The organism is Fimbriimonadales bacterium (assembly GCA_035559795.1).
In the GTDB taxonomy this organism is placed as follows: domain Bacteria; phylum Armatimonadota; class Fimbriimonadia; order Fimbriimonadales; family ATM1; genus DATMAR01.
In genome coordinates, this window is sequence record DATMAR010000012.1 from 1 (window position 1) to 115,343 (window position 115,343).

Consider the following 115,343-nt stretch of genomic DNA (forward strand, 5'->3'; position numbering starts at 1 on the left):
GCATCCGCAAGGAGAAGAGCAATGAAATTACTATTTATTTTGTTAGGGGCGGTTATCACATCGGTTGCAATAAACTGGTTGGTTTTGCCCAAAGACGTTTCTGCACAAGAGAGAGAACTCACGATGTTCGGCAGTGTGAAGGGGGATTCCGTCCCCGATGGCTATGCCGAATTGGCGTTCAACTTCTATGACAAAGACAGGGGGGTTCTTGCCTACCGAAGCATTTCGACTGCCGTCGTAAAGGATGGAACTTACACCGCGTCTTTGCACGCAAATGATCTCATAGAAGGCAAAGAGTATTACGTTTTAGTGACGTTGCCGAATGCGGTTCCGGAGGCGCCCCAAGGGGAACAGCGTGAAGCTATAGGCGTTGTTTTGCTTCAATCGGAGACACCTGGGATACAGCAGACGGGCCACGTGAACATTTCTGGGACACTGATTGCTGGTGCGATCAAGACCAATGCTTTTCAGATGTCTACGGGAGCGGGTGCTGGTCGCGTTCTGACTTCGGACGCTTCTGGGATAGGAACATGGCAGGCGCTTCCTCCTCCTTCAGGAGCGGCTGAAGGTGATTTATCCGGGTCGTATCCTAACCCGTTGGTGGATGGTTTGCAGGGCAAGGCGGTAGCCTCTACGGCTCCTTCTTCCGGTCAGGTGTTGAAGTGGAACGGCAGTGCATGGTCACCCGATACAGACCTGCGCGATGCTTTTTGGCAGCCATCAGGAAGCAACATCTTCTATACCGCCGGCAATGTGGGTATTGGTACAAGCAATCCTTCTTATCCTCTTTCTGTAGAAACGAGTGTAAGTAATCGCGCCATCCAAGGTGTTAATACCGCTACAAGCGGCGGTGGCTACGGTGTTTGGGGACAAAGCAACAGCACTTCGGGCAGAGGCGTGCTCGGCTGGGCAAGCGCTGCTACAGGAAACACCTATGGCATGTGGGGAGAAAGCAGTAGCACTTCGGGTATAGGAGTGCTCGGCTGGGCAACTGCAGCCACTGGTGGCACCTACGGCGTGTGGGGTCAAAGCAACAGTACTTCGGGCGCTGGAGTGCTAGGCTGGGCACCTGCTACAAGCGGCAGCACATACGGCGTATGGGGATCGAGCGCAAGTACTTCTGGAAGAGGCGTTTACGGGTCGACAAGCGCTTCTAGCGGCGCTACATATGGCGTGTATGGGCAAAGCGCCAGCACTTCGGGTGGCGGCGTCGTTGGCTATACTACCGCTACTAGCGGCAACACTTACGGCGTGCTAGGGCGAAGCGACAGCACCTCGGGCTATGGCGTCTATGGCTATGTATCCGCCACCAGCGGCTACACCTCCGGCGGACGGTTTGAAAGCGCCAGCACTTCGGGTGTAGGCGTCTTGGGCTGGGCAACCGCCGCAAGTGGCACCACCTACGGAGCTTATGGGCGAAGTGCCAGCACTTCGGGCGGCGGCGTATTGGGCCTGGCAACTGCCGCTACAGGAAACACCTACGGCGGTTGGTTTGAAAGCAACAGCACTGATGGCAGAGGGGTCTTTGGCATTGCAACTGCCGCTACAGGCTACACATTCGGCGGGCGTTTTGAAAGCGACAGCACCTCTGGCTATGGTGTCTTTGGCTTTGTATCCGCCACCAGCGGCACAACCTACGGCGTGCATGGGCGAAGTGCCAGCACTTCGGGCAGCGGCGTCTATGGCGTGGCAATTGCCACCAGTGGCACCAACTACGGCGTGCTTGGAAGGGCCATTAGCCCCTCGGGCTACGGAGTTTATTCCGAAGGTGACTTCGCGGCTACTGGCACAAAGTCATTCCAGATAGACCACCCCCTGATGCCTGAAACCCACTACCTGAACCACTTCTGCACAGAAGGTCCTGAACCTTATAACACCTATCGCGGGAACGTAGTCACGGACGCGAAGGGTTATGCCACTATCATCCTTCCACCGTATTTTGAGAGTATCAATCGTGAACCCACCTATCACCTCACAGTGATAGACGACAGCGATGACTTCGTACTGGCAAAAGTAGTGCAGAAAATTCACAACGAACAGTTCGTCATCCGTACGAGCAAGCCACATGTAGAAGTCTCGTGGGAAGTAAAGGCAGTTCGAAACGATCGCTGGGTTCAGAAGTGCGGTTTCGAGACGGAGCAGGAAAAACTCGAGGAACATAAAGGTAAGTACTTGCAACCCGAACTCTACGGAATGCCGAAGGAGTACGGGATTCACTATAGCCCAGATGTAGATAGAAAGGAAAGAAATGAGCGGAAATTAGAAGCCCGCGTTTCTGATTCGACTCTTCCATCCACTTCAAGTTCTCGTCGCGTGCCCTCACAGAAGCCACGCTAAGCGTAAGTCGCACATTTCTCGACCTATGTAGGGAGTCGGCTCGCCGAAGTAAACGCCGGGCTGACTCTTCTTGTTTATACGCTGAAGCAACGCAACTTCCAAGTGAGACTTAGAAACTATTTGTAAAAACGGGATCTTTCGTGAAAAAAATTGTGATTTTCTCGAAAATCTCGAGCTTTCACACTCCGAACAGAGGAAAACCGCTATATAATTTTTTGCATATTTTCGGATGCGAGCTGGGTAACGAAACAGAGCGCATCCGCAAGGAGAAGAACAATGAAATTATTACTTGGTTTGTTGGGCGTGCTTATAGCCTCGGTTGCTATCAATTGGTTGGTCTTGCCTAGAGAGGCTTCTGCACAAGAGCGAACGTTGACGATGTTCGGCAGTGTGAAAGGGAAATCCATCTCCGACGGTTATGCCGAGTTGGCGTTCAATTTTTTTGACAAAGACACAGAGGTTCTTGCCTACCGGAGCGTTTCGACTGCGGCTATAGAAGACGGAAGTTATACTGCGTCTTTGCGAGCGGATGACCTCGCAGAAGGGAAGGAATACTACGTTTTGGTCACATTGCCGAACGCAGTTCCGGAAACTCTCCAGGAGCAGCAGCGTGATGCTATAGGCGTCGTTTTGCTTCAGTCGGAGACACCTGGGATTCAGCAGACGGGTCACGTGAACATTTCGGGGACACTGATTGCTGGTGCGATCAAGACGAATACGTTTCAGATACCCACAGGTGCTGCGGCGGGTCGTGTTCTCACTTCGGATGGTTCTGGGAATGGGACTTGGCAAGCGCTTCCACCTCCGAGCGGTGCTGCTGGTGGTGATTTGTCCGGGACGTATCCTAATCCATTGGTAGATGGTTTGCAGGGTTGGGCTGTTTCGAGCACAGCTCCTGCAACAGGTCAAGTGTTGAAGTGGAACGGCACTGCATGGTCGCCCGATACAGACCTGCGCGATGCCTTATGGCAGGCCACGGGAAGTGACATCTTCTACAACGCGGGCAATGTAGGAATTGGATCGAGCAGCCCTACTTACCGCCTCGACGTAGAAACGAGTACTGGTCCTGCCGCCATATTGGGGATGCACGCCACCGGCATCGGCGTTTTCGGGTGGGTGCCGGCCACCAGTGGCACCAACTACGGCGTGTATGGGCAAAGCGCCAGCCCATCGGGTTATGGCGTATACGGCACAGGAGGCAAGGTGTCTTGGGGACGAGCAACGCCGGAGATGGAATAGAAGGAAGTTCGACCGCGGCGAACAAGAGCGGTGTATGGGGACACAATGACCTGGTAAGCGGCTATGGTGTTGCCGGCAGCAGCACGAGCGGGATAGGAGTTGGAGGCTGGACTACTAATGGCATAGCAGTCTTTGGCTTCGCAAACGCCCTCAGCGGCCTCACCTATGGCATGTATGCAAGAAACGACAGCGCTTCGGGCAGAGGCGTCTTTGGCTGGGCAACTCCCCTCAGCGGCATCACCTACGGCGTGTATGGGCAAAGCGACAGCCCATCGGGTTATGGCGTGTACGGCACTGGAGGTACAGGTGTCTTAGGGACGAGCAGCACCGGAGATGGAATAGAAGGAAGTTCGACCGCGGCGAACAAGAGTGGTGTATGGGGACACAATGACAGCGGCTATGGTGTTGCCGGCAGCAGCACGGACGGGATAGGAGTTCAAGGCTTGACTAAGAATTACGTAGGCGTCTATGGTTTGGCATATGGAGGAAGCGGCACTACTTACGGCGTGATTGGGCAAAGCTTCGATGGCTATGGCGTCTACTCCTCTGGAAATTTCGCTGCTACTGGCACAAAGTCGTTCCAGATAGACCACCCCCTGATGCCCGAAACCCACTATCTGAACCACTTCTGCACGGAAGGTCCGGAGCCGTACAACGTATATCGCGGAAACGTTGTGACCGATGCACGGGGTTATGCCACGGTGCAGCTCCCCGACTACTTCGAATCCATCAACCGCGAACCCACTTATCACCTCACAGTGATTGATGAAAGCGATGATTTTGTGCTGGCAAAGGTGGTGCGGGAAATACAGAACAACCAGTTCGTGATTCGCACTAACAAACCAGACGTGAAAGTCTCCTGGCGCGTAGAGGCAATTCGCAACGACCTGTGGGTTCAGAAGTATGGGTTCAAGACTGAACAAGAAAAACCTGAAATGCATAGAGGCAAGTATCTGCATCCCGAACTTTACGGCATGCCGAAGGAATACGGAATTCACTACAGCCCGAATATGGAGAAAGGTGAAAGAAATGCACGGAACTTAGAATCTAGCCGTGTTTCTGACTTACCTCGTATTTCTGCCTCAGGTCTTAAACGCGTGTCTTCACAAAAGAAAATGCGCTGATTAGGCAATATCCTTAGCGATTCCGTCGAAACGACTTTGCTGATTGATGATCAGCGAAGGGAAAGCCCTTTAAATGTAAGATCTCCGAACAACTCTTCCTCATCGAATATACCTTGACAAGTAACTATATCGCCTTTTGAGAGCTTTGATACTACTTGGTCACGAAACGAACCGTCATACCAGAAAATAACAGTGGGCTTCATAAATCGGTCAAGGTTTACTAGAAGTATTACTGCCACGCGATCACCGCCAAACAAATTGTTCGAGACATGTGAAAGCTCCCCTGTTACCTGGACTATCTTTCCTTTTAGCCAGTCCTTCGCCCGCACAGGATTCTCTTCAAACGCAGTGATTAGTTCCTCTGGTGTGATTATCAGAACTTGACTGGATGAATTCATCGGAGGGGTTGAATCCGAAACCGCTGGCATATGTTCTATAGAATTGTGTACAGAATTATCTACACTGGGTATCGATCCTGCGATGGGAGGTTCGGAACCATTTCGATCATCATTTCGATCGTGATTAGTAAAAAATGGAAAAAAAACAACGGCAAGGAAGGTGAGGGTCACTAGTAATGAAATCAAATAGGCCAACGTGTTAGTGTGATTAGAAGAAGGAGGGAAAGCTGGTGATGGAAACTGAACGGGAGAAGGGTTTACGTAGGGTGTATCAGTATGGTTGATGCCTTCTGGTTTTTGGATCGCGGCTACAGGCATCCCGCAAGAAACACAGAAGCTAGTTCCTGCAAAAATTGTGTGACTACAGGACGGGACAGGAGCACGCTGGCTCGGTGGGCGGTTGTCAGCCCCACACATGGGGCAGAAGGACCACGAGTCTTCCATACCCCTTCGGCATCTCGGATTGCAGCATAGACTCATGGCTCAATCCATCAGTTTCCAGGCTACCCATGGTATGAGTGCCATCAACAAATTATGACATTCTTAACATCATGATTGCTTTTTCCTTTACCCTTGTAATTCTTCCCTTTATCCAGAGCCAGGATTTTTCGGAGACGATAGAGCGGTTTGCGACAGACAAACGAAGTTTAGAATCGTTTTATTCCATATCATTCTCTCCGCGCAGGTGGGAGAGAATGGAAAGGTTTCTCGAGGAGTGGGAACAGAAACTCGAACGATTCAATTACAATAACTTGAAGCCCGAAGAGAGAATAGATTTTCATTTACTCAAAAACGAAATAGAGTATGAGCGGAAGGTTATCGAACGAGAGAGACGAAAATTTAAAGAAATCGAAAAATTAGTACCCTTCGCAGATTCCGTCATCGAATTAGAAGAAAGGCGTTGGCGAGTAGAACCATTCGATTCACGAAAAGTCGCAAAGACTTTGGAAGAAATTGCCGAAGCCATTCAGAAAACGAAAAAAACGGTAGAAGCCGAGAAAAACTCTCCTGTAAAAAAGATAACATCCCTAATGGGTTTGCGTGCATCGAACGTTATGGAAGAACTCGTGCGCGTTCTCGACACTTGGGTTCGAAACTATCAAGGCTTCGACCCGATTTTTAGTTGGTGGGTCAAAAAGCCATACGAAAAATTGAAAAAAGAAATGGAGGAGTATCGAGCTTTTTTGCGATCACGAGTAGCGGGAATACAAGGAAACGAAAACGACCCACTAATAGGCGAGCCAATAGGCAGGGAAGCCATTTTAGAGGATTTGGAGCACGAAATGATTCCCTACACTCCCGAAGAACTTATTCGGATAGGAGAAGAACAACTCGAGTGGTGCATTCGTGAAATGGAGAAAGCGGCGAAAGAAATGGGAAAGAAAGATTGGCGAGAGGCTTTGGAATATGTGAAAACGCTCCACGTTCCGCCCGGTGAACAGGATGATTTAGTCGCAAAGCAGGCAAGGGAAGCGATCGAGTTTCTCGACAAGCATGATTTAGTAACCATAGACGAACTATGCCGAGAAACTTGGCGTGTGGACATGCTTTCAGAGGGGGGGCAGAGGTTTTTACCATTCGCGGCCTATGGGGGGCAGAGCATGCTCGTTTCTTATCCCTTGGACACGATGGACCACGAAGCGAAGGAAATGAGTTTGCGCGGGAATAACATTCACTTCACGCGCATCGTAACTCCGCATGAATTGATTCCAGGGCATCACTTACAAGGATATATGGCAGAGCGATATAAAACTTATCGTCGAATTTTCAGTACGCCTTTTTACGGAGAAGGATGGGCGTTGTATTGGGAATTTTTGTTGTGGGATAAAAGATATGCGCGCGGACCGGAAGACAAGATGGGAATGCTCTTTTGGCGAGCCCACCGAGCAGCGCGAATCATCATATCTCTGAAATATCATCTCGGGCAAATGACCTCGCAAGAAATGATTGATTTTTTAGTGGAGAAAGTCGGTCATGAACGTTTTACCGCTACGAGCGAGGTAAGACGCTATATTAGCGGTGGATATTCTCCGCTTTATCAATGTGCTTATATGATTGGTGGATTGCAGTTACGAGCGCTTTATGAAGAATTAGTAGGCAAAGGGAAGATGACAGCGAAACAATTTCATGATGCCGTATTACATGAAAACGCGATTCCCATCGAGATGCTTCGAGCGACGTTATCGAAGATTTCGCTACCGAAAGACTATGTTCCGAGTTGGCGGTTCGCTAAATAGGATTTTAACTTACATGCAAAAGAACGCCATACGGTTACTACTTGTATGTGATTACAAACCGTGTTGACTTAACATCCACATGCTCCCCATGGGCATGCACAAAACCAGTGTCCACACGCTGAGCTTCCGATATGGGCGCAAGCACTTCCCGCACAAGCAGCGCATCTTGCTGGTGGGGGCGCACCGACTCTTGCGCAATTCGTAACCCCTGCATCATCACAAAAGAACACCCACGAAGTACCACAAGGAGCACAAGCCGTGCTACAGCATTGAAAACCTTGACAAGGAACGCCACAACCTGCACATATTGCGCAAATCCAAACAGGGATGCGAAACTCGCCGACTTTCAACGCAACGAATCCAATCTTGAATTGATAGTCGCCAAGAGACTTTTTCGAAAGATCTACAACGTGAGTCAATCGTGATTCTTTGAGCTTGATATTTTGAGGTGAGTCGTTACGATAATTCACATAGATGCGATTCGACAAAGACTTTTTCTCTTTTTCCGTTAGGTCTTCTAATCCTCTTAGAGTTACCGTAACTTCGCTAGATTGGCCTTCGTGAAGTTCTCGCGCTCCGGTTAGTGATAGTTTGGTAACTATCAGGTCAGCCGTTCCTGTTTTACCGCTGTCAGAAATATTGAGTTTCACCCTTCCCGTAGTGTTTCCGAGGTTATTTAATGCGATGATTGCACCACGTGGATTTTCTGCTAAGACTTTCCCTTTATCTACCGTAGTATTCGATAAATCGCCGTCAAAAGGACCGGAAACGTCAATAGCACTTTGGCTAGTGCAGACAATAGGGTCTGTAGGAAACTCTGGCTGACGAAGCGGGGGGCGTTTCGTGTTAAGTTTAGCAACAGAAGAAGCGACCTTTTTGTTATCCTGCAGGAGTTCGAAAGTCATAGAAGCAGTAGCCAAAAAGGAAATGAATTCGCCTGGTTTCACTTCATGGCTTTGTCCTTGTGGGTCTTTAATTACAAGCCCTTTAAATACATCCGCAGCAGCGGTTTCCTTCAATGGAAACGCGACTAAAGTCGAAGAAACTTTGTCGCCTGTACGAGTTTCATGAGGGATGATGATTCCCACGAATACATCCTCGTTAGAAAGTACAACCCCACCGGTATCGTACGGAGGGGGAGATTTCAACCACTCATATCCTTGAGGAATAGAGAAGTTTTTAGGGTTTAACTTAAACGAAGGATGGGTCGAATCTAAGCCCACATGAATAGCCTTCGAGGCGACGAATCCAGAAAACACATTCATAGTCTCAAGCGAATTGAGATTCGAATGAGATGGACGATGACCAGCCATACTCGAGAGGAGAATCGCGATTATCACCCCGGCAAGCAAGCTGGACATGACAAATATAAGTTTCATACACTCCTCCTTACCTTGGTGTATCTTTACACCTTTTTCAGTATATCACCATTTTAATCGATATAGGCTTCGGGTTAACTCTTTTTTTTCGTCTAACCTTAGAAGACGTGGAGAAATGCTTTTCAGCGCATGCAATGGTTGATGCGAAGGAGACTCCCTTGGTTGGAATAATTTTCCTACCCTGCCTGTACCGCCGCTTTCGTTTCTAAAAGTCCAACTGCGCGCATGGCGTTTTCGATTAGTTTTTTCTGCTCATCCGTTGGTGGCACCATGGGGAGGCGGTAGGTGGTGGTTTTGAAACCTAACAAAGACACAGCGTACTTAATCGGGATCGGGTTCGTCGTGCAAAACAGCGCTTTGAACAGGGGTACGAGTTTTTTCTGCATTTTCGCCGCTTCGAAAGCCCCCCCACCAGAAGAAGTGGAAAAAAAGGTTTCCATCATTTCGTAAATCTGCTTTCCAGCAACGTGTGCGGCGACAGAAACAACACCGATGCCACCCACACTTAAAATAGGAAGAGTCAAAATATCATCGCCGGAGTACACGCGGAATCCTTCAGGAACCGAAGCGCAAACTTCTGCCGCTTGTGCGAGATTTCCGCTCGCCTCTTTCACAGCGCAAATGTTTTGAACATCGTTTGCCAAACGCACTAAAGTCGGAGTCTCTATGTTTACCGAGGTGCGTCCCTGGATGTTGTACAGCATAATCGGCAAATCGGTTTTTTCGGCAATCGTTTTGAAATGTTGATAAAGACCTTCCTGCGTGGGTTTGTTGTAATAAGGAGACACGAGCATCACGCCGTGTGCGCCCATTTCGGTGGCTGCTTGCGTCATATGAATGCTGTGTGCTGTATCGTAAGTTCCTGCTCCGAAAACGACGGCGGCTTTATCGCGAACAGCATTTAGAACGACACGCAACAATTCCAATTTTTCTTTGTCGGTAAGTGTCGGAGACTCACCTGTCGTTCCAGCGACGACAATGCCGGTATTTTTCTGTTCCGTAACTAAAAAGGAAGCGAGTCTTTCCGCTTCTTCGTAATTTACAGAGCCATCTTCGTTCATAGGGGTTACCATTGCCGTGAGAAGCGGTCCCCATTCTTTCGTTGATTGAAATACTCCCATTTCAATTACCTCCTATTTACTCGTGTGGTGAATGTGCGGGGATGATGCGTTCCCGAACAGAGTTTGGAAATGAGGGAAGGCGCAATGTCACGATTTGTCATTCTTCTTCGGGTTGTGGAATCGGTTCTGCTTCGAATTCTTTCAAGCGTATAAAGTCTTCGTGTGCAAGTTTGCGACATTCACGAATTAATTGCTCATCGCTCAATAAAGAGCCTTCCTCACGAGCACGCTCGAAATGTTCCCACGCTTGCTTTTCGAGTTCTTCGTCTTCGAAGGGTTCATCGTAATTGTAATGTCGCATATAAATACATTACCCTCAAGGAGAGACTTCGGTTTTCTCTGCTTCTGAGACTGTTGTTTCACCGAGCCTTCCGTGCCCTTGTCGAATCAAGTATTCTGCGATTTGAATTGCATTCAACGCTGCCCCTTTGAGCAGTTGGTCGCCGCAAACGAAAAGGCTGATTGCGTTCGGATTCGAATAGTCTTGCCGAATCCGACCAACGAATACATCTTCTTTTCCTGCTGCGATTATGGGCATAGGGAAGGTATTCGTTTCGGGAAAATCCATAACGGAAATCCCAGGCGCTTTGCCGAGCGCTTCTTTTACCGCACCTGGTGAGGGCGCAGCATCTGCAAATTCTACATTCATTGCAATGCTATGCGCGCGCAAAACAGGTACGCGAACACACGTGATTTCGATTGCTAATTCTGGCATTTCCATCGTTTTACGAATTTCATGGATTACTTTCCATTCTTCTTGATTGTAGCCGTGTTCGTTTATTGGAGAATCGTGACTGAAAAGATTCATTGCTATGGGATGCGGAAATACACGAGCAACCGGTTCGATTCCATTGGCGATGTCGCGCATTTGTTGTTGAAGTTCTTCCATTGCGCGCGCACCAGCACCGCTTACACTTTGGTACGTACTCGCAACGATACGTTTTATCTTTCCGAACTTTCGCAATGGAGCGAGAGCCATCATCATGATGATTCCGGTGCAATTCCCCACCGGAAAAAGGGAATGTTCGGGGCGAACGTGATGCCAATTAATTTCAGGGATGACGAGCGGGATGGAGGGTTCCATGCGAAAAGCGCTCGAGTTGTCAATGACGATTGCCCCCTTTTCCAGCGCGATGGGAGCCCATCTTTTCGATGCTTCGCTTCCTGCGGCGAAGAATGCGATATCTACACCATCGAATGCGCTTTCGGAGACTGCCTGAACGGGAATAGCATTCGCTTTGAACCAAATCGAACGACCATGGGAGCGAGTACTTGCAAGAAGACGAAGGACTGAAACAGGGAAGGCTCTGGAAGCGAGCAAGCGAATAAACTCTTGACCGACTGCACCTGTAGCGCCTAAGACGGCAACACGATACTGACGCACGAACGAAAGGTTACCTTATCCTCACACTTGATTTAGCGAGGCAAAGGGCGACTGCTTTATTACTTCTAACGCTGCTCAAAGGTCATCTACGCTGCTTCGACAGACGAAGAATCTGCGATAACGACGCGGTTACGTCCCTCTTCTTTCGCTCGATAAAGAGCAAGGTCGGCAGCTCGAATCAGCGCTTCTTGTGTGTTCGTTCGTTCCCCGAAAACGCTGATTCCAATGCTAATCGTAATATTGCGATGCTGATTTTGGATTTCCGAAACTGCTTGGCATAGCCGCGCCGCTAAATGATACGCATTGTTCTCGTCCACGTCATCGAATATTACGGCGAATTCCTCCCCCCCATATCGAGCTACGAAGTCGTGCTCACGAACTTTTCTCGAAAGAACTTGTGCCACAGCGCGAAGAACATCGTCGCCTGCTTGATGTCCGAACTCGTCGTTGAAATTTTTGAAATAATCCACATCGATCATCGCAAGAGCGAATTTTTTGCCGCGTCGTCCCAGCGAGATGAATTGGGAAAGCCTTTCTTGGAAGGAACGGTGATTCGGAATTCCCGTCAAATAGTCCGTAGTCGCTAACGCTTCTAATTTTTCGTTCGCTTCGCGTATTTCTTCGTTCGCCCGGCTTAGAGCACGATGAGCCTCTTCTAATTTGCTCAATTGCTCGGCAATTTTCGCTTTCGCTTGTTTCTGTTCCGTAACGTCAACAGCAGTCGCAACTGCGCCTGTGATCGTTCCATCTGGTCCACGCAAAGGATATCCGCTTACTAAAAGTGCTTTTTTCCCGGCATTCCACTCGACACCATGAAAAGACTTTCCCTTTAAGACATTTAGAAATGCACGCTTTACATTTCTTTTCAACACTTTCTTTCCGAAGATTTGCTCTAAATTCTGACCCATCGCTTCGTAAGGTTGATAACCGAAAACTTCGGCGGCTTTGTTATTCCATTCGAAGATATTTCCATTGCAATCGAAAGTAAAGCATGCGACGGGGATCGTTTCGAAAAGTTGAGAAAATCGTTTACGGGAGATGTCTGCGATTCGAGAAAGTTGCTCCAATCGCTCGAGTGTAATTTTTAATTCCTTACTTTGCTGAATCAGTTGAGCATTCGTGAGTTCGAGCGACCTTCGTTGGCGATCCAACACACGTGTTTGGTGCTCGAGATGCTCTTGCATGTGGATGATTCTTTCCGCGACGGATAATCTTTGCGCTAATTCCACTCTGTCAAGAGGTTTGTTTAGAATATCGTCTGTTCCCGTGTTCATCGCCTCGATGCGGTCTTCACGGGATTCGCGCGATGTGAGAAGTATCGTATAAGTGTAGCCTCTTTCTGAAAGCGTACGAATGCGACGACACAATTCAGGACCTTCCAGTTTTCCGACCATCCATGCAGTAATTACGACGGGAATGGGCTCTTGTTGAAGAATCTCCCATGCTTCTTCGCCGTTAGTGGTCGTTATAACTTCGTGTCCTAAGTGCACGAGCGCTCTTTCGAGCACCTTTGCTGAGACACAGTCGCTTTCGACGATGAGAATTTTCATGCCGCGATAGAGCCCCATTCCTTTTCGATAAAGGATTTGAGTTCAGCGATATTTTTTCGAAGTTGTTCTAAAAGTGAATTCATGTTCGACAAATCGCCTTCACGTGCTTTCATCACGAGCGAGTCGCAAACTATGCCTACTCTTTTCGCACCTATACAGCGCGCACTTCCTCGCAGAGAATGCGCCGCTCGATGTGCTTGGTCAGCATCATTTTCTTCTATGCCTTTTTCCAATGAGGAAATAAGCTCAGGTACTAAATCGAAAAAATCGTGAAAAAGTTCTTTTTCGAAATGAACATCCCCTTCGGACACTTCCGAGAGATACTGCTCATCTAAAATCGGCAATTCCGCGTGCACTCGTTCGTCAACTGTCATGCCTCCCCCCGAAAACGATATGGACACTCTACATATTCCAATCCTTTGTGGGTTCTTACCTGTTATCGATACGAGTGAATAGCAAAATCCGCCTCGCAAAACGACGGGGTCTATTTGCTTTTACTTTTCCGCATTAAAGGTTTTGCTTTGGGAATAGGATCGCTAATTCATCCTACAATTCCCGAATTTACCGAACCTAAGGCTCTTTCTATATTTCCGCGCTAAGGCCTTGAGCGAGTTGGATTTTCTTTGCGTGGTTGACCGTAAAGGCGGTCCTATGTGTCACTGCATCTATAAGACCCTCTGCGGAGGGATGTCCATTCCCCGAGCCTTTCACACCGCCGAAAGGAAGATGCACTTCGGCTCCGATGGAGGGAAGATTCACATAACCCAAACCGTATTCGCAACGGTCTCGAATCAAGCGCCATTTCCGGAAATCTTCCGTTACCACAGCCATCGCAAGTCCGTAATTCGTGTCGTTGTAAACATGAATCGCTTGTTCGATTCCGTCTACGGGGATGATCGCAACGTGTGGGCTGAATGCCTCTTCGCGCAAACAAAATGTGCCAGGGCGATATTCCATACGATAAACGAACGGCTTTACGAAAAATCCGTGGTCGTATTCGCCACCCGTCAATCGCCCCCCCTCGCGAAGGACTTGCGCACCTTCTTCGATTGCCTTTTGATTGTGATAGAAATATTTATCCACGCCTTCTTGGTTAATCAACGGGCCCATAAAAACGTCTTCACGAAGTCCGTTACCGATTTTAATACGGTCTACGGTTTCCAGAAATCTCTCTTGGAACTTGTCTACGATTTTTCTGTCCACAATCAGACGATTTGCGCTCACGCAACGCTGGCCGCTCGTTTTGAAAGCGCTGAGAATGCAGGCGGGGACAGCCAAGTCCATATCTGCGTCATCTAAAACGATTACTGCGTTCTTCCCCCCCATTTCCGTCGCAACGAATTTATGAACTTCTGTCGCTGCGTATTGCTGAACCCATTTGCCGACTTTGTAACTCCCTGTGAAAACGACGACGTTGACATCGGGGTGTTTGACCAATGCCGCACCAACGACTTCGCCATGGCCATGAACGATGTTTATGACTCCTTTGGGAAATCCGGCTTCTTCCATCAATCGGAACAAATAATCACCGCAGATGGGGGTTTCCTCGCTCGGTTTGAAAACGACGGTGTTTCCAGAAACCAACGAAGGTGCCATTTCCCAAAGAGGAATCGCCATGGGGAAGTTCCAAGGGGTGATGCACGCAACCACACCCTTTGGCTTGCGCCGAATGTAGGCGTCTTTTTCCGCAATTTCGCTGCTGACCACTTGCCCAATCGGCATGCGCCCTAAACTCGCTGCGAATTGCACCATATGAAGCGTTTCTACAACGTCTGCGCGCCCTTCGTTGATGGGTTTCCCGCATTCTCTCGTAACGAGCCTGCTCATTTGCTCTAAGTCGCGTTTAATCAATTGAGCGAGATTATCGAGGAGTTCTGCTCGCTTTACCCAACTCCATTTGCTCCATGTCTCGAATGCTTCCTTTGCGGCTTCGACTGCCTCTTTTACATCCCTTTCATCGGATTCTGGGGCAGTGCCTATGATCTCTCGTGTATCTGCGGGGTTTACGCTCGAAAAGCGCTTTCCGGACGCCGCTTCGCGCCACTCGCCATTGATGAAGTTTTTCGCCTCGACCGGAATTTTGATTTCCTTGCTTTGTGCGGGGGTTTGAGTTATCGTAGCCATATTAATTTTAGTATACGACAAAAACCCTGCTGAAATTCAAAGCCTAAAAGGCAAACGGAAAAAGCCGGGTGTCGGGTAATTTAAACCATATGTTTCGTTATTTATGGCTCGTTATTGCGTCTTTTTTGGTTATTGCCAACTTATCATGTAAACAAACTACAACCGCATCTTCAGATACTTCTGAGGGGGTTGTGGCGACGAAAGAGCCTAATGTTAGTTCATCAGTAAAAGCAACACCCGATGACGAGAAGGACATCAGAGAAACTCTGACCGAAACGGAGACGAAAAAAACTCAAGAGAATTCTAATAGTAAATCTAAAGAAAAAGTTACACAGAGACCTCTTCCTATAGGCGTGCCGAAGCCATTAACGACGCCTCAAGAGATTTCTCCGCAGGAGACTCAAAATCCACAACAAAACAAAGGCGATTTTGAGCCTACTCCTTTGCCGGGTAAAGGGGCAAAACCCATAAAGAAAAAACCTATTGCAGTAAAAACGAAACCAACAGTACCCGCTGCTAACACGAAGATAGTAACACTGACGATGAAGCCGCCAACAGGAGAACACCAGTACGAAATTCAACTAACAATGGCAGAAAGGACGCCTAAGGAATCTTACGAAAATAAAGCAACCGTTGTCGAGGGTATTAGGACTTCTCGAGACTCGAGTTGCAACATCCGCATTGCAAAAGTTACGATCTCTGGGGATAAAGGCAAGGTTAAAGATTTTCTACAGTCTTTGAAACGCGCAAGATGGTCTGCAACTTTCGATAAGCAAGGAATTTTGAAGAATGTAAAAGTGAGCGGATTGAATAAATCGACGGCATTAATGGCATTGGGGGCATCCGAGGGGGGGGTCGGTTTCCTCAATATCATTTTTCCTTCGAAGGAAGTTACCACGGGCGCGAACTGGCTCTATACACTTAGAATGAACCGTTTACTCGAAGGATGGTTTCCAGCAGGAGTTCGAATCTTCGGTCTCGATAACACGATGATGCAATTCAAACTCGATGAAATCCAACAAAAAAACAACAAAACTACAGCGACCATCTCCTATGTTTTAGAATACAGTGCCGATGGACGTAGGAAAATAGGAAAAGAGGAAAAACCGATGACGATCATGGTGCGTTCGAGGGGAAATGCAATTGTAGATACGAAGACGGGTCTTCCGGAAGAAATGTCCGTGCAGTCCTCGGTCTATTTCACAGGCGCAGACGCCGATAAGACGATTACGATAATCGCAAAGGGAAAGAAGATAAAATAATTAGTATCTCTTCGGAACGAAGATTTTACTGTTAGCAAATTCCTATTATCTTTATTTACTTACTGGAACGACTTTATTTTCTTCCAGCATTTCTAAATATTTTAGGCAGCAGTTACGGACTAAAGCGCGCACACGATTGATGTAGGCTCCTCTTTCAGTAGGCGATAAAGCCCCACGAGAATCGAGAAGATTGAAAGTATGACTGCATTTCAATGCCAAATCGAATGCAGGATAAACCAAGTATAGAGGACGCTCTTCGCTTTGCTCTCTTTCGTGCGACCCAATCGTAGAGTAACGACCCAGATCCTCGCTCCAAAACGCTTTTGTAGCAAGAACACGTTTGCTTTCCTCTTCGAACATTTCGAATAGTTTAAAAAGTGTAGGTATGTCTGCGACTTCGAAATTATATAAATTGTGTTGCAATTCCAAATCGTAATTCACATCACGATAAGAAATGCCATTTCCCCATTCCAAATCTTTCCAAAAAGACGCTCCTCCCGAATGCATCAAACACAGACGTTCAGGACCGTAGGTAATTTCGACCGTGATAGGATTGAGATCTATCCCCCCCATTTGTTGGAAAAACGTGAATTGTGTGATTTCAGCGCCATCTAACCAAACTTCCCAACCTACACCGCTCGCCCCCATGCTGGGCGATTCCCAGTCGTCTTCTACTAATCGGACATCGTGTTTTTTGACGTCGAATCCCAAAGCATCGAGCGAACCCATGTATAAATCAACGATATCGTCTGGGCTCGGTTTGAGAATGACTTGGTATTGGTAGTAACGCTGATTGCGCATCGGGTTGCGCGCATATCGTCCATCTGCTGGTCTCCTGCTGGGCTGTACGTACGCACATCGCCAAGGGTTCGATCCTAAACTCCCGAAAACAGTAGCCGGATGCATCGTCCCTGCACCGACCTCTACATCATACGGCTGAAGAATTACACATCCTTGACGTGACCAATACTCGTCTAATTTTTTCAGTAATTCTTGAAAAGTCATCGCTTTTATTCGATTGTACACTTTTACTTCCAACGCCATAGGGTAGAGTCACGCAATACGTCTGTAAAAGGAGGCGACTCTGTGAAAAATCTATTGAAAAGCGCTCTCGCGATTCTCTTACCATGCGTATTCGTAATGCCTATTTTTGCTCAACCCTCCATGACCCCTCCCGAAGAAATTCGCAAATTCGGTTGGATGGTCGGTGAGTGGAGCGGCAAAATGAAGTGGCTCATGGAAGGGATGGAAGGCGAAATGGACATGACCCTGAAAAACGAATTCGAAGGTCAGTTTCTCAAAACCACTTCCGCAATGGATATGATGGGTGAAAAATTCACGGAAGTGAGTTTTATGGGGTGGGACGCTTCGAAAAAGCGATATTCTTCTTGGACGTTCACGAATTTCGCTCCTCTTCCACGAATAGAGCATGGAACTATGGATGGTAATAAGCTCGTTTTCATAAGCGAGCCTTGGTTAGTCATGTCGGAAGAACCCACAGTGTCTCGTGCAACACTCACGAAAATAAGCGATAAAGAAGTTTCGTTTACTTTAGAGTTCAAGCAAGAAGAAAAGTGGGAAAAGGTAGCAGAAGGAACTTTCAAAAAGAAAACGTAGCCATTGTAATTGTCGGAGCAACGTAAACTGCAATAGCGATTTACTTTGCTTCGACATTTTTTTTGTCGGGACGAGGGATTTTCAAGAAATCGCATACTTCGTAAAGGTTTCGGATTTCGGCATCCGGTTGGGGTTCTGTTCCGGGATTTTCCTCGTTTTGCGAGTTGAACCAAATCGCATACCATCCTGCGTTTTTCGCCCCTTGCACATCGTGTTCAAAGGCATTTCCCACGAACAAGAGTTGCGATGGTTGAAGATTCGTAATTTTCTGTGCTTCGTAAAAAATCGCAGGGTCAGGTTTTCCGATTTTCAATTCTCCTTCGATGAGGATTGCATCGAAATAACTTTGGATCCCGAGGCGTTCGATTTCCTGGCGTTGCACGTCCATAGGGCCATTCGTGATAAGCCCTAATTTATATTTTCCTTTCAAAAAGGGCAAAAGACTTTCTGCTTCCGGATAGAGTTTCAAATAATCCAATCGCAAATCGGCATATCTTTTGCTGAGAACTTTAGCGAGTTCGTCATTTTCGATTCCCAGAGCCTGCAACGTTCTTCGCATATGTTCTGTTCTCGTTATTTCACCGCTTTCCAAATAATGCTCGTACCATCTGTCGGTTTTGATTTCTTTAGAGAAAGAAGGAAAAATCGAGCGCCACACTGCGACTGCTTCTTCGGGGGGGACTCCGAGATCGAATTCTTCGAAAGTTTTTCTTAGTGCGGTTCTGGAAGCAGTTACGTAATCACACAGGGTGTCGTCCAAATCGAAGAAGACACCACGTATGTCGTGATTCATGGCAAGCCCATCACTTCGCGCACTTCCTGCATCGTTTTGCTTGCAACTTGACGAGCGCGTTCTGCACCTTCGTTCAAAACACGAATCACGTAATCGGGATTCTTTTCTAATTCCTTTCTTTTTTCTCGAATCTCACGAAGGGAAGCGTTTACCGCACTGATGCATTCTTTTTTGCATTGCACGCAGCCTCTTTCACCCTCTCGACACTCCTTTTCGACGACGGCGACGTTCGGGATGTTGTACACGCCATGCAGATGGAAAACCGAACAACCTTCCGGATGCCCCTTATCGTTTTTTCTTATCTTCAATGGATCCGTAAAAGCGGACATGATTTTTTTGACTGTCGTTTCCTCGTCGTCTGCAATGTAAATCGCGTTGTCGTAACTTTTGCTCATTTTACGACCGTCGGTTCCTAACAAAATTGGGACGTTGCTCAAGATGTTTTGGACTTCAGGAAAAACGGGACCGAAAAGATGATTGAACCTTCGCGCGATTTCGCGTGTGAGTTCCAAATGCGGGAGTTGGTCCTTACCTACAGGCACTCCGTAAGGTTTGTAAAGCAAAATGTCTGCTGCTTGAAGAACCGGATACCCCAACAATCCATGACTCGCTTCGGCTGTTCCTTCCAGTGATTCGCGTTTTTCCTTGAACGTCGGCACTCTCTCCAGCCAACCGAGTGGAGTGACCATGCTGAGAATAAGATAAAACTCGGCATGCTCTTTCACCTGAGACTGGACGAAAACGACAGATTTTTCGGGGTCGATTCCTGCGGCTAAATAATCCGTTGCTATTCCAATCGTATTCGCCCGAAGTTCACGCGAGCGCTCGAGCATTGTGGTGAGGGCATGCCAATCTACGATGCAGCAGAAAAGTTCGTAATCGTTCTGCAACCTAACCCAATTGCGCAAAGCACCCTCTAAGTTGCCGAGATGGAGTTTGGGTTGGGTGGGCTGCATTCCACTGAGGAGCCGTTGTTTCGCCACCACTTGGATTATGGCGCAGTCGGCGTTATCTCTTCTGTGAGAATGCCCTTACCCAGGGGGTTGTGGACTGACCAGAATCAAATCTTTGTGTTTATCGTATAGCGCCATCGCAACCGTGCCGTCGGCTCTTCCGAATGCGAACTGGAATTCGTCTTTTCCGAAGTGAACCGAATATACGCCGCCGAACCCAGCGCCAGTTTCATAGTCGTAAAGAGCCTTTTGAGCCCCAGTAGAAACATCCCAGATTCTGACTGTGTTATCTGCGCCGCAAGAAATTAGTTTTTTCCCGTTCGGTGACAAGTCCATCGAATAAACAGCGCCGGAGTGACCCGTAAATGTTCGAATCACTGCGCCTGTGTTTACATCCCAAAGTTTGCAAGTGCCGTCGTCGCTTGCTGAAACGATGAAGTTCCCATCCGGGGTGAATTCAATTTCATTTACTTTCTTTGCATGTCCTGTAATGTATCGAATGACGACGCCGTTACTGGGGTTCATAATCGTTATCCCTCCGTTCGTTGCAACAGCCAGTAACGTTCCTTGCGGGGAGAAATCCATATCGTATGGGTAATTACCCGGAAGCCATTCGGCGATTTGACCGCCGGTATTGATATTCCAAACTTTTACGAGACCGTCCGAACCTCCCGTGAGAAACCATAGTTTATTGGGATGATAGGCAACGGAATAGACCGTAAGCGGTCCTATATCTCCGTGCTCGAATGTTTGTAAAAGCGCGCCATCCGAAACACGGTAAAGTTTTGCGTCTCCATCGCCTCCCGAAGCGGCAATCATAGTTTCATCATCGGAAAACTTCACATCTACGACGCCGTCTCCTACAATCGTGTAATAAAGGGTGCGGAGGTTTATCCCATCATTCGCTCTTCGTAACTTCACCGCACTTTCGAAATAAGAACACCCTGAAGCCAGAAGGTCATCTTTATGAGAATAATCCAATGCAGTTACGGCAGATGTGTGCGCTGTAACTTCTCGAATGAAGGAAAAATCATCGAAATGGCGTTGGTACACGGTGTCTGATTCGACTAATCCTACTTGTGAAGCGCCAGTGTGCGTTACTATCTCTCCATCAGGGGAGAGCGCGAGAGCCATGTCACCATTGGGTTCGTGACGAAGTAAAGCCCCTGTTGCCACATCCCAGGCTTTCAATCCATATCTGCTAGTGGTAAGAATCGTTACGTTAGCAGGACCCCATTCACATTCAGATACAGAAAACGTGTCAACTTTGATGCTTCGAACAAGGGAACCATTAGCAGCGTTCCAGATTTTCAGCTGAGGATTATCAAGTCCCCCAACAGACGCAATGTAAAGATCGTCACTCGAATAGTCAGCGTCAATCACGTACCAGTCGTGAGCCGTAACTTGCCAAATTAGACTCCCGGAATTCGCATCCCAAACACGCAACGTTTGGTCATCGGATGCAGATACGATTCTCGTTCCATCGTGTGAATATTCGACGTCGTAAATATAATCCGTATGCCCAGTTAGGGTCTTTTTCAGTGCACCTGTTGCGACGTCCCAGAGTTTGACTTTTGCGTCTGTTCCACCTGATGCAATAGTCGTTCCGTCGGGTGAGAAAGAAAGCGCATATGCGAGGTATGGGTCAGCCACCCAAGAGCGAACCAAAGTGCCATCGCTTACCTTCCAAATCTTAATCATCTTATCGTCGCCGGAGGACGCAATGAGTGTTCCGTCCGGTGAGAATTCAACACGAATCACGTAATAGCCTGAGCTCGCTTTAATCGTCCGCACGAGCCTTCCGGATCTAGCAACCCATATTTTTACTGTGCCGTCGTCCCCTGCTGTGGCGAGCAGTTTTCCATCAGGAGAATAATCAATGGTGTTGACTCCTAATACGGTTCCTCCACGGATCCATAGGAACCTCGGCTTCTCACCGTACGCGAAGGGTATCAGTGAGAGGATGAAAAGGCAAACGAAAGATGTCTTCAGTAGATTTGCGAGTATGTTTTTCATGGTCTTACCTTAACGAGAAAAGATTTATACGCTTTGATACATTATTTCTCTTTTTCTTGTGGCGATAAAACGAGGTCGTATGACCTAAATCATTATACGCTCGGAATGAGTTTATTTATTGCAAAATAGTTGCCAAATATGCTGAAGGTTGCGGTGGATAGCGGGGGAACGTTCACGGATTTCGTCGTTAGCGATGGCGAGTCCTTCACGATATTCAAAATCCCGAGCACTCCGCATCATCCAGCGAGTGCTTTATTGCTCGGGCTAAGCAAAGCCCTTGCCTCGACTTATGAAGACAGATGGCAGTTATTCCACGGAACGACCGTTTGCACGAACGCCATTCTCGAAAGAAAATTTGCAAAGACCGCATTCGTATCGAACAAAGGTTTCGAAGACGTTCTGTTTCTGGCGCGGCAAACTCGACCACAACTTTATGCTCTCGAGCCCGAAATTCCATCTCCACCCGTGGAGCGCGAAGATTGTTTCGGTATTTCGTGTCGAATGAATTACCAAGGCGAAGAAATATCGAAATTGGATGATGAAGAAGTGCTGGCATTGGCGAAAAAATTAGCGCCTTATGATGCAGTCGCGGTTTGCTTGCTATTTTCTTATGCGAATCCGGAACATGAAAATAAAATTGCGAACGCACTCGAAAATAGGATGGTGAGCTTATCCCACGAGGTTTCTCCTGAATTTCGAGAGTACGAGCGCGCAATGACCACGGTTCTGAACGCATCTATAGGGAATCTAATGAAAGAATATCTTTCTGAAATCTCGCAAGAATCGAGAGCAACCGAAAAATATATCATGTCGAGTACGGGGGGGCTCACTTCGGTCGAGGATGCGATAGAACTGCCCGTCAAAACTGTGATGAGCGGTCCTGCAGCAGGTGTTGCAGCAGTTCATTGGCTCGGGAAAAAGCACAAAAAGACGAAGTTAATTGCTTTCGATATGGGGGGTACGAGCACGGATGTGACGCTAATCTTAGACGAACCAGATGCAACATCGTTAGAGGAAATCAACGGATTGCCTTTGCGATTACGACGTGTGAACGTTCATACGATCGGGTGCGGTGGTGGGTCTATTGCTTACCTCGATTCGGCAGGGGCATTGAAAGTCGGACCGAAAAGCGCAGGTGCTGATCCGGGTCCTGCGCTTTATGGAAAAGGAAAAGAACCGACAGTAACCGATGCGGATTTTCTTTTAGGAAGACTATCCATAGACTTGTTCGGAGGTGGATCGGGTTTCGCATTATCACCTGATAATGCCGAGAAGTCTATTCGAAACTTAGCGGGAAAACTGAACATCGAGAATGTTATCGAAACCTCTGCAGCGATAGTGGAGATTGCGGAATCGCAGATGGCTCGAGCGATTCGAAAAGTTTCCTCGGAAAAGGGTTACGAACCTGCGGATTTCACTCTCGTTTGCTATGGCGGAGCAGGGGGGATGCATGTTTGCTCGTTAGCAGAGGAATTGGGTATTCGTGAAATTCTTTACCCCGTTGCGCCTGGAGTATTTTCTGCATTCGGTCTTCTCACAGCCCCCCGTGTTTATGAAATGAGCATTAGCGTGCTCGGAAAAGCGAATCAAAAAGATTGGATAAACGTATACGGAGAATTGAAACAGAACGCAGTAACCAAATTGGGAATGGACTTCGATAAAGAAATTTATTATGCAGATTTGCGTTACAAAGGTCAATCGCACGAAATCGAAGTTCGTTTCGAACCAGGAACTTCTTTCGAAAACGTATGTGCACTTTTCGAAGAACAGCATCGAAAACGATACGGTTTTTCGACAAAAGGAAGAGCCATCGAGTGGGTAACCGCTCGAATACGATTGGAAAAATATTTTTCACCAGTAGAATTCCCTTATGGAAAAAGAAAGGAATTTGCTTATAAACTCCCTCCAGAGAAAAAAGGCTTTTGGAAAGGAAAGCATATCCATGCGAGAGTGATTTACCGTTTCTCATTATCTCCTGGAGAACAGGTTATAGGACCTGCATTATTGCTCCAAGAAGACAGTACGCTTTTCCTTCCGTCGAATTGGCAATCTCTTGTGTTAGAAGACGGGACACTGCGGATATATCCGATTTGATTAAAATCTCTCTTTCAGAACCCTCGCTTTGAAAGCGATATCCATCTTGTCTATTTAGATGGAACTATTTTGGACCTGCTCTCTGTGGAAAAAAGGATTGCTTCTTTTACATAATTCTTTTATGGCGGAGTGGAAGGGAAGATTTGCGAGGCTTTTCGGTAGAGAAGACCTGCGACAAATCAGTTATGCGCGACTTGCTTTTATCAGTGTTCTCCTTCTTTTCACGCCCGGCATCGTCGCGGAAATTTCCCTTTGGCAAAGACTCTCTTTACACGAAGGTGTGGGGCGATATCTTATGCTATCTGCAGTCGTCCTTTTTACAGTTACTTACCTTTGGGCGAACGTTCTCGTCGCTTCTGCCTGTACGATAGCATTGCAAAGGCAAAGATGGATTTTCTCTTTTTCCATCATCACTGCGATTCTCGCACTGGTTACTTTCATTCCTGGCTTATTTTTCTATCCAGATTACGATTGGTTATTCGTAGTAGGGGGGATATGCATTTTGACTCAAAGTTTGTCTTCGCTGTACGTCGTTAGTTGCGATGTCTTCGGAACAATCCGAGTCAGTGCGCGAGAAGTCTGGGGGGGTATCGCACTTTATGTTCTTGTGGCAATGGTTTATGGAAATGTCTACGGAGTTTTATACGTCCTCAACCCTAAAGGCTTTTCAGAAAACCTCGGTTTTAGTATGGAGTCGTGGGGGAATTTCCTATACTATAGTTTCGTTACGCAAACGACATTAGGATACGGTGACATCGTACCTATATCCCCTCTCGCGAGAATGTTCTCTATTTCCCAAGCGGTGTTCGGAGCATTGTATCCTCCGGTAATTTTGGCGAGGCTCGTGAGCCAGCACGTTTTTCAAAGAGAAGAAGAGTAAAATTGACCGCATGAGGATTTGCGTCAAGGGAATCATTTTCTCCGTCTGTCTTGCCGTTTCTTTAATCTCCTCCATTTCCGAAAGCATACAAACAATATATGCCGAAGGTTATGTTTTTCTCGACTTGAACAAAAATCGAAAAATGGACCCGGGTGAAAAGGGAATTCCCGGCATTCGTGTTTCGAATCGTCGAGATATCGTTTTAACGAATCAGCAAGGAAAATGGCGTTTGCCGGTTTTAGGAAGAGACACGATATTCTTCGTGATAAAACCGAAAAATTACATGACACCGGTAGACGATAAAAACCTTCCTCGTTTCTATTACATCCATAAACCGGATGGCTCACCGAAAATGAGATATCCAGGTGTTCAACCGACCGGAGAACTACCTAAACAAATCAATTTTCCGCTTTATCCTCAGAAAGAACCTAACAAATTCCAAGCCCTCTTTTTCGGAGACACTCAACCTCGAGATATTCGTGAAATCGAATACATCGCACACGATGTCATCGAGGATTTAGTGGGCTCGAACGCCAAATTCGGCGTAACTTTAGGCGATATCGTATTCGATGATTTGTCGTTGTTCGAGCCTTTGGCTCGCACGATTGCGTTGATTGGCATTCCTTGGTACAACGTCTTAGGAAACCACGACGAGAATTACGATGCAAAAGACGATTCGGATTCCGACGAAACTTTCGAGTCTTTTTTCGGACCTTCCTATTATTCATTCGATTACGGACCGACGCATTTCGTAGTTTTAGACGACGTCGTATGGCATGGTGCAGTTCCCGAGGAGAACAAGCGCGGCTTTTACACCGCCGGCTTGGGAAAGACTCAGTTGGAATGGTTGCGAAAGGATTTATCTTTGTGCCCCCCTCAGCAACTCGTGGTTCTAATGATGCACATTCCAATGACAGAAATCGAAGACCGACAGGAACTTTATCGCATTATCGAAAAACGACCTTATGTCATTTCTGTTTCGGCACACACACATTATCAGCGTCATGTCTTCATAACGGATAAAGACGGTTGGCGCGGAGCGAAGCCCCACCATCACATTGTAAACGTCACGGTTTGCGGGAGTTGGTGGTCGGGTTCACCCAACGAATTAGGCATTCCTCACACGACGATGCGCTGTGGTGCGCCGAATGGTTATTCGATTTTCACCTTCAATGGGAATCAATATTCCATAGAGTTTCGCGCAGCGAAATCTCCGCAACAGTATCAGATGAACATCTATGCGCCGGAGACGGTGTCTTCCTCGGAATTACCGAAAACATTCGTTCAAGTTAACGTCTTTAGCGGCTCGGAAAAATCACGGGTCGAAATGAAAGTAGGCGTAAACGGGGCATGGAAAATAATGAACAAAGTCGAGAAACCCGACCCTTTCTATTCCAAAGCGTACGAAAAAGATAAAACGCTCAAAGCGCCGTTTTATCCTCTACCTGCTCCGATAAAATCACCCCATCTTTGGGAAGCAACGTTACCACCGAATTTGCCAAAAGGAGTGCATCCGATATTCGTGCGTACGAAGGACATGTTCGGTCAAACTTATACAGCGGTTCGAAGCATTCGTGTAGATTGAGGTTGTCAAATTATGAAAATTACTGAGATAGCATTGTTCTGTTCTGACACTAATGCTGTGAAAGAATTTTTTAAAAAGATTCTCGGCGAGCCCGCAAGTGAGTGGCACGGTGGTGCTATCTTTCATGTCGGTGATGTGCATTTGTTGGTTCATGAAAAAAGTACATCCGGAGGAGGTCCTGCGAATATGGACCATTTCGCATTCGAAGTCGAGAATTTAGAGGAAGCGTGTAAAAATCTCGAAGAAAAGGGACTTAAGCCGACGCATGGACCTGAAAACTACGATTGGGGAAAATCTGCTTATTATTTCGACCCAGAAGGGAGAATGATTGAACTTCATGAGGTGTGAAAGGATTAGATAACGATGAATCGAGAACAAGCCTATCAATTGCTTTGCGAACACACGGATAGCGATTCCATTCGTCGTCATTGTCTCGCTGTGGAAGTTGCCATGCGGCATTATGCGAAAAAGTTAGGAGAAGACGAAGAAAAATGGGGAATAACCGGATTGCTGCACGATTTCGATTATGAAAAACATCCTGAGGAGCATCCTCTTTGGGGGATGAAATTATTGGAATCCATCGGCTGTGATCCGGAGATCATTCGCGCAATCGGTTCGCACAACGAACGCACAGGAATTCCGAGAGAGACCCCTATGGAAAAACATTTGTTCGCTTGCGATGAGTTATCCGGTTTCATCGCAGCCGTAACGTACGTGAGACCATCGAAAAGTATTTTCGAAGTGGAACCGAAAAGCGTTTTGAAAAAACTCAAAGAAAAGTCTTTTGCAGCAGCGGTGAATCGTGAGGAAGTTTATGCAGGTGCTGAACTGATTGGCGTTCCGCTGGAAGAGCACATCGCGAACCTTATCGAAGCCTTTCGAAATCATCCTGACGAACTGGGGTTGCGAGGGAATCTGTAATACTCGTTTTCTTTTTCCTAGTTCCCAAGTTTTGTTCGAGAACGCAGGGGTTACTTCGTGATGTTAACCGTGCCGCTTCATAAAATATTTCATGAATTCCGAAAGGACTTTCGCACCCTCTTCGGGGAAGGCGTTATACATCGAGGCGCGAATCCCTCCTGTGCTTCGGTGACCTTTCAATGTCACCATGCCGAGTTCTTTCGCCTCTTTCACGAAGGTTTCGTCTAATTCCTCCGAAGGGCAGCGGAAAGTGATATTCATTCGACTACGATTCTCTTTTACAGCATGCCCATGATAGAAACCGTTCGAACTATCAATGACGTCGTAAACGTATTTCGCCTTTCTTTCATTAATCGGGGCAATCCAATCAACCCCCCCGTTTTTCAGTAGCCATTTGTAGTAAAGACCGCAAATATAAATTGCGAAGCAGGGAGGCGTGTTGTGGATGGAATGGTCTTTATGCGCGAGATACCATGAGAGCATAAGCGGCAGATTTTGCGATTTCGATATTTCCAAAGCACGAGGACTTACGATGACTGACGTTACTCCGGCAGGACCTTGGTTCTTTTGCGCTCCGGCAAAAATCACGTCGTATTTATGGATATCGAACTTTCTGCTCAAAATATTGCTCGAAGCATCGCAAACGACCAACGCATCTTTCAGCCCGAAATCCGGATCGCGCAAATAATCTACCCCCCCGACGGTTTCGTTGCTCGTGAAATAGATGTAGGAAACATCGGAACTGAATTTCGGTTCGTCGTCTTGCGGAGCGCGGTCATATCCGGTCGCTTCGCTCGTATAGGCGAGATGCACATTGGTAAGCTTTTGCGCATCTTTCATAGATTTATTGCCCCAATAGCCCGTGTCTACGTAATTCGGTGTTTTGCCTTCGATTTTGAGATTCATAGGCACCATCGCGTTCTGAAGGCTCGCACCGCCTTGCAGGAAAAGCACACCCCAATCCTCTGGGATATTCATGAGTTTGCGAAGATTCGCGATGGCTTCCATATGAATGTCTTCGTAAATCTTTCCACGATGGCTGAGTTCCATAACGCTCATCCCGCAGCCTTTGTAATTCAGTAAATCGTCTCGAGCCTCTTCGAGGACTTCGACGGGCAGCATTCCCGGTCCAGCAGAAAAGTTGAAAATTCTATCGTAGGGAAGGCCTGTTTTTTGGGGTTCTCGTGTCGGAATCATGCTTTTAGGATACCGGAAAACATGGAGCATGGCAACTATGACCATGCTCCACTTCGAAAAAAGTAACCGAGGTTTTTTAGTAAGTTACGAGCACCTTTACCTCGTCCATCGATGCAGTAGGTCCTGAGCGTGTGCTTATAAGGGAGGAGACATCTATTCGCACCCGAATTTCTTTCGTTGTCGGGTCGATATAGTCCTTAGGATTGGCGATAGATGGAATGGTGAAAACGCCATCCAACAAAAGCAGTGTCCCGTTGAAAACGTGGTCGTAGACACCCGTTTTCCGGTTCAAAACGAAAACATCCATCGAGGACACCATGTTCGCTTTGCCTTCGATTCTCAGACCCAGATTCGCTACGTTATCCGTCGGAGAGGTCGTGATGTAATCCACCTCGCTTGCCAAAGGAGAGCCTCTGCTCAAGATTCCCGGCGGAATTACGAGATATCCATCATCGGAGGCTACTATTTCCGCTATTCCCCCTGTGATGCTTCCGGATTTGATGGGAATGATTTGCTCGATTGCGAGTTCTTGCTCGGTTCCAGGGGGGGCGAAAGGTTGAATCCATGTACGCCAGTTATTTCCTTCCGCCCATTCGTGATGACCCCAAAATGTTTTGTTATCTGCGGGGTCTGTGACGCATGCAGAGTAATCACCCCAGCGACCGTACAAAGTGTAAGCACTCGTGCTGGATTTTACGATTTCCATATTCGGCATCGTCCCGAGAGGGTCGGCTGCTCTTCGAGAGGCAATCATCATCGAAAGATATTCACCCGTCGAACCAGGTGCTCCGCGTGCGCACACGAGTCCTGCATTTCCCACAGCGTCCACACTGATACTCGTAAACGCAGTGCGAATCGGGTCGCCTGGGTCGGCTTCACCGCTTTGCACGAGTGTAGGTAAGTTGCCAGAAACAGGCCAACCGTTCATCTTGATTTCATACCAGCGAGCACGAACACGCGTGCTATTTACATGGTGCGTTGCCCACAAGGAACCGTTTCGATAAACACAACTCCAAAATCTGCTATCGAAGGTTTCTTGTTTAACGCTGCTTCCTTTTTGCGGCAGGTCTTCGGGGGGGCTATATGCGGGGACAGCGAGAGTGTACGTCGTGCGTGTTGGCGAGCCGAGAGGGTCTTGAATCGCATGCAAACGGACTGTCGTGTTCGTGCTCGATTCGAAATGCTCTATCATGTATTGCGCAGGAGCATCTGCGTCCCACGTAATTGGAATACCATGACTTTGCTGACCAGTAATCAACAAGTTCTTCGTAAGCGGCGTGTTTCCTACGAGAACGTCGCTTTTTTTCAAAATGTAAATCAGATATTTTTGATTCGGGGTGAAAAAGTCTGCGGTCAAGTAAACGGCTTGCGTGTCAACTGCGATATTCGGAGAGTCTATGTCACTACCCGCTAACGAAGTTACATCGAAGCGATACTTGTACCAATTTCCGTTCGGGTCGGAATCATCGGAAACCGCGAGCAAGAAGTAGGATTTTCCATTTGTTCTTTCGCAAGCCATCGCCATGAAGCGTCCGCTATGCGGATCGTAAATGACCTCTGGGTCGAAAACGAAACTTCCGGTGCCTAAAGAACCCCAGAATCCATAGGATGCTTCGATTTCATCCTGAAATTGTTTCGTGCCGTCTTTCGTAAACCATGCGATTGCACCGTTCGTCATCACGGCTATGTGGTTAGGACCAGCAGCGAGATGCGGGTCGGGGGGAGTCCAGCCTGTATTGAGTACTCCGACGAATCCTCCAGCACGATTCATCCAACTGTAATCCTTCCAAGGGTCTTCACGAAATCGAGGATTGTACTTCGGCGGTTCGTGCGGTATTGCTTGTTCCGTAACCACACGAATTTCTTCCGTTTTGGAACTGCTTTCTCTTGCTGCGAGAATTTTTTCTAAAGCGTTTTGTGTTGATGCGTTGACTTCCTCTAATTCCTTTCTCATAGTGGGAGAAATGAATTGAGAGGGAAGCAAGCAAGTGTAATAAACACCGTTCGAATCATCCAAATTTCCGCGACCGTTCCAAGCAATGACAATGCTTCCATCGTGGAGATACGCGATTCGTTGTTTTCCCGTTGCTTCCGCTAATTTTTGCTCGCCTTCTCGATTTTTCGTTGCGCAGAAAGCAGGAGAAGTAGGCTTACCGTGTGCATCGAAGGTTTGCAAATAGATGTCTACATCGTCTCCTTTCCATTCATTCCAACCGATAACGAAACTGCCATCAGGTCTTCCTGCAACGGCGGCACCGTTTTGATGGTTCGCGCTTTCGGAGAGCGGAATGAAACCATTCGCAGATAAATCATCGTTCAATTTTATTGCTCGCACACGAAAGTCTCCATTGCTTTTGGATTCCATCCATGCGACGATATAAGATTTGCCGGCAGCGCAAATAACCGGTTCGACGGCGTTTTTCCCGCTAATGCATTTAGGAGTTCCGATTCTTTTGCCATTCAAAGAAAAACGTTGTGCATAAATTCCTACGAGGTCGCCGTTTTCATCGAACCGCTGCCAAACTGCGAGCCCTTCATTTCCGGAAATCGCAACAGCAGGTTTTACGTCTCGTCCTTTTCCGACGTTAGAAATCTGAAATTCATTCGTTATAGGCTTGTCGTTTCTATCGAAAACGCGCGCAAAAATTCTGCTTTCTTTGCCACTGATTTCCGAAACGTAAACGGCGATCCTTTTATCGTTTGAAGAAGCAGAAACGACATCGAACTGCTCACCTAAATAGCGGACATTCGTTTGCTTATCCCCTAAATAGATACCGCTCAAACTTCCATCACGGTATAAGGATTGATAAAATGCGCGGGCTTTTCCTTCCGAAGTTAAAAAGCAGCAAGGTTGCATTTCCGGAAATTCTTCGTTTTTCGAGACACGCGATTCGGAGGTGATTGGTTTTCCGAATTTATCGAAGACCCTGACAAAGACACCGGGCTTGCCACGCAATTGTCGTTGACTTTCCCATGCAATTGAAAATCTGCCATCGGGCAAGGCGGCAAGGGTGGCATTGTGTTGTTTCCCGAGAGTGAACTGATTCGCTCGACCTTCGATACGGATATATTCATTTCCGTTGTTTTCGAAGGCGTCGTAAAACCTCAGGTCGGAAAACGTGGAGTTGTTAGAAAGATAAATAGCACCAACTAAGAAAGAGAACATCGTTTGTCCCTCCTTTTTTGAATTTAGGACGGTATCAGGTTCGAATTCGTTCGCTATCCTTCCAGGTGCTCGTATTGGTCTTTCAGAGAGGCTATAACGGCGCTGTCTGCGAGCGTGGTGGTGTCGCCAAGAGCCCTTCCTTCGGCTATGTCTCGAAGCAGTCTACGCATGATTTTGCCGCTTCGGGTTTTAGGAAGGTCAGCACATATAAAAATTTCCTCTGGTCGCGCAATCGGACCGATCATTTTTGCCACATGCTCCTTTAGTTCATCTGTTAGCGAAGTCGTATCACGGTCAGAGATTTCTGCATCAGGCGGCGCAGTGTTATTCGTCCGCAGTAAAACGAAAGCGCTGATGGCTTGGCCCTTTATTTCATGGGAACGACCGATGACAGCGGCTTCTGCAACTGCTGGATGAGAAACCAATGCGCTTTCGACTTCCATCGTGCTGATACGATGTCCGGATACGTTCATTACGTCGTCCACGCGTCCGAGCAGCCATAAATATCCATCCTCGTCACGCTTTACTCCATCACCCGTAAAATAGACTCCCGGAAATCGGCTCCAGTATTGTGATATGTATCGATCAGGGTCGTTGAAAATCCCTCGAAGCATCGCTGGCCAGGGTCGCGTGAGAACTAAATATCCACCGTGTGCACCTTCGAGAGGTTCGCCTTGTTCGGAATAGATTTCCGCTTTTATCCCTGGAAACGGATGCGTCGCTGAACCCGGTTTGCATGTCGTAATCCCAGGTAACGGTGTGATAAGAATCTGTCCTGTTTCCGTTTGCCACCATGTGTCGACTACCGGGCATCTTCCCCCCCCGATGTGTTTCCAATACCAAACCCATGCTTCCGGGTTGATGGGTTCGCCAACAGTTCCTAAAAGTCGCAAAGAGGTGAGGTCGCATCTTTCCGGATATTTATCCCCCCATTTCATAAATGTTCGTATCGCCGTTGGAGCGGTATATAAAATATTGACTTTGTGCTTTTCAATGATTCTCCAGAATCGGTCTTTATCGGGTGTGTCAGGCGAGCCTTCATAGATGAGAATTGTCGCACCGCTTGCGAGCGGTCCGTAAACAACATAACTGTGACCGGTTACCCATCCGATGTCCGCTGTGCACCAGAAAATGTCGTTTTCCTTGTAATCGAAAATCCATTGGAAAGTCGCCAAAGTCCCTGTGAGATACCCCCCCGTTGTGTGTACGATGCCTTTGGGCTTACCGGTAGAACCACTCGTATATAGAGTGAATAGCAAATCTTCACTCTCCATCGGTTCGCAAGGACATTCGTCGCTTTGACGAGGAACGATTTCATCCCAAAAGAAAACAGGGCAGTTTGTTTCGATAGGATTAACTTCTTTATTCAGCCTTCTATAAATTAGAATATTTCGGACAGACGGACAATCACGAACCGTTTCGTTAACCGTTTCGAGTAGTGGAACGATAGAGCCACGACGCCACCCACCATCAGCAGTGATTACGGTTACTGCTTGTGCGTCGTTAATTCTTTCTTTTAATGCCTCTGCAGAAAAGCCACCGAAAACTACGCTATGCGCGGCTCCGATCCTTGCGCACGCGAGCATCGCAATCGCAAGTTCGGGAACCATCGGCATGTAAATACAGACGATCTCTCCTTTACGAACTCCTAACTCCTTGAGAGCATTCGCTGTGCGAGAGACTTCCGCTTTCAAATCCTTGTATGTGAGAGTGCGCGTTTCTCCTGGTTCTCCTTCCCAAATAATCGCTGTTTTGTTCGAGCGATTCGGTAAGTGCCTATCTACACAATTGTGACAAGCATTGATTTTCCCGCCGATGAACCACTTTGCATATGGCGGTTTCCATTCGAGAACTGAGTGCCATTTTTCGAACCAATCGAGTTTTTCTGCCCAAGACTCCCAGAACTTTTCGAAATCCGAATCTGCCTTCTCGTAAATCGAGGGGTCGCTGATATTTGCATGCTTGATGAATTTTTCGGGCGGAGGGAAAACCCTTCCTTCCTGGAGCAAGGCTTCTATCGTTTCTGACATGCGGCTGTTTTACTCGAAATGAGCCTTTTCTTTACACTTTCTATGCCTCAAATACTCCCGCTACTAAGACTTTTTACTTGGCTTTTTTCATTCTCTCTCCTCTAAAACTCTATTTGGAATCTGTTTTAGGAACGTGGCATGAAAAGATAACGTCTAAAAGAAGAACAAAGTGTGTTATGAAAGTAATTCTATTTACGCTATTGGCATTTCTAACAGGATGGAATTCGCTGTTCGCTCAAAGTTCGCGAATGTGGATCAACCGTTACGAGGGACATTATTACGATACTCCTGTAGAACTCGACCTGGATCGAAAAGGAAATTGCATCGTTTTCGGCTCTTCTTATCCGGTTGGTTCGTTCAATAATTCAGATTATCTCGTCGTCAAATACAGTGCTTTAGGAGAGGAGGCGTGGACCTTTCGTTACGACTTGACGGATGACGATAGACCTCAAGCGATGGAGGTGCATAACGATAACAGTATTTATCTCACGGGTACGGCGGGAACTTTGAGGCTCGATGCTGACGGGAACTTGCTGTGGTCGAAGACAGATCACGATGGTTACGACCTCTCCGTAGATGCAGAAGGGAACTGTTATGTCGTGGGGGGGCTCGGAAGCGATGCCATGGTTCGAAAATACGATTCCAACGGTGTGCTGCTTTGGTCGAAAACCTATGACGGTCCTTCTGGTCAAGGTGATTTTGCTACGCATGTCATTGCGCTCTTACAGGGAAATATCTACGTCGGCGGATATCAAAACTCTATTCACGATGGAGAGACTGCGGATTTGATGCTTTTGAAATACGACCAGTACGGAGACTTGAAATGGAACTCGAGTTATAACGGACCAAAAAATAAAAACGACCTCCTTCGAGCGATGACAGTTGATACTGCCGGCAATATTTACATAGCAGGTTGGACTAACGTCCCTTACTATTACTACGGTGGGGACATAGGTGTAATTAAATTCGACTCGAGTGGAGGAAAAATATGGGATAAGATTTTCAACGGAAGTTCCAATCTCGACGATTCGCCAACAGGGATTGCGTCCTATGGAGGTTCCGGCGTCGCTGTTTGCGGAACGACAGAAGGCTTCACGAGTTTGAACGACTTCATCGTCCTTCGATACGACGCTAACGGAAATCTGCTTTGGAGTTTTATTTGGGATGGCGGTGGCTCTGCGTTCGATACCGCGACTTCCTTGCAGTTTATGGGCGGAAACCTTTATGCGGCGGGTGGAGGTTCTTTTTCGAGTGGAGTACCTCCGGATTTCGTTATTCATGTTTTCGGAAAAGTAGGAAAGCATTTAGGTTTTTATCGTCATGATGGCCCAGCGAAAAATTTAGATGTCATCTCGGATATCGAATTGAATAAAGGGGTTTATGTCACCGGTGAGTCCTACGGTTTCGACACGCAAAGCGATTTTATGACCGTGAAATTTTCTTATCTATTTTCGGATGAAAAATGAATCGGCTCGTAAACGAAAATTGCGGCGTTGCGCACCTTGAATTCCTGCACTTTTTTCCACCCACGTTCACGATAAGCATTTAAAAGTAGATCGTAAGGACGAAGGGAAGTAGGATAACGTTTTCCTAAAAAGAATTCGTGCCCTTCGATAAACTCCTCTTCTGTCCGGTAATCCATTTCCCAACTCGTAACCGCGGCGTATCTTACTCCGAGTTTCTTAATAGAGTTCATGATATCCGAGCCGTCGATGTATTCCTCCGATACTAAATTGCTCACATCGAGGCCTGCAGCTTTCCATTGGTCGAGCATAAAAGGCGAGACGAGAATTTTAGGATGCGATTTGCTCCAATCCAAGAACGCCTCGATTACCGGTCGCGGATTGTTTTCGTATATTTTCTCTTTTGCATTTACGAAAGATAATGGCAGAAGCGCAAAAGTAGCGAGAAAAATGGGCATCGCAGTCTTTGAGAAACTTCTTACGAAAGGAAAGGCGAGAGCAGTGATGCCCAATGCGAGAAAAATAGATAGCCTCGAATCCATCCACAATAGTACAAAAGGGATGAAAATCGAATAAAGAGCAAAAGGTTTAGAAACGACTAAATAAGAAAGTCCAGCGGCGACGAGTGTCCATATCGCCCATGTAATTTGCGTGGTATAAAAATAAATCCCCCCCACATCGGCGAATCTCGAATGAACGACGACCCACCATGCCAACCAAATCGCGAGCCACAAACAAAAGAAACGTTGGGATTTCCAAAGAAAATAAACCCCCAGTATGCTCATCGCTAACAAAGGGAGTATCGCTATTCCGAAAAGAACCTTCATCGAAGTATCACCTTTCGATATCGCTTTCGAGCCCACAGAATCCATAAAGGAAACGCCGATTCCCGCTGCCATATATTGCACGACTTGTAAGCCAGCGGTTCCTCTGGCTTCGACTTCCTCACGGTAACGACTAACTCCTACTTCCGTACCGAACTGCATATAAAGAGCAGTAGGAAGGATACCGAGGACACAAAAGAGAACAGGGGGGGCTATTTTCTTGAATGCCTTTCTCGATTCGTCATTCGAAAGAAAATGCGAAATCATAACGAAAAATGGCAAAAGTAAACCGTTATAACGAAAACTCAACGCTAATGCGGCGGTAATGTATGCCCATGTCCACTTTCGAGATAAAATCGCCCAAAATGTCGAGGCAGTCATTGCGGCGAATGGTAAATGAGAAGTAGCGCTCAACGAAGTGATCATTACGTAACGACTTCCGAGAATCGCAACTACCGCGAGAGAAATACCTATTAAGTTGAGCCTTCGTAAAATTCCGATCATTGCGAACCCGAAAATAAGATAACTTCCTAAACCGATGCATCTTCCAACGATTTCCGCAGTCGAAGCAGAAAAACCAGCGAATGGAGATAGTAATAAAGGAAAACCTGGAGCGAATTTTTGGTCCGTTTGTTTGAATGCTGCAATATCGCGCGCTTGATCTAAATAAACATAAAAATCAGGGTCCGGATGAGGAAAATCGAAGGCGAGAATTATCAATAAAAGAAAAAAGCAACCGAAAAGTGCATATGCGATTGTCGCATCTATCCTCCGGATGCCCTCCAGCCGTGATGTTTCGACCATTTAGTTCGTTAGGCGCATTTAGTTCGTTAAGGGAATGCGAATTACCAACCCCTTCCAGCGAGGAGTTCCTCTTCACGAAGTTCGTGAACCGCGCGCCCGATCATAGGCTCTCCTAAATCTTCGGATACTTTTGCAATAAGCGCTGCGTCTTCGTAATGCGCTACTGCTTGTACGATTGCTTCTGCACGACGCTCGGGCTCTCCGCTTTTGAAAATTCCTGAACCGACGAACACCGCTTCAGCTCCCAAGCGCATAACCAATGCTGCGTCCGCAGGTGTTGCAATGCCACCGGCAGAAAAATTCGGAACAGGCAAACGCTTTATGCGGTGTACTTCGAGTACGAGTTCGTAAGGAGCGGATAATTCTTTCGCGACGCTCATCAATTCGTCTTCGCGTTTCGAGGCGATAATGCGGATTTCGTTCATGATGGAACGCATATGACGCACTGCCTCGATGACATCACCCGTTCCTGCTTCCCCCTTTGTGCGAATCATAGCAGCGCCCTCGCCTATCCTTCGCAAAGCCTCGCCTAAGTTTCTCGCCCCGCATACGAAAGGAACCTTGAAGCGATGTTTTTCGATATGATGCTCTCCATCGGCAGGGGAAAGCACCTCGCTTTCGTCAATGTAGTCCACCCCCAATGCTTCCAAAATTTCCGCTTCTACGAAATGCCCGATTCTGCACTTCGCCATTACAGGAATTGTCACGGCGTCTTGAATCGCTTTGATAATTTTCGGATCGCTCATCCGCGCAACCCCTCCATAGGCGCGGATATCTGCAGGAACTCGTTCCAATGCCATTACAGCCACCGCACCGGCGCGCTCCGCGATTTTCGCCTGCTCTTGAGAGGTGACATCCATAATCACCCCACCCTTGAGCATCTCGGCCAAGCCGACTTTTACACGCCAAGTGGCTATTTCTTTCGTTGTTTCGCCATCTTTTTGGGACATTTGTTTTTCAATTTTACCTTAGTGATTCTCTATACCCACACTTTATTTATCCTTTCGGTATCCTTCTATTAGGCTATGCGTGGAATCGTAATTGCAGGTGGTCTCGGAACACGTTTACGACCGCTTACACTCTCTCGTCCAAAGCCGCTCATGCCGCTCGTGAATACACCTTTATTGGAATATCAATTAACCTATCTCAAAGAAGCAGGGATAAAAGAGGTGTGCTTCGCGACCAACTATATGGCAGATGCCATCGAAAAATATTTCGGTGACGGTTCCTCTTTAGGAATAAAATTGGTTTACGCTTTGGAAAAAGAACCGTTGGATACAGGGGGTGCAATTCGAAACGCTTACGACGTTTTTCCAGGTGACGACTGCGTGATTTTCAACGGAGATACGATTCATGCGTTCGATATATCGGCAATTATTCGAAGCCATCGTGAACGAAATGCGGATGTCACTTTGACTTTGAGAGAAGTTAGAAGACCGCATCCCTATGGCGTAATCAAAATCAATGAAGAAGAACGTGTCTTGGGATTCTATGAACCGACGGAAGAACAAAAAAGGATGCTTTCGAACACTGGCGAAGGCTCGGACTACATCAATGCAGGGCTTTATGTCATCAATGCGGATATTTTAGAAATGTTTCCATCCGGCAGATGCAACGTCGAAAGAGAAGTGTTTCCGAAACTCATTTCAGAAGGTAAGCGAATTTATGGAAACATTCAAAATGCGTACTGGATTGACATCGGTCGCCCTTCGCAATATATGGAGGCTGTTCGGGCTGTATTGAACGGTTCTGTAAAAAGCCCTAAGCCTTTTCGGAAATACAATAGCGCGGCTATAGACGATGATGTGGAATTACATCCGGAAGCAAAAATCTCTGGTTTTTCTTCGATTGGAAAAGGAGTCAAAATAGAAAAAGGTGCTGAGATAATTGACTCTATTATTCTCGAAGAAACCAATATCGGAGAAGGTGCGAAGGTGCGGAATTCGATAATCGGAGAGCGCTCGTGCATAGGAGCCTTCAGCAGGATTGAAAATTCTGTATTAGGAGCTCAAACTGTAGTTCCAGAATACAGCATAATCGGAGAAGTCCCGTAATAATTCTTAAATGGAAGTTTCGTTCGTAGATTTAGTCGCTCAATACGAGGAATTAAAAGAAGAAATTGATTCCGCAGTCTTAGCGGTTTTAAGAAGCGGCAAATACTCATCGGGTGAGCAAGTTTCACTCTTGGAAGAGGAATTAGCCGCTTCTTGCGGATTGAAATATGGAATTGCAGTCAATAGCGGTACGGATGCTTTGAAGATTTCCTTACAGGCTTTGGGAATCAAAGAGGGAGATGAGGTAATCACCACACCGTTCAGTTTCGGTGCAACGATAGAAGCGATATTGCAAAACGGCGCGAGGCCTGTTTTCGTGGATATCGAGCCGAAAACGTTCAACATAGCGGTTGAAAACCTCGAATCTGCGATTACGAAGAGTAGCAAGGCGATTCTGCCCGTACATTTATTCGGTCAAATTGCCGAGATGGAGGAAATAAGAGAAATTGCGAAAAAGTACGACTTAAAAATCGTAGAAGACGCTGCCCAAGCGATTGGGAGTACGAGAAACGGACTTCCGATAGGCTCATGGGGAGATGCGGCAGCGCTGAGTTTTTATCCTACGAAAAATTTAGGAGCAGCCGGGGATGGAGGGATGATTCTAACGAACGACGAAGAATTGACGAAACGCGCAAAAGCGCTGCGAGTTCATGGGATGTACAAACAATACTTTTATGACGAAGTAGGACATACGAGCCGCTTAGATGAAATTCAAGCAGCAATTCTTAGAGTTAAATTCAAAAAATTGGGTCAGTGGAACGAAGCGAGAAGACAACACGCGCTCATTTATGACCGATTTTTCGAAGGCACCGATGTCACCCCCCCTTATGTTTTGCCGGAAACTACATATCATAACTACCATCAGTACACGATTCGGCATCCGAGAAGAGATGCTTTGATGGCATACCTGACGGAGCATGGAGTTCGTTCTGCCATCTATTATCCTTCTCCTTTGCATCTTCAAAAGGCTTACGCGCATTTAGGTTACAAGGAAGGGGATTTTCCGATAGCAGAGAAGACTTGCAAAGAGGTTCTTTCCTTGCCGATTCATCCCCACCTTTCACGAGAGCAAGTGGAGTATGCGGCAGATGTAGTTTGTCATTTCGTTGCTCCAAAAGCGGGAGTTTGAAGCCTTGAGTAAAAACGGATTCGCTCACCCCATTCAACTATTGGCGATTGACCTCGATTTTACGTTACTAGACGGAAACAGAAACATCGTTCCGGAAAATGCCTCAGCAATTCAGCGCTTGAACGAAGCGGGAATCAAAATTGCATTGGCGAGCGGAAGAATCGCTTCCAGCATGCGCCATTTCGCCGACGAAATGGAAATCGAACCTTCCTTGATTTCATGCAATGGCGCGTATCTCGTTGCCTACAATGGACGAGTTTTGCAAGAACATAAAGTAAAGATAGAGTATTCCAACGAAATCCTTTCCTTTTGTCAAAAAACCGGTGTTCACGCACATATTTATGCAGACGACACGATTTTCTTCGCAGAGGAAAACGAAATGCTTTACAAATATATGCGAAGGGTCAAACGCGGCAACGTGAGAGTTTTGGATTGGGATGCGCTCTATGGTATTGAACCGCTCAAAATCATCATGATGATTTCACCAGACGAAGCAAACGATATCCAGCGTGAGCTCGGAACTCGGCTTCCTGCGGATGAAGTCCAGTTCACATTGTCCGAACCAGAGTATTTAGAGGTGTTGAGTGCAAAAACCGACAAAGGGGAAGCATTGTCTTCGTTAGCCTCGGCTTTGGGAATTCCTCAAAATCAAACCGCAGCGATAGGCGATTATTACAACGACCTGCCCATGCTCGAATGGGCTGGTCACTCAGCGGCAGTAGCAAATGCACCTGAGGAGGTCAAAAAGATAGTGGATTTGGTCGTCGGTGCCAACGATGATGGTGGTGTAGCCGCTTATATAGACCTAATCCTGGCGTCCCGTTGACCTAATGATTCAAAATCAGGCACAATAAATGCCTTCTCTGGAACGTCTCTATCTTTCGAACGTCCATAGAGGCGCTCCCCCCACAATGAGGAGGTTATGATGAAGCAAATTATGAACATTCTAAAAACCCTAATCGTATTACTTTTCGCTTCCTTCTTATTTCCTGTCCAAGCACAACTTTCTAGCTCGAAGCGATTTTCTCAGCCCGATTTGACGATTACGAGCCCTCAGAATGGAGACTTCGTGGGTCAAACTGCGAGCATCAAATATCAGGTTTCTGGAGCGGATTCGGAAATCACGACGAAAGCTACCATCACCGAAGATGCTAATCCCTCAAATGAGATCATCTTAGAAGAATCGAAGGTTCCTCCCCCCCAAGGGAACATCACGGGTGAATTGCAATGGAATCCTGGAAAGAACTATCCCGGCGGGCTTTATCACATAAAAGTGGAAGGCTTCATCGGAAAATCCCAAACGGGAGTTCTTTTCGAAACGATTTTGCTCGATGTTACACTCGACCCGCAAGAACCGAAAATCATAGACTTTTCACCAGCAGAAGGCGCATTCGTAAATGGAACGGTCAACTTTAGTTTCAAAACGGATGAACTCGCATCGAATGTAAAAGAATGGAAACTCACCATAGACGGAAGCCTTGCAAAGACTGCTTCTGGTACTTCCGATTTTAACGTTATTTATAACTTCAATCCCGATGTAGACGATGGTCCGAAAACAGTATTAGTATCCGTAAAAGACTTAGCAGACAACGTCACCGAGAAACAATACACAATAACCTTGGACACTGCAGATCCAGGGGTCGAAATAAAATCGCCCAACTCGAACATAAAGGTAAAGCCCGAGTCCATTGTTTATGTCGTTTTGCACATCACCGGTGAATTTATAGACTCGACTACCGGTTCATCTTCGGTTGATGTTACAGGAGTAGATGTAGAACTTCGTGATATGAATAACAACTTTATCAAGAAAGTTCCACGGTTGGAGTTCACCGTAATCGGTGAGGTTATTCAGTGGGTAGGTAGATTTAAAGTAACGGGATTGCCGAATAAGTTCAAAGTAGTAGTGACTGTAGTGGACGTTGCAGGCAATCAAGCCGACCCCCAGGAGGTGATATTGGAGGTAGGCTGATGTGAATTCGCGTTACGAGCTGCTTAAACAGCAATAACGCTATTTTGAAAAACATATCTTGCAAACAATAATCAATAAGGAGGATAAAGGAATGACAATATTCGCATGGAAGCGAGGAATACCTTGCACGTTGGGGTTGCTCGTGGCTTCTTTCTCCTTTGCACAAATGTCGGATACGATGTATTCGTTCGAGATGGGAGGAAGAGCCTATGGAATGGGAGGTTCGATTTATTCGAATTCCGCAGATGCATCTGCATCTTATTGGAACCCCGCTTGTTTAGGACTCGTTCAAACGACGCTCGTGGAAGCGGTGATGCGGAATCGCCCGATCAGCCAAACCCATCTAACAGGAACAATCGAAGATGGACTCGATGGTACTGGTGAACTGGGCTATGGCTTCCAATCTCTCTCTTTTGGGGGGGTGGCATGGCCTTTCCGTGGAGGAACACTCGGCTTGAGCTACGCCGTCGGCGGCTATGTACGACAAAATGGCTTTGGTGAAGACACAACCTCTTCCTCAGCAGGAGGTCCTCTCACTGCCCAAACTCTTTTCCGCTCGATGACGGAGTTTTTCACTGTGGCTTACGGAAGACCGATGGGTCAAAACTCTAACATCGGCGTCGGAGTAGTCGTTGCACGACAAAGCCTTAGCGATAAAGCACATGTGTTTTTCACAGGTGACCCGGATAGCATCGTTCTTTCGGGCGGCTTCGATGATTTGGGAAGCGGTGTTGGTGCAATCGTAGGTTATCAGTTCACTCCCCCTGGAAGACAGAATGTTTCTATTGGGGCGAGTTATCGAAGCGAAATCAACCTCTCGGGCATAGACTCCGGTTCTTCGCATATAGATGTGATTCCCGCTCGTCTGCAGGGTGGGCTTGCTTTTCGCGTAGATGGATTGCGAGGGGGTCGTGATTTTCTCATCGGTGGTGTGGACGTCATGTACATCTTCCCGGGGAACGACGGGAAAGTATTGGAAAACGATGGACAGTTCAGCGCTGGTATCGGACTCGAATACAACTGGACACAATCCTTCGGTTATTTGCCTATTCGTATCGGGTTCCGATTCATTGATAAGAGCATTAAGCGACAGGTCGCCCTTCAGGAAGATCCTTTCATAGCCAGGCAAATTGTTACCTTCGGAATAGGTTATCGCCCAAAGAACGCACCATACAGTTTGGAGTTGAACTTGGCTGCAGGCAACAAGCAAAATACTCCTGACATCGCTTTAGGACTTCAATTCGAAGTGAGAAAATAAAATCAAGAGGAACTTGCTATGATGAAAATAAAGTTTCTTATCTGCATCCTTTCTGTTTTGCTCGTTTCTCAACTCAATGCTCAAGGATGGCGAGACGCGTATGAAAAAGGCTTAGCCGCTGCCAAAAAAGGGGATTGGGCTAACGCGCGCGCTCACTTTTTGGAAGCAAAGAAAAACAGACCTCAAGACAGCGACAAATCGAGTTACATCGGTTCTGGAGTAACGAGCAAAACGCTCTGGAGAGATGGCGCTCTTTATTCTCCTAACTTCGCTGCGGCTTATTGCGCTTTCAAACTCGCAGCACAAGCAGAGGACTTGGCAACCCGAAATCGAAACTTAGACGAAGCCATTGCGGAGTTCAAAGCCCTTCTCGATGCAGGCCAAGTAAGCGTAGAAACGATTGTTTTCCTATCCGCTGCGTACACCGCAAAAAACGATTTGCGAGCAGCATCCGACATACAAGAAAAACTTACTACGCTCGACCCCAAGAAAGCCTTCAAAGTAGATCGAGAAGTTTTAGACGCAAATGACTTACGAATTCTTGCCTCCAGCGTTGACGTGATGCCTCCGGGATCTCGTGAGAATGTAAAACCAGATGAGATTGCCTTCCGACCTGGAGCAATCGGAAAATACGGAATCGTTCCTCCGTTGGATTATAAATTCGCTCTTCTCATAGGAAACGCTAAGAATAGCGGGCAAGTTTATGCGCATAACGATGTAGATCTTTTGAAAACGAATCTTATGAAACATGCAGGATATATGGAAACGAACATCGTTACGCTGAAGGATGCAACGACTCAAGTGATTATGGATGCGGCGAAATCCTTAGCCGAAAAAATGCCGGAGAACGGAACTATCTTTATTTTCTTCAGCGGAGTAGGCGTTTACAATCCGCAAAATCAAACCGATTATCTTGCAGGAGCAGAGGTAACCGACCTAACCGCTTTCGACCAAATGCTTCCGAAAGCGGCTTTGTTCGAAGTTTTTATGAAAAAAGGTGCAACGATTTTCATCTTCTATCAAGTCGATAGACCCAAAACATCAGAGGGATATTATTTCGGTCTCGAAGTTCCTATGTTAGGGAAAATCGCGCAATGTTTCGGATGCGCTCCGGGTGAAGTTGTGAACGCAATATCCTTCGAAAACAAAATACAAGGGGTTTACGGACTCGCAATTTCTAAAGCGCTCGAAGATATGCATACGAACCGCATCCCGATCGTGGATTTCGCATGGAAAGTTTTCGAAAAAACGAGAGAAGGTTCGGCAGAACGCGGTGGGGGGGGACAAACGCCCACACTACCGGTGCTTACGAACTTAGGCGGATCTGCTAAATTCTAAAAAGAAAAAGGGGTAAACGTATGGGATGTCTCTCGAAGAGATAGAGACTTTCGAAAAACGATTGTTCCGCGCCTTAGCGGGACTCCCTGCAGAAAAATATGCTCAGGAAGTCTTGATTCCGTCTTTGGGCGCAGTTTTGGGTTTATCCCATCCGACCCTCGAGGAAATAAAGGAATCTCTGAAAGAAGCTTTGGCGAGTTTCAAGGCGGTATTGGCGTATTACGGTATTTTTCGGAGAGGCACAGAGCGTGAAATGCTCTCGAAGATGATGCTTACGGCAATAGAAAGAACATTGGATGATAGCCCTATAGAAGAGTTTTTCCGTTCGAAGGATTCAGAAGCCTTGTGGATTAGTTTTTTAGAGGTGTGCGAAGAAACCCATAAAAAACCTATGGAACAAATGAACAGACCTTTCATCGAGGGAGTATGCAAATTATGTTTCGAATTATTCGAAATAACTCGTCATGGAAGCATCTTCTTATGGATTTACGATGAGGTATGCGCGGCTCATCGAGTGGAACATGTTTTCAATCGTCTCGTCGATATTCGTACTTTCGGACCTAAAACCGCAAGCCATATTTTGCGTGACGCAGTATTTCTTTATGATTTAGAGAAGCATATCGTATTGAAAGACAGATTGTATTTGCTTCCGATTAATAATGCAATTCGCGTTATAGGGGAAATGGTTTTACCGGAAGCAACGACTCACTTAGCGGATTGGATTCTTGCAGGAAAAATTTCGCGCGCGATACGCAATGCCGGTGTAAGCATTGTGAGGGTAAGTATGGGAGCGACTTACGTGGCTATACGCGCATCTGAAACTTCAGAGAGTATCGAGAAGGCGTTGAGAAAGATTGCATAGATGCTTTTCCCTCGCTTCTGACTACGAAGTGAGAACGCAATAACTTTCATTTTTAAGTCTTTATCACTTTGATTCTTTTCCGATAAAATCCAATGATATTCGTAGCCCTTCCAAAGTAAGCATGGGGTCTATTTCTTCGATTTCTTTGCAATGACTTGCAAATAATTTAGCAATACCACCGGTTGCAATCACTTTAGCCTTTCCCCCGAGTTCTGCTTTGAAATCTCGTATCAAAGTATCTATCGCCCCTGCATAACCTATCACCAAGCCCGATTGCAGGCTCATGACAGTGCTTTCGCCAATCGCTTTCCCTGGATGACGCAGTTCGACTCGCGGGAGTTTTGCTGTCTTCGAAAACAATGCCTCCATAGAAAGTTCGATGCCCGGAAAGATACTTCCACCGAGATACTCGCCATTTGGTCCGATTGCATCGAAGGTCGTTGCCGTTCCGAAATCAACGACAATCGCAGGAAGCGGATATTTCGCCTTTGCAGCGATTGCATTCGCTAAACGGTCTGCACCGACAGCGTCGCGAGGCTCGTAGCGAATCTCCATATTCGGAAGAATCTCGGAAGATAAAAAAACGATCTTCGAACTTAAATATTTTTCTGCAAATTGTTCCAAAACGATATTGAGCGGAGGAACGACGCTTGCGCAAATTACGGTCGATGGTTTGATAGGGATGTTCGCTTCCTTGCACAGTGTAAGGTAAATCGCTCCGAGCGAATCTTCTGTCATTTCTAATTTTGTCGGCAAACGCCAAAAGGAAAGCCATTTCGTTCCATCATGATGGCCTATCACGATATTCGTATTGCCGACGTCGATTGCTAAAAGCAAAATTATTCTCCTAAAGAATTCGTAAGGTCTGTCGAACTCGCAACGCACCCTTTGCATTCGCTTATAAGCGCGTCTACGATTTGCTTTGTAATCGAATCGCGAAGGTTGATGTCTTTGGCTTCCACCATAACGCGGATTACGGGTTGTGTGCCGCTTGCTCTCAGAACGATTCTTCCACAAGACGACAACTCTTCTTTCGCATTCTCAACTATCCGAACAATTCTTGGTTTCGACTCCCAATTTCGGTCTTCTACTCGAACGTTGACTAGAATTTGAGGCATGTTATCATAAAGCGGTGGAAGTTTCGATGCCGGGAGTTTCGTCTCTTGGAGTATCGAAATCATTTGAAGGGCAGTGAAGAATCCATCTCCTGTCGGGACAAAATCCCCGAAGATGATGTGTCCACTCTGTTCGCCCCCAATTTTGGCTTGAAGTTCCTCCATTTTTTGCGAAACGTTGCGGTCTCCGACCGGTGTTCGGATGAATTGGATGTTGTAACTTTTTAGAGCGTTTTCGAAAGCGGTATTGCTCATGACTGTTCCGACTACTATAGGTGGTTCGAGGCGATTTTTGTTTTTTTGATGAACCGCCCAAATTCCCATAAATCGGTCGCCATTGATAAGATTTCCTCGTTCATCGCAGAAAATACATCGGTCTGCATCGCCATCGAAAGCGATGCCGATATCTGCTCCTTCTTCGACAGTCAATCTTCGAATAGTTTCCGGAGAAGTTGCTCCACAATTCACATTTATGTTTTCACCATCAGGTTCGCAACCGTAGAAGCGAACGTCCATATCCGATTTCGAGAACAATTCTTGCACCAAATATGACGCACCTCCGTTTGCGGCATCAACTACGATTTTAAGACTTTTAGAGTCATTCTTCAAAAAACCTCGAAGCCATTCGAGATAGTCTTTCAGCAAAGATTCTTTACGTTCGATAACTCCGATATTTTCAGTAGGGAAGTATTCGACCTCTTCGAAAATATTTTCGACTTCTTTTTCCTGCTTTTCGCTGAGTTTTCTGCCGTTTTTATCGAAAAACTTTATACCGTTATCTCTGGGGGGGTTATGGCTTGCCGAAATGACTGCCGCTAAGTCGAAGTCGTTACTTCGAACGATATACGATGCCGCAGGGGTCGGTGCTATCCCTAATGTCGCAACGTCAATTCCCACAGAACAAAATCCGGAACTCAATGCGGCTGCGAGCATAGAACCACTCTTCCTCGTATCCCTGCAAATGACGATTCCTTTCCCGTTGTGTTTCTGCAGCCATAACCCTGTTGCCCTGCCTAATTTCAAAGCCAGATCTGACGTGAGACTGACGTTAGCGACCCCCCGCACACCATCTGTGCCGAATAGACTCACGGAGTTTGGCCTTTGCTTACTTTTACGCGACTCGGGCGCAAAACCTTCTCACCGATTACGTAGCCCTTTTCGATTTCTTCCACAACAATTCCCGGTTCATGATTTCCCTCGACGCTCGCAACTGCTTCGTGATATCGAGGGTCGAATGGTTGCCCTTTTGCGAGTATGGGTCTAACACCGTGCTCTTCGAGAGCGTCGCGAATTTGCCTCTCTACGATTTTGACGCCTTCGACAATCGCTTCTAACGATGCGCCAAACTCAGCCGCTTGGAGGGTTCTTTCGAGGTTGTCGAGCGCGGGCAGGAGGCGCTTTGCGATGTCTTCTGCAGCCATTTCCCTGAGGAGTTGAGCTTCCCGCACAAGACGCCTATGAACGTTTTGAACATCCGAGTGAGCGCGTTTGAGCATGTTTCTCGTCTCGGTGAGTTCGTTTTCGAGTTGCTGGATGCGAGAAAGAAGGTCATTGACCGGCGGATGTTCCGCAGTGGCCGCGCCTTCTTCGTTTACGTTCCTATTTTCTTCCTCGGACGTTATTTGCTCGTTGAGGTTGTCGTTAGGCTCTTTAGGCTCGGGTTCTTTTTGCTCCATAGGCTGCTCGTAGAGTAAGGTTGAAAAAAATCGTATTTATTCTTTGTGAAAGGAACATAATTTTACCCTAAGGATGTGTCGATAATTTCCTGCTATTCTTATAAAGAATCTTTGGAGTTGATTTGACCTCGATTCGATAAGATGACTAAAATTTATAGCATATGAGCGCAACACCACAAGAAGTGCTTTCATCGCTCGAATCCTTTTTGCAAGAGGAAGAGCAAAGGAACGGAGGCAAAAGACCTGCAGTGGATCCAGGTCCACGCAAGCACTTTATTTGGCCGCACAGACCATTAAGCGCGCAATACAACGTGAAACCTAAGGATTTCACGAAGACGATTCGATTCGAAATTCATGGAGAAGCATTTACCGTTGAAGTCGCCGAAACGGCGTTCGGTGTTTTCGGAAGATGCAATGCGCTAAAAGCAGAGGCAAAGGGAAACGACGTAGAGCAAATGCTCATCAACTTAGAAAGGGAATTAGAGCCTCTTTTCAACAGGCAGTTTGCAATTAGTCGAGTTTTGGGACTTTCACGAAGATACGAAGGTTCGATATCGGAACTTCATCCGACGCAAATCATTCGCTTGCTTTATTGTCCGGATAGAGACGTGGCTCATACGGCGATGACAGAAATTGAAACTCATGCACGAAGCGGACTTTATACACCTGCGCTAATTCGTATTTTGAATGACGATTCACATCCCTATCGTAGAATTGCGCAGTGGTGTGCGCTCGACATTTTCGAAGACTTGCAAAATATATGTCATTCGAAGGAAGAAATAAACGATGCGCTCAATGCGATTCGTAATTTAATGATGACCGCAGAAGATGACTATGCGCGTACGGTTTTCAAAGCGGGAGACGTTTTGGGGGATCACATTGCAAACGAGGAAGCAGGAAAGATTCTCAAAGAAGTTGCTAGCGAAGGAGCTCAACCTTTTGGAAGACGTAGTGCAATCCATGGAATGATTCATCTATGTGAGTGGCTTCCGGGAGAAAAGGAAAGTGTGATTGCGGTATTAGAAAAGGTTGCTCGAACAGATCCGATTCCCGTGCTCAGGCAATATGCTAAAGTGACCATCCAGGATATTTTGAGCGGTGAACCTCATAGCCCAGAACCACGATTGCCTCAAGACGCCGTTTAAAGAGATTATGGTAAATAGTATAAGGGGGGGCGCTTCTCGGGTCGACCTTTTGGTTAGGCACAAAAAGTCCGCTTTTTCACATCGCTAAACAAATACGAGAACACGAAACGAACGTTTGGACGTTTAAAAGAGAATAAGGAGGTATTACCTATGGAAAACCCCCATGTCTTCGATTTAGAGAACCGAATTCGACGACTCGAGAAAGTAATCTTCATCTTGTCGCTCATGTTAATGACCCTCGTAACTTTAACAGTGTATATGGGATGCACGCAGGCGACAGCAAAAAGTCTAAAAGCCTCGAAAATCGAGATCGTCAACGAAAAAGGCGAAACCCGAGGGCTATTCTTCGCCGACAAAGCCGGCGGAGCACTCAGTCTGGACGATAGTAACGCAAAGCCGCGCATCGTGCTCGGGGCGCATCCTGACAATCCAAGGATTGAGCTGTTCGATTCCCAAGGAAAACGCTTGGTGGTGCTGCAAGCCGAGGCAGAAGGAGCGACCTTGAATGTCCACGACGTCAATGGCGAACTGCGGGCTACCTTGGGTCTTTACAGAAACGAGCCTTGGCTCGCCTTCCTCGATGGGAGTGGCAAGGTGATTTACACGATTCCAAGCAAATAACCGAAACCCTAGCCACCTTTGAGGTGTCTTAAGAAGGTAAGTCGGAACCATCCAGGCTTTAGCCGAATAGGAGAAGAACTATGAAACGGATACCTGTTATTTCCTTAGCCTTGGGCGCTTTAATCACCCTGAGTGTGCTGCCTTTTAGAGCCTCAGCGAGTGAAGAAGGGCGCCGGAACACAGCATATGCCCTCGGCGCTGCGACTGTTTACTTCATCGTGAAGAAAAGACCTGTAGAAGCGTTGATTTCTGGGGCAGCAACGGCTTACTCCGTGAAGCGGCTTCAGGACTCCATAAACGCAAGACATCGCAGAGAACGACAACAGGCTGCTCGCCGTGGAACGACATATGTAAGAAGCACTTCCTCATCGCGCGCGACAACGTCAGCCTCAGTAGCGAAGCACTATTACGACAAAGGCGTCTCGCAAGGTTATAAGAAAGGATACGAAGCAGGATATGCTGCGGGTGTGAAACAAGCACGCGCTTCCTCAGTTCAAACGAGTGGCTCTTCGAACATGAACGACACCTACCAGCGCGTTCTTTTGGCTCGCAAGTAAATCCAGAACTTTTTAGTTGAGAATAGAGCGTGAGTTTCACGCTCTATTTTTTTTACGGTTCGAGCGTTTCATAAGACTTGCGACATGTCAAAAGAGGTAATTTAGAGCGTTTGTTAAGTTTTTTATGCACACAACCTATGCATACGACAACGAACGTTCACCTGACGAAATAAGATGGTAGAGGGGATTCTGATTGCGATGGTTGCCGCCGTTGCAGGAGCATTTGGCGCGATTCTCGGAATTGGCGGGGGGATTATATTAGTTCCGATTCTCGTGAGTTTTTTCGCTGTAGACGTAGAGCATGCGCGTTCGGCGAGTCTGGCGTCTGTCGTGGTCACTAGTATGGGTGGTAGTTTGATTTATTTGCGCGAGGGTGTTGGAGATATCGTGAGGGCGAGTTATTTGCAACTTCCTACCGCGATAGGAGCAGTAGGGGGGGCATACTTAGGAGCCAGGTTAGACGATAAAATCATTCGCTTGTTGTTCGGGTTGTTTATTATCCTGGTTTCTATTAGACTTATGTTCGCAAAAGACTCTCAGTCTAATTTTCGTCCGCACAGAGGTCATTGGGCATTGGCAATGCTCGCATGTTTAGGTGCAGGATTAGTGAGCGCAGTGTTGGGTGTAGGAGGTGGCATCGTGTTCGTCCCTGTTATCATATTGCTTCTTGCACAAACCCCTCGCGTTGCTGCTGCGACGAGCACTTTCCTTATCGGCTTGACCGGCGCAGCGAGCGCCCTTATCTATGCGAAAGCCGGGCAAATGGACTACGAGTTGACACTTATTGCCGCGACAGGAATATTTTTCGGAGCGCAGATCGGGGCGAGAATTAGTAAATGGGTATCGGGAAAAATGTTGCGGAAAGCTTTTGCGGTGATACTGCTTATCAATGCGTACCTGCTTATTTCTAAAGTAATACTCCAATGAGTAAGCATAAACATCAACAAATTGGAATGTTCGCTTTCTGGGGCATCGTTGCAGGAATGGTTTGTACTTTTATCCTCGCTTTGATTCCACATTTGCGAATGCAAGCGGTGTATGTTCTTTTGGCAACTCCATTGTTGTCGGCATTTTTAACCGCGCTGGAACTAATTCTAAAAGGCATTTATGGGCCCGGAATAAGTCTTTTGGCAGCCGTTTCGATCATCATATTCGGTTTTTTCGGTGGGAAGTTGTGAAGGGATTACGTATCAAAGCCTATGCGAAAATAAATCTCTTTTTACATGTAGGACCAAAGCGTGAAGACGGTTATCATGAAATTCACACTTTACTGCACCTTATCGAATTGCACGACCTTCTTACGATAAAGATATCCGATTCGACAAAAATTACCTGTACCGATTCCGCTATTCCTCCAGAAGAAAATTTAGTTACACTTGCACTTTCAAAATTTTCGAAGAAAAAAGAAATTTCTCCCGTAGAGATTCATCTTGAAAAAAACATCCCATTGCAATCAGGCCTGGGCGGAGGGAGCAGCGATGCGGCAGCGACTCTGAATGGAATCAACATGCTTACGGGCAATTCCTTGACTGAAGATACGCTGTTTTCCATTGCTCGAAGCATTGGTGCAGATGTGCCATTTTTTCTTGCAAGGACGCCTTGCGCCGAGGCGAGGGGGTTTGGAGAAAAAATCGAGCCTAAACCAGCCCTCGAACGCACACCTATCCTTATAGCAAAACCAAAAGTTGGTATGTCTACAGCAGAAGCTTATACAAAACTCGACTTTGTCAGAAGACTTCCGAGGGTATGCGCAGAGGATTGTAAAGAACCGTCCAACGACTTCGATGCTATTGCATTGCCTCAATCTGTCGAACTCATGGAAAAGTTAAAGGAGTTAGGGGCTTTCGAATCTCATTTATGCGGGAGTGGGTCTGCTGTCTATGGACTGTTCGATTCCGAAGAAATGATGCAAAATGCTTTTCGGAACCTGAGCACGAGAGGGGTTTGGGTTTGGAAAGGCAGCACTCTTTCCACGTTGGAAGAACCGGAATGGATGCTTTGATATTGGCAGGAGGCAAGTGCCCGGAAGACTTAGCGCGGGCGACAAGATGCGTCGTGAAAGCAAATCTGCTTTGGAACGGGCGCAGATTAGTGGACCAAGTAGTAAGCGCCCTGCGTAATTCCGATATAGGGCTCGAAAAGATGGTGTGTGTAGGCGCTCGCGTTCCATCTGCTGAGAACATAGAGGGGGGGGAGAATTTCTTCGAGAGTATGAGCCGTGGATTATCCGCATGCAATGCGAAAAACATCATCGTTACCACCGCTGATTTGCCTTTTATCTCAAAAGAATCTATAGAGGATTTCGTGAGTCGGGCTGAGCCGAATGCCGCAATTAACTGGGCAATCGTGCCGATGAAAGAGTGCAAAGAAAAGTTTCCAGGGATTGCGAGGACGAGCGTTCGATTGAGAGAAGGTCATTTTACGGGGGGGAATATCGCCTTACTTGAACGCGAGTCTTTCGAGAAAATCTTGCCTATTTTACAAAAAGCGTACGAAAATCGAAAAAGTCCGTGGAGATTGGCATGGCAAATCGGGCTCTTCGTACTTTTACAGTTAGCGATCAGTCGCCTCTTCCCAGCCGTTTTGAGCATACGAAGAATCGAAAACGTAGTGAGCAAGAAACTCGGCGTTGCGGCAAAAGTCGTGATTTCCCATTATCCAGAAATTGCTACGGATGTAGATACGTTAGAGCAGTACCAAGCCGCTCTGCGCTGGCGGGAAGCTCTGGAAGTCAGCAGCCGTAGGCTTTAGTCCGGAAGTATCTTCGAGGTGAAAAGTGGCACAAGCGAGCTACAGTCGGGCTTTCAAGAGTATCACCGACAAGCTGGAGAGGCATTTCAAGTACCGAAGGAAACCAGCGTAACTTCCTAAATGCTGAATTTCTTTATGCGGAAATTTATAAGGAAGCCGATGATTATCCATGGATAAGCCATGCAAGAGCAATCCGAGAAAAACGCCGCTCAATCCTCGGAAAATGTTTTCGAGACGATCCGAAACGCCTTACTTGCGATTCCGGAAGTCCAAGAGGCAGAAGTCAAATATCATCAACGTCATAACGGCAATCGAGAAGTCGTGGGCTTTGCGGTAATAAAGCAAGCCTCTTTAACGCCAGAAGCAGTTATGAGCAGGCTTCGAGGGGTACTTCCTTCAAACCAATTGCCGGATAGGATTATTCTTGTTTTACGAAAACCCTCAGGGAAGTCCACGCATGGTTCTACAGCAGCAGCGTGATTTCGGGATAGAAGAATCTCGTTTCGAAATTACTCGATAGCCTCTTCTTCTGGCTCTTCTATTTCCTCTAAGGAAACGATTTCTGCCTCGACTTCCGGATTGATTAACTCTGCTTCTATTTCTTCCTCTTCAGCAAAACCCGCAATGGCTATCGGCGGTTGCACGGCAGTAGTTTGTGGACAGTTGAAACAACGGAACTTGACGTTCACATTTTCTAACCATTTAGGCAATTTGGTGATTTCTTTTCCGCAAACGCATTTAGGCATCTTTTTTCTCCTTATGCATTTCTTCGAGATGTTCGAGGTATTGCTTGTGACTTATCCAGCCATTGATTAAAAACAATATTGCAGCGCCGAGATATAGCCACGGGAGTGCGGAACTATAGGGTTGACCGGGGTCACGAATGAAATCAGCCCCTCGAATAAGCCCAGCGATACCGATCGCTGCCATTGCAAGGGCAAATAGGAAGTAGGTGTTCAACCACCAGGGTCTAGGTTTAACGCGGTTATGCATTACGGGGGTCGTAATTATATCTAATAGTTTACTTCGATTGTTTGCTTTCTATGCGTTTTCTTCTAATTTCAGTCCTTATCACGTAAACGAACAGCGCCGACCACACGAGAAGTGGCGGCAGAATCAGAGCGAGAGTCAAGTTCATCAGCAGCCTCCCAGGCATAGGATATTTCAGCTTCACGAACGCGCAGTCTATACGCTAACGCGAACGCAAAAAATACAACGATTAAGGTGCTGTAAAAAATAATTCGATATGTAGGGTCGAGACCTCCCCCGACTACCGCCTCGTTTGCGCCGGCATGTCTGCTCTGTGTAGCAAAAGGTGGGATGCGCGGCAAAGCCCATATCAGGAAGGGAACCGTGAGAAACGCAAAAATGGAATATCCCGCCGATACTATAGCGGCGCGTTGCCTTTCTGCGATGGAGGTGCGAAGGGCGAAATATGCTAAGTAAATAAGAAGTTGCAAAAGAATAAGAACCTGACGCGGGTCCCATTCCCAAAATGCTCCCCATTGCATCTTGGCGAATATCATTCCCGTAAGAGTCGCAAGAATAACCAAAAGCGTCCCTATCTCGATTGCTGCAAGACTCCTGATATCGAAGCGTATGTCTTTCGTCATTAAATAGCGCCCCCCCATAATTGCACCCCAAAGAAAGAACGCGGTGCATAGCATCGCAGGGGGGACGTGAAAGAACATAATTTTAGCCGCCTCCGGTACGGGAAAGTTTTTGGCTGGAGGAGCCCAAATATAGGCAACGGTAACACCGATACCCGCAAGGAAAAGGACAATTTTCGCTATTCTTTCCATGTTGTACTGAAGAGAAACGGACCTATCGCTAAGTAAGCAATCGTCAAACTAAGCATTGCTAAAACAGAGTGCCATCCTCCCGATGCCGGAGCGCCTAAGGCGATACGTGTGGCTGCTATCCCAGGTGCCAACATCCAAAGTAGAGGAGGTATAGAGATTACCCCCATTATCGCATGTCTACCCCGCGCACGGGAGCTCCAAACGCTCGTTAGCGTCATTCCGGAAGCCAAAGCGAGACAACCTACGAACACGGTACAAAGGAAGAGTGTCGCATCAGCGACTTCTACTCTTGTAAAGAGCAAGAAAAAAAGCAAAATAAGAAGCCCTATAGCGCAGGAGATGAACGCGTTATACAAAAGTTTCGCCCAATAAATAATTTCTGGTCGCGCAACCAGCCTCAGCAAGTCCGCAGTTCCGGATTCTTCTTCCGAAATAAAACTGCGCGCTATTGCGGTTACAGAAGAAAAGAGCAAAGAAATCCATAACATTCCTGCGGCGAGAGATGGTCGTAAAGTTTCTTTGACAACGGATAATGCTATTGTGGTTACAATCACTAACGCAAAAAGCGCAATTGTATAGACGCCATGTTTAGAGCGCAAATCCACTAAAGCCTCTTTGTGTAAGAGAGCAATCAGTTCACTTGCCCAAGTTGATTTCCCATTCACCGAATTGTCTATCATAAGGGTCGTTGGTTGCGAGGATTATGCATCCTCTATTTCTTTGATTCGCTATGATATTTTTTAGGATTTCTCTCCCATTTTCGTCGAGGCTTACACTAGGTTCGTCCAAAAGGAGAATTTTCGGTTTCGTTTGTATAGCCATTGCCAAACGGAGTCGCGCTCTCATCCCTGTGCTATATGCAGAAGTAGGCTTTTTGCAATCGAGCGAGAGACCGACATCGTTGAGCAGGACATGAGTATTTCCGGAATTTACATCACATCCACGCAATCGCGCGGTGAGCTGAAGATGCTCTAAACCCGTCAAATTAGCATACAATCGAAGTTCCGGAGACGCAAACCCGATATCTTTTCGAGCGTCTCGTATGTTTTTTTCTATAGAACCTTCGGTGGGGCTTTCTAACCCTGCTAATAATCTCAAAAGGGTGGATTTTCCGCTCCCATTAGGTCCCGTAACGAGCAAGCATTCCCCTTTTTCCAAACAAAATTCTATCCCACGGAAAACCCATTGGGAATTGTATTTTTTTCCCAAACGAGTCGCCTGTAACATCAAAATGTCGTTCAACAATTTAAATATTTTTCGAAGGAATCGTCGTTAGCAAAGGTTCTGCGCCGAAATCGGCAGGATCGTAGTTCTCTGCGCGTATAGTTCGCTCTCGCGCATCCGGCAGATAATACACGCGATAACCTTTGTCAAGTGCCTCTTTTAGTTCCTGCATGGATAATTTATCGATATAGATCACATCCTTTGTTTTTGGAACTATATCCGGATGAAAATAGTAAAGCATCATTCTTTCCAAAAGACCGCTGAGAACAATGCTTTTATCGGGCAAACTGCCGTGTTTTAGAATGGCCTGTTCTACGGTTTTATCTATCGCGATTCGCTTATCGTAATCCATAAGAACGGGTCCGCGCAAAAAATCAATCATGAAAGTTTCGCCTGAGAGTTGTATTTTGCGTATCGCCGCCGAGCGGGTGAGTGGCGTAATTCCTTTTTTCGGAGGTTCGATGTCTACACCGACGAGAAAAGGTGAAATTAATATCCCGAGAGTCAATATTCTCACCAACCAGCGCGAAAAGATTAAAGCGATGAGCAAAAGTAAAAAGGGAAGAGCAGGAATGAGATAACCTTCATCATGAGGAAGGCGAAGATATAAAACCCACACTAAAAAAATCACGAGAAGCCATACGAATATGTCTATTTTTGGAACGGGGTTTGCAACTTCTTTTCGAGAGTCTTCTATTTTTTGCCGGAGAATCCATCGGACGAGAGCAATTACGAGTGTTACGGAAAGAACGATGCTCCCGATGATTCCCCATACGCCTACTGTCGCTTGACCGAGAAGGAAAAGCGGCGAAAAAGGCAGATTCGGATTGACGAACCCACCCAAAAAATCGAGAAAAGTGCGTTTACCGGCACCGAAGGTCTCGTAATAACTCAAAAACTCGAAATTCGGATAGCGAAGCATGACGGGGATGAAGCAAGCGAAACTGGTAACTAATGCAACGGCAATAAACTCGAAACCACGCTGAAAACGCGATTTCTCGCTATGTGCAAACAAAAGGATGAGATAAGGAAGAAGAAAAATGATAGAGGTGAGTCGGGCACCCGTAGCCAAACCGAGCGCGGCCCCACCGTAAAATGAGTTTCCGGACAAAACCGCGTAAAACGAAATCATGAGAAACGCCATAGCCCACATGTAATCCATTCCACTCGCGCTGCTGATATACACGGTGGGGATGAAGGCGAAAGAGAGTGCGACTAAAAAATAATCCCTTAACCCGTATTTTCTTGCACATGCGGAAAAAAACGAAACGCAGATGGCTGAAAATAGCGCCGTTAGAAAGTTTACGGCTACCGGTCCGGATTGCCAAACGAATGCAGTGATGTATTCCTGCAAAGGGAAACCGGGAAGACGCGATGCTTCGTATTGCCCAGTAAGTGCGATATGGCGAGCAGCGCGCGCTAAAGCCCAAGCATCGTTATCCGTTCCGTAACCTACGAAAAGAAAAGGGATGCGTGAGGCGAGAACTATACTTCCTAATAAAATATCAAAGAAAACGGGATGAATCTTCGATTCACGTTGCGAAACATGGATAGATTCCCGAGGAATTGTTTGTGAAGCCTCCATGGTTTCCCCCTCAGAGCGACTTATGTTCCTTCCTGCCAACCGCTTAAATATTGCTTCTGTTCTTCGCTGAGTGTATCTATTCGAATTTTCATACTTTCCAATTTCAAAAGTGCAACTCGCTGATCGATTGGTTCTGGAACAGGATGAACGGACTTTGTCAGTTCCCGAGAATGTTGCGCCAGATATTCCATGCACAAGGCTTGATTCGCAAAACTCATATCCATGACACTCGCCGGATGACCTTCAGCCGCTGCGAGATTGATCAAACGCCCTTCTCCTAAAAGATACAAACGCTTTCCGTCTTTCAAAGAGTATTCATCGACATGTTCGCGAATTCTTCTCTTCGTACCCATCTTTTCTAATGCAGTGATTTTCAGTTCCACATTGAAATGTCCAGCGTTGCAAAGTATCGCACCGTCTTTCATCTTTTCGAAATGTCTTTCCGAAATCACGTCTTTGCAACCGGTCGCTGTGATGAAAATATCCCCCAACGATGCCGCATCGTCCATGGGCATGACGTCGAAACCATCCATAACCGCTTCCAATGCTTGAATGGAATCTACTTCCGTAACGATAACCCTTGCGCCCATTCCTCTTGCGCGCATCGCAATGCCTTTTCCACACCATCCGTATCCAGCAACGACGACTCTCCTCCCCGCAAAAAGAATATTCGTAGCGCGTAGAATCCCATCTATAGTGGATTGCCCCGTACCATAACGATTATCGAATAAGTGTTTCGTCTTCGCATCGTTAACTGCAATTATCGGATAGGAGAGAACTCCTTGTTTTGCCATTGCACGCAATCGAATAACGCCGGTCGTCGTCTCTTCCGTGCCACCGAGGATATGTGGAATGAGTTCTTTGCGCTCGCTGTGAATGACGGTTACTGTGTCTGCTCCGTCATCCATGGTGAGGGTCGGCTGAATATCCAGAGCTTGATGAATATGCCGGTAATACATATGATGGTCTTCACCTCGGATGCAGAAGGCGCTTATCCCGTAATGTTCGGTGAGTGCGGCAGCAACGTCGTCTTGGGTGCTGAGAGGGTTGCTGGCACATACAGCCACTTCCGCACCGCCTTCTTTCAGTGCCAAAAGGAGGTTCGCCGTTTCGGTTGTCACGTGGAGGCAAGCGGTTATTCGCTGACCAAGAAGCGGTTTTTCTCGAGAGAATCGCGCAGATATCCCTCGCAAGACGGGCATTTCCCTGGATGCCCATTCGATTCTTCTGAACCCTTCATCGGCGAGAGAAGCGTCTTTGATATGGTGAGAGACTATTGCCATTCCAGGCGAAGTATACTTCTATCCTTTACTAAGGAGTCTCTGAGCACATATTTGAGCATATAAAAGCGCTATGAGCATTCAACACGCAACAGTAACGATTTCCCGCTTTTTCGAAGAGATCTTTTCAGGACAGTACGGCAGAAAGCGTGCCTTAGGGTTAATTATCGCACTCGCTGGGGTTTGTGGAATTGCGGCAACGCTGCTTTACCTTTTCGAAGCGGACATGCGAATCGTCATAGCCTTTGCTGGCATTTCCGGTTTCACCCTGCTCGTGCTCATGATGGTGAGTTTTCATGAGTGGTTAATCCTTTTGGCGATTTTGGTAGGGCATTCCGTTTTTTATGGCAAACCTCCTGCATTAGGGTTGCGGATATACAACGCTATCGGTCCGGGAGACGTTTTTTGGTTCGTCGCATTTATTTGCGCAATCACGTATTGGTACGGGCAAAAAGATGCACCTCGCTTCCCCCCCTTACTTTTCTGGATTTTTGTTGCGCTGGCATCCTACACGGTCATTTATATCATGATTGCATTTTTCTTCTGGAAGATTCGCGATATTGCGTTAGTACAAGCGGTGGGATGGCTGTATTTTTCCGTTGCATTTCCAACTTATTATTGTTTGACGACGGGAAGAATATGGAAACCGTTTTATCTTCTATTGCTTCTTACGCTCTATGCTGCAGGGACGTTAGCCGCTTTTGCTGAATTGGGAGTATTCGAAGGATTAATCAATAGAACGGGGTTCGGAGGAATAGAAGGGAGAACATGGGGGGATGATGCTGTAAAAACGGAATATCTCGGCATGGGGGTAACCGTAACGCTGATTGCATTTACCGTAATGGCTTTTGCAAGGAAAATAACCTGGAGATATTATGCAACTGGCGCGTTTTTATCTGGCGTACTTTTAGTATTCGTAGACCGAGGAAGAGTTCACTATCTCGGGCTCGTTCTTGCGCTCGTTTTGCTCTGTTTCTTTATTCCGACCGCAGGACGACTTCGTGCTACGTTTTATGCGTTCACAGCGATTTTGGTTACGATTCTAATCATTCAAGCCATAGGGGGAACGATTGCCGATAAATTTAATCGCGCCGTGGCAGTCGCGCAAAAACGAGTCGAACTCTCGACCCCCGAAGCGATAAAGTACGACCCCGGATTGCTCGGACGCGAAAGGCTGTTGCGAGAAGGATATGTCATTTTCAAGGAGAATCCGCTTTTCGGGGGGGGACCAGGAACGATTTTCGGCTATCGTATCGAGTGGACGAATTGGACGACCGTACCTTTACCTTTCGTGGATAATTCGTGGTTATATCCTTTGGCAGTCGTCGGAATTGTAGGATTTTCGGGAATTATGCTGGTTTACTTGTCTTTTATCGGAGCAAATATTTGGGCACTGCAGAAATTGAGAAATCCATTACATAGAGCGCTTGCTGGTATTCCTATGGCATTTTTAGTTGGTTTCTTGCTGCCATCCAGTTTCGTAACTTGGTGGTTGGTAGACCGCTTCCATGTTGCTGCTTATTCCATAGGAGTTGCTGTTGCTTTGGCACTCGTTTATCACGAAAAGAAATACGGTTCGGATATCCCGGTCGTAGAATTTTAAAAAGTCGTAGAAGTTTAAATTCGACTGATACCGGAAATAAACATCTTTGCAAAACTTTATGAGTTTTTAGCAAACAATAGAGTACTTAGCTACAACGCAGCCTCTCCTCTTTCTCCTGTTCGTATGCGGATTACATCGGTAACTTCACTGATAAATATTTTCCCGTCTCCGATTTCCCCTGTTCGCGCCGCCTGCAGGATCGCTTCGATTGCTTTCTCGACTTGGTCGTCGCGAAGAACGACTTCGATTCGAACCTTAGGAAGCAAGTTCACAGAATAAGTGCTTCCGCGATAGAGTTCCGTTCTTCCTTGCTGGCGTCCATGCCCTCTGACCGCTTCGGTAGTCAATCCGAAAATCCCCGCCTCTTCGAGAGCGGTTTTCACCTCTTCCAGTTTGTTTACTCTTACGATGCAGTCTATCTTTTTCATGTTAATTACATTTCCATTAGGAACCAAACGCTTCCCAATTCCATTCAATAATTTTGACATCCCACGAAGTGAAAGCACCACTTTCCTTAGAGAAGTCACTTTTGACTCTTGAGACATGATGTCTCTTCGCTGCGAATGCCATAATAGAATAAGGAAATGGAAGAAAATCCCCAAAGAGACTGCGACCTTTCGATCATCGTCCCAGCCTATAACGAAGAAAAGACACTCGGGGCAGTTCTTGACAGACTTTTAGCGCTGCCTATCTGTAAAGAAATTATCGTTGTGGACGATGCTTCGACAGACTCTACGCCGGAGATTGCAAAAAGATACGGCGATAAAATTGTTTATTTTCGCCAGCCGAAAAATATGGGGAAGGGTGCCGCAATTCGGCAAGGCCTCACCCTTGCAAAAGGGAAGGCGACGATCATTCAAGACGCCGATTTGGAATACACCCCTGAGGAAATTCCTGACGTAGTAAAACCGATTTTGGAAGGGAAGGCGGATGTAGTTTACGGTTCTCGCTTCAAACGGGGAATGCATCCGAATATGGCGCTTCCTAATAAACTCGTGAATGTTATGTTGGTTTGGGCTGTTCGGTTGCTTTTCTTCAAAAAAATTACGGACGAGGCGACATGTTATAAAGCATTTCGCACTTCTGTTTTGAAAAAAATGAATCTCGAATGCAATCGCTTCGAATTTTGTCCAGAAGTAACAGCGAAAGCGATTCGCATGGGTTTGGACATTCATGAAGTTCCCATTAACTATGCCCCGCGAAGCAAAAAAGAAGGCAAAAAAATTCGATGGACAGACGGCGTTGAAGCATTTTGGACGCTCTTGAGACACAGATTTTCGAAGTTTTAGATCAGTAACATTTTTAACTGTTTATTAGAACATTTATTTCTTTCGTTCCCGAGTCTCTCGTGTTTTTCTAGTATCTCGTTCCCTGGTTCTCCTTAGTATCTCCTTACCGGTTCTTTTTGGGAACGCACACTCTATCTCTCTCGTTCCCAAGTTCACTCGGGAACGCATAATTGTATTAATTTACCGATTTGCTAAAAAAGCTAAGTTTGTTTTGAAATATTTCATACAAAACGAATCCAGAAAAGATGAACGACAACGAAATAGCGGGAGCCATGTACCGTACATGGGGATAAACGAAGGCTTGAAACAAATTTACATACAAGATTAGCCCGAGCGCAGGATAGGCGCGAACGAAAGCGTCATGGTGTTTCTTCGCCATGAGAAACGCCCCCCAGACGAATAGAACCATTAAGGGTAAATGGATAATCAAACTGAAAACCCTCAACTTCGCTCCCAAAGTTTGAAACCATGTGAAGAAAATCCCTAAAAACCCTCGACCGACTGCTCCCAGCGGGTTCGCTTTCAATTCCTCCATAACCAATTCTTGGGCAACTTTTTCGTGTTTCAAATAATCCTTCGGGGATGCGTAAGCCTTCGCTTCGTCTCCGTCATAAAGCCTTTTTAAAACGATCTCGTAACGTGTTTTTGCCGCATCTTTGTCTACTCGATATAAATCGCCCCACTCGAGCATTCTTTTCGAAACTTGAATCCCATGATAGAAGGGTGCCCAGCCCCAACTCGAGACGGGAACAAAAGACTCTGTGAGCAAATAATTCCGGTAAGTCCATGGAAATACGATGAGAGCGGCACCTAATATTGCGGGGATACTCCACTTCGACCATCGCGACAAAACTCGATGATGTTTCGAAAAGGCGATTCCGAAAGGAATCACGAGCGGTAAGAGCAAAAGAGTTCCTCTCGTCAATATACTCGCCCCCCATAATAATCCTGTTAAAAATCCATTCCCCACTGAACCGAGCCATGACGACCGACAAAAGAAATAAGCAAAAGCAAGAAACAGAGGGAAGTAGAAGTTTTCAGAATAAAGCCGAGCGGAATATTCTATGGATGGTGGATAAATCGCGAGAAGAAACGCGCAGGTAAGACCCAACTTATCCGAATGAATCCATTTGCCGAGATGAAAAAGAATCCAACAGCATAAGACACCGAGAAGTGCGTGACTAAACTGTGCGATCTCGTAACGGATTCCGAAGAGTTCGAAGAGGAGGTAAAGAAAAAGAGGATATCCGGGGGGGCGTTCCAGAGTAGGTGGTCTTTCTAAAACTAATCTATATCCGTAACCATGATAAAGATTTTCTGCGATAAGATGATATCCGTCCGTTTCTTCTTTTTCAGGTGCAATCCCCATAATACCGCGCGCGTAGCCGAATGTGTAGAGAATTCTCAGGAGAAAAGCCAAAACCAATATCGCGATGAGCGGATTGCGTTTTAGGTAGGTAATCATAAATTACAAACCGCGTAATGCCATAAATCGCGTAAATGGCTTTCGGATCCTTTGCATAGAACGGAGAATAGCGCAAGTCGCGCCATCGCCGCCTTTTTCGTAGCAAATATGAAACGATTTATTCGCAATTCTTTTTGCTTACTCATTTCCAAGCTATCTCAAGAATGTTCGCCCCATGTAGCAGACAACACTCCTCCCATACTACTAATCGTTTCTAAAATTCGTTCTCTCGCACCTCGAATGCTCAGCGAAACGCGCACCCCCCCTTCTGCATCTTCGATTTTTATAGAACTCAACTTGCCTCCCAATTTCTCGATTGCCGGAACGATTTGCAAAACGATGTCGCGAGAACTCGCGATTACAATGAGGTCATGCGTATGCGTATCTTTGGCAAAAAACTTCTCGAATTGATTGACGACGGTAAGAGTCAAAAGACACAAAATTGTCCCGAAAACGGCTACCCAATAAAAATATCCGCCCGTGCTAACAGCGAGCCCGATTCCGGAAACCGCCCAAAGGCTCGCCGCAGTCGTGAGGCCGAGTACAGTGCCACCCGTCCTCAAAATCGTTCCTGCGCCTAAAAACCCGATTCCTGTGACGATCTGTGCTGCGATTCTGCTTGGGTCCTGGGTTGGAAACGACTTACTTACTTCACCGAAAATAACGACGCCTATACAGACCAGCATGTGCGTCCTGATGCCGGCAGGGCGTCCATGAATCTCCCGCTCCCAACCGACGATGCCGCTGAGAATTGCTGCGATTCCTAATTTCAGCAAAATCTCGAAAGCCGCCAAAAGGGAATCTTTTTCCAACAACGCCTCGAAACTTTGCATCCGACTTCGAGAATAGCACGAAGGGAAAGCCGATTAGAATAGGATTCCCGGTTTTTACGAGGCTTTTCTTTGATATAGAGAAAAAAACTAACACGCTGAAAGAAGAACCAGATTTTCCATGGAGAAAATAAAGAGAAAGGTTATTTTTATGAAGCGTGTTTAAAAGGTGATCAATGAATCGTGTGCCTTAAGGCGAAGAATCAGGCTTAATGCTTTTGATGAAAGCCTCTTGTAATGCACATTCCATGCAAATATCAAATAACTCTTCTACTAGGTTGGGAATTTCTTGTTTGTTGGTCGTGGTCAATCTGTAGCCATGTTTGCATTCTAAGGTTGCGCGGCCATTTTCCAACTTTATCTTATACCGATATTGAATTTCAGAATCTTCATGCATTTTTGGAACCTCGATTACAAGTATGAAACATTCAACGCCAAAAATGGCACATGAGTTCCTAAACATGAATATCATCGAGAAAAAAAAGGTTCTAGAGCTCTCGCTCTAGAACCAATGAAAAGAAAAATCTACCGGACTAAGAATTATTGAACACGCCTTCTTGCCGCTAAGATACCAAACGCGCCAATCAAAGCAAGGATTGACGCAGGTTCAGGAACAGCAGCAACCTTACCAGAGCCCTCACCGTTTATCCCCTGTATGTGCACCATACCGAGAACGTTGAGATTTCCCTTCGAGAATGCGTTGAAGTCATTTGCGTCGAGCCCAGTACCGGTAACTTGGAAGGTAACACTTTCACCAGGGTTTAACCTATCACCACTGTTAGAGGTCTCGAAATCCACCTGCATATCGAACATTCCGCCGGCATCGTTTATGTCATCTTCGTCGAATTCCCATCCTACGATTGTAGGGCTGGATTCGATGAGGTTTAGATCCGAAGGGAAAGGTTCGATGTTAAGCAGCAATTCGGTAACGAATTGCGGAGCAGCAGAGCTGGCGCTGTGCGTAAGTGTCATATCCACCATGTCTACACCGGAATCTGTGATCGAGAGGGTCGCCCATGGGGCTGTTCCTCCAGGCAGATCTCCGGTCACGAGAACATTGAACTCGAAAAACAACGCATAGGAAGGCGCAAAGGCTGCAATTAGCCCGGGCACAAAGAGAATGCGAGCAACTTTAGTCTTCACATTCGCCTCCTTTCAAATAAAGTACGTTTAGGCATGCTTCTAAACGTAGAAGCATTATACATGCCAATTGTTCCTTAGACACCCCGCAATAGTACTAGGAAATGTAAAAATCTCGCTTTTTTTTGCGCAAAAGGCCGTCAACCTCGTAATAATTGCAGTACGTTATAGTTACACACACCCTCTGGGTATTTGAAAGGAGAAAGAAAATGTCAGTTTTTAGGAATAGTTTTACTTACGGATTAACAATCCTTGGTCTTTTCGCAGCCAAAACAGCGATGTCCCAAACGTATTACATAACCGACTTAGGCGTACTTCCAGGGTTCGACTCAAGCTTTGGCTATGGAATTAGCGAAGCCGGAGATGCAGCAGGCTATCTCGCTCCCGAAGGTTCTTTCGATTTCCATGCATTCTTTTGGACTGAAGGCGGTGGAATGCAAGATATCGGAACACTCGGAGGACCTTCGAGCGTGGCTCAAGGAGTCAACTCGAGCCAAGTCGTAGTCGGTTATTCGGATTTAGCGAGTGCAGCCTATGAGCACGCTTTTCGTTGGACTGACGTCGGTGGTATGGACGACCTCGGTACTCTGGGTGGAAACTTCAGCAGAGCCTTCGCAATCAACGACTCAGGAGTTATCGCGGGCGAATCCCAAATAGCCGACAATACTTTCCGCGCTTTCAAATGGACGGAAAGCGACGGAATGATCAATTTAGGAACGCTCGGTGGCTCTTATTCCTATGCAAGAGGGATTAATGCCGGTGGTCAAATTACAGGCACAGCGGCGATAGCATCCGGTGATGCACGAGCCTTTCGCTGGACAGAAGGCGTAGGAATGGAGAACCTCGGAACTCTTCCAGGGCACATTCTTTCCAACGGTCTCGGTATCAACGATGCGGGCGATGTCGTTGGCTACTCTTCGCAAACCGGTACGACCTATCTCGCATTCGTTTACAAAGACGGAGTCGGAATGACGGAATTAGTCGGGCTTTACAACTACGATAATCGTGCAAGAGACATCAACAATTTAGGCGACGCAGTCGGACATTCATGGTTGAGCCCGGATGGAAGTACAGCGCAAGCGGTCATCTGGCGAGATGGAGCGGTTTACAATTTGAATGACTTATTAGAAGGTGGTGCTGGATGGCATTTGATTGATGCCTATGCAATTAACGATTCTGGCGAAATCGTCGGATACGGAAAATTGAACGACGAAACTCGTGCATATAAATTGACTCCTGTTCCCGAGCCATCTTGTATTTTCATGCTATCCGGCGCGTTAGTCGTTCTTTTGCGAAGAAGAAAATAGTCGCGTGGTTTCAATGCTAAGCAATAACTCCTTCGACTACTTTCCGTCGAAGGAGTATGAGTTAGTGTCGATTGTTGAGAATCCTTTTTAATGCTTCTTCGGCTTCTTTCGGTTTGAAACCTGCGGGTCCAGGTTTTCCTTGATATCGAATGATTCCGTCTTTCCCGATAATATAAATTCTGTCAGGCCACCCTGCATACGCTTTTTCCACTTTGTTGTCCATCGAATCTACAACAAACGGAATAGAAATTTTCAATTTGTCTTTGCAAAGGTTTGCAACTTCGTGGCGCTGTTTTTTGGTTTTAGGGTCTTCGATTTCGATTCCTTGCTTTTTATTCGAATTCACCTGCCATCCATCGCTCGGATGCGCTTCTCGCACGTATACAATCCGAAAGTCGACCCTGTCTTTGTATTGGTGATAAATTCTTTCGAGTTCGCCCACCTGGGCGCGAAAAGGGGGTCACGTATAACTGCCGAAAATCAAGAAGGTCACCCGTTTGCCGAAATTCGAACTTAGCCGGAAGGTTTGTTCCGAGCCGAGTTGGTGGAGGGAGAAATCAGGGGCTTTATCCCCCACTTTCAAGGCGGTTTGCTCTCTCTGTGCGAAACCGAAGACGAGTAGGGTAGAAAGAAACAGTGTTAGCATAGAACGTCGTTATAGGGATGACGTACGATTTCCCTAAAGGTTCGCTTTGGACAATGTCTTTATTATTGATATACGAACAAACTCTACCTATCGGAAATAAGACTAAAATTAAGTAAAAGTGTAGTATTTCAGACGTAGAATGATTTATAAAACCCTCATAAGGAGGAAAATAAGAAAATGGCTAAGTCAATTTGGAAAGGTGTAATTACATTCGGAATGGTGAGCATTCCAGTAAAACTTTATACAGCGGCGCGCTCTAAAGACCTCTCTTTCAATCAAATCCACACGAAATGCAACAGCAGAATTAAATATAAAAAATGGTGTCCGACGTGCGAAATGGAGGTTCCTGCCGAGGAAATCGTAAAGGGTTACGAATACGCGAAGAATCAGTATGTGCTCCTCGAAGAGAAGGATTTAGAGAACCTTCCCGTACCGAGCAAGCATGCGATTAATGTAGATGCGTTCGTAAAAAGCGAAGATATAGATCCCGTTTATTACGAGAAGAGTTATTACTTAGAGCCGGAAGCGGTGGGGACAAAGCCATACACATTGCTCAAAGAACTCCTTAGCAAAAAGAACATGCAGGCTATCGGTAAAATTACCATTCACGAAAGGGAGAGCCTATGCTCATTACGCTCTTACAATGGCGTATTGATTATGGAGACATTATATTATCCGGATGAAATAAGCGTGCCGAAAAAATTGGATGTAGAATTGCCCGAAGTAGAACCGAAAGAATTGGAAATGGCTTCTCAATTAGCGGATTACCTTTTCGAAGAGTTCCATCCAGAAAAATACCATGACGAATACCGAGAGAAACTTCAAGAAGCGATTCAAGCCAAAATCCAAGGCAAAGAGTTTATCGTTGCAGAAGCTCCACCTGCAGCACCTAAGGTCATTGACCTTATGGAGGCTTTGAAGGCGAGCGTCGAATCCGCTAAAAAGGAAAAGAAAGGCAAAGAGAAAGCAGGATAAGTGCTCGAAGAGTACTCGAAAAAAAGAAAATTCGATAAAACCAAAGAGCCAAAGCCTCGTGCAGAACCCAGCGCGAAAGGGGAATTGACTTTCGTTGTTCAAAAACACAATGCGCGAAGGCTTCATTATGATTTTCGATTGGAGTGGGATGGTGTTTTGAAATCGTGGGCTGTTCCCAAAGGCCCTTCTCTAAACCCTAAAGAAAAACGCCTCGCTGTGCTCGTTGAAGACCATCCACTCGATTATGCGAATTTCGAAGGTTCGATTCCGGAAGGAGAATACGGTGCGGGTGAAGTGATTGTGTGGGATAAAGGAACATATTATCCGGATGAGGGGGGGATTCCAAAATCGCGCAAAGAAGCAGAACAAAGAATGCGCGAAGGATTCGAAAAGGGAAAACTATCGTTTACACTGAAAGGGCATAAATTACGTGGTTCTTGGGCTTTGGTGCGGATGAGAAAAAGCAACGAATGGTTGCTCATTAAGCACAAAGACGAATTTGCCAGTGAAGAAGACATTCTCGAGAAAGACGAATCCGTGATTTCAGGATTGCGTATAGAAGACATACAAGCAGGGAAAGACCCTATTCCGCTTTTAGAAAAAATAAAGGGAGCGAAGCAGAAGCCGTTTATTTGGAACCTAAAGCCTATGCTGGCGCATATAGCGGAAAAACCGTTCTCTCATCCCGATTGGGTTTTCGAACCTAAGTTAGATGGCTTGAGAATTTTAGCGTTCGTACAAGGAGAAAAAGTGATTCTGAGATCGAGGAATTCTCGAGACGTTACTAAAAATTATCCGTCTCTTGCGAAAAAACTTTCTTCACTCGGCTTGAAAGGTGCAATTTTCGATGGGGAAGTCGTCGCTTTCGATGCGCGCGGAAACATATCCTTTCAACAGCTGCAGAAGCGGATGAACTTGGTCAACGAACACGACATCGCTCTCGCAGAGAAAGAAATACCCGTCGTTTACTATATTTTCGATTTGCTGTATTGGGATGAATACGATATCCGAGATGCTCCTTGGAAAGAAAGGAGAAAACTGCTCGAAATGGTTTGCCCTAAAGAACAAGACATAAACATCGTGCAAGTATTCGAAGAGGATGGAGAAGCGGCATACGAAGGAGCAATTTCAATGGGGTTGGAAGGAATCGTAGCAAAAAAAATAGATTCTCGATACGAATCCGGTGTTCGCTCTTCGAATTGGCTGAAAATTAAATCTTTTCACAGCGGCGAATTCGTCATTTGCGGATATACGCAAGGAAGAGGAAGTCGCGCGAAATCTTTGGGGGCATTGGTGCTGGGGAAATTCGTGGATGGCGAGCTCGTGCATGTAGGAAACGTAGGCACCGGTTTCGACGAGCCTACCATCGCAGCTCTTATGAACAAATTAGAACCCTTGAAAGACGAATGCCCGTTCAAATCTCCACCTCTTATTACTGAACCCGTAACTTGGGTAAAGCCCGTTTTAGTCGCCGAAGTGAAATACACTCATTACACTGAAGGGGGGGCTCTTCGTTCACCTGTGTTTTTGAGATTGCGTGAAGATATCGAGCCTTCGGAAGCCGTAGCAGAAGAAATCGTAGCGGAGATACCTGAAAAAGAACCCGAGTTAGTCAGCGATAGAGAAATCGAAGAGGTTTTAGAGCAACTCGAAAACAAAAAGCAAGAATTCCGTCTACGCGTAGGAGAATATCAATTCGATGTTACGAACCTGGATAAAGTCCTGTGGCCAAGAGATGGAAAAGAATTTACGAAACGTGATTTCATTATTTATTTGGCGAAAATCGCAAAAGTTATACTTCCACATATAAGAAATCGTCCCTTGACGCTCTCTCGTTACCCTGATGGAATCTACGGAGAGACTTTTTATCAGAAGCATTGGGAATTCGATTTACCGCCTTTCGTAGAAACCGTCAAGATATTTTCCTCTCATCGTGAAGGGGCATTGGAATATTTGTTGGCGAATAACCTCGCTTCGCTTTTGTGGTTGGGTCAGTTAGCGAATTTGGAAATTCATACATGGTATTCGCGCATAAAAACAAAAGAAGACGAACCCCATGGCGCGGATTATTGGAGTTCTAAAGAAGCATTAAAACAATCTTCTTTGAATTATCCTGATTTTATGGTTTTCGATTTAGACCCTTATATCGAATCCGACGTGACGGAAAAAGAGAAAAAAGTTACGATAAGCAAAGAAGCGTTTCAGAAACTTTGCGATGTCGCATTCTGGCTCAAGGAAGAATTAGAGGGGATTTCTCTTAAGCCCTATGTAAAGACTTCCGGAAAACGAGGCGTGCATATTTTCGTTCCTATCGTACGAAACCTCTCATTCGAAGAAACGAGGAACGCTTGTGAGAGCGTTGCGCTTTTTTTGTTGAAAAAGCATCCGAAAGAAATTACGACAGAATACGCAATCGAGAGAAGAGCAGGAAAAGTATTCATAGACTACAATCAAAATGCGCGAGGAAAGACACTCGCGTCTGTGTATTCTCCCCGCGCATATGCGGGAGCCCCTGTCTCGGTTCCCGTGCTATGGGAAGAATTGAGAAGTATTCATCCTCTCGATTTCGATATCGAAACGACTATCGAGAGGGTGAAAGAAAATGGGGACGTGTGGGAGGACATTTTGCGCAAGCCGACAGATTTGAGAGAAGTACTCAATCTGTAATTCTCAAGCAAGCGAAAATCTTAAAGAAACTTACAAAACCTATCGTACGAAGTGAATAGTTGTCGGTCCGGAGCGTTCGTTAGTCGCGTTTAGCGAATACGCTCTAATCGTATATCTCGTATCACTTCCGCGCACCAATGGGGTTACATCTATGGCTTCCGTCGCGAACTCACCACGTGCATTTGCAGTAAGAACTTTTTCATATAGAGTGCCTGTAAGCGTTACCGCCCCGAGAACTGTCGTCTCGTATTCTATGTGCACGAGAACGCGTCCATTAGGGGCTGTTGTTCCTCTTACGACGACATTCCCCGTCACTTTCTGCCCTTCGGTGGGCGAAATGATCGTAGGGGGATCAGGAACTCCTCCATCGACAGATATTTTCGAGCCTGTTTCTACTGTATAAACCTCACCGTTTCGCGATTTAAATGTTGCCGTGATAATCGCGTTTTGCAAATTATCACCTTTCCTTACCGTATATTCGCCGACATACACCCCTGTCGCAATCTCTTGCATCGGAATATTGCGTATGTTTCCGATAGAGAAAGTTGCGCTGCCATTCGCTTCAGCTTCCAATCTCGTTCGAATCACATCGCCAGGCTCAGGCACCTCAGGTGCTTCATGCGTGAACGATTTAATCGCTTTCGCGACATCGCTCACTTCGAAACTCCACGAATGCATTAGCGGATTACGAGCGCGATCACGAACAGTTATTGTCACATTATGTCTTCCTGCTGCGACTGCAGTCGGCTTGAAATATACGAGATTCGAGGAAATGGTCGCTTTAGAAGTAACATCTGTTCCGTCGAATAGAACTTTGACGGATTCCGGTTCTATACCGCTTCCAGTCGCATCGTCGAATACTGCTGTAATACTTAAGTTGCGAGCATCCACTCTACTATTCGCAACGGGGGTAACTGCAAGAATCTTCGGTGCTGTAGTGTCTAAGGTGATTTTCTCTTCCGCTTGCATAAGAACTTCACGATTTCCGATGCGTAAAATTCCGATAACGCTTGCTCCGCTAATCGCGAATTCCTTGTCGCGCGAAACGGTCCAGGTCCCTTCGTACTTTCCTGGAGAAATTTCTTTCATCGGGACTTCATTGACTACACCAGGAATACGGAAGTATGCCCGTCCCCCGGGTGTTCCTTCCATGGTTACTGTAATCGTGTTTCCTGCCGAAATCACTCCACTGGCGTTGTGATTTATATACGCTATCGTTCCTGTACCTTCTATGCGTTCGCTTACATCTTCTTCGATAGGACCCGCAGTCGTGATTTCGACTATTCGACGATAATCATCCCACCGGACTTCAGCACCTAATGCTTCGCTCACAAACCGCAATGGGATAAACGTTGTGCTTGCATAGATACGTGCGGGAACATCCAGCATGATTTCCGAACCGTTTACTTTTGCTGTCGAAGAACCAATTCGCATTTCGATAGTCCTGGCACCCTTTCTCGCATAAATCATTCGAGCAGAAGGCTGCCATTCTACGGCTGCACCAAGATGTTCGAAGATTCCGCGTAAAGGGACCAATACACGACTTTGAACCATTTTAGGGGCAACATCTAAATGCACTTGATTCCCATTAATCTCAACGCGAATAGTTTGTGAGAAAAGAGAAGAAACAAAACAAAGCGACGATAGAATCAGAAAGGTTTTGGCTTTCATAGAAACGCTCCTTTATGTGATAGAATTGCACTAAGTAAACATATCGTTTACCGATGAGCAAGTGTTAAAATCTCCACCGTTCTTGTGTAACTCTTCCAATTTACGTCATAGCCTAAAGATTCGCTAACGAAACGTAGTGGAATGTAAGTGTATCCGCCGAAAATTTGTGCTGGAACATCCAACGACACATCTGAACCGTTCACTTTCGCAGTCATTGATCCGACCCTAAGTTCGAGGTTGTTATCACCTTTTCGTGCATAAATCGTTCGAGTAGAAGGTCGCCATTCTACGAATGCTCCCAGGTGCTCGAAAATTTCTCGAAAAGGAACAAGAACGCGGTTATCAACTATTCTTGGAGCAACGGTCAATTGTATTGGGTTGCCGTCGATCTCGACGCCAATCGCCTGAGCGAAGGAAGAAACCGTCCAGCAAAAACCTAACAGAGTAACGATAATTTTGGCTTTCATATAAACCTCTTTCATGAAACTTCTTTATAGAAGTCTGTGTAAATTCGACCTCGATGTTTTTATACGTCATTTTTGCCTACGATAAGAGGGTGTTTTCGCTGTTTTTTGCTTTTTTCTGTCCCCTAGGCTTTTTCTAATAGTGCCTTCTTATTGGAGAAGGGCAATATTTCGATTAGAGCGGCTCTATCCGAAACGACCCGAGATGTAGTCCTCTGTCTCGCGCCGCTTCGGCACCATGAAGAGGTTTGTCGTTTCCTGGAATTCGATGAGTTCCCCCATAAGAAAGAAACCAGAGTAGTCGCTCGCTCGTTGCGCTTGTTGCATATTATGAGTGACGATAACGACCGTGTATTGCTCTTTCAATTCCAACATCAAATCCTCGATTCTTCCTGTAGCAATCGGGTCGAGGGCAGAACACGGCTCATCCATCAAAATCACCTCCGGGTCGACTGCCAAAACCCGCGCAATGCAAAGCCTCTGCTGCTGCCCCCCCGAAAGTTGCAATCCGCTTTGATCGAGTTTGTCGGCAACTTCATCCCATAATGCTGCGCGTTGTAGAGACATCTCTACAATATTGTCTAACTCTTCACGATTTCTGACTCCGTGAATTCTCGGTCCGTAAGCGACGTTGTCGTAAATGCTCATCGGAAACGGGTTAGGTTTTTGGAAAACCATCCCTACCTTTTTGCGAAGCTGAACGACATCCACATTTTCACCATAAATATTAACTCCATCGAGTTCGACTATTCCTTCTATGCGAACGTCGTCTATCAAATCATTCATGCGATTGAGGCATCGCAAAAATGTGGTTTTCCCGCAACCCGAAGGACCTATAAGAGCGGTTATCTTATTTCGGGGAATATCTAAGGTAACTGACTTTAGCGCTTGAAAATCCCCGTAGAAGACGCTCAAATTTCTGATTCGAATTTGTTCCTGCTCTCCCGGAAGACTTTGAGATGACACTTCCGTCACGACCTTTGTCTGCACATCGCTTATTTTGAGTCAGAAATGTGTTAAAGCGATGTTAAAAAATGTCTCGGACGGTGGCAAAATAGAGAAAATATGTTGCACTGGTGGGTTTTGTCAGGATGTCTAATATTTGGAAATATAGAAGAAAACGAACGAATCTTTACTTCGCCTCATCTTTTGGCAGTGGGCTTTGCTGCTCCTCCTCGCCTCCCGCTTTGCTCTGACGCGAACGGTGACGGGTTAGGTGACCTGCTCTGTGTTTATCCACCCGATAACGGGATTATCGATTTTGCGCCAAACGTGAACAATGAAAAATGCGGATACGGCAGGCAGGCGAGGGTCGGGATAGGACCAGACTGTAAGGCGGCGATCTCGGGTGATTTCCTTCCTGACGCAGGTACTGAAGTAGTTGGTTTGTTTGCCGATGGCTCTCTGAAAATATTTTATAACTTTGTCGAAGAAAAATATAAAGAGACTACTGATATTTATAAGTTCGAGCAAAAACCCGGGCGTTTTGTTCTCGGTGTATCCAAAGTAAAAGGCAAGCGACTTGGAATCGTGGCTTTGGATGGCAAGTCGGGTGCTGGAATCCTGCTGCGGTGGGAAGACGGGAAATGGACATCGAAAAGAATCGAATTCCCGAGTGAAGTGGAGTGGATACAACAAAACGACGTCACGAATGACCCGGGTGCGGAGTGGATTATTCGAAAGCCTTATGGGGCAGTGATGCTTTATTCGGAAAATGATTTGCAGCATAGGAAATTGATCAAGTTAGCGAAAAAAGGCGATGCAATAGAAGTTTGCAATAAGAAACTTATTATAGGAAAAGAGTGGATAAACGGAAGCACTTCGCTCCCCATCAAAGAATTAGACTCGATCGCAGAGCCTTATGTTTATCGTACCTGTGATATGAACGGAGATGGCATCGAGGACCTTGTCGTCTTTCGTTATGGAAACGAACCCCATATAGCCTATGACATTTACGTTCTTTGTTCGATTCGTAAAAACGATAACGATTTCGATAAAGACGGATTATCCAATTCCGAAGAAAAGAAAATCGGCACGAACCTCTATCATAAAGACACCGATGGCGATGGCTTGCTCGATTCTTGGGAGGTGCGTGGCGTTAGAGGATTGGATTTACCCGCTATGGGTTGCTCACCTTTGAAATACGATGTGATTTGTTATGTTCATCGGATTAGTGACGTTGACGAAAAACATGTAAAAAACGAAATGGAACGCGTGAAAAATTCTTATGCGCAGTTGGAAGTTACTAATCCCGATGGATCGAAAGGGATTTCCTTTCATCCGATTTTTCCTGACCCGATTCCTGAAGACAAAGCGAAAGGAAAGGGATGGCCCGAACTCGGTGAACTTTACTTTCCTAAAAACCATCGAGGAATAGCGCATTGGATGGTTATCAATAAAGGTGGCGGCGGACAGGCGAATCAGATGGGAGATATGGGTGGATGCGGCGCTGATGCGCTCTGGGCAGTCTTTTTGCATGAATTCGGACACCAATTGGGTCTCGACCACAATGGATTTTGGCGTCCCGGGCTTTGCCCTTTGTATCCGAGCCTTATGAATTACGCATACAGTTACGGATTCAATGACGATGGGAATCTCATTCACTATAGCAATGGAAAATTCGCCTCTTATACGCTCAAGGAAACCTCCCTCGACGAGGAAATCCCATTGCCCTACCAAGAAGTCAGTTTCTTGGAAAAAGGACCTTATCGTTTTCGATTAAAACAAAACGGAACGAAAACCTTAGTTGACTGGAATTGGAACGGAGTATTCGGAGAAAAGAATGTTCGAGCAGACATTAACTATGGATACAGCACTACGGCGGGAGAGAGATTAACTGTAGATAAAACACATGCATCTCCCTATCTTTTTAGTTATGCAAGTAAGGCATGGCTTCTTTACGCAAAATTGCCGCAAGAACCGAAACGAGGTGAAGACCCGAATGTAAGCATTCAGAAACCCGGCACTTTGTACTTGAGAGAAATTGACCAGAAATATACATGGAAAGACGCCATCGAAATTGCGAAAAATGTCACCGGCGACCCAGCCGGCGCTGGCTTCAATCAAGAATTTTGGATTTTTTATCCGTCCGCAGAAGGAATCGTTTATTCACGTGGTGAGATTTCGGCAAACAGTTGGAAACAAAAAGAAACCACACTACTTCCGGATAGCCAAAACAAACGCGTAACATGCGCAGTTTTATTCGGAAGACTTTTCGTTTTTCTGCACGATTCGAAAACCGGTGAGGTTCGATACAGTTCTACATTCGGTAACGGATTTCGCAAGTTTTACACACTAACGGCAAAAAGCACGAATCCGGTCTCTGCTTGCGAGGACTCTATCCATCGAAGAATTTTGCTTACTACATGTCAAGACCAAGATAAAGACCGCCCTTCACGATGGCAAATTCGATGGTTCGAACTCGAGGGTGAACAACTCGTAGAAAAAGGCATGGAATGGGTGGAAGGGGAAGGAGGCGGAGCGCGTGGAGACGGAAGACTGCAGGTTTTGTTCGATTCTTCTTCCGATGCCGGACCTGATGGAAGAGTCTATGTCTTCGGGCCTGGACTGCGACGAGACCCAAAAGCCCCTTGGACCGGGTTGTATGTAGCTCATCAGATTGCGGATAAAAGCGTGCGAGGAGGATGGCTGGTGAAACGCTATTACGACGAATGGACGAACTCACGTTCGGATTCAGCCGTGACTTGGTTCGAAGGAGATGTTCTTTGGTCTTATCGTTGGGTAGATGGCGCTCAAGGAGACTCGGATAACAACCTCCAAGTTGCTTTTCACGGTTTGGGAATCGAAGAGATGCCTATGGGAGATTTCAACGATGTGGAATTCATCGTGAAATACGGTCTCAAAAGAAGCATCCTTTATCTCTTTACGAATTGACCGTAATCTATACTTAAAGCGAAATGCCTAAAATAGCCTTTATCGGAGCCGGCTCGGTCGTCTTTACCAAGAACTTGCTCGGCGATATTTTGTTGAACGACGAATTGAAAGAGTCGGAAATCGCCCTCATGGACATCGATGAAGAACGTCTTCGAGTGGCGGAACGCATGGCGCACAAACTCGCAACGGCTACGAGATCCAACCCGAAAATCACAGCTACATTAAATCGCAAAGAGGCGTTGGAGAGTGCGGATTATGTAATTTGCTCGATACAGGTGGGGGGCTATAAACCTTCTACTGTAATCGACTTCGAAATTCCCAAGAAATACGGTTTGCGACAAACTATTGCAGACACTTTAGGAATCGGCGGCATTATGCGAGGATTGCGAACGATTCCCGTGTTGATCTCGATTGCACGCGATATGGAGGAACTCTGCCCGAATGCTTGGCTTCTTCAATATAGCAATCCGATGGCAATGAATTGTTGGGCATTAGCAGAAGCGACGCGCTGCAAATTCGTTGGTCTTTGCCATAGCGTGCAAGGAACTGTATGGGAATTAGCCAGAGATTTGAATATTCCTTATGAAGAAATCAATTATCTTTGCGCAGGAATCAACCACATGGCTTTTTATCTGCGCTTAGAACACAAAGGACGCGATTTATATCCGGAACTCATGCGAATTGCCGAAGAAGGGAAAGCGCCCGCATACAATCTCGTTCGTTACGAAATGCTAAAACGATTGGGATACTTCGTAACGGAAAGCAGCGAACATTTCAGCGAGTACTGCCCCTATTTTATTCGAAGAGATCGACCAGACCTCATCGAAAAATTCAACATACCTTTAGACGAATATATACGCCGTTGTGAAGTGCAAAATGAAATGTGGGAAAAAATGCGAGCAGAAATTGACAGCGATGCACCTTTACCCCCACCTAAAAAAAGCGCCGAATACGGAAGCTTCATTATTCACAGTATGGAAACGAATACACCACGCGTGATATATGGAAATGTGCGCAACGATGGATTAATCGAGAACTTGCCATCGGATTGTTGTGTGGAAGTTCCTTGTTTGGTAGATAAACAGGGAATACAACCCACTAAAATCGGAAGACTGCCGGAGCAATTGGCAGGGCTCATCATGACGAATGTGAATGTGCAATCCCTGACCGTAAAAGCAGCATTAACCGGAATACGTGATTATGTATATCACGCTGCCATGCTCGACCCACACACATCTGCAGAACTCACTCTCGATGAGATTTGGGCGCTGGTCGACGAACTCATTGAAGCGCATGGAGAATTCATCCCTCCCCTTCGTCGGGGAAGGATTATGGAGGCGAAAGTCTTTGCTTGAAACGAATCCACTCCTCGATTGCTTCCACGATAAGGAATGGGCGACAGGGGTTATCGAGCGATTAGGTGGGTTTCAAGTCCCGAACTTTTGGCAAAGAGTTCTGTCTTCGTTGGCACAGACGCCGAATCCGGACCGCGCACTGGCAAATTTAGAGCGCTGGTTGTTTTCGGCAGGAAACTCTTATGTGCGCGCTAGTCTTTTAGTCGAAGACCCGGGGTTTCGTCACCGATTCCTCATGATATTAGGAAGTGGGCAAGGACTCGCGGATTCCTTAATTCAAAACCCAGAAATGAGTACTTCTCTTGCAGATTACGCGGAGATATCTTCCCCCCCAAATTCTAAATCTTTGATAAAAAGAGGGATCGCTCTTTTAGAAAACACATCTTCATTCTCTCATCGTTTAGACAGAATTCGATTCCTAAAGCAAGAGACGCTTCTGAAGATTGCTGCAGCTGATTTGACTGCAGAATGGGAACAAGAAACCGTATGGGAAGCATTATCGGAGTTGGCAGACGCGATATTACACCTTGTATTCCGAGCCGTTTCTCAAGAATTAGGAAGCGAATTTCCTGTTGCAGTTATCGCAATGGGAAAACATGGCTCTCGTGAATTGAACTATTCATCCGATATCGATTTAATCTTTTTGGTGCAGGATGATTATCCGAATTTGGAAGCTGCATCGAAGTTTTGCGAAAAACTAACGAGAGCGCTTGTCGGAAAAATGGGTCGAGGCTCGCTATATCGCGTGGATTTACGCTTGCGACCTTTCGGAAAATCCGGACCAATCTCGCACACTCTAACTGCTGCATTGAATTACTATCGAAATTATGCAGAACCATGGGAAATTCAAGCGCTCGTGCGAGCGCGCCCTTGTGCAGGAGATAAGAAATTAGGAGAAAACTTCGTTCGAGAAATTGCGGATGTCGTGTATAGCGGCGCTCGAAGCGAGTTTTTTTTAGACAGCCTTTTATCGGCGAAAAAACGCTACGAGCAGGAAATTCAAACAAGAGGAGAGTGGGAAACCAATATCAAATTAGGACGCGGTGGAATTCGAGATGTCGAGTTTATCACACAAGTTTTACAACTCTTAGCAGGTAGTCAGTTTCGAGAACTCCAAGGGGCGCCTACCTTAGATGCTTTAAGCACGTTAGAAGCGAACGAAATCCTTTCGGAAAGAGAAGCGAATATACTCGAAAATGGCTATCGTATATTGCGTCAATTAGAACACCGGATACAACTTTTGTACGATTTACAAGAACACACGCTTCCTAAAGAAGAACTCGAAAGAAAGGCGCTGTGCAAAATGATGCATTCTCCGGAATGGACGTTTTTAGAAAAAGAACTTATGCGGATAAGGACTCAAATTCGCGAGATATTGGAAAGGCGAATCGCTGGACTCGCGAAACCCTCCGAAGAGGTCGTAGAAATCATAACCAATTTGGGATATGCGTATGGTTCGAGCCTTTATCGAACCGCGAAAAAATTAATCGAATCCTCTGAAGATGCTTCCTCTTTCACTCATGACTTCTTGAATGACACTTCCACACTCGACCGATTCCGCTTAATCGTCGAAAATGCACCGATTGTCGTTCCACATATCGCTTTTCATAAATCTCTATGGGATGTAGCGTTTTCCGAAGAAGTCGAAATATCTCCAGAAGACGAATCGGATGTGTCCACTAGCATATATGAACGACTTAAAGATGCCCATGAAAATTGGGAATCTGCATTGGCGTGGCTTTTGAGACGAGAACTCGTTATTTCTGCGATCAAAGACGGATACCATAAAGATACGAAGCGAACCTTCAAACGTCTTACGCGTATCGCTGAAGCAGCGCTTCTCGCAAGCTTGGACCGAATCGGCGGAAAGAACATAGACATCGTGGCATTGGGACGATTAGGAAGCGAAGAACTTCTTTTCGGTTCGGATTGGGATGTGATTCTTCTCGTCAAAAACACAGATGAACAAACGCGGGCTGAAAAAGTGGGAGAGGAATGGATTAGATGCGCAAGAAGAATGAGCACTGCATCTTCATGGTTTCCCCTCGATTCGCGACTTCGTCCAGAAGGAAGAAGCGGATTGGTTGTTCGCTCCTTGCAAAGTCTTCTCACTTATGGAGAAACGGCAGGAGAATCGTGGGAGCGTATGGCGTATACACGGGCGCGCTCGTTACGCGGTTGGCGTGAAACTCAAGAAGCGCTGAGAGAATTCACCTATGGCCCTCCTTGGAGAGAGGAAGACGAAAAAAACGTAATGAAAATTCGTCAAAGAATCCACAACGAACGAGTTCAGCCCAAATACCGCAATCGAAACCTCAAATTAAGTGAAGGCTTTTTATTGGATATCGAATGGATTTGCGGTTTGTTGAAACTGCGCTCGAGAGGAGAAGCGGCGAGTTCTCCGAGCATTTTAAAAACACTGAAAGAACTCAAAGACAACTGGAAAATAAACTTACACGAAGAAGAAAAACTTTCGGAAGCGATGCTCTTTTTCTCGAGACTTCGGAACGCCCTGTTTCTGCTCGATATGGATTCCGATGTGATTTTGCCGGAGAACCTCGATAAACTAAATCGAATCGCCGCTTTTTTAGGATATGAAACTCCTAACGACGTCCTTAAAAAGGTAGAAGAAATGCGCAATGCGGTCAGAAGTGCCTACGAATCCTTAATTGGAGAGCATTAATTTTGACGATACTCACTTGGGTACTCACCTTTTTAATAACATTTATCATAGGTTCTTTACCCTTCGGGTATTGGGTTGCCAATCGTTATGGTGTGGATATTCGGACGACAGGAAGTCGAAACATCGGCGCTACGAACGTGTTTCGTGTATTGGGATGGAAACCTGGCCTTGCGGTTTTGGTTTTCGATATCGCAAAAGGCTACTTTCCGGCTCTATTAGGGGGAAATGCTCTCTCTCAAGAACAGACCTACCAAACAGAAGTGACTCTTTTGGTCGGTCTTTTCGCAGTGCTCGGGCATGTCTACTCTCCATGGCTTGGATTTCGAGGAGGTAAAGGAGTAGCGACAGCGCTGGGCGTAGTTTTGGCTGCAACGCCACTGCTCGCTGGAATATGTTTGGCGATTTGGCTTTTGGTCTTTTTGACGAGTAAGTATGTGAGCCTTGCGAGCATTCTCGCTTCGATTGCCGCTCCTATATCGGCGTTTTTTCTTGGATATAGCACGTGGGTTATAGGTATATATACAGGTACATGCGTTTTTCTTATACTAAAACATCGCGCAAATATCCAGCGCCTCATAGCCGGTAAAGAGTTGCGAATTAACTTTCGCTCCGTTTCCGAGTCTTTAAGATCGAAGGAAAAGAAAACTTCAGAATCATGATTCGTACTTTAGACCGTTATTTGTTCCGAGAACTGATTGCTCCGTTCTTCGTAGGCACTGTAGCAGTCGTGATCATGTTTTTGGCGAATACGCTGATATTTTATTCGGAATATTTATTCAAAAAAGAAATCGCGTTTACGGCCGTATTGCAAGTGTTACTTTTTAGCATTCCATCCGCTTTAAATTTAACTCTTCCGGTGGGGATAACCATAGCGGCTTCTCTCTCCATCGCTCGTTTGGTACGCGAAAGCGAAATAACGGCGATTCGCGCTGCAGGAATCCCGATTCGACGAACTTTATTACCTATTATGGTGATGGGTTTGATTGTATCGGGTCTCAGTTTTTACGTTTACGAAAAACTGACTCCCGTATCAGAAAGAAGATTGAAGGAAACCTTGAGAAAGATTTTCGCGAGCGCAGAAGCGATAGGAGTCCGTTCGAATGTCCTTCTTAAACTCGATAACGGAAGATATCACATCAGCATCGGTACGGTGCAGCAGGCTCCAGGTGGGGGCGTCCAAATGAAGAATGTCCTTATGTTCCATACTCCGAAAAGAGGAGAATTCTGGGTCGTTACCGCTGAAAATTCCGAATACAAAGATGGGCTTTTCACGATGTATCAACCTTCCATTTGGGTTTTCGAAGGTACGAGATTGGTGCAATTCGAGGTCAAGGATAAACACGTGATAAGCCAACGTGTAAGCATCGAATCATTTTTCGGACAACCACTCGCCCCTGAGCAGAATTTAACCCAACTCCGTGAAACGGTAAAAGTGTTGCGGGAGCGAGGGAACCTCGTTCAAGCGAGGGAATACGAAGTCGAATATCACAACCGTTTTAGTGTGCCTTTCGCGTGTGCGATATTCGCGATTTTCGCGCCGGTTTTCTCGATTCATTTTTCGAAAGGTGGACCTTTTGTCGGGTTATTGCTGAGCATTTTCGTAGTTTTTTTGTATTACAACGTATGGGTTATTTCTGCGCAAAAACTGGCAAAAGCAGGTTTCTTACCGCCTATTGTCGGGGCTTGGTTACCTAACGTACTTTTCCTTATTATAGCGGTGATAGCCTTATGGCGCTCAGAATAATTTTATTTATTTTAGTTCTGATTTCCTGCGCGATTCTTTTTGCGCAGGACCCCGATCAAAACCCGCTGGAGCCGACAGGTTTTCCTCCGAACCCCCCCAAAGACATTCGCTTACCTCCTCCACCCATCGAGGAAGCCGGAACGTACGAGTTGAGAGTTATTAGGAGCGAGACATGGTCTTTAAGAGAAAACGAAGTAGAAGGAACGAAGGTGGAGTTCGAATACCGCGGTTATCGAGTGCAAGCAGATGTGGTTTTAGGAGATGTCGACAGCGGTGTTTTCGCACTTCGAGATAATGTCAACATTCTCACGCGTGATTATGTAATAAGGGGAAAAGGAGTCATAGTGAATTTTCGTCGTAGGACATTTCGCTTCGATAACGGAGAGATGGATATTAGAAAGAGTTTTCTTCAAGGCATGCTCTTGAGCGAAGTCTATCTCGAAGCAGAAGAAGTCTCCGGGGGGGAGGATATGGTGGTCGCAAGAGGCGCGACGTTCACGACTTGTAACTTAGACCATCCTCATTATTGGTTCGAAAGCAAAAAATTTAGCACGTATCCCGAAGACAAAATCGTTTTCGAGCAACTTAAACTTAAAGTTTTGGATAAAACGGTGTTTTCCCTTCCGAAACTCGTTATCCCCATACGAAAGGGAAGTAGAGAGTTTCTCCCACAAACAGGTTTTTCGCCTGCAGAAGGTTATTATTTGAAATATCGCTATGGACTCCCTGTCGGAAGAAACTTCGCAATGTTTCGTGCAGAACTGACGACAGAACAAGGATTAGGATTGGGAGGCGATTTCAATTATGAAAGTTCACGACAAAAAGGAATCGTGCGCATCTTCGGAAATTTTTTCAGGCCCGATGGGACGCTAAGTTATGGCGCATCTGCAGAACATAGCCAAGAATGGAACTTCGGAAGAATGAATTTCACACACGAATCTCGGCAGAATAATTATCTCATCGGTCCCCAAAACATACTGCATAACACGCGCTTGAATTTCAACACTTCACCTTCGAGACGTGGTTCGACGAGTTTCAACTTCACGCGTTTAGAGAACCTATTACCGGGGTTTCACAGTATTCAAAATAACGCAACGATCACAGATTCTACTCGATGGGGAGCAAACCATGCGACGAATCTTTCTCTCAGTTACTTGATAAGCGATGCGAGTTCATTCGGTAACGTGTTATTAAAAAGGGAAGTATTGGAAGTGCGTTTTCAAGACCTTCTCGATTTGAAAACAATCGAAACGGAGTTGGAATATTATCATTTAGTTCCCATCGGCTCGACGACGAATTTTTTCAGCGGAATCGAACGAACCCCTAACCTCATCGTTCGTACGAACAAGTCTCGCCTTTTCGGAAATAACAAAAAGATTCCACAATTCGATGCCCTCGTGTCGATCGGCAATTATTTCATCCCACAAACCTCGGATAAAGTTACTCGTTACACATTCAATATCTATACGAGACAATCCGCTATCCCCAAAGAGGGAATCGGATACGAATACGAAGCGAGTTTCTTTCAAGGTTTCTACGATGAGGACGCCGCTCAGTACACGCCTCGATTGAATGCGCGCTTGGCTTATAACGATGAAAAACGTTTTTCTTTAAATTTTCGTTACAATTATCGTCGACAGCACGGCTTTACTCCTATTTTCGAAGATGCGGCAGGAAGATACGAAACTGCAAATATAGATTTTTTAGCGCATCCACTTCCAGGCTTTCGCATAGGAGGACAGACTGGTTTCGATTTCAATCGCGATAGAGAAGGTGAAGTAGCATGGCAGCCCCCCTCGTTGAGAATGGAATACGAGCCGGGCAAATGGCTTCGATTTCGAACGATCGCAAGTTATGACCCAGAGGACACTTTATGGAGAAGTGTTCGCTTCGATTTGAGTGCATCATGGAAAGACACTCGTCTATCCGTCGCTTCTACTTATGACGGGAGATTTCACAATTGGGGCACTACGAGTTTTTTCTTGGATGGACTGACGTTGGGACGTTTGAAAGTTTCTCTGCTTTTTGCATATAACGGTTTTCTTAGACGCTTCGATTCCCGCCACCTATCTTTAACTTACGATTTGCACTGCGCGGAAGCCGTTTTGCAAATCATCGAAAACAAGACTGGGTTTAATCCTGGCAGGCAGGTCGTCTTTTTCATACGGATTAAAGCCCTACCCTTCGGCTCGCTCTTCGGATTAGGTCCTTTCGGGAACTCGATCGGTGTGGGGAACGGGATTTCATGGTAAAGTAAAATAAAGTAGAGATACACCGAATCGAGAAAGATAAATATGCTTTTTTTCCGCAGAAAAAAGAAACTCGAAGAGGAAAAAGCTCAGCAGAAAACGGAAGAACCCGTTCTCGAGAAAACCGCTGAAACACCACCTCAAGAGCCGCTTCCGAAAACCGAAAGTGCTGAAGCTCCACGCCAAGAAGAACATCCCGAAACTGCAATAGTAAAAGAAGAAGCACAACCAGAACCTGTTCCACAAAAAAAATCACGAACCACTACGCGACATGAATCCTCGGTGCTTCACGCAGTTTTCCGAAGTGCAGAAGCCCCCCCATCTAAAAAAAGAGTTCCGAAACAACCCCCGAAAATAACCAAACGCGGTAATAAAACACACACGCCTACAACTCCATACAAACCGCGTACTTCGCCATTCACTGCGGATTTAACTCCCGTCCCGATTCCGGAACATGCGCCGAGAGTCGTGAGAATCAATGACCGCCCCACCATGGTATTAGGGAAAAGAGTTCTAACACCGTTTATATTTTTCGGTAATCCACGCGATCCTGAGCGAGAAGAAACCACTTTTAAAGAAATCGAGAAAGCATCGGCATCCGGAGTGAAAATATTTTCTCTGATGATAGATTTCGAAGTCGATGAAGAATCAGCAAAAGAGGCTATCAATGTGTCGAGTCACCTTTTAAATCGTCTTTTGGAAATCAATCCCGATGCGTATATTATTTTCCGTTTAGTATTTGCAGGTAAGGAAGGGTGGGAACGCAAGTATCCGAACGCGGTATACCGCAATCCAGACGGCACATTGGCTGAGCCGAGTGTTTGCGACGATGCTTTTTGGGGTGAAGCGGCGCGATTACTCGCTATATATATCAATGGTCTTCGTTCGCTTCCGTATGCAGAGCACGTCTTAGGTTTGCATCTGGATAAAGGTGAATGGTTTTATCCAGAAGGATGCGTAGACACGAGCACTGCAGCGGAGGAATGGTTCCGCCAATGGACAAGACATCGTTACGGAGATAACTTAGTCGCTTTACAAGCATCGTGGTTTAACGGAAGGGTTCGCTTCGATAATTTGAAAATCCCGGATTACACACTCGCTAAGACGACTCATGATGCATTCCTGATGATGGAGAGGCGACAACACGCTTTCGTGGATTATCATTTGTTCATCAGCGATGCTACCGTCGCAAGAATTCAGAAATTAGCGTGGGAAGTCAAAAAAGCAAGCGAAGGCAATTTTTTGGTTGCCGTAAGTTACGGATACACATTCGAATGGTCTCACCCATTGAGCGGACATTTGAGTTTAGGAAAACTTCTCCGAGCCAGGGAAGTAGACATCATTTGTGCCCCCCCATCGTATAGAGACCGCCATATGGGTGGTGCTGCTTCGATTCCGATTCCCGTAGACAGCCTTGCGCTCAATGGAAAATTATTCATCAGCGAAGAAGATTTCAAAGTCCCCATCAGCAAAGAAAGCGAACCGGATGACGATTTCAACCCCCCTATGAACACACCAAAAGCATTGGAAGCGGCTCATTGGAGAGGTTTAGGTGCCGCTCTGGCACATGCATCCGGCATCCAATGGATGGACCTTTGGGGAAACGGCTGGTTGAATACACCGGTTACTTGGCAAAGAGGTTCGCAAATTCTGAAAGCACTGATATGTTCACTCGCAGTGCCCGTTAGAGACCCTGATGTTGCCGTCCTTATCGATGAGCGCAGCCTCGCCTATTTGAGCGACCCTCGCGCCTTCAAACTCCTCATTCAAGACTCTCGCGAAGCCGTCTTGAGAGCAGGCGTCAGCGTGGGATTTTATCTTCTTAGCGATTTAGCACACCGAAAGAGATTTCCAGAAGCCAAACTTTATATCTTTCTCAACGCTTGGGATATTCGCCCTGAAGTTCGAACGGCGATTAAAAATCGCTTACAATGCAACGGCAAAACTCTATTTTGGGTTTATAGCGCAGGGCTTTTCGAGTCCGGACGACCGGCACTCGAACGGGTTAGGGAAGTTACCGGAATTGCAATTCGACCTCAGCCGTTCTTGAGCCGCGCGGGTACTACAATTTTGAATCGAAAGCATCCGTTAACTGAGCTTTTAGAAGAACGCGCACTGAGCGTAGTGGAGCAACTCGAACCGAGTTATTTCGCGATTCCCGAAGAGGGCTGTACGGTGTTGGGAGAATACACCGTCTCGGGTTTACCGAGCCTTGTCGTTAGGGAGATTCAATCCGAAGAGGACCCTTCACAGCATTGGCGCTCCGTGTTTTTCGGTGAACCTATCATTAACGAGAAAGTCATTCGAGGACTTTGCGCTTTAGCAGGGGTGCCGGTATGGAATTATCATGGAGATGTCGTTCATGTTCGCCCCCCCTTCCTATGTATCCATTACAGCGGCGAAGGGCAACGAACCGTGATGCTTCCCGAGCGTTGGAACGCATACGATTTAATAAGCGGAAAAATGATAGGAGCAGACACAATCACTCTTAAAAGCCGCGCTTCGGAAGGAACTACACAACTTCTTATCGTGGGTGAAGAACGAGAAATTCAAAAATTTATCGAAGCCGATACGGAAAAACTTCTTACAATAGATTCTCTTCCGGAAACCGAACCTGATACCATTGACATCGAACAATCTGCCGTCTTCGATATCCCCATCATGAGCCTTCCGAAAACAGCCGACATCTTTCCATTTTTCCCAGAAATCGCGGAAGCAGACGGCGAGGAAGAAGAGTTGGAAGAAAAAGAGGTCGAAGAAAAAGAAAGAGTAAAACCGGAACAATATAAAAGAAAACCCAGAGTTGCACCTTCAAAACCCTCCTCGAAAGCAGGCCGCAAAAAAACACGAAAACAAACAAGTGAAGAACAGAAACCTTCTCTACGCGTAACCTTTAGAAAGAAAGAATGAAATTTCGCTGCGGAGTGGTCGTTGTAGTTGGTCGCCCCAATGTAGGCAAAAGCACTTTAATAAACGCGATCGTCGAAAAAAAAGTCTCGATCGTTTCACCACGCCCTCAAACAACAAGAAAGTTAGTCTTAGCAGTCGCGAACGTGCACGGTGCGCAAATCATTTTTCGTGACACGCCTGGCATTCATAAACCCAGAAGTAAATTAGAAAAAGCCTTAGTAGACAAAGCCCTCCAAACCTTACACGAAGCAGACGTCATCCTTTTCGTCGTCGACGTTTCGAAATTGCCCAACGAAGAAGATAAACGTATCGCATCGCTACTTCGCGAAATCAAAGATGTCCCTATCGTCGTCGCTTTGAATAAAATGGATAGACTCCGACCGGAATATGTATATTCGCATTACACCGCTTATGAAGAATTGATGAAAACTAAAGGCAAAAAGCCTCCAGAGATGATGTATACCAATGCGCTCACTGGCGAAAATGTTGATAAACTCGTGAAATTATTAGTCGATCACTTACCAGAAAGAAAACCTCTTTATCCGAGCACCGATTTTTACACCGATCAAACCCTACGCGAAATGGCGGAGGAAATTATCCGCGAAAAAGTACTCAGCAACATTCGTGAAGAAATCCCGTATTCGGTAGCCGTAAAAATAGAAAACTGGGAGGAAGACTTTACTTCCGCTGGCGAGCCGCTGACCCGAATCGAGGCCGTTATCTTCGTAGGTAGAGAAGCGCATAAGCCCATCCTTATCGGAGACAAAGGGCAGATGATAAAGAAAATAGGAACCGCAGCCAGATTGGAATTAGAGAAACTCCTCAGGACACGCGTATATTTAGGTCTTCACGTAAAAGTTAAAGAAAAGTGGATAGAAAAGCCTCATTCTTGGAAGGAACTCGGCATTCTGTCTTGATTTTCAGAGTGTCCTTTTTACAAAATTACAAATAGAAGACGAATATCCCTTGAACTGTATAAATGAACGGAGTAGAATGAACAAGCACGGAGGAAACTCTTGAAAATTCCCCAAGATCTAAAATACACAAAGACTCACGAATGGCTACGATTGGAAGGTGACATCGCTACGATTGGAATAACAGACTATGCCCAGTCGGAATTAGGCGATATCGTATATCTCGATCTTCCAGAACCAGGAAGAATCGTGAAAGCAGGCGAACCAATCGGAACCATAGAATCTGTAAAAACCGTCTCCGACCTCTATTCACCCGTTTCAGGAGAAGTCGTCGAAGTCAATACCGCACTCGAAACGAAATCAGAACTCGTCAATACGCAACCTTACGAAGAGGGGTGGATAGTCAAGGTGCGTGTAGAGGAAGTGCCGAGCGGATTGCTTTCTGCAGAAGAATATCGAGCGTTAATCTCGGAGTAAAGGCAAAATGCGTTATATCCCGCATACGGAAGAAGACCGAAGGGAAATGCTTCGCACGATTGGCGTAAAAGATATAGATGATTTATTTATAGATATTCCAAAAAAATTACGATTATCCGAACCTCTCGATATCCCTGAAAGTCTCGATGAACACAAAATTCTCAAATCCCTTCATGAAATCGGCTCGAAGAATTTAAACTTGTTACAAGTGACTTCTTTCTTGGGAGCAGGTGTCTATGAGCACTACATCCCTTCCATTGTAATGGCGTTGATTTCCAGAGGAGAGTTTTTAACGTCATATACTCCTTATCAAGCAGAGGCGAGTCAAGGTTATTTGCAAACGATTTATGAATTCCAGAGCCTTATTTGCGAAATCACAGGAATGGATGTTACCAATGCCTCGATGTACGATGGCGGCACAGCCGCTGCTGAGGCTGTGCTCATGGCTTCTCAAATTAAAAACAAATCCATCATCCTAATGGAACGAAGCCTTCATCCTCACTATCGCCAATGCATCGAAACATTTGCGCGGACTTCTGGCTCTGAAGTCGAAACATTCGATTTACGGGAATGGAAACACGCCGATAATAAAAACGCTGCGTGTTTAGTTGTCCAATATCCGGACTTTTTCGGCAGAATTACGGATTTGAGCAACGCAAGGCAACTCGCAAACGAATGTAACGCGCTGCTCATCGTCGTTGCCGAACCTATTGCATTGGGTCTTCTTGAACCCCCCGGAAATTTCGGTGCAGACATCGTCGTAGGCGAACTCCAACCTTGTGGAATTCCAATGGGCTATGGAGGACCTATGGCGGGTTACTTTTGCGTGCGAAAAGAATGGATTCGCTCGATGCCAGGAAGAATCGTCGGAAAAACACACGACAAAGAAGGCAGACGCGGTTTCGTTATGACCTTGAGGACAAGGGAACAAGACATACGAAGAGAAAAAGCCACGAGCAACATCTGCACGAATCAAGCCCTCATGGCTTTAGCGGCAACGATTTGGCTTTCTGCTTTGGGAAAACACGGTTTTCGCAAAATAGCAGAAACGTGCGTACAAAAAGCACACTACTTGGCAAAAGAACTTTGCAAGATACCCGGGGTCGAATTGCAGTTTCCCGAAATACCTTTCGCGTTCGAGTTTTGCTTGAACATCGGTCGAGACGGGCGAATCGTTCGCGACAAACTATTACAGAAAGGTTATTTAGCGGGTCTCCCTCTGGGGGACTATTATCCCGATATGCAGAATTGCATTTTGATTGCAGTTACCGAAGTTCGGACGAAAAAAGAAATGGATGATTTCGTAAGCCATTTCGCCGAGGTGCTACGTTAATGAAAGATTTTCCTTTGATATTCGAACGCTCGAAAAAGGAGAGAAAAGGATGCATACCGCCGGAATGCGATGTTCCCGAAGTTCCTTTAGAAAGTCTTCTTGGCGATTCTCTGCGTAAAGAATCCCCGGACCTTCCAGAAGTTAGCGAACTCGATGTCGTGAGGCATTTTACGAAACTGAGCCAACGCAATTATGGAATTGACACCGGTTTTTACCCTTTAGGCTCTTGCACGATGAAATACAATCCACGCGTCAACGAAGCAGCAGCGAGCAATCCGGCATTTACTATGATGCATCCTCTTCAGCCCCCCCATACAGCACAAGGTTGTTTGCAAGTTATTCACGACCTACAAACTTGGCTTGCTGAAATCACAGGCTTCGATGCCGCAACTATGCAGCCCCCTGCAGGAGCATCGGGCGAAATCCTCTCCCTTTTGATGATTCGAAAATATCATGAATCGAAAGGAGAAAGCCATAAGCGTAACGTCGTTTTAGTTCCCGATACTGCCCACGGAACGAACCCTGCAAGCGCTGCTCGTGCTGGTTATTCTGTACGAAGCGTCAAGACGAACAACCGAGGGACTACGGATTTAGAAGATTTAAAAGCGAATCTACGCGAAGACGTCGCCGCAATGATGCTCACGAATCCAAACACCTTGGGAATATTCGAAAACGATATATTGACCATCACTGAGATGTTGCACGATGCCGGCGCGCAAGTTTTTTTAGACGGTGCAAATTTGAACGCTATGGTAGGAATCACACGGCCTGGCGACATGGGATTCGATTGTATGCATCTCAATCTTCATAAAACCTTTAGCACCCCGCACGGAGGAGGCGGTCCTGGGTGTGGATGTGTTGCTGTTAAATCCCATCTCGAGAAATTTCTTCCCGTTCCCGTTATTGTCAAACAAGGAGATTCTTACATCCTCGATACGAATCGTAAAGACTCGGTAGGTCGCGTGCATTCATGGTATGGAAACTTTCTGATGAACGTGCGCGCATGGGCTTATCTAAGAGCGTACGGAAAAGAAGGTCTCCCTGAAATTGCGAAACATGCCGTTCTCAACGCGAATTATGTGATGGCACGAATTAAACGAGTATTCCCGCCGGCATACGATAGAATTTGCATGCACGAGTGCGTCCTTACTGCTCAACCTCTTAAAAAAATGGGTGTACGTGCATTGGATGTAAGCAAGCGACTCATCGACTACGGTTTTCACCCCCCCACGAATTACTTTCCGCTCATCGTTCCCGAAGCGCTGATGATCGAACCGACAGAATCGGAGAGCAAAGAAACCCTCGATGCTTTCTGCGACGCAATGCTTGCTATCGCCGAAGAAGCGGCAAACAACCCGGAGCTTCTTCACGAAGCACCGCACATCACCCCTGTAGGACGTCTCGACGAAGCCTATGCAGCAAAAACCCTCGATATAGCATGGAAAAAACAAGAACTCACGAAAGAACTTGCGGAAATCAAAGGGAAATAACGAAAAGTTATCTCTCATCTACGTCTCTTGAAGTTATTCTGGATGAACGCTTGTCTGGCGAAGAAAACATGAAGAAAGACTGCGCCTTTTTCGATCGGACGCAAAAAGAAGGGAAGAAGTATCTCAGAATTTACGAATGGCAGGGGGCATGGATATCTCTCGGAAGATTTCAGAATCCGCTTTCGGATTTGTTGAGACATGATTTAGTACCATGGGTCATTCGTCCTACGGGAGGTAACGCGGTTCTTCACGGGCACGACATCACGATTGCACTCTCTGTCCCCTTGTCTGTGTTCGGATTAAACGCGCGAAATATAAAATCAGCGTATCGAAAATTAATCGCTCCGATCGTATCGGCGTTTCGTAAACACGCAATTCAGGCGATTTTAGCAGAAGAAAGTCGTTTCCTTTCGAATAAAACAAAATCCGCAGACTGCTTTCGCCATATCGCGCCGCTCGATGTCGTAGACGAAAATACAGGCAGGAAATTAGTCGGATGCGCAATGAAAATTACCAGAGATTCGGTCTTAGCACAATGCAGTATTCCTATAGACCTTCCCCTCGTAGATCCTCAATTGCTTTACGCAAATTCACATGTCGCTATGCCATTGAACATCGATAAAAAAACTTTTCGAGAATCTCTAATAGAATGTTATCTGTTATCGCTGGAGTAGCCTAAGTGAACACTAAAAAAATCACCACCCGTCATAGGGTGGCGATGTAAATTCTCCCATCGAAGAGGGACTTATGCGCCAACTTGCAATTGCACACCGAGCGCTTTCAATTTATCACCGATGTGGCGAAGTTTCTTCATCGCCCGAAGTTCGATCTGCCGTACACGCTCACGGGTTACGTTCAGCGCTAAACCGACTTCTTCCAGAGTACGAGGACGCCCGTCATCGAGTCCGAATCGAAGCCGAACCACATCACGCTCTCGCGAGGTAAGTCGGCTCAAAATAGACTCGATTTCCTGTCTTTTTATCAATGCGTTCGTTACTTCCTTCGGCTCTGGCATCGCTTGATTCGGCACGAAGTCACCGAGCGCACTGTTGTCCTTTTCACCAACCGGAGTTTCGAGACTCAACGGTTCGTTTGATACACGGAGCATCTCTCGCACGCGGTCAATGGGCATATCCACTTCCCGCGCGATTTCCTCTTCAGTGGGCTCGCGTTGTAACTCTTGCTGAAGACGATTCTGCGCCTTCACGACCTTATTGATGAGTTCAGCAACATATACAGGTATTCGAATCGTTCTTCCTTGGTTGATGATCGCGCGAGCAATAGCTCTGCGAATCCACCAGGTTGCATAGGTGCTGAAACGGAAGCCTTTGCGCCAGTCGAATTTCTCGACTGCGCGAATCAATCCCAAATTCCCTTCTTGGATGAGATCAGCAAGGGGAATTCCTCGAGCATTGTATTTCTTAGCAATGCTAACCACCAGTCGAAGGTTGGATTCGGTAAGAATTCGCTTCGCTTCGAGGTCTCCTTCCTGAACTCTGCGCGCAAGGTAGATTTCTTGTTCGGGCGTGAGCAACTGTGCGCGTCGGGTTTGGCGCATCCACATTTCGAGTTCCTCGGAATCGTCCTGATGCTCTTCCACCTCGGGTATGGGCTCTTCGACTTCCTCGACTCCCACCCCGACCTGTTCGAGCAATTCGTCTTCCAAGGGCTCTTCGGTTTCGGTTATTGGGGGCAATAATGTGCTCATTTTCCGTTTATCTTCTTGAAACATGCTTTTAGCCTTTTCCGAAATTTGTTACCTATTCGTTATTACGCAGGATGCGACGTCAATGGCGCTATCATCGCCCTCCTTTCTTAGGGCTTTCGGATAACCTCCGCCCGCCATGACTTTTAATTCGCACTTTCTAGGATACTGTAGATTCGCTGCAAATCCAAGAAAATCCTGCTTTTTTTCGGAAAAGGGTCTGCTTGCCGAGTATAAAAGACGTTTCAAAGCGGGCTAAAAGTTCCACCTTTTCTCGATTAGCGAAATAGTAAAAAGAGCAGGATGGGACCGAGAGAAGTATAAAGGAAATTTCTTTACTGGGCTACATAGCCAAGGCTACGCACCTCTTCAACAGACTCGATTAGTGACTGTATCAAGATTTCTGCCTCTTCCTCCGTGTTGAACCTCCCCAGACTAAGTCTCACCGTCCCTCGAAGCCACTCCTCCGGCAAGCCGATTGCCGTCAGAACGTGGCTTCTCTTTTGCAGACCGCTGCTACATGCCGCCCCTGCTGTCACGCAAATGCCTTTCGTGTCGAGGTTGATAATGATGCTCTCGCCTTCGGTTCGATAAAAACTGATGCTTATGATGTGGGGAGCGGATTCATCGAGAGACCCATTCAAGCGACTATCTGGGACCTTTTCTAAAATAGCCTTTACGATCCTCCTTTTCATGGAAGCGAATCTTTCCCTTTCTTTCGGGTATTCCTCCATAACGAGCCTTGCCGCCTTGCCCAAGCCCACAATTCCCGGAGCATTGAGGGTGCCTGCTCTCCTTCCATTCTCGTGAGTTCCCCCCACCATGAAATGAGTAAACGGTGCAGAGGAGCGTACGTACAGCGCGCCTATACCTTTGGGTGCGTGAAATTTATGACCGGATAGCGTTGCATAGTCAACTGGTCTTTCTGCGAGGTTGAGTTCCATTTTCCCGACTGCTTGAGTCAAGTCCGTGTGAAAATATGCTCCTGCCTTTCGTGTCAATTCTCCCAAACGGTCTATGTTTTGAATAGTCCCGATTTCATTATTCACGAGCATCACACTGACTAACGATGGTTTCGTCTCTTCGAGCAATCGCGAAAAAACCTCGTCGTCGATTTTTCCTGTACTGTCTACTGGAATGAGTTTGCACCTACCAGTTTCGAGAGCCGTGTTTAAAACCGATGGATGTTCAATTGCAGAAATGAGAATCGTCCCTTCTCGGAAAATGTTGATCACCGTATTGTTCCCCTCAGTCGCTCCCGAGGTGAAAATAATTTCCGAAGGGTCGTTCGCCCCTAACAGTTCTGCAATCGTTTCACGCGATTCCTCGATTGCCGCCTTCGCTCGCTGTGCTGGTGTATGCAAAGCGCTCGGGTTAGCATAAGTTTCGGTGAAATATGGCAGCATCTCTTCTAAGACACGCGGGTCTACTTTAGTCGAGGCAGCATTATCGAAATAAAGAATCGAAGACATTTCTTTCACTCCTTCAATTTAACCACATTCATGAGATTCGCCAGTCTTTAGTAGAGGACAATCCTCGTATCGGTCAGGTCCACATGAACGACATAAATCTACTGGCTCAGCAATATTTGCCTTGCTTGCCGCAATGATAAAACGATGAATCGTATCGAGCATGTTTAATCTGTCGTCGTCATCCAACAACTCGAAAACCTCCATCAGCCTACGTTTGCGCTCCGCAACTACTTTTAGAACGATTTCTCTTCCTTGGGGGGAAATTTCCAAATGCGCAATCCTCTTATCAGGGTAAGTGCCTGTCTTATAAATAAGTCCTTTGTGGGCGAGCCTGGAACTAATGTTCGTAGCGCTGGGATAACTGATTTTCAAGGCATGCGCAAGTTCTCCGATGGATGAAAACGGATGACGCTCTATATATCGTAAGACTTCGAACTGAGTATAGGTAATCCTCGATTTGCATAATTCCTTGATGATCTTTTCGCAAAATGACGTGCGCCAAAGAGTAGCAAAAAGGTCGCTGAGCAACTCCTCACGATTACCTGTCGAGGTCTCGACCATAGCCTTAGTTTAACCCTTTAAGGCGCGTGAATATGCCCGTTTATTTCAGGGCTTTTCTAAGAAGGGAAGGGATTTCCGAAGTGCTGTCTGCGATGATCGCTCCGGCTTCTCTAAGGGCTTTAACCTTGCTTTCTGCACCTCCGACACCCCCGCTGATGATTGCCCCTGCATGACCCATCCGCTTGCCCGGAGGCGCTGTTCTTCCGCTGATGAAAGCAACGACGGGTTTAGACATCGTCTTGATAAACTCCGCTGCAACTTCCTCGTCGCTCCCCCCTATTTCACCAATTAAAACTATTGCCTCTGTTTCTGGGTCATTCTCGAGGAGGGGAAGTAACTCGATAAAACGAGTGCCGAGAAGCGCATCCCCCCCAATTCCTATGCACGAAGCTTGTCCTAATCCGTTGTTCGTCAGTTCCCAAACGATTTCGTAAGTCAACGTCCCGCTTCGCGAAACGAGTGAAATGGGACCTCTGGAAAACACGTTCCCGGGCATAATGCCGATTTTGCAACGCTCCGTAGTCACTGCCCCTGGACAGTTCGGACCCAGCAAACGGCTTTTCTTATTGTCTTTCAATCGGTTCACGACCTTCAGCATGTCGTGTTGAGGAATACCTTCCGTAATCGCACAAATGAAGGGTATTCCTGCATCTTCCGCTTCCAAAATTGCATCGGCAGCCCATCGAGCAGGAACGAAAATTACACTTGCATTCGCTCCCGTTTTCTCCACTGCTTCTTTTACGAAATCAAAAACAGGAACACCTAAATGTGTTTGCCCCCCCTTGCCTGGCGTTACTCCGGCAACGACTTGTGTGCCGTATTCCAGCATCTGTTCGGTATGAAACGTTCCCTCACGACCTGTGATGCCTTGAACGAGCACACGCGTCGTTTCGTCAATGAGAATCGCCATGGGGATTTGTAGTCGCTGGAACTTCCTGAATTTCTCCAGCCTTCGCTTTCACTAATTCGGTGCCAATCGAACCTCTTTTAGACCAGAAAACTGCAATTCCTAACAAGACGATCGCAATACCAGCAACTGTGATCAACACCCAATTAGGAAGCGGTCGAATTACAACAGGAGCCATCAACAAAGCGACCAAATTCATCACTTTGATCAGTGGATTGAGTGCCGGACCAGCAGTGTCTTTGAAGGGGTCACCCACGGTATCGCAAACGACACCGGCTTTATGCGCATCGGAGCCTTTTCCTCCATAGAGTCCATCCTCGATAGTCTTTTTTGCGTTGTCCCAGTTTCCACCAGCGTTGGCAAGCATCACGGCAAGCAATTGCCCTGAAAGGATTGCACCTGCCAAAAAGCCTCCTAACGCTTGCGCTCCGACGATGTTGTAAAAACTGTCACCTATCTTCACAGGCTCTTGTCCTATGGAAAGACCGAACGCTACGAGGGCGGGAAGAGCGATCGCTAAGATTCCCGGCCCTAAAAGTTCTTTTTGCGCCGCCTGTGTAACGATGGTTACGCATCTTTCATAGTCGGGTTTGGAAGTTCCGGCAAGGATTCCAGGGTCTGCCTGGAATTGACGCCGCACTTCGTTTATCAATTGAAAACCAGCTCGACCTACTGCATTAATCGAAAACGAACTGAAAAGATAGGGTGCAGCGCCTCCTACCAAAAGACCGATAAAAATTTCCGGAACTTCGAGACGCAAACCGGATGTGGAAAGTTTTGCATCTTCGATAAACGAATGGAAAAGTGCCACTGCTGCGACGACTGCGGTAGCAATTGCAAAACCTTTCGTTAACGCCTTTGTCGTGTTTCCAGCGGCGTCTAATCTTTGCACCGCTTTGCTTCCAGCGAGGGAACCCTCTTGTGGTTTCTCCAAGTGTTTAGCACCTGACATTTCATAAACTCCCTGTGCGTTATCACTAATAGGACCGAAAGTGTCCATCGCCAAGATATAACCTGTGGTCGTAAGCAATCCCAATCCCACGAGAGCAATTCCATAGAAACTCAGTAGAGGACCGCCATACATAGTGGGGGGGAATATGAAAAGGGGTGCTAATAGACAAATCACGATTGCGCCTACTGCCCAAACGCTGCTTTCCATTCCGTATGCGAATCCTTGAATAATCATCGGTGCAGGACCAGCGGTAGAACTCGCCGCAACGTCTCGCACAGGGCGCTTTTCGAAACTCACGAAGTAATCCGTAAGCAATTCGATGAGATATGCCATGAGGATTCCGAAAAGCAATGCAAGCGAAAATTGCCACCACTGCACGGGTGTGCTTTTTGCTTCGACGGTACGGATTTGGCCTTCCGCCATTGCAAGCGTCGGACTTCCGAAAGTTCCGATTTGCACTTTTTCTCGCGTGTAAGAGACCGGAGGTAGTGCGAGGAGCGCGTCCTTCTCCCCCTCTTTGATAGGCTTTTCGATAATCCAGTACAAATCGCCTTTACGGTCGACCCCTGCTCCGAATGGATATTCGTTGAGAATTTTTATAGAGCCTGTCTTTTTGAATTGCTCTAACTGTTCCTTCGAATAGGGCTGCCAAATTCTTCGTGGTTGTTGAGGGGGGGCATTCGGAAATTGAGCAGCAGGGATTTCAACGTACGCAAGACGCGGCTCTTCCGCTAAAAATCTTCCGATGCCGATTCCTAAGCGTCCTACTGCATTCGACCCCGAAACGATTGTGTAATTAAGTAGCGGATCCTTTCGAGCAAGCTTTACTTGTTCCTCCGTAACTTTCGGAGGAGCGGGAGGCTTCGGAGCATCTTTTGGAAGCATTCGAATTCTCTGTTCGTATTCGTTTTGTATGTTGCTGTTTATTTTGTCGGTTAGTTCTTTATCGCTCATCGAAGCGACACGAGGTCCAGGTGGGGGGGGCTGCCCAGGAGGAGTCATCGTTTCTGCTTGTTCGAGTTCTCCGATAACCGCTAACGCTAATCCGTACAGAGGGTCTATTTTCTTAATTCCGTTGTATCGTGCTCCAGTATGATCCACATAATAATTCACGTTTACGTTTTGCATCATCATGAAAGCGAGCACGAATGTTCCCGCGGCCGCGATGAAAGCAGAACCCCAAAATCCTCGACGCAGCGGAGTCAATGGGTCCATTCTCTCGTCGTCTTTTCCGCGCACGAAGAGGATGCCGAGTATCGAAGCGACAATGCCTACACCACGCGCCATCAACGCAAACAAAATGAGTTTCATCCACGTCGCTTGGTCGAATATCGCTGCGGTCGCCGCGCCTAACACAATTGCAGCAACTAACGTGACCTCATACGATTCGAAAACGTCCGCAGCCATTCCTGCGCAATCTCCAACGTTATCGCCCACGTTGTCCGCGATGGTCGCCGCGTTTCGCGGGTCGTCTTCTGGAATTCCTGCTTCGACTTTGCCGACTAAGTCCGCACCGACATCGGCGGCTTTCGTGTAAATTCCTCCACCTACGCGCATAAATAAAGCCGCGAGCGAACCACCGAATCCGAAACCGATTAAGAGTTTCATCGCTTGCTCACCCGCAATCAAAAAGATGAGCGTTGCGCCTAAAAGACCCATCCCAACGGTAATCAGCCCTGCAACCCCACCGGCGCGAAGAGCGAGTTCTAAAGAGCGCTTATAACTGGAAAGCGCGGCGTTCGCTGTTCGTGCGTTCGCACGCACCGCCATGATCATTCCCGTATACCCAGCGATGTAAGAAGCGAAGACGCCTAAAACAAATGCTATTGCTAACCACAACGCCATCGGAAGGCGAAGAATCGTCTGCCCGGCATAATCAGGATTCGTGCTGTACAAGAAATAAAGACCGACAGCAAGCACTACGATGAAAAAGAGCATCGTTTTTATCTGTCTTTTGAGATATCCCAAAGCACCCGCACGAATCGCTTCACTTACTTCCTGCATTTTCTCCGGGCCAGGGTCTTGACGAAGAACCCAACGGGCGATTCCCCATCCGGTCAAAATCGCCAGCAAAGAAAGCCCCAAAGAAATCCATAAAAATATGTAATCCGACTGCTGAAACTTCAGTTCGAGGCCCGCTTCTGCACCGATTCCGAAGGCATAAACAGGCGAAAGAAGTAGGAAGCAGACGACTATCCGAGCGAGTAGCCCATTCCACACGACCCGATTTCGCTTTTTAGAAAGGAAGGTATGCATCTTCAGTGTAGACTCCCAGTAGAAAGTTACTTATTCTGCGTTCCGTTTTCGAGGAGGATTCGGCACGCATGAGAAAAGTTATCTTACCTAAAATGACCTAACTCTGAAAGGTAGGGAAAGAGAAAAAGTGTTTATTCTTGCGGAGTAAGAGGGCGAAGTTCCACCGTTCCCCCGCTCGCCTCTAACTGCGCTCTCAGCATCTCTGCCTTCCTCCGGTTTATGCCCGAAAGAAGGGGAGCCGGGAGTTTTTCGAGAATTTCTTTCACTTGGTTTCGATTTATTGCAAGCATGTGTTGCAACGAATTGATTATCGCCTCTTTATCTTTTCCTTCATCTATCAACACCAGTTCATAGAGCGAAGGGTCGTCAACACGTGCAAAACCGCGTGGAACATGCCGCATCTCCCCTGTTTCAGGGTCCAACAGCGGAATCTCTCTGTCGCATTCTTCGCAAATGAGTACTTCCGTTTTATCGCTCAAATAATTCAAAGCCCCGCAGTAACCGCAGCGAACGCCTGTTACTTCCAAAACCTTGCCGTCTTGAACAGGCACACGCCTGGCACATCCGTCACAAACGAAATCGTCCTGTGGCGCTTCTGTAAACTCGGTCTCGTGACCACAGTAAGGGCAGGAAACGTGATAGGAGGGAAGTTTCGTTGTAGCGAACGCTTTTTTCACAGCGATAACAAAAAGAGCCAACGTAACCAAAAACAGGGGATATGCGAGAAAGGAAAAATCTACGCGATAAATTGTCGTTGTCTTTCCGGATTGAACTTCGTAACGAATAAACTCACTCCCATAGCGGAAGCAAAATAGCGCAACAAGCAATGTAAGAATCGCTCCTAAGCCCCACCACAAGCATTCTGCCCAATTGAGTTCGATTACCAATGCGCGCTTTTCAGGCTTCGTCATGCACTGCCCCTATATTTCATTATCGCTTATTTCCTACTCGAAGGGAAGGTCAACGGGTGGCTTCGGACGTGGCGGTGGCGGGGAAGCGACGCTCTTCGCTGCGGAGGCTCCTGCATCGATCATAGAGACGATGTACAAAACTACTAGAACGATGATGAAAAACCAACCTACAGAATTCACCGAAGAAGCTACGTAACCGAAACTAAATAGCATTATCCAACTGAAAATCGCTATAGCCAACATCACGATGCCCTTCACCAATTCGCCGTTATAGATCTGCCCGAAGCCTGGTGCTAAAAGACTCAAAAAAGCCGCTATACCGCCGCTCCTTCTCGCCCCCGCAGGATTCATAAGTTCTGCAAAAGACATGTCTTTCAAAAACATCTCCGCCGCGCTTTTCGCTTGTTCCAACTGAAAAACTACTTCAGCGTGTTTCTTCTCTGTGGAAACCCAACCTTTGTACTTCGAAATTACCCTCTCGTAACACTCCTTCGCTTCTTCCAGTTTCCCGAGTTCTCGTAAGATATCTCCCTTCGCGTCGAGGACCTTTGGATGTTCAGGATATTTTTCGAGCAATTTATCCATGATTGCCATCGCCGAGGCTTCATCCTTGCGAGAAATGAACACTCGAGCCTTTCTTAAAGCATCTTCCACATCCACTGCAACGCTATCGAAATAGTCCATACCCCTCAAAATGGATATTCTTCACGAATTGGCAGGGATTTCCACAAGGACTCGATATCGTAAAACTGCCTCTGCTCTTCACGCATGACGTGGCATACCACATCTCCGAAGTCCAGCAATGCCCACCCGCTCCCCTCGCCTTCGATATGAGCCACTTTGATTTTCTCTTTTTTCATTTGCTCGATTAGACGCTCAGAGATGCTGCGTATATGGAGGTCGGAATTCCCGGTGCAAACAATGAAAAAGTCCGCTAAAAACGTCTTTCCGCGAACGTCCAAAACGAGGATTCTTTCTGCTTTAGCATCCTCTAATATTCGAAGTATTCTCTGTACTTTTGTTTCCGATGTCAAAACTGGTTTGGCTTTACTCCTTATAAAGACGGTGTTCTTCAATTATTTTAACGACGGATTGAGGCACAAGATGGGTTACAGAAAGCCCTTGGGAGATTTTTTTTCGTATGAGGGTCGAACTCACTTCCAAATGCGGCATTTCGAAAGAATCCACCTTTTCGCGAACCCAATCCGGTAGAGAAGCCAAGACTTCCTCACATGGGTAATTTAGCCTTTCCACGACTCCGAGGCGCGAAATTTCTAAGATTTTCTCTGGTTCCTTCCATTTCATAAACCCGGCAAGCGTATCGGAGCCCATAAGGAGCGTTGTTTCCAGCCCTTTTTCAAAATAGATTCGCAAGGTTTCTATGGTGTACGAAGGGGAGGGAAGATTAAAGTCAGTTCTGCCTGGTAGCAAACCGGGTACATCTCGTACCGCTTCTACCACCATTGCATATCGAATTTCCGGGTCGGTTATCCGCTCACTTACCTTGAAGGGAGAAACTCGCGTAACTTCTAAAACTACTTCTTTCAAATGCAACTGTTCCATCGCTTCGATGGCGAGCCTTAGATGACCGATGTGGATAGGGTCGAAAGTCCCTCCGAGAACTCCGACTCTCACTCATCCTCCGTAAAATGAAATTCCGCTTTTCCGATGATTACGGTGTCCATCTCTTTGGCTCCTGCTTTTTTCAACGCTTCGATTACACCCATTTTGGTCAAAGTTCTGTGAAGCCTTTCCAGTGCCTCAGCGTTGTCTAATGGTGTCATCGCCACGAGTCGTTCCACTTTTTCTCCTTTGACGTGAAATACATCCCCAATTTTCTCGATTCTCCAAACTTCCTCTTGGTCTTTAGGTTTCAAAACGATTTCCTGTGGGGATTCGTACGTTCTCGGATGTTTTCGTAAAATTTCCACTAATGCATGAAGAAACTTATCTATACCTTCGCCTGTTACTGCGCTTATTAAATAAACGGGTTTTCCTGTCTCCGAAAACCTCTTGACGAGTTCTTCACGAGCACGTTCGTCGGTTAGCAAGTCACATTTGCTCAAGGCGATTACCGATGGAAGTTCCGTCAATGCATGTGAATAGTTTTCGAGTTCTTTCAGTACAGTTTTGTAATTTTGAAGCGGATCGGAACTGTCCATCGGAAGGCATTCTACGACATGCACGATGACTCTCGTGCGTTCGATATGTCTTAAAAACCTATCTCCTAACCCTTTACCTGCGCTTGCGCCTTCGATTAGGCCAGGCAAGTCCGCCATAACGAAGCTTTCTTCGCCAACTCGAACGATTCCTAATGTAGGGACGAGTGTAGTGAACGGATAATCTGCAACTTTCGGTTTCGCAGCACTCACTGAACGAATCAAAGTAGATTTTCCAGCATTCGGGAGACCCACCAATCCGACATCCGCAAGTAGTTTGAGTTCGAGCAAAAGCACTCTCTCTTGCGCCGGTTCTCCTTTTTCTGCGAAGGTGGGAGCTTGTCGCACGCTGGTTACGAAATGTTTGTTTCCGCGTCCACCCCGTCCACCTCTGACAGCACAAAATGTCTGCCCAGGAGATGTTAGGTCTGCAAGAACTTCTCCCGTGTTTTTATCTTTGATGATCGTCCCGACCGGTACTTTTAGTATCACCGATTTTCCGTCTCTTCCGTCTTTGTTGTCGGGCCCACCGTCTTCGCCATTTTCCGCTTCGTAATGCGTTTTATAATGAAACTCTATTAACGTATTCAAGTTCGCGTCGGCAACGAAAATCACATCTCCCCCCCGCCCGCCATCTCCCCCGTTCGGACCTCCCCTGGGCACGTGCTTTTCTTTCCGAAAAGTGGCAGCACCATCTCCGCCCCTTCCTGATTTCACGAAAATCACCGCTTCGTCTAAAAACACGAGATTAAGATACCGATTTTCGTGAGATACTCGAATGAAAAATAATCCGATGGTCGCAGTGACTTCTCTATTTGGTTTGTCTATGCCTTGGGATTGGCTGACCTTCGCCTTTACGGCGTCTTTGGCATTGGGGTGGTCAATTATCAACGGGATGCATCGCCGGAACCCTTCCTATAAAGAAAAGGTTTGCAAATCGGCTGCGCTTTTTCCCACGATGACCAGGAGAAAGCTTTTACGCTTGGTTGCTCCTACGCGTTTGGAAGATAGGGTGAATCACTCATTAGTGATTGCAGGATGTTGTTTGATTATTGCTTCGCCTGCCTTACTCATCGAGACGATCTTAGGGTGGCTTCCGTGGTGGCAGACCGGATTGATTGCCGTGCTCGGCAGCCTATTCGGTGCTTTAGTCGGTGAGTTTGTTTTCAATTCTTACGGAACGGCACTTGAGATGCCAACCGAACCCAATCCTCAACCGACAACTGATGAGGACGCGCCGTAATCGCAATCCCGTTCGTCGTCAGCCAGGTTTCGATATCTCTCCTATCACCAATTCCTTGCGCAATAAAGTTTTTCAATAATGTTTTTCGTGGATACCGAAAACCTACTCTTATAGATTCTTCTAAAAATTCCTGTATCCGCTCCGTTACTTTAGGTAGAAGTTTTAAAACCATTGCATTTACGGATGGTGGAGGAACGAAATCTCTTTTATTGACTTTGCAGACAATTTCAATGTTGAAATGATATTGGTAAAGTACGCTCAAGGTGATTCGTTTCGAATCGTTCACCTTTGCCATGAGTTTTTCTCCGACTTCTTTTTGCAGCATAATCACTGCCCAGTCGAAGTTACTATAAACTGACAACAAACGCTCCAATATAGGTGTCGTGATATAAAACGGAATGTTCGAGACGATGACTCTGGGGTGGGGAATAAGCGAGAGTAAATTTATCAAATCTACTTTCAAAACATCCCCGATGAAGATTTTCGCATCAGGAACGTTTACCTTCAAAGGTTTTTCTAAACGCTCGTCGATTTCGATTGCCCATGTGGGCGCAAGATTCACCAAATGCTTCGTTAGAATCCCGATACCGGGTCCTATTTCTAAAATCCCCCCCGCTCCTCCGCATGCTCCTATAATTTTACGAATAACGTCTTCGGATACGAGCCAATGTTGTCCGAGGTTTTTCTTTGCTCGGATTCCATATTTTTTTAGAACTTCATGAAGCGATGTTTTTTCATCCTCTCTTCGCTCCACTTTAAAGAGATATCTCCGCAGAACAAAATGTCACTGCCAACGATTTGGAAAGTCGCTTTATTTCAATATATGTACTCGAACCTTTCTCGTACCGAATCGAATGGCTTCGTTTCTCGTGTTGAAGCATAAATCGATGCGATTCCTTTTGATCGCAGAGCCTTTGTCTGCCGCTATCGCATACCCATATCCTTCGATGAATAAATGCGTGCCGAATGGAATCACTTTCGGGTCGACGGCAGCGACCCCTCGAATCGCTCGCAAACCCATTGCGGTTCGGGTTCCCACTCCAGCATCTTGTGAACTGTAAGCAGTCGCTTCCATAACTAAAACTTTCGCGCGAACGAATCTCTTTCGAGAAATATCACGAACTATCCCAACACGATACACAGCATCTTTAGGAGATGAGATTGTCTTCGTCCACAAGACTCTTTTCCCAATCACCCGACCTTTCTGGGTGGTTATTTGAAGCATCTGAACTGCCTTTCCCATATGTCCATTTTCCACCTTCTTCATCCTCCCGGGTGGCAAAGTCCGATCGGGAAGATAAACCGTGGAGTAGGGAAGTTCTTTCTTTACGAGGCGGGTTTCATAGTACAGGTCTTTCTGGTTTTTCGCACTATAGGCAAAGCCTACTGCTAATAGGGAAATCGCTACTGCTATGTACGGCTTCATATTTCCCTCCAAGTTGAGTTTTTTCGAACGCTGATAGTTTCTTACCCTATTTTGCCCTCGGCATGCCCGCTAAGCACTTATCTCTACACAAACCCTGTTCGCGCCTTACGGCGCTCCTACAGAGGTATTACGTTATGACAGGCGGGACAGGCAGGAGGTGCTAAAAACGTCTGACCCTTGCCTAATGGGGATGTAACGGCTAAAGCTTACTTCTCTTTGAATCCCGGCAGACGTCTGCCCTTATAGAAGCCATCTGGAGAGGCGTTGTGAGCCAATATGAAGCGTTCTCCGCCTTGAACGCGATTCAAGACGAGTTCCGGTGCTTTCGTGCGCCAGTTTCCCCGGCGTTTAGCGCTTCTTGCGTGAGAGTGTTTACGTTTTGGATTAGGCACTTCGCTTTCCTTTACTTCTTTTCACGATGCAACGTGTGTTTTCGGAGGAAGGGATTGTACTTCATCAGTTCGAGGCGGTCTTTCGTGTTTTGCTTGTTTTTCGTAGTCGTATAGACGCTACGAGGGTCTTCTGTACAGACCAAGCGAATAATTTCCCGCTTTTCTCCCTTCTTCGCCATTTATTTTTTGCCTCCTTGCTGGGTTTTGCCATACCTGCGGAGGAATTTTTCAACGCGGCCAGCCGAGTCTACAAGTTTCTGTTGACCGGTGTAGAGGGGGTGGCAATTCGAGCAGATGTCTACTCTGAGTTCTGGCTTCGTAGACATGATAGTAGTAATCGGTCTATCGGGCGTACATGCACAATAGACTTTGCACTCGACATATTTGGGATGAATGCCTTGCTTCATTAGGAAAATTTATTTTACCTCGAATTAGGGCAGATTTTCAGGAAGGAGTTTAGTTTGTCACACTGCGCGGCAAGACTACCGTGAAACTACGCGGCTTCCTCGCTGCCTGGAGTTTTTTGATGAAACCGATATCCGGCACGCTGGAAAGCCTCTACGAGGTCAATGACGCGCACAGGTTTCGAGAGATAATCGTCTGCGCCTGCAGTTAAACACTTCTCTCGGTCTCCTTGAAGGGCGTGAGCGGTTATGGCGATAATCCGGGTGGGTTTACGCTTCGTAATATTTTCTCGTCTGCGAATCGCTTGGATTGCACCGTAACCATCCAATTCCGGCATCTGCATATCCATGAAGATTACGTCGTAAGCGCTTTTTTCGTAAGCAGCGACAGCCTCGAGGCCATTCGAAGCAGTTTCCACCTCGCATCCCAAGCGGTTCAAAATTCGAACAACGACTTTCCGATTTACGATGTTATCTTCTGCGAGAAGAATTTTGAGAGGTTGTTCTGCAACGAATTCCACATCCATATCGTTTGCGTTGGTTAATGTTTTTTCAGATTTTTTCCCCAACGCTTTCTCGATTGCTTCCTGCAATGAAGAAGTCGTTAGTGGTTTCAGAGCGATTGTCGCTTTATTCTCTCGTTCGAGTTTGTCTCTACTACAGTTTTCTCCGACAGAACACATGATGACGGCTGGAACGTCGGGAATAGAATATTGGCTTCTAAATTCTCGAAGACTTTCTGCGATTTCTTCTCCTAAGACGCGCCTATCTATGAGGACGACTTCCGGTAATTTCACAAAAGTGTTGTTCTTATCGATAGAAACAATTTTCGCTCCGAGATATTTCAACATAGATTCCGTCGATTCCTGAAGAACATCTAAAGGAGTAAAGATTGCGGCGCGAAGGTTCTCGAAGGGTTTAACTGGTTTGGAAGATTCTTTTTCTTCGAACGGAAGGATAATCGTGAAAGTGCTGCCTCTTTTCACCTCGCTTTCGACGATGATCGTCCCTTGCATCATCTCCACTAAATTTTTCGCAATCGTGAGACCGAGTCCTGTACCGCCGTGCCTCCTTCGCAGGGAATCATCGGCTTGCGTAAAACTATCGAAAATATGTTCGATTTGTTCTTTCGGGATCCCGACGCCTGTGTCTTTTACAGAAATGCGAGCATGGATGGTTTTGTCATTCAAGCGGATATTTTCCACGCGCACTTGAACGAAGCCTTGTGGAGTGAATTTGATTGCATTGCTGATGAGGTTGGTCAAAACTTGTTGAATCCTCATCGCGTCTCCGAGCAGAGTGTCTGGCAACGAACAATCTACGATGCTCACTAAATCAATGCGACTCTCATAGGCATGAATTCCGAAAAGAGATGTGGTGTTTTCGACGACTTCTCGAAGATTGAAAGGTTCTTTCTTTATAGTTACTTTTCCTGCTTCGATTTTCGAAAAATCTAATATGTCATTGATAATTCCCATAAGAACTCGCGCACTCGTGTTGATGGTAAGAACGCAATCACGCTGTTCTTCCGTCAAAGGGGTGCGCATGAGCAATTCGGTCATACCGATAACGCCGTTCATCGGAGTGCGAATTTCGTGACTCATATTCGCTAAAAAGCGCGACTTTGCTTGTGTCGCTTCGAGGGCTTTATCGCGCGCCTCTTCGAGTTCTTCCTTCTGGCTTTCGAGTAATTTACTTCTTTCTTCTGCCTCTTTTCGCGCGTATTCCAAATTCGACATCGCGCGCTTTAGTTCTTTTTCGATTTCCTTACGCTCCGCAATTTCTTTCGCTACTTCTGCTCGTTGTTTCAAAAACGTTTGGATCATTTTTGCAAGAGTGCCGAATTCTGTGACATCATTGCATAACTTATCTACGAGTTTTGCATTTTGTTTCTTCAACGCCTTCGACAAAACTTCGAGTGGAGAACTCACCCAGTAAGTCAAAGCGATGCAAGCGAGCGTCACGACGAGTGTGGCGAAAATAACGGCTAAAAACAAAGTTTGCGTGTGTGTGATGTTCAAAGCCTCTGTAATCTCGTTTTCTTTTCGTATGACCAACTGTCCGACATCCTCGCCTTTCCAGTTACGCAAAAAACGGCGGTAAAGAATGGTGGATTCACTTGGGCGCGTGTGTTCTTTGGGGTTTAAAATCGAGACGTTGCAATCGAGATATTGCGAGAGGTCTTTTCGATACGCCGCATTCCAAAGTCTTCCAATAAATACATAGCCGGATAGGTTTCCGTTCCTCGAATTATTACTATCGTTCCTCAAGGCACTTGCATGGATTTCCCATACATGTCCAGAACTATCATCGAAAAAATGTATCGTGGTGTTGGCTTTGAGGAGTTTAAATAATTGCGAGTTTAAAGAGGACTTTGGAGCATACTCTTTATTCGTTTCGGGTTCGTATCGAGCTAATACGATTTTCGAATTCTTATCCAAAATCCACAAAAGATTCGCTTTATATCTAAGTAGAGCACTGTCCGAAATGATAGCGGCTTTTTTATGATCACCTTCGGTTATTGCGTTCTGCAAATCACTCCAAAGCGTATGCTGTTGAAGGAACTCGGAGAAGGACGCGTCTTGTATATGCAAAATAGATTCGCAATATCGTTGGAATTCTCGAGTGAGTTTCGATTGGAGGGACTCGACTTGCTCGTTTTCCACGGTGTCATAGTTATATATCGCACCGACCCAAGCTGAGGCGACGACGGTTATGACTAAAAGAACCCGATTCCTTACGTTCATGTTGATTTTCATAGCCCGTTTTTTTTCCCACCTTTCAGGCACGAAAAGCCTCGCTAAGACACCCTATAAGTGGATTGTTGGAAATTAGGGCTCTCTTTTGAAGGAAAATCCGCTTCTTCTGCCCTGTTTTCTCATTCTCAGGAGCCGTCCATCGAGCGGTGGCTACGGGATCAGCGGATATTGAAGTATTTAGCTTCAGGGTGGTGGAGGATGATGGCGCTGGTGCTCTGTTCGGGGACGAGCATAAATTCTTCTGTCAGTTCCACCCCGATTCGCTCTGGTTCGAGGAGTTCGAAAAGGAGTTTTTGGTCTTCGAGATTCGGGCAAGCAGGATAGCCGAAAGAGTAGCGACAGCCTCGATACTTGGCGCTGAAAATCAATTTCATATCCTTCGGGTCTTCATCGGCAATCCCCCATTCTTCACGAATTCGCTTATGCCAATACTCTGCGAGCGCTTCGGCAGTTTCCACTCCAAGTCCGTGCACGAATAAATATTCACGATAATCACCTTTTGCGAAAAGTTCTTTTTCGATTCTCGTAATTTCAGGTCCGACCGTAACGAGATGGAATGCAACGTAGTCCATCACGTTCGACTCCACCGGAGCGACGAAATCAGCGATGCACAGGCGTCGTTCCGTTTTTTGACGAGGAAATCGAAATCTCGCGCGCTCTTCGGCGAGATTTTCATCGTAAATGATAATTTCGTTTCCGCAGGATTTAGCAGGGAAATAACCATAAACGACTTTAGGCTCGAAGACATGAGCGAATTCACGTTTCAGACGTTCGAAGTGGGGTTTCGCTTGTTCTTCCAAATAGCGATGGAATTCGATGTTGTCCATTTCTTTGGGTCTTCGGAAACTCCATTGTCCACGGAATAGAGCAACTTCATTGATGAAAGGGAACACATCGAAGATGTCAATGTTCGTTACCACACGACTTCCGGTAAAAGGAGGCACGGGGGGGTCGGAAACGGGTCGGATGTCGCTTTTTTCACCTTGGAATTCATAGAGTTCGGGGTCGGTATCCGGCAAGCGATGGCTGGTTACTCGAACGAAGGGAGTCTCTTCCCGCAGTTTCGTTTTCTCACAAGTCGAAGCGTGTTCTTTTTGTGTTAGGGTTTCCATGAGGCGCAAACCTTCGAAAGCGTCCTGTGCGTAATAAACGTCTCCTTTATAGAGTGAGCGCAGGTCTCGTTCCACATAAGCGCGCGTAAGTGCAGCCCCCCCTAAAATCACCGGATAACGATGTACGCCTCTCGCATTCATCTCCAAAAGGTTATCCCTCATCACCAGTGTGCTTTTTACGAGAAGTCCGCTCATGCCGATGACTTGAACGTTATTCGTTTCTGCCTCGGATAAAATGTTATTGATAGGCTGTTTGATGCCGATGTTCACGACTCTATATCCGTTGTTGCTCAAAATAATGTCGACTAAGTTTTTGCCGATATCATGGACGTCTCCGGCAACCGTTGCGAGCAATATCGAACCTTTCTCGATTCCTTGCACCTTCTCCATATAGGGTTCTAAAAAACTTACGGCAGCCTTCATCACTTCTGCACTTTGTAGTACGAAGGGAAGTTGCATTTTTCCTTCACCGAACAATTCGCCCACCGTTTTCATCCCATCGAGGAGGATTTCGTTGATAATTTTCAGTGGCTCGTATTTTTCGAGGGCTTCCTTCAGATTCTTTTCGAGATTCTTTTTATTGCCATCGATAATATGTCTTTTCAAGCGTTCTTCGACGGGAAGTAATTCTAATTCCTCGCCGATTGGGGACGAAGTCTGCAGTGTTTCGAAACGCGACATAAAGTCGCTTAGCGGATCGAAATCCGAAGTTCTTTCATTGAAAACTAACTTCCTCGCACTTTCCCAAATTTCTGGAGGGACGCGATTCTGCGGAAGAATTTTGCCCGCATGGACAATCGCGCTCGTGAGACCCGCTTCGATAGCATAATGCAGAAATACAGAATTGAGAACATGACGCGCCGCTGGTTTCAATCCGAAAGAGATATTGCTGATTCCTAATATCGTATTTACTCGGGGATGACGGGATTTGAGTTCTCGAATCGCTTCGAGGGTTTCCACGCCAGCATTGCGAAATTCTTCGTCTCCGGAACCCAGCGTAAAAGTCAAACAATCTATAAAAACGTCTTCGTCTTGCAATCCATACGCGCGCGTTTGTTGTAAGATTCGTTCAGCGACTGCGATTTTTTTCTCGCGAGTCTTCGCCATACCCTCTTCGTCTATCGTAAGCCCGACGACAGCAGTGCCGTATTTACGACAAAGAGAGAGGGTTTCGTTAAGTCTTTTTCCGCCGTCTTCGAAATGTATCGAATTGATAATCGCTTTACCGGGAATGAGTTTGCATGCCGTTTCTGCAACAGGGAATTCTGTCGTATCAATCATCAAAGGAATAGTGACTTGCGTTGTGTATCGTTGCAATAGCCTTCGCATATCTTCCACTTCGTCCCTTCCGACATACGCAACACACACGTCGAGCACATGTGCACCTTCGTTCTCTTGTTCGCGAGCAATAGAGACGAGTTCGTCGAAGTTTTCTTGCGCAAGGGCTTCACGAAAGGCTTTGCTTCCATTCGCATTCGTTCTCTCGCCTACGATGAGAAAACTCGGAGATTGATCATAGGGTTGGAATTGATAGAGGGAAGAACAACCTACTAGTTTCTGCGGTTTTCGTTTCGCTTTTGTTAAAATTTTTACTTCCTTCGCGACGGCTCGAATATGTTCAGGTGTCGTCCCGCAACACCCCCCCACGATGTCGACTCCTAACTCAGCGACGAAACGGCGGTGATACTCCGACAATTCTTCGGGAGACAAGGGATATACGCTACGATTGTTTTCGACTATCGGCAACCCGGCATTGGGCTGCACGGAAATGAAACGTGTGCAAAACTGAGAAAGAAAGCGCACATGAGGCTGCATATGTTCGGGTCCTGTAGCGCAATTTATGCCTATGCCTGTAACTTCTGGAAAGGCTTCGAGGAAATTGATGGCAGCGCCAATTTCCGTGCCGAGAAGCATCGTTCCGTTTTGTTCGATAGTAACTTGCACAAAGAGGGGGGCATGGATTCCGGTTTGTTTCATCGCGCGCAAAGCACCGACGACTGCCGCCTTCGTTTGTAGGAGATCTTGACAAGTTTCGATAAGAAGTGCATCGACCCCCCCTGCGAGTAAGGAACGAAAAGCACGGAAATAGCCATCTTCCATTTCGTCGAAGGAGATTTGGTTGAGCGTTACTAACTTCGTGCCAGGACCTATCGCACCGAAAACGAATGCGCCGAATGAATCGGCTACCTTACGCGCATTTTCTGCAGCGGCTTGGGTGATTTCTTCTAGGCGATGACCAATACCGTATTCCTCTAAAACCCAGGGCAGTGCTCCGAACGTGTTCGTTTCTATGATGTCTGCGCCTGCTTCGAGATAATTTTTATGAATGTTTTGAATGACATCCGGTTTCGTCACATTGAGAATTTCGTTGCATCCTTCGAAGCCTGAGAAATCTTGTGCGCTGAGTTCGCACGCTTGAATCTGCGTGCCCATCGCGCCGTCACAGATGAGCACACGTTCGTGAAGAGCATCTAAGAATCGCCTGTCTTTTGTCAACTTTGTCGTTGTTAATTATGGCATTTACAGAAACTTGGGGAGTTTTTTGAAAACGCTCAAGATATGGGAATAATCGTCTGTCCAAACTCGAGCACCTCTATCGGGAAGAACTCGTTCCCATTCTGGTTTTATCGCGAGAGAGCCCAAATCGCTTTCCTTTCTCGCCAAAAGCACCCAGCGGGAGGCAAGTTTGCCTTCTATCTGTTCCTCGTCGGTAAGAAAACTGTCTATACGCAGTCTGCAAACCAGTCCGAGTGAATCCGCAATACCCGCGAGAACAGGACTCAACTCGAGATAACGATTCGAAATGTGAAAAGCCAAAATCCCCCCCTCTTCCAATTTCGTGAGATACATTTCTACCGCCTCTTTCGTAATTAAATGCACGGGGATAGAGTCGGAGTTGAAAGCATCGAGAACGATGATTCCGAAACGATGTGGGGGCTCTTTCATCAGTGTAATTCGTGCGTCTCCTAAAACGATCTTGTATTTCGCTTTGCAATCTTGCAGATAGGTGAACAATTTCGGGTTCTCCGCGATTCTCACGACCTCTTCGTCTATTTCGAAGAAAGTAACGTTCTGGCCTGGATTTGCATAAGCGGCTAAAGAGCCAGTTCCCAATCCCACCAATGCGATGTTCTTTTTTTGCTTCGGCCCGCTGAATTCCAAAAACACCTGTCCGATCGGTCCCGTAGGGTGATAGTAAGTGAGTGGCTTGTATCGTTCATCGGGCAACATAGATTGTCTTCCGTGCACGGTGTTTCCATGAACGAGAGTGTGAAATCTTCCTGCGTTGCTGCTCAAAACTCTATGAACGCCGAAAAAGCTCCTATCGCTGTAAAGGACGCGCCCCCCCGCTCCTATTGCGAGAATCGAAGCTGCCAGGAACAACGACCCTAGGGAAAGAGCGAAACGCGGAATTCTGTCTATCGCAAAAAAGCATAATAGAACAGGAATTCCCAATGTGAATAGTGTCCGCGCAGTTCCATAATCGAGCCTCAAAGCACCGGCGATAACAGCAGCGAGAATGGCTAAAGAACCCACCAGCAAAGGATATAGAGCATCTGTAATGGTGTAACTCGCCTTTTCCCCATTGGAAGGGCGTAAGAAACACGCTAATACCAGCGCAAGCGGATATTCTGCAAGGGTTTTGAAAATATAGGGAGCGACAATCGCATTGAATGCCCCCCCTAAAGCACCTCCGAGAGCAATCCACAAATAAAACGAAGTAAGATACTGCGTTCGAGGCCTCGAGCGTGCCAATTCCGAATGGCACATCAACGCAGCCAAGAAAAACACCAATAAATGGAGTGCGAGCAAAAGCCACATAGGTTCTGCCGCCTCGAAGATGATCACCATGGAGAGCGGAGCGATGAGAAGTGCATACCACCTTCCCAATTTCGTTGTAGAAATGCGGAACCGTCTCGAAAATGCAAGAATAAAAGTGAACAAATAAAGTGCAAGGGGAATGACCCATAGCAAAGGCATAGGCGTAATATTCGTCGTGAGATACGAGGTAACTCCCAAAAGCATGCTAGACGGTACGAAACTCAAAGCGAGCCATCTGAAGATTTGGTATTTTCCATCAGCATTCGTGTGGGGAAGGGAAGTGGGGTTAACGCCTTCAGCACTTTCGTCGGAAAAAAGAGGGGGCGTCTCATGGTTTTCATTTCTTTGTCGTCTAAATACAACCAAAGCGCATAAGAAAATAAAAAGAGCCAAAACTTTGTAACCGTTTGCCCATATTAGATTTTGTTGCGTAAGTGTGGTGACGGGCTCTAAAAGAATGGGATAACTCAGAAGCGCAAGCATGCTTCCTAAGTTACTTGCGACATATAGGAAATAGGGGTCGCCTGCTTCGGGATGGGATGTTCGCGCGAACCATTTCTGTAATAGCGGAGCGCTCGCCGCAGCGAGAAAGAAAGAAGGACCGACATTTATCGTCAACAACGAAAGTAAATACAAGACTTCTTTACCCTCACCAGAATAAGAGCCCCTTTGAAAAGAGAAGGGAAGAAATAAGACGATTACGACAGCAAGCAATACTATATGAACTAACGTCTGCAAACGTGTTCCCAAAACCTTCGGTGCCCAATGTGCATACGCGTAACCGAAAAGCAAAGCGCATTGAAAAAACAAGATAGATGCCGTCCAAACCGCTGGTGAACCTCCGAAAAGCGGCAAAATCATTTTAGCGACCATAGGCTGAACGAGAAAAATCAAACCCGCGCTAAGGAATAAAGTAATCGAAAAAAGGAACAGCAAAATATCCAAACCCGAGCTTCTTTTCTTCATGAATTATCGAGATTTTGTATGAATAGAGTTTTTTCGTTTTGATAGGTTACTTCTCCAGCAGAACTACCGCGAGGTTTCCGCACGTATTTCGCAAGCGTGTAATCCACGGGAACATGTCGAGAATGTTTTTGCACGCTGGTTTTTGCTGCGATTCGTGCAGCAAAGTGCAATGCGTCTTTTTGCACACGTTCTGGATGATTACCCGTCTGGAGAACCACATGCGCACCAGAATGACCCCTAACATGAAGCCAATAATCGTTCGGTTTCGCCACTCGAGTCGTCAAGTAATCATTCGCCTCGGCATTTTCACCCCACAGCACGACGAA

At 46.4% G+C, this 115,343-nt stretch carries 98 protein-coding genes and 1 pseudogene (1 of these 99 running past the window's edge); 45 read left to right on the forward strand and 54 right to left on the reverse strand.

Annotated elements, in window-relative coordinates; translation table 11 throughout:
* The first annotated feature begins 21 nt into the window (after window positions 1-21).
* The 3 genes from VNK96_07045 to VNK96_07055 all read left to right on the forward strand — a co-directional run bounded on the left by VNK96_07045 (window position 22) and on the right by VNK96_07055 (window position 4,700).
* Window positions 22-2,337, forward strand: coding sequence for a hypothetical protein (locus tag VNK96_07045; protein ID HWP31460.1), 2,316 nt, complete (start codon window positions 22-24; stop codon window positions 2,335-2,337).
* A 276-nt stretch (window positions 2,338-2,613) separates the two neighbouring features.
* Window positions 2,614-3,576 (forward strand): hypothetical protein, encoded by a 963-nt coding sequence (locus VNK96_07050; GenBank protein HWP31461.1) that lies wholly within the window; start codon window positions 2,614-2,616, stop codon window positions 3,574-3,576.
* Window positions 3,546-4,700 carry a hypothetical protein gene (locus VNK96_07055; protein HWP31462.1) on the forward strand — a complete coding sequence of 385 codons (1,155 nt, stop codon included), beginning with the start codon at window positions 3,546-3,548 and terminating at the stop codon, window positions 4,698-4,700. The genes VNK96_07050 and VNK96_07055 overlap by 31 nt, the downstream gene beginning before the upstream one ends.
* A 50-nt stretch (window positions 4,701-4,750) precedes the next feature.
* On the opposite strand, the gene VNK96_07060 is transcribed toward VNK96_07055, so the two are convergent.
* Window positions 4,751-5,416, reverse strand: a complete 666-nt coding sequence (locus VNK96_07060) for a hypothetical protein (protein HWP31463.1) — start codon at window positions 5,414-5,416, stop codon at window positions 4,751-4,753.
* 233 nt (window positions 5,417-5,649) lie between these two features.
* Here VNK96_07060 and VNK96_07065 point away from each other — a divergent pair, with 233 nt between their 5' ends.
* Complete coding sequence (locus tag VNK96_07065) at window positions 5,650-7,335, forward strand: DUF885 family protein (GenBank protein ID HWP31464.1); 1,686 nt, start codon at window positions 5,650-5,652, stop codon at window positions 7,333-7,335.
* Between the two features lie 68 nt (window positions 7,336-7,403).
* Here VNK96_07065 and VNK96_07070 read toward each other — a convergent pair whose 3' ends face one another.
* From VNK96_07070 to VNK96_07100, 7 genes are all read right to left on the reverse strand, one after another.
* Window positions 7,404-8,714, reverse strand: a complete 1,311-nt coding sequence (locus VNK96_07070; GenBank protein ID HWP31465.1) for a hypothetical protein — start codon at window positions 8,712-8,714, stop codon at window positions 7,404-7,406.
* 176 nt (window positions 8,715-8,890) lie between these two features.
* Window positions 8,891-9,835, reverse strand: a complete 945-nt coding sequence (gene dapA / locus VNK96_07075; protein ID HWP31466.1) for a 4-hydroxy-tetrahydrodipicolinate synthase — start codon at window positions 9,833-9,835, stop codon at window positions 8,891-8,893.
* Window positions 9,836-9,932: 97 nt separating this feature from the next.
* Window positions 9,933-10,136 carry a hypothetical protein gene (locus VNK96_07080; GenBank protein HWP31467.1) on the reverse strand — a complete coding sequence of 68 codons (204 nt, stop codon included), beginning with the start codon at window positions 10,134-10,136 and terminating at the stop codon, window positions 9,933-9,935.
* Window positions 10,137-10,151: 15 nt separating this feature from the next.
* Window positions 10,152-11,219, reverse strand: a complete 1,068-nt coding sequence (locus VNK96_07085) for an aspartate-semialdehyde dehydrogenase (GenBank protein ID HWP31468.1) — start codon at window positions 11,217-11,219, stop codon at window positions 10,152-10,154.
* A gap of 86 nt (window positions 11,220-11,305) precedes the next feature.
* Window positions 11,306-12,769 carry a diguanylate cyclase gene (locus VNK96_07090; protein ID HWP31469.1) on the reverse strand — a complete coding sequence of 488 codons (1,464 nt, stop codon included), beginning with the start codon at window positions 12,767-12,769 and terminating at the stop codon, window positions 11,306-11,308.
* Window positions 12,766-13,143, reverse strand: a complete 378-nt coding sequence (locus tag VNK96_07095) for an Hpt domain-containing protein (GenBank protein HWP31470.1) — start codon at window positions 13,141-13,143, stop codon at window positions 12,766-12,768. Before VNK96_07095 ends, VNK96_07090 begins: the two co-directional genes overlap by 4 nt.
* 208 nt (window positions 13,144-13,351) lie before the next feature.
* A complete protein-coding gene (locus tag VNK96_07100) occupies window positions 13,352-14,893 on the reverse strand; it encodes an aldehyde dehydrogenase family protein (GenBank protein HWP31471.1) in 1,542 nt (513 codons plus the stop codon).
* Window positions 14,894-14,982: 89 nt separating this feature from the next.
* Between VNK96_07100 and VNK96_07105 the strand changes: the two genes are divergently transcribed.
* A complete protein-coding gene (locus tag VNK96_07105; GenBank protein HWP31472.1) occupies window positions 14,983-16,155 on the forward strand; it encodes a hypothetical protein in 1,173 nt (390 codons plus the stop codon).
* Between the two features lie 51 nt (window positions 16,156-16,206).
* Here the strand turns inward: VNK96_07105 and VNK96_07110 are convergent, their stop codons facing one another.
* The gene (locus VNK96_07110; protein HWP31473.1) at window positions 16,207-17,199 is read right to left on the reverse strand and encodes a glycine--tRNA ligase subunit alpha; all 993 of its coding nucleotides are present in this window, start codon (window positions 17,197-17,199) and stop codon (window positions 16,207-16,209) included.
* Between the two features lie 42 nt (window positions 17,200-17,241).
* Here VNK96_07110 and VNK96_07115 point away from each other — a divergent pair, with 42 nt between their 5' ends.
* Window positions 17,242-17,772 (forward strand): DUF1579 family protein, encoded by a 531-nt coding sequence (locus VNK96_07115; GenBank protein ID HWP31474.1) that lies wholly within the window; start codon window positions 17,242-17,244, stop codon window positions 17,770-17,772.
* Between the two features lie 40 nt (window positions 17,773-17,812).
* On the opposite strand, the gene VNK96_07120 is transcribed toward VNK96_07115, so the two are convergent.
* The 3 genes from VNK96_07120 to VNK96_07130 are packed head-to-tail and all read right to left on the reverse strand — an operon-like array spanning window position 17,813 to window position 21,534.
* Window positions 17,813-18,565, reverse strand: a complete 753-nt coding sequence (locus VNK96_07120; GenBank protein ID HWP31475.1) for an HAD family hydrolase — start codon at window positions 18,563-18,565, stop codon at window positions 17,813-17,815.
* Window positions 18,562-19,548 (reverse strand): tryptophan--tRNA ligase, encoded by a 987-nt coding sequence (trpS, locus tag VNK96_07125; GenBank protein HWP31476.1) that lies wholly within the window; start codon window positions 19,546-19,548, stop codon window positions 18,562-18,564. The genes VNK96_07120 and trpS overlap by 4 nt, the downstream gene beginning before the upstream one ends.
* Before the next feature lie 48 nt (window positions 19,549-19,596).
* A complete protein-coding gene (locus VNK96_07130) occupies window positions 19,597-21,534 on the reverse strand; it encodes a hypothetical protein (protein ID HWP31477.1) in 1,938 nt (645 codons plus the stop codon).
* Between the two features lie 138 nt (window positions 21,535-21,672).
* On the opposite strand from VNK96_07130, the gene VNK96_07135 reads away from it, so the two are divergent.
* The 5 genes from VNK96_07135 to VNK96_07155 all read left to right on the forward strand — a co-directional run bounded on the left by VNK96_07135 (window position 21,673) and on the right by VNK96_07155 (window position 27,014).
* Window positions 21,673-23,628, forward strand: a complete 1,956-nt coding sequence (locus tag VNK96_07135; GenBank protein HWP31478.1) for a hydantoinase/oxoprolinase family protein — start codon at window positions 21,673-21,675, stop codon at window positions 23,626-23,628.
* 121 nt (window positions 23,629-23,749) lie between these two features.
* Window positions 23,750-24,508: an ion channel gene (locus tag VNK96_07140; protein HWP31479.1), complete on the forward strand. Its 759-nt coding sequence runs from the start codon at window positions 23,750-23,752 to the stop codon at window positions 24,506-24,508.
* 10 nt (window positions 24,509-24,518) lie between these two features.
* Window positions 24,519-26,093: a calcineurin-like phosphoesterase C-terminal domain-containing protein gene (locus VNK96_07145; protein ID HWP31480.1), complete on the forward strand. Its 1,575-nt coding sequence runs from the start codon at window positions 24,519-24,521 to the stop codon at window positions 26,091-26,093.
* Window positions 26,094-26,105: 12 nt separating this feature from the next.
* On the forward strand, window positions 26,106-26,441 hold the full coding sequence (locus VNK96_07150) for a VOC family protein (protein ID HWP31481.1): 336 nt from the start codon (window positions 26,106-26,108) through the stop codon (window positions 26,439-26,441).
* A 15-nt stretch (window positions 26,442-26,456) separates the two neighbouring features.
* Entirely contained in the window at window positions 26,457-27,014 is a 558-nt protein-coding gene (locus VNK96_07155; protein HWP31482.1) for an HDIG domain-containing protein, read from the forward strand.
* Between the two features lie 63 nt (window positions 27,015-27,077).
* On the opposite strand, the gene serC is transcribed toward VNK96_07155, so the two are convergent.
* The 3 genes from serC to acs form a co-directional block, all read right to left on the reverse strand.
* Window positions 27,078-28,211 carry a 3-phosphoserine/phosphohydroxythreonine transaminase gene (gene serC, locus VNK96_07160; GenBank protein ID HWP31483.1) on the reverse strand — a complete coding sequence of 378 codons (1,134 nt, stop codon included), beginning with the start codon at window positions 28,209-28,211 and terminating at the stop codon, window positions 27,078-27,080.
* A 76-nt stretch (window positions 28,212-28,287) separates the two neighbouring features.
* Entirely contained in the window at window positions 28,288-31,377 is a 3,090-nt protein-coding gene (locus VNK96_07165) for a hypothetical protein (protein HWP31484.1), read from the reverse strand.
* 53 nt (window positions 31,378-31,430) lie between these two features.
* Window positions 31,431-33,407 (reverse strand): acetate--CoA ligase, encoded by a 1,977-nt coding sequence (acs, locus tag VNK96_07170; protein ID HWP31485.1) that lies wholly within the window; start codon window positions 33,405-33,407, stop codon window positions 31,431-31,433.
* Between the two features lie 176 nt (window positions 33,408-33,583).
* Between acs and VNK96_07175 the strand changes: the two genes are divergently transcribed.
* Window positions 33,584-34,873: a PQQ-binding-like beta-propeller repeat protein gene (locus VNK96_07175; protein ID HWP31486.1), complete on the forward strand. Its 1,290-nt coding sequence runs from the start codon at window positions 33,584-33,586 to the stop codon at window positions 34,871-34,873.
* On the opposite strand, the gene VNK96_07180 is transcribed toward VNK96_07175, so the two are convergent.
* On the reverse strand, window positions 34,849-36,498 hold the full coding sequence (locus VNK96_07180) for a hypothetical protein (GenBank protein HWP31487.1): 1,650 nt from the start codon (window positions 36,496-36,498) through the stop codon (window positions 34,849-34,851). The genes VNK96_07175 and VNK96_07180 overlap by 25 nt on opposite strands.
* A gap of 41 nt (window positions 36,499-36,539) precedes the next feature.
* A complete protein-coding gene (gene pdxS / locus VNK96_07185; protein HWP31488.1) occupies window positions 36,540-37,448 on the reverse strand; it encodes a pyridoxal 5'-phosphate synthase lyase subunit PdxS in 909 nt (302 codons plus the stop codon).
* Window positions 37,449-37,523: 75 nt separating this feature from the next.
* Here pdxS and VNK96_07190 point away from each other — a divergent pair, with 75 nt between their 5' ends.
* The 7 genes from VNK96_07190 to VNK96_07220 all read left to right on the forward strand — a co-directional run bounded on the left by VNK96_07190 (window position 37,524) and on the right by VNK96_07220 (window position 45,108).
* Window positions 37,524-38,552: an NDP-sugar synthase gene (locus VNK96_07190; GenBank protein HWP31489.1), complete on the forward strand. Its 1,029-nt coding sequence runs from the start codon at window positions 37,524-37,526 to the stop codon at window positions 38,550-38,552.
* 10 nt (window positions 38,553-38,562) lie between these two features.
* Window positions 38,563-39,681 carry a DegT/DnrJ/EryC1/StrS family aminotransferase gene (locus VNK96_07195; protein ID HWP31490.1) on the forward strand — a complete coding sequence of 373 codons (1,119 nt, stop codon included), beginning with the start codon at window positions 38,563-38,565 and terminating at the stop codon, window positions 39,679-39,681.
* A 4-nt stretch (window positions 39,682-39,685) separates the two neighbouring features.
* Window positions 39,686-40,507, forward strand: a complete 822-nt coding sequence (locus VNK96_07200; GenBank protein HWP31491.1) for a Cof-type HAD-IIB family hydrolase — start codon at window positions 39,686-39,688, stop codon at window positions 40,505-40,507.
* 96 nt (window positions 40,508-40,603) lie between these two features.
* On the forward strand, window positions 40,604-41,650 hold the full coding sequence (locus tag VNK96_07205; GenBank protein ID HWP31492.1) for a hypothetical protein: 1,047 nt from the start codon (window positions 40,604-40,606) through the stop codon (window positions 41,648-41,650).
* Window positions 41,651-41,741: 91 nt separating this feature from the next.
* A complete protein-coding gene (locus VNK96_07210; GenBank protein ID HWP31493.1) occupies window positions 41,742-42,908 on the forward strand; it encodes a hypothetical protein in 1,167 nt (388 codons plus the stop codon).
* An 18-nt stretch (window positions 42,909-42,926) separates the two neighbouring features.
* A complete protein-coding gene (locus VNK96_07215) occupies window positions 42,927-44,246 on the forward strand; it encodes a hypothetical protein (protein HWP31494.1) in 1,320 nt (439 codons plus the stop codon).
* Between the two features lie 25 nt (window positions 44,247-44,271).
* Window positions 44,272-45,108 carry a hypothetical protein gene (locus tag VNK96_07220; protein HWP31495.1) on the forward strand — a complete coding sequence of 279 codons (837 nt, stop codon included), beginning with the start codon at window positions 44,272-44,274 and terminating at the stop codon, window positions 45,106-45,108.
* 63 nt (window positions 45,109-45,171) lie between these two features.
* On the opposite strand, the gene VNK96_07225 is transcribed toward VNK96_07220, so the two are convergent.
* The 3 genes from VNK96_07225 to VNK96_07235 are packed head-to-tail and all read right to left on the reverse strand — an operon-like array spanning window position 45,172 to window position 47,899.
* Window positions 45,172-45,945, reverse strand: a complete 774-nt coding sequence (locus VNK96_07225; GenBank protein ID HWP31496.1) for a type III pantothenate kinase — start codon at window positions 45,943-45,945, stop codon at window positions 45,172-45,174.
* Window positions 45,946-45,947: 2 nt separating this feature from the next.
* Window positions 45,948-47,312: a phosphoglucosamine mutase gene (gene glmM / locus VNK96_07230; GenBank protein HWP31497.1), complete on the reverse strand. Its 1,365-nt coding sequence runs from the start codon at window positions 47,310-47,312 to the stop codon at window positions 45,948-45,950.
* Window positions 47,309-47,899, reverse strand: a complete 591-nt coding sequence (locus tag VNK96_07235) for a nucleotide exchange factor GrpE (GenBank protein ID HWP31498.1) — start codon at window positions 47,897-47,899, stop codon at window positions 47,309-47,311. The genes glmM and VNK96_07235 overlap by 4 nt, the downstream gene beginning before the upstream one ends.
* A 161-nt stretch (window positions 47,900-48,060) precedes the next feature.
* Here VNK96_07235 and VNK96_07240 point away from each other — a divergent pair, with 161 nt between their 5' ends.
* The 8 genes from VNK96_07240 (at window position 48,061) to VNK96_07275 (ending at window position 53,453) form a co-directional block, all read left to right on the forward strand.
* Window positions 48,061-49,044 carry a hypothetical protein gene (locus VNK96_07240; protein ID HWP31499.1) on the forward strand — a complete coding sequence of 328 codons (984 nt, stop codon included), beginning with the start codon at window positions 48,061-48,063 and terminating at the stop codon, window positions 49,042-49,044.
* 150 nt (window positions 49,045-49,194) lie between these two features.
* Entirely contained in the window at window positions 49,195-49,665 is a 471-nt protein-coding gene (locus tag VNK96_07245; protein HWP31500.1) for a hypothetical protein, read from the forward strand.
* 80 nt (window positions 49,666-49,745) lie between these two features.
* Window positions 49,746-50,222 carry a hypothetical protein gene (locus VNK96_07250; protein HWP31501.1) on the forward strand — a complete coding sequence of 159 codons (477 nt, stop codon included), beginning with the start codon at window positions 49,746-49,748 and terminating at the stop codon, window positions 50,220-50,222.
* Window positions 50,223-50,396: 174 nt separating this feature from the next.
* A complete protein-coding gene (locus VNK96_07255) occupies window positions 50,397-51,149 on the forward strand; it encodes a sulfite exporter TauE/SafE family protein (protein HWP31502.1) in 753 nt (250 codons plus the stop codon).
* Window positions 51,146-51,400: a hypothetical protein gene (locus tag VNK96_07260; protein HWP31503.1), complete on the forward strand. Its 255-nt coding sequence runs from the start codon at window positions 51,146-51,148 to the stop codon at window positions 51,398-51,400. Before VNK96_07255 ends, VNK96_07260 begins: the two co-directional genes overlap by 4 nt.
* Window positions 51,397-52,224, forward strand: coding sequence for a 4-(cytidine 5'-diphospho)-2-C-methyl-D-erythritol kinase (ispE, locus tag VNK96_07265; protein HWP31504.1), 828 nt, complete (start codon window positions 51,397-51,399; stop codon window positions 52,222-52,224). Before VNK96_07260 ends, ispE begins: the two co-directional genes overlap by 4 nt.
* Window positions 52,212-52,973: a nucleotidyltransferase family protein gene (locus VNK96_07270; GenBank protein HWP31505.1), complete on the forward strand. Its 762-nt coding sequence runs from the start codon at window positions 52,212-52,214 to the stop codon at window positions 52,971-52,973. The genes ispE and VNK96_07270 overlap by 13 nt, the downstream gene beginning before the upstream one ends.
* A 180-nt stretch (window positions 52,974-53,153) precedes the next feature.
* A complete protein-coding gene (locus VNK96_07275; GenBank protein HWP31506.1) occupies window positions 53,154-53,453 on the forward strand; it encodes a hypothetical protein in 300 nt (99 codons plus the stop codon).
* Between the two features lie 29 nt (window positions 53,454-53,482).
* On the opposite strand, the gene VNK96_07280 is transcribed toward VNK96_07275, so the two are convergent.
* The 7 genes from VNK96_07280 to VNK96_07310 form a co-directional block, all read right to left on the reverse strand.
* Entirely contained in the window at window positions 53,483-53,719 is a 237-nt protein-coding gene (locus VNK96_07280; protein HWP31507.1) for a hypothetical protein, read from the reverse strand.
* On the reverse strand, window positions 53,712-53,903 hold the full coding sequence (locus VNK96_07285) for a hypothetical protein (protein ID HWP31508.1): 192 nt from the start codon (window positions 53,901-53,903) through the stop codon (window positions 53,712-53,714). Before VNK96_07285 ends, VNK96_07280 begins: the two co-directional genes overlap by 8 nt.
* Window positions 53,904-54,034: 131 nt before the next feature.
* Window positions 54,035-54,775 (reverse strand): cytochrome c biogenesis protein, encoded by a 741-nt coding sequence (locus VNK96_07290; GenBank protein ID HWP31509.1) that lies wholly within the window; start codon window positions 54,773-54,775, stop codon window positions 54,035-54,037.
* Window positions 54,763-55,440, reverse strand: coding sequence for a heme exporter protein CcmB (locus VNK96_07295; GenBank protein HWP31510.1), 678 nt, complete (start codon window positions 55,438-55,440; stop codon window positions 54,763-54,765). Before VNK96_07295 ends, VNK96_07290 begins: the two co-directional genes overlap by 13 nt.
* Window positions 55,412-56,017, reverse strand: a complete 606-nt coding sequence (locus VNK96_07300) for an ABC transporter ATP-binding protein (GenBank protein ID HWP31511.1) — start codon at window positions 56,015-56,017, stop codon at window positions 55,412-55,414. Before VNK96_07300 ends, VNK96_07295 begins: the two co-directional genes overlap by 29 nt.
* A 4-nt stretch (window positions 56,018-56,021) precedes the next feature.
* The gene (locus VNK96_07305; GenBank protein ID HWP31512.1) at window positions 56,022-57,584 is read right to left on the reverse strand and encodes a hypothetical protein; all 1,563 of its coding nucleotides are present in this window, start codon (window positions 57,582-57,584) and stop codon (window positions 56,022-56,024) included.
* Between the two features lie 20 nt (window positions 57,585-57,604).
* On the reverse strand, window positions 57,605-58,867 hold the full coding sequence (locus VNK96_07310; protein HWP31513.1) for an adenosylhomocysteinase: 1,263 nt from the start codon (window positions 58,865-58,867) through the stop codon (window positions 57,605-57,607).
* Between the two features lie 70 nt (window positions 58,868-58,937).
* Here VNK96_07310 and VNK96_07315 point away from each other — a divergent pair, with 70 nt between their 5' ends.
* Complete coding sequence (locus VNK96_07315) at window positions 58,938-60,467, forward strand: O-antigen ligase family protein (GenBank protein ID HWP31514.1); 1,530 nt, start codon at window positions 58,938-58,940, stop codon at window positions 60,465-60,467.
* Window positions 60,468-60,556: 89 nt separating this feature from the next.
* Here VNK96_07315 and VNK96_07320 read toward each other — a convergent pair whose 3' ends face one another.
* Window positions 60,557-60,895, reverse strand: a complete 339-nt coding sequence (locus VNK96_07320) for a P-II family nitrogen regulator (protein ID HWP31515.1) — start codon at window positions 60,893-60,895, stop codon at window positions 60,557-60,559.
* 156 nt (window positions 60,896-61,051) lie between these two features.
* On the opposite strand from VNK96_07320, the gene VNK96_07325 reads away from it, so the two are divergent.
* Window positions 61,052-61,756 (forward strand): glycosyltransferase family 2 protein, encoded by a 705-nt coding sequence (locus tag VNK96_07325; GenBank protein ID HWP31516.1) that lies wholly within the window; start codon window positions 61,052-61,054, stop codon window positions 61,754-61,756.
* 175 nt (window positions 61,757-61,931) lie between these two features.
* Here the strand turns inward: VNK96_07325 and VNK96_07330 are convergent, their stop codons facing one another.
* From VNK96_07330 to VNK96_07340, 3 genes are all read right to left on the reverse strand, one after another.
* Window positions 61,932-63,221, reverse strand: coding sequence for a glycosyltransferase family 39 protein (locus tag VNK96_07330; protein ID HWP31517.1), 1,290 nt, complete (start codon window positions 63,219-63,221; stop codon window positions 61,932-61,934).
* Between the two features lie 158 nt (window positions 63,222-63,379).
* Window positions 63,380-64,054 (reverse strand): MgtC/SapB family protein, encoded by a 675-nt coding sequence (locus VNK96_07335; GenBank protein ID HWP31518.1) that lies wholly within the window; start codon window positions 64,052-64,054, stop codon window positions 63,380-63,382.
* A gap of 537 nt (window positions 64,055-64,591) precedes the next feature.
* On the reverse strand, window positions 64,592-65,194 hold the full coding sequence (locus VNK96_07340; GenBank protein ID HWP31519.1) for a PEP-CTERM sorting domain-containing protein: 603 nt from the start codon (window positions 65,192-65,194) through the stop codon (window positions 64,592-64,594).
* Window positions 65,195-65,400: 206 nt separating this feature from the next.
* On the opposite strand from VNK96_07340, the gene VNK96_07345 reads away from it, so the two are divergent.
* The gene (locus VNK96_07345) at window positions 65,401-66,498 is read left to right on the forward strand and encodes a hypothetical protein (protein ID HWP31520.1); all 1,098 of its coding nucleotides are present in this window, start codon (window positions 65,401-65,403) and stop codon (window positions 66,496-66,498) included.
* Window positions 66,499-66,559: 61 nt separating this feature from the next.
* Here VNK96_07345 and VNK96_07350 read toward each other — a convergent pair.
* Window positions 66,560-66,946, reverse strand: a pseudogene (locus VNK96_07350) (deiodinase-like protein).
* Between the two features lie 375 nt (window positions 66,947-67,321).
* Between VNK96_07350 and VNK96_07355 the strand changes: the two are divergent.
* Both VNK96_07355 and ligD read left to right on the forward strand, forming a co-directional pair.
* Window positions 67,322-68,119 carry a Ku protein gene (locus VNK96_07355; GenBank protein HWP31521.1) on the forward strand — a complete coding sequence of 266 codons (798 nt, stop codon included), beginning with the start codon at window positions 67,322-67,324 and terminating at the stop codon, window positions 68,117-68,119.
* Complete coding sequence (gene ligD, locus VNK96_07360; protein ID HWP31522.1) at window positions 68,120-70,786, forward strand: non-homologous end-joining DNA ligase; 2,667 nt, start codon at window positions 68,120-68,122, stop codon at window positions 70,784-70,786.
* Between the two features lie 39 nt (window positions 70,787-70,825).
* Here ligD and VNK96_07365 read toward each other — a convergent pair whose 3' ends face one another.
* The 3 genes from VNK96_07365 to pstB form a co-directional block, all read right to left on the reverse strand.
* On the reverse strand, window positions 70,826-72,457 hold the full coding sequence (locus VNK96_07365) for a stalk domain-containing protein (protein ID HWP31523.1): 1,632 nt from the start codon (window positions 72,455-72,457) through the stop codon (window positions 70,826-70,828).
* Window positions 72,458-72,504: 47 nt separating this feature from the next.
* A complete protein-coding gene (locus tag VNK96_07370; protein ID HWP31524.1) occupies window positions 72,505-72,924 on the reverse strand; it encodes a copper amine oxidase N-terminal domain-containing protein in 420 nt (139 codons plus the stop codon).
* A 183-nt stretch (window positions 72,925-73,107) separates the two neighbouring features.
* Entirely contained in the window at window positions 73,108-73,911 is an 804-nt protein-coding gene (gene pstB / locus VNK96_07375; GenBank protein HWP31525.1) for a phosphate ABC transporter ATP-binding protein PstB, read from the reverse strand.
* 75 nt (window positions 73,912-73,986) lie between these two features.
* Here pstB and VNK96_07380 point away from each other — a divergent pair, with 75 nt between their 5' ends.
* The 12 genes from VNK96_07380 to VNK96_07435 all read left to right on the forward strand — a co-directional run bounded on the left by VNK96_07380 (window position 73,987) and on the right by VNK96_07435 (window position 92,644).
* Entirely contained in the window at window positions 73,987-76,815 is a 2,829-nt protein-coding gene (locus VNK96_07380) for a hypothetical protein (GenBank protein ID HWP31526.1), read from the forward strand.
* 23 nt (window positions 76,816-76,838) lie between these two features.
* Window positions 76,839-78,170: an alpha-glucosidase/alpha-galactosidase gene (locus tag VNK96_07385; GenBank protein HWP31527.1), complete on the forward strand. Its 1,332-nt coding sequence runs from the start codon at window positions 76,839-76,841 to the stop codon at window positions 78,168-78,170.
* Window positions 78,163-80,853, forward strand: a complete 2,691-nt coding sequence (locus VNK96_07390) for a hypothetical protein (protein HWP31528.1) — start codon at window positions 78,163-78,165, stop codon at window positions 80,851-80,853. Before VNK96_07385 ends, VNK96_07390 begins: the two co-directional genes overlap by 8 nt.
* Before the next feature lie 2 nt (window positions 80,854-80,855).
* On the forward strand, window positions 80,856-81,512 hold the full coding sequence (plsY, locus tag VNK96_07395; GenBank protein ID HWP31529.1) for a glycerol-3-phosphate 1-O-acyltransferase PlsY: 657 nt from the start codon (window positions 80,856-80,858) through the stop codon (window positions 81,510-81,512).
* A complete protein-coding gene (locus VNK96_07400) occupies window positions 81,509-82,597 on the forward strand; it encodes an LptF/LptG family permease (GenBank protein HWP31530.1) in 1,089 nt (362 codons plus the stop codon). Before plsY ends, VNK96_07400 begins: the two co-directional genes overlap by 4 nt.
* A complete protein-coding gene (locus tag VNK96_07405; GenBank protein HWP31531.1) occupies window positions 82,582-84,849 on the forward strand; it encodes a hypothetical protein in 2,268 nt (755 codons plus the stop codon). Before VNK96_07400 ends, VNK96_07405 begins: the two co-directional genes overlap by 16 nt.
* Window positions 84,850-84,891: 42 nt before the next feature.
* The gene (locus VNK96_07410) at window positions 84,892-87,756 is read left to right on the forward strand and encodes a hypothetical protein (protein ID HWP31532.1); all 2,865 of its coding nucleotides are present in this window, start codon (window positions 84,892-84,894) and stop codon (window positions 87,754-87,756) included.
* Complete coding sequence (gene era / locus VNK96_07415) at window positions 87,753-88,673, forward strand: GTPase Era (protein ID HWP31533.1); 921 nt, start codon at window positions 87,753-87,755, stop codon at window positions 88,671-88,673. The genes VNK96_07410 and era overlap by 4 nt, the downstream gene beginning before the upstream one ends.
* Window positions 88,674-88,772: 99 nt before the next feature.
* Complete coding sequence (gcvH, locus tag VNK96_07420) at window positions 88,773-89,147, forward strand: glycine cleavage system protein GcvH (protein HWP31534.1); 375 nt, start codon at window positions 88,773-88,775, stop codon at window positions 89,145-89,147.
* 7 nt (window positions 89,148-89,154) lie between these two features.
* A complete protein-coding gene (gene gcvPA / locus VNK96_07425) occupies window positions 89,155-90,480 on the forward strand; it encodes an aminomethyl-transferring glycine dehydrogenase subunit GcvPA (protein ID HWP31535.1) in 1,326 nt (441 codons plus the stop codon).
* A complete protein-coding gene (gene gcvPB, locus VNK96_07430; GenBank protein HWP31536.1) occupies window positions 90,480-91,970 on the forward strand; it encodes an aminomethyl-transferring glycine dehydrogenase subunit GcvPB in 1,491 nt (496 codons plus the stop codon). The genes gcvPA and gcvPB overlap by 1 nt, the downstream gene beginning before the upstream one ends.
* A gap of 68 nt (window positions 91,971-92,038) precedes the next feature.
* Window positions 92,039-92,644, forward strand: a complete 606-nt coding sequence (locus VNK96_07435; GenBank protein ID HWP31537.1) for a hypothetical protein — start codon at window positions 92,039-92,041, stop codon at window positions 92,642-92,644.
* A 71-nt stretch (window positions 92,645-92,715) separates the two neighbouring features.
* Here VNK96_07435 and VNK96_07440 read toward each other — a convergent pair whose 3' ends face one another.
* From VNK96_07440 to obgE, 10 genes are all read right to left on the reverse strand, one after another.
* Window positions 92,716-93,678, reverse strand: a complete 963-nt coding sequence (locus VNK96_07440; protein HWP31538.1) for a sigma-70 family RNA polymerase sigma factor — start codon at window positions 93,676-93,678, stop codon at window positions 92,716-92,718.
* A gap of 332 nt (window positions 93,679-94,010) precedes the next feature.
* Window positions 94,011-95,147 (reverse strand): cysteine desulfurase family protein, encoded by a 1,137-nt coding sequence (locus VNK96_07445; GenBank protein ID HWP31539.1) that lies wholly within the window; start codon window positions 95,145-95,147, stop codon window positions 94,011-94,013.
* 18 nt (window positions 95,148-95,165) lie between these two features.
* On the reverse strand, window positions 95,166-95,708 hold the full coding sequence (locus tag VNK96_07450; protein HWP31540.1) for a MarR family transcriptional regulator: 543 nt from the start codon (window positions 95,706-95,708) through the stop codon (window positions 95,166-95,168).
* A gap of 40 nt (window positions 95,709-95,748) precedes the next feature.
* Window positions 95,749-96,618 carry a succinate--CoA ligase subunit alpha gene (gene sucD / locus VNK96_07455; GenBank protein ID HWP31541.1) on the reverse strand — a complete coding sequence of 290 codons (870 nt, stop codon included), beginning with the start codon at window positions 96,616-96,618 and terminating at the stop codon, window positions 95,749-95,751.
* Window positions 96,602-99,823: a sodium/proton-translocating pyrophosphatase gene (locus VNK96_07460; GenBank protein HWP31542.1), complete on the reverse strand. Its 3,222-nt coding sequence runs from the start codon at window positions 99,821-99,823 to the stop codon at window positions 96,602-96,604. Before VNK96_07460 ends, sucD begins: the two co-directional genes overlap by 17 nt.
* A 131-nt stretch (window positions 99,824-99,954) precedes the next feature.
* The gene (locus VNK96_07465) at window positions 99,955-100,734 is read right to left on the reverse strand and encodes a ribosomal protein L7/L12 (GenBank protein ID HWP31543.1); all 780 of its coding nucleotides are present in this window, start codon (window positions 100,732-100,734) and stop codon (window positions 99,955-99,957) included.
* A 33-nt stretch (window positions 100,735-100,767) separates the two neighbouring features.
* Complete coding sequence (locus VNK96_07470) at window positions 100,768-101,418, reverse strand: tetratricopeptide repeat protein (GenBank protein HWP31544.1); 651 nt, start codon at window positions 101,416-101,418, stop codon at window positions 100,768-100,770.
* Between the two features lie 5 nt (window positions 101,419-101,423).
* Window positions 101,424-101,768 carry a ribosome silencing factor gene (gene rsfS, locus VNK96_07475; GenBank protein HWP31545.1) on the reverse strand — a complete coding sequence of 115 codons (345 nt, stop codon included), beginning with the start codon at window positions 101,766-101,768 and terminating at the stop codon, window positions 101,424-101,426.
* 13 nt (window positions 101,769-101,781) lie between these two features.
* Complete coding sequence (nadD, locus tag VNK96_07480; GenBank protein HWP31546.1) at window positions 101,782-102,369, reverse strand: nicotinate-nucleotide adenylyltransferase; 588 nt, start codon at window positions 102,367-102,369, stop codon at window positions 101,782-101,784.
* On the reverse strand, window positions 102,366-103,784 hold the full coding sequence (gene obgE, locus VNK96_07485) for a GTPase ObgE (GenBank protein ID HWP31547.1): 1,419 nt from the start codon (window positions 103,782-103,784) through the stop codon (window positions 102,366-102,368). The genes nadD and obgE overlap by 4 nt, the downstream gene beginning before the upstream one ends.
* Before the next feature lie 4 nt (window positions 103,785-103,788).
* Here obgE and VNK96_07490 point away from each other — a divergent pair, with 4 nt between their 5' ends.
* Window positions 103,789-104,136, forward strand: a complete 348-nt coding sequence (locus VNK96_07490; GenBank protein ID HWP31548.1) for a hypothetical protein — start codon at window positions 103,789-103,791, stop codon at window positions 104,134-104,136.
* On the opposite strand, the gene rsmA is transcribed toward VNK96_07490, so the two are convergent.
* From rsmA to VNK96_07535, 9 genes are all read right to left on the reverse strand, one after another.
* On the reverse strand, window positions 104,060-104,890 hold the full coding sequence (rsmA, locus tag VNK96_07495; protein HWP31549.1) for a 16S rRNA (adenine(1518)-N(6)/adenine(1519)-N(6))-dimethyltransferase RsmA: 831 nt from the start codon (window positions 104,888-104,890) through the stop codon (window positions 104,060-104,062). The two genes, VNK96_07490 and rsmA, sit on opposite strands and share 77 nt — an antisense overlap.
* Window positions 104,891-104,947: 57 nt before the next feature.
* Window positions 104,948-105,562, reverse strand: coding sequence for a 3D domain-containing protein (locus tag VNK96_07500; protein HWP31550.1), 615 nt, complete (start codon window positions 105,560-105,562; stop codon window positions 104,948-104,950).
* A 206-nt stretch (window positions 105,563-105,768) separates the two neighbouring features.
* Entirely contained in the window at window positions 105,769-105,954 is a 186-nt protein-coding gene (gene rpmF, locus VNK96_07505; protein ID HWP31551.1) for a 50S ribosomal protein L32, read from the reverse strand.
* 11 nt (window positions 105,955-105,965) lie between these two features.
* Complete coding sequence (rpmG, locus tag VNK96_07510) at window positions 105,966-106,133, reverse strand: 50S ribosomal protein L33 (GenBank protein ID HWP31552.1); 168 nt, start codon at window positions 106,131-106,133, stop codon at window positions 105,966-105,968.
* A complete protein-coding gene (rpmE, locus tag VNK96_07515; protein ID HWP31553.1) occupies window positions 106,134-106,361 on the reverse strand; it encodes a 50S ribosomal protein L31 in 228 nt (75 codons plus the stop codon). It abuts the gene before it with no gap.
* Window positions 106,362-106,447: 86 nt separating this feature from the next.
* Complete coding sequence (locus VNK96_07520; GenBank protein ID HWP31554.1) at window positions 106,448-109,117, reverse strand: ATP-binding protein; 2,670 nt, start codon at window positions 109,115-109,117, stop codon at window positions 106,448-106,450.
* Window positions 109,118-109,275: 158 nt separating this feature from the next.
* Window positions 109,276-112,725, reverse strand: a complete 3,450-nt coding sequence (gene metH, locus VNK96_07525) for a methionine synthase (GenBank protein HWP31555.1) — start codon at window positions 112,723-112,725, stop codon at window positions 109,276-109,278.
* 24 nt (window positions 112,726-112,749) lie between these two features.
* Window positions 112,750-115,017 carry a fused MFS/spermidine synthase gene (locus VNK96_07530; protein HWP31556.1) on the reverse strand — a complete coding sequence of 756 codons (2,268 nt, stop codon included), beginning with the start codon at window positions 115,015-115,017 and terminating at the stop codon, window positions 112,750-112,752.
* Window positions 115,014-115,343, reverse strand: partial view of an NFACT family protein gene (locus VNK96_07535; GenBank protein HWP31557.1) — the end only. The gene runs 1,236 nt beyond the window's last position; only the last 330 of its 1,566 coding nucleotides appear in the window; the start codon falls outside the window, past its right edge; its stop codon occupies window positions 115,014-115,016. Before VNK96_07535 ends, VNK96_07530 begins: the two co-directional genes overlap by 4 nt.

Coding starts and splice junctions, on each gene's coding strand:
- VNK96_07315 (HWP31514.1), top strand. CDS start 58,938: ATGAGCATTCAACACGCAACAGTAACGATTTCCCGCTTTTTCGAAGAG.
- VNK96_07095 (HWP31470.1), bottom strand. CDS start 13,143: ATGACAGTTGACGAACGAGTGCACGCGGAATTGCCGATTTTAGATGAG.
- VNK96_07255 (HWP31502.1), top strand. CDS start 50,397: ATGGTAGAGGGGATTCTGATTGCGATGGTTGCCGCCGTTGCAGGAGCA.
- VNK96_07105 (HWP31472.1), top strand. CDS start 14,983: ATGTTTCGTTATTTATGGCTCGTTATTGCGTCTTTTTTGGTTATTGCC.
- VNK96_07060 (HWP31463.1), bottom strand. CDS start 5,416: ATGCCTGTAGCCGCGATCCAAAAACCAGAAGGCATCAACCATACTGAT.
- VNK96_07365 (HWP31523.1), bottom strand. CDS start 72,457: ATGAAAGCCAAAACCTTTCTGATTCTATCGTCGCTTTGTTTTGTTTCT.
- VNK96_07440 (HWP31538.1), bottom strand. CDS start 93,678: ATGAGCACATTATTGCCCCCAATAACCGAAACCGAAGAGCCCTTGGAA.
- VNK96_07465 (HWP31543.1), bottom strand. CDS start 100,734: ATGACGAAGCCTGAAAAGCGCGCATTGGTAATCGAACTCAATTGGGCA.
- VNK96_07130 (HWP31477.1), bottom strand. CDS start 21,534: ATGAAAAACATACTCGCAAATCTACTGAAGACATCTTTCGTTTGCCTT.
- era (HWP31533.1), top strand. CDS start 87,753: ATGAAATTTCGCTGCGGAGTGGTCGTTGTAGTTGGTCGCCCCAATGTA.
- VNK96_07290 (HWP31509.1), bottom strand. CDS start 54,775: ATGGAAAGAATAGCGAAAATTGTCCTTTTCCTTGCGGGTATCGGTGTT.
- VNK96_07400 (HWP31530.1), top strand. CDS start 81,509: ATGATTCGTACTTTAGACCGTTATTTGTTCCGAGAACTGATTGCTCCG.
- VNK96_07245 (HWP31500.1), top strand. CDS start 49,195: ATGGAAAACCCCCATGTCTTCGATTTAGAGAACCGAATTCGACGACTC.
- VNK96_07050 (HWP31461.1), top strand. CDS start 2,614: ATGAAATTATTACTTGGTTTGTTGGGCGTGCTTATAGCCTCGGTTGCT.
- acs (HWP31485.1), bottom strand. CDS start 33,407: ATGTCAGAAACGATAGAAGCCTTGCTCCAGGAAGGAAGGGTTTTCCCT.
- VNK96_07405 (HWP31531.1), top strand. CDS start 82,582: ATGGCGCTCAGAATAATTTTATTTATTTTAGTTCTGATTTCCTGCGCG.
- VNK96_07285 (HWP31508.1), bottom strand. CDS start 53,903: ATGGCAGCGATCGGTATCGCTGGGCTTATTCGAGGGGCTGATTTCATT.
- VNK96_07370 (HWP31524.1), bottom strand. CDS start 72,924: ATGAAAGCCAAAATTATCGTTACTCTGTTAGGTTTTTGCTGGACGGTT.
- VNK96_07305 (HWP31512.1), bottom strand. CDS start 57,584: ATGGAGGCTTCACAAACAATTCCTCGGGAATCTATCCATGTTTCGCAA.
- VNK96_07270 (HWP31505.1), top strand. CDS start 52,212: ATGGATGCTTTGATATTGGCAGGAGGCAAGTGCCCGGAAGACTTAGCG.
- VNK96_07240 (HWP31499.1), top strand. CDS start 48,061: ATGAGCGCAACACCACAAGAAGTGCTTTCATCGCTCGAATCCTTTTTG.
- serC (HWP31483.1), bottom strand. CDS start 28,211: ATGATTCCGACACGAGAACCCCAAAAAACAGGCCTTCCCTACGATAGA.
- VNK96_07190 (HWP31489.1), top strand. CDS start 37,524: ATGCGTGGAATCGTAATTGCAGGTGGTCTCGGAACACGTTTACGACCG.
- VNK96_07065 (HWP31464.1), top strand. CDS start 5,650: ATGATTGCTTTTTCCTTTACCCTTGTAATTCTTCCCTTTATCCAGAGC.
- VNK96_07330 (HWP31517.1), bottom strand. CDS start 63,221: ATGATTACCTACCTAAAACGCAATCCGCTCATCGCGATATTGGTTTTG.
- VNK96_07460 (HWP31542.1), bottom strand. CDS start 99,823: ATGCATACCTTCCTTTCTAAAAAGCGAAATCGGGTCGTGTGGAATGGG.
- VNK96_07215 (HWP31494.1), top strand. CDS start 42,927: ATGATGAAAATAAAGTTTCTTATCTGCATCCTTTCTGTTTTGCTCGTT.
- VNK96_07355 (HWP31521.1), top strand. CDS start 67,322: ATGGCTAAGTCAATTTGGAAAGGTGTAATTACATTCGGAATGGTGAGC.
- VNK96_07110 (HWP31473.1), bottom strand. CDS start 17,199: ATGGCGTTGGAAGTAAAAGTGTACAATCGAATAAAAGCGATGACTTTT.
- VNK96_07120 (HWP31475.1), bottom strand. CDS start 18,565: ATGAATCACGACATACGTGGTGTCTTCTTCGATTTGGACGACACCCTG.
- sucD (HWP31541.1), bottom strand. CDS start 96,618: ATGGCGATTCTCATTGACGAAACGACGCGTGTGCTCGTTCAAGGCATC.
- gcvPB (HWP31536.1), top strand. CDS start 90,480: ATGAAAGATTTTCCTTTGATATTCGAACGCTCGAAAAAGGAGAGAAAA.
- VNK96_07140 (HWP31479.1), top strand. CDS start 23,750: ATGGCGGAGTGGAAGGGAAGATTTGCGAGGCTTTTCGGTAGAGAAGAC.
- VNK96_07280 (HWP31507.1), bottom strand. CDS start 53,719: ATGCCTAAATGCGTTTGCGGAAAAGAAATCACCAAATTGCCTAAATGG.
- VNK96_07520 (HWP31554.1), bottom strand. CDS start 109,117: ATGAAAATCAACATGAACGTAAGGAATCGGGTTCTTTTAGTCATAACC.
- VNK96_07205 (HWP31492.1), top strand. CDS start 40,604: ATGATGAAGCAAATTATGAACATTCTAAAAACCCTAATCGTATTACTT.
- VNK96_07135 (HWP31478.1), top strand. CDS start 21,673: ATGCTGAAGGTTGCGGTGGATAGCGGGGGAACGTTCACGGATTTCGTC.
- VNK96_07500 (HWP31550.1), bottom strand. CDS start 105,562: ATGAAGCCGTACATAGCAGTAGCGATTTCCCTATTAGCAGTAGGCTTT.
- VNK96_07210 (HWP31493.1), top strand. CDS start 41,742: ATGACAATATTCGCATGGAAGCGAGGAATACCTTGCACGTTGGGGTTG.
- pdxS (HWP31488.1), bottom strand. CDS start 37,448: ATGTCCCAAAAAGATGGCGAAACAACGAAAGAAATAGCCACTTGGCGT.
- VNK96_07250 (HWP31501.1), top strand. CDS start 49,746: ATGAAACGGATACCTGTTATTTCCTTAGCCTTGGGCGCTTTAATCACC.
- VNK96_07385 (HWP31527.1), top strand. CDS start 76,839: ATGCCTAAAATAGCCTTTATCGGAGCCGGCTCGGTCGTCTTTACCAAG.
- VNK96_07175 (HWP31486.1), top strand. CDS start 33,584: ATGAAAGTAATTCTATTTACGCTATTGGCATTTCTAACAGGATGGAAT.
- VNK96_07045 (HWP31460.1), top strand. CDS start 22: ATGAAATTACTATTTATTTTGTTAGGGGCGGTTATCACATCGGTTGCA.
- VNK96_07320 (HWP31515.1), bottom strand. CDS start 60,895: ATGAAAAAGATAGACTGCATCGTAAGAGTAAACAAACTGGAAGAGGTG.
- rpmE (HWP31553.1), bottom strand. CDS start 106,361: ATGAAGCAAGGCATTCATCCCAAATATGTCGAGTGCAAAGTCTATTGT.
- VNK96_07150 (HWP31481.1), top strand. CDS start 26,106: ATGAAAATTACTGAGATAGCATTGTTCTGTTCTGACACTAATGCTGTG.
- VNK96_07080 (HWP31467.1), bottom strand. CDS start 10,136: ATGCGACATTACAATTACGATGAACCCTTCGAAGACGAAGAACTCGAA.
- VNK96_07275 (HWP31506.1), top strand. CDS start 53,154: ATGCAAGAGCAATCCGAGAAAAACGCCGCTCAATCCTCGGAAAATGTT.
- VNK96_07260 (HWP31503.1), top strand. CDS start 51,146: ATGAGTAAGCATAAACATCAACAAATTGGAATGTTCGCTTTCTGGGGC.
- VNK96_07450 (HWP31540.1), bottom strand. CDS start 95,708: ATGGTCGAGACCTCGACAGGTAATCGTGAGGAGTTGCTCAGCGACCTT.
- VNK96_07325 (HWP31516.1), top strand. CDS start 61,052: ATGGAAGAAAATCCCCAAAGAGACTGCGACCTTTCGATCATCGTCCCA.
- VNK96_07155 (HWP31482.1), top strand. CDS start 26,457: ATGAATCGAGAACAAGCCTATCAATTGCTTTGCGAACACACGGATAGC.
- VNK96_07380 (HWP31526.1), top strand. CDS start 73,987: ATGTTGCACTGGTGGGTTTTGTCAGGATGTCTAATATTTGGAAATATA.
- VNK96_07220 (HWP31495.1), top strand. CDS start 44,272: ATGTCTCTCGAAGAGATAGAGACTTTCGAAAAACGATTGTTCCGCGCC.
- VNK96_07195 (HWP31490.1), top strand. CDS start 38,563: ATGGAAGTTTCGTTCGTAGATTTAGTCGCTCAATACGAGGAATTAAAA.
- VNK96_07180 (HWP31487.1), bottom strand. CDS start 36,498: ATGGTCGAAACATCACGGCTGGAGGGCATCCGGAGGATAGATGCGACA.
- rpmG (HWP31552.1), bottom strand. CDS start 106,133: ATGGCGAAGAAGGGAGAAAAGCGGGAAATTATTCGCTTGGTCTGTACA.
- VNK96_07310 (HWP31513.1), bottom strand. CDS start 58,867: ATGGCAATAGTCTCTCACCATATCAAAGACGCTTCTCTCGCCGATGAA.
- VNK96_07235 (HWP31498.1), bottom strand. CDS start 47,899: ATGGAGCAAAAAGAACCCGAGCCTAAAGAGCCTAACGACAACCTCAAC.
- VNK96_07070 (HWP31465.1), bottom strand. CDS start 8,714: ATGAAACTTATATTTGTCATGTCCAGCTTGCTTGCCGGGGTGATAATC.
- VNK96_07100 (HWP31471.1), bottom strand. CDS start 14,893: ATGGCTACGATAACTCAAACCCCCGCACAAAGCAAGGAAATCAAAATT.
- VNK96_07435 (HWP31537.1), top strand. CDS start 92,039: ATGAAGAAAGACTGCGCCTTTTTCGATCGGACGCAAAAAGAAGGGAAG.
- VNK96_07090 (HWP31469.1), bottom strand. CDS start 12,769: ATGAAAATTCTCATCGTCGAAAGCGACTGTGTCTCAGCAAAGGTGCTC.
- dapA (HWP31466.1), bottom strand. CDS start 9,835: ATGGGAGTATTTCAATCAACGAAAGAATGGGGACCGCTTCTCACGGCA.
- VNK96_07145 (HWP31480.1), top strand. CDS start 24,519: ATGAGGATTTGCGTCAAGGGAATCATTTTCTCCGTCTGTCTTGCCGTT.
- gcvPA (HWP31535.1), top strand. CDS start 89,155: ATGCGTTATATCCCGCATACGGAAGAAGACCGAAGGGAAATGCTTCGC.
- VNK96_07165 (HWP31484.1), bottom strand. CDS start 31,377: ATGTTCTCTTTCTTAGTTGGTGCTATTTATCTTTCTAACAACTCCACG.
- VNK96_07345 (HWP31520.1), top strand. CDS start 65,401: ATGTCAGTTTTTAGGAATAGTTTTACTTACGGATTAACAATCCTTGGT.
- VNK96_07410 (HWP31532.1), top strand. CDS start 84,892: ATGCTTTTTTTCCGCAGAAAAAAGAAACTCGAAGAGGAAAAAGCTCAG.
- VNK96_07445 (HWP31539.1), bottom strand. CDS start 95,147: ATGTCTTCGATTCTTTATTTCGATAATGCTGCCTCGACTAAAGTAGAC.
- VNK96_07335 (HWP31518.1), bottom strand. CDS start 64,054: ATGCAAAGTTTCGAGGCGTTGTTGGAAAAAGATTCCCTTTTGGCGGCT.
- VNK96_07470 (HWP31544.1), bottom strand. CDS start 101,418: ATGGACTATTTCGATAGCGTTGCAGTGGATGTGGAAGATGCTTTAAGA.
- VNK96_07490 (HWP31548.1), top strand. CDS start 103,789: ATGCATCGCCGGAACCCTTCCTATAAAGAAAAGGTTTGCAAATCGGCT.
- VNK96_07530 (HWP31556.1), bottom strand. CDS start 115,017: ATGAAGAAAAGAAGCTCGGGTTTGGATATTTTGCTGTTCCTTTTTTCG.